Origin of the sequence: Enterobacter cloacae complex sp. IR53041 (genome assembly GCF_049238285.1) — a bacterium.
GTDB classification, from domain to species: Bacteria; Pseudomonadota; Gammaproteobacteria; order Enterobacterales; family Enterobacteriaceae; genus Enterobacter; species Enterobacter roggenkampii.
The window spans coordinates 1-112,320 of record NZ_JBMKHB010000009.1; the positions used below are offsets into that span (position 1 = coordinate 1).

A 112,320-nucleotide genomic window follows, 5' to 3' on the forward strand; every position below is an offset into this window, starting at 1 on the left:
CTGAACAGGAGGGACAGCTGATAGAAACAGAAGCCACTGGCGCACCTCAAAAACACCATCATACACTAAATCAGTAAGTTGGCACCATTACCCATCTTTGAACCTCGCTGAGAATGTTTCACATCAGGAATAGGCTCTCGCTCGGGCGGGATGGTCCACAATGACGTTTCAAAATCGATTTCTGACCAGCGAGCAAAACGCAGTTCACTGGACCGAATGAAGATAAGCAGAGTGAGTTCTGTCGCCCAGCGGGTTAGCGGCCTGCCGGTATAGCTGTCTATTTTCTCAAGCAACTCAGGGAGGCGCTTTAATTCCAGCGCCGGACGATGTTGTCGATTACCGGAAGCAACCGCCCCAGCTATCTCTTGTGCCGGGTTATAATCAATTAACCCACTTTGCACTGCATAACGCATGATGGCCGTAGTGCGCTGTTGAAGACGAGCAGCAACCTCAAGACGTCCAGACATCTCCACTGCTTTAATGGGCGCTAATAAATCGCGCGTTTTTAACTCAGTGATATTACGTTCACCAAGCGCTGCAAAGAGATTATCTTCCAGGCTTTTTAGCACACGATGGGCGTGATCTTCAGTCCACTTTTTATTGGTGCCATGCCACTCGATCGCTACCTCTTTAAAGGCTCGTGCTTTACTCTGTTCAACCTTATCATTTTTCTCTTAGTCTCCCGGATCGACGCCATTCGCTAGTAGCTTACGCGCTTCGTCAAGACGTGCTCTGGCATCCACCAGTGTGATTTCAGGGTAAACCCCAAGTGCCAACATCTTTTGCTTGCCGTCATAACGGTACTGCAAACGCCAGTACTTAGAACCATTTGGATGGACAAGCAGGTGCATACCGCTGCCATCGGTCAGTTTGTATTGCTTATCCGTTGGCCTAGCTGTTCTGACCTTGATATCTGTTAACACCATGCTTATCCCCTCCCTGTTGGTACAAGCATTATCGAACCGGAAAAACCATCATCTGTACCAACATCTGTTGGTAGATGTACGTTGAAGCCGGTTGACCTTGAGAGAGTTAATAAAGCGGGGATGATGGGTAAATACTGAATTTCAGACACAAAAAAAGCCGCCCTTAAGCGACTTTGATTTGCATCTTTTGGTGCGAAGGCCGGACTCAAAACACACCATAATTAATTGATATAAAAGGATTTAATATTACAAACTAAAAAATATGCCCCTTTTTGTGCCCCCAGACATTTTGTTGCCATTGTATGGATAACGAGTTGAAGCATGTACCTTTTATGGATAGTTATTCTTAACCGGTTAGGTTCCGTCATACGGATCCTTACCAGAACAAAACTTAACAATCCATTAAGTTAAAAGCCGCCCTGATATAACTCTCTTCAGGTTTGAATCGTGACATGTGTCGCACGCAGATAACCGGGATATTTCTACTGTTAAGATTGGCCATAAACGCGAAAGTAGTGTGGTAGCCTTTCGGCTGAGAAAATTTGAGAGTAGTTGCATCGCCAAAGTGCTTTAGCAACAAACTCGCGGCTGAGAGTGACTGGAGACTGTTGCTATATGCAACGATCAAATCTGGTTCGCTCAAATGGGCTGTTACATGCTCAAAAAATGCCATTGAGTTTGCTTCGATTTCATTCATTGTAGTGTCGTGACAAGCTGCCTCTTTTCTCAGGGTTGCAGCATTCTGAGAACACATCATTAATGCGTTGGTATAAATAACATCCACCCAGCTATAACCGAGACAAGAAGGTATTTGCTGGAGTCTTTTAGCAAGATGAGTGATCCCCCATTTTCCTTGTATCCCTTCTTGGATACCTGAAATAAAAGGATGTTCATAATCTTGCAGAATAGACTGGCGGTTAGTCATACACGAATCAGCTAACGAGCCATTAAAGCCCATCATAATCAGCCTTTTTCTCGATGGCGTTGCAGCCAAGAGGTCAAAAGCGCAGTCATAAGGTCGACCAGGCAAATCAGCCAAGTCAAAGCGGGAGAGTCCTTCTAAAATGAAATCTCTGGTCTTATCCATTGCTTAAATTTTCTCATGAAGTTGCATAGCAATATCATATGCAAAAAAAGTTTTTTTGCATTTAACTGTTCACTCTGTTCACCTCCTTATTTTTCTTTTTAATATCATAATTATAGATGGTGATCAGTTGGTGAAGAGTGAACAGTCAACTCTTCACCTCAGCGCATTTCTGGCCTGTTTCCGGCAACCATCACCGCAATACGATGGTTATGAGGGGGGATAAAAAGTTTTTTTGGGTTTTACTGTTCACACTGTTCACCTTTTCTTTTTTATCAATAATTTCAAAGCGATATAGGGTGAATATACGGTGAAGGGTGAACAGTGGAGTGTTCACCTTATGATAATTGCCGGAAAGAAAAAGACCGGCTGTTGCCGGTCTGGAGTTGGTTAAGTCGCTGCGGGTTCGTCGCATTTCGGCAGCCAGTCGCCGTAGCTTTCCTCTTTCAGTGACAGGTTGGTCTGTATCCCCTGCTTCGTGTGCCGCTTCTCATAATTCAGGCCGTACTCTTTCAGCATCATGGGCAGCCCCAGCCCGAACATTTTCAGGCTGAGCACGTTCCTGTATCCGTTAGCCTCCATATAGGCCAGATACGCGTGATAGAGATATTTACGGTAATTGCGCGGGACGATGCTGGCATTGCCCATAAACATCCCGTTAGTTTGCGGCAGCATTTCCAGATAGCCGCAAAAATCAAACGTCGGGTCAGCATCGCGCTTGATACTGAGCGCCTCGTCGGAGTTCTGCTGCGACTGGAGCAGTGCGCGCGCGGTCTTCGGGTCGCTGAATTTCTGCATAAGCTGGCGCACGATGACGGCCAGCTCTCGCGCAATTTTATCCCTGAGTTGCGGGTCGCGTTCCTCCGGGGCAATCTGCTCCGGGAAATGAATAATCACCCGGCGACGTGACACACCGCCACTGCGGTCAGTGAAGCGCATGGGGTTATTGTTCACGGCCAGAATCACCGCCGGGATATGCGTTGAGTACGGATTCTGGTATTTCGGGTCAACTGAAACTGCATCGCCGCCGGTGATGGCCTTCAGCCCTGCACCGTCACCGCTCCATTTTTCCTGGTCAGGCAGACGGATAAGCGAGAAGCCAATCAGGGATGCACGCTTGCGCGGGTCTTCCAGCGTATCGATATCAGCCGACGTGGCGTTATCCTCTCCGGCGAGCAGGGTCGCGATTTCGGCCAGAATACTTTTCCCGCTCCCGCCGGGACCGGTGACTTCGAGAAAGAGCTGCCAGTCGTAGCGGTTCGCCAGCACCATAAACAGCGCGGCGAGTATCACGTCGCGCTTTTGTGGATTTTTACCGGCCGCCCGGTCGAGCCAGCGCCAGAAATTCGGGGCATGAGTTTCCAGCGTTTCCCCCTCGACCGGCGGAGTAAAATCCACGTCGCACAGCGTGCGCAGCCAGTGTGATTTGCTGTGCGGGCTGAACAGGCCGCTCCGGGTATCGAGTACCCCGTTGCGAAAACCAATCAGACGGCGTGCCGGTGCGGCCTGCTGAGGAATAATCAGCTTCAGCGTCTCCACCACTGAGGTGATTCTCCCCGACGAGAACGGGGCGCGCAGGCGCTGAAAAAGCCCGGCTACGTCGCGTTCGAAGCTGGACGGCTGAACGACTTTCCATATCCCTGCTTCATAACGGGACAGGAGCTGGCCGTTCGCATCCACCGCCAGCGCTTCGCCGTAATGCTCATGCACCCGCAGAGCCTTGTCGCTGGCGCTCATGGCGGTAAATTCCGCCTCGCTCATGGTGTCGAACGGACTTTGTACCGGTGGCCGGATGGCATCATAAATCGCTTTTCGCGTGGCCTCCCCGCCATTCTGCATAAACGCATCATTCCAGTCACCAAACACCGGCGGCAGGGCAACAACACCCTCACAGGTTTCTGCGGCCGCTGCGGCTTTGTTCTGGCCGTCGCCGTTAAGGTCGCGGTCGGCGGCGAGCACAATCTGACAGGCCGGGTGTTTCTGACGGGCAAGGCTCGCCAGAGAAAGGAGGTTCACGGAGGACAGCGCCACCATGATGGTTTCCCCGGTCAGGTGATGCACGGTGAGCGCGGTTGCATAGCCCTCCGCAATCCACAGACGTTTTCCGGCCTGTTTTTTCCCTTCGATGGTGTGGCATGCCCCTTTGACCTGACCGCCTTTCAGGGTGCGTTTGAGTCCGTCAGATCTGATAAGCTGAAGGTTAACCAGCACGCCGGTATCGTCATACAGCGGGACAACCACATCACCGGCGCGGAACGTCACGCCGCCGGTTTTATGTGTGGCCGTCAGCATGAGACATTCATGTCCGGGAAAACCCTTACGGGTCAGATAAGCGTTGCCGCTGGCCGTGCGGGTTTTCTCCATCAGTCTGACGGCCAGCGCGGCGGCCGCTTTACGGTCGGCTTCGGTTTCAGCCTCTGCGGCCGCAATCACTTCCGGGGCAACCGGCTGCAGGTTGCCGGTCACGGCATTCACCTTTTGGGCTGCCTCTGACGGTTTTACACCGAAAACCTTCTCAACCAGCTTAAGCCCGTCACCCGCACCGCACTGGTTACAGAACCATGTGCCGCGCCCCTCTTTATCGTCAAAGCGGAAGCGGTCAGAGCCGCCGCACACCGGGCAGGCCTGATGGCGGTTTTTAATGACCTTCACACCCAGCGCCGGGAGAATGCGCGGCCAGTGGCCGCACGCCTGTTTTAAGGTTTCCGTTACGTTCATTTTCATGGTTATTTTCTCCCTCAGCGCATAACAGGCGATGTGATATGACGGGCACAGAGTTCATCCATCACGGCCAGCCCGAGAAAGGACAGTGAGGGCGCGGCCTTGAGCGGTCCGGCTTCCATTAAATCTTCCAGCAGCGCACAGGCAATCTGGCGGCCTTTTTCCTCACCGTGCTGGCGCAGATAGAAGCCCTCCAGCTCGTCGGCGATGGCGCTTTCCAGCGCATCAAGGGTGAGGTGTTCGTAGCGGTGCTGACGCTCGCATACTGTCAGCCATGCACAGGCCACGGCGCGGCGATAGAGCGCGGCGCGTAATACGGGTGAAAGAGGCTTTTTCATACGTTATCCTCCCCGGTCAGCCAGCGCTTTTTGCAGCGCTCGACCACGCCGTCGAGCTGGGCGGTTATGAGGTAAATCACGGAGGTGAGCTGCAACTGCTGCGCCGGGTCGCGACAAACGGAGGTTGAGTCCTGCACCTTCATCAGCTCGTCAACGAGCTGGCCGACATTACGCATATGCTCAAGGCACTCAATATCATGAGGGGTGATAATGGTCTGTTTCATGGTCGCACCTCCGTAACCGGCAGGCGGCCAGCGAACGACAGAATGTAATCACGAACGAGGGACAGGCGTGCGGCGTGTTCATCACCGGCAACGGTGCGGAGCATAAAGATACGGGTTTTACGGTCTGCGCGACGAACGGCGGCAAACACAAAGACAAACTGCGGATGAGACGGGGTGAGGATCGTAGCCATAATGGCAACCTCCAATGTTTGCATGTGACTGCTACCACCGGAAACGCCAATTTCACTGGTGGTAGCCCAGACGGGGTTGGCGTAACCGGCAACATTGGAAACCGGCGCTTCGTAAGAAGCCCCCGCCTGAGCCACCATTACACGAAGGATCCATAGACAGACACATCTTTGGATCAAAAATGGATGCACTGAGGCATAGACACAAAAAAAGACGCAAGGCGCGTCTGGTGTCGCCAATGTTGTAAACGGGACGCCAATCCCGGCTGCCGATTTTGCGACAGCGGGAAAACTATACCTGGAAATGGCGACAGGAAGCAAGCCAGAAAAAGGGACTGTTTGCTGAACGGTCATCATCATGCGTCACAGCCCCGGTTGCGTTCGGCAATACGATCTGCCATCCATGCGGTGATTTCAGACTGCGCCCACGCCACGTTTTTACCGCCGAGGGAGATTTGCTTCGGGAAAGCCTCCCGGCTGATGAGGTCATAAATGGTCGACCGGGACAGACCGCACAGATGCATCACTTCGGGCAGGCGGATAAAGCGTTCCTGAACGGCATCAGAGACCGGCATCATCGGGGCGGCAGGGGCAGAAGACGGGGAAGAAAAAGCGGTGTGCATCGGGCTACCTCATAAAGTCCATACTGTGCCGGTCGTGTCCGTCCGGCCTCGGGTAGCTCTCTATTTTGTGAATATTTTCCCTCAGGGCAACAAGTCTTTTACAGACGATTTTGCATCCAGACCGTTGATTTATCGAATGTGGCAAACCCATGGCAACTGCTGGCAATCAGTGGCAATTGATGGAAAACCCATGATTACTTTTACTGATTAATACCTGCTGCATTGACCGGAATAAAATATAAAAGCCCTGAGATAAGCCAGAACGGCAGGTGAACAGTGGTGAACAGACGGTGAACAGTCAGACCTGCAACTGTTCACCCTTTAACCTACTGTATTACTTATATTTTTATTTATGGTGAACAGTGGTGAACAGTTATCAGTAAAAAAACAAGCGATGAGTAAGGTTTTGCTGAGACCTTTCTCTGGCCAGCCGGGTTTTGAGTGCCGTTTGTGCCAGAACTGCCACAACTGCAATGAATCGAGATGTTGTGTGATGAAGGGCAGAATCATTTCAGGTTGAACACACGGAGAGCCTGAACATGAAACCCGAAACAGTCATTACTGCCCTGCAGAATGTAGCCGCTCAACAGTCAGCAGAGAGCAGCCAGCGCATCACAGACAAGCTGAGCGCATTCACTGCGGCCAGAGACACGCACGCGGCCAGCATGCAGGAACTGAAAGAGATTGATACGTCCATTGAACGCTGTAAGCAGGAGCGGCAGACCGCCCTCAGTGAGAGTGCAGAGGCGGAGCAGGACTGGCGCAGTCGCTTCCGCACCCTGCGCGGCAATCTCACCCCTGAAATGAAAGCAGAGCACAGCAAGCGTATCGCCAGTCGCGAGCTGGCCGACGAGTTCACCGGCCTGATTGCGGAGCTGGAAACCGACCGGACACGCGCCATGCTGAATGCCTGCTCCACCGCCAGTAAATACCTGTCAGCGCATGACGATGCCTTTACCGCTTATGCCGGTGCGGAATGGACTCAGGTGGTCAACACGCTCCCCGTCGCGCTCATACGTGCTTTCCTGCTGCGCATTCGCGCGCTCGAAATGCAGGGTGACAGTGCCCCCCAGTCGGTTGTCGTCGGCGAGTTGCGCGATGCGCTGAGCCGTCAGGGCAGCCTGTATCACTTCGATATGAAGCAGGAGCCGGTATTGTCTGTGACGGGCATGCACCGGCCGCAGATTAACGGTGTGGATATGGAGCTGTTACGCAGCCCGGCGAAGAGAATGATGCTCGCCAGAAAACTGGCTGGTAATGGCGAGACAAAAGCGGAGGAATAAGCATGTTTCACTGCCCGTTCTGTAAAACCAGTGCGCACGCCCGCACCAGTCGCTATCTGTCTGAGAACGTCAAACAGCGCTATCACCAGTGCGTGAACGTCGAGTGCTCGGCGACCTTCCGTACGCTTGAATCCGTTGACGGGATTATCCGTTCACCGGTTACTGAGCCGGTTACCCCTGTACCCGCACCGGCGGCCACCGTTAACCGTGCCGGTGCGTGAGCACGGCCAGACATCAGGAGAGACATACGTGACCACACTGACTCTACAGAAAGCCTTTGAGGCCTGTCAGGCAAATAAATCCGCCTGGCTGCAACGCCGGGATGAACTGAAGCAGGCCGAACAGGCATACCGCGAACAGCTTGCCGGTAACGACCACAGCGGCCGGAGTCTGCAAACCCTGCGCGAAATTATCGATGTGAAAAAGTGGGAAATAAATCAGGCTGCCGGGCGTTATATCCGCTCGCATGAGGAGGTGCAGCGCATCAGCATCCGTAACCGTCTGAATGATTTTATGCAGGCGCACGGCGCGGAGCTGGCCGCCGCCCTTGCCCCGGAGCTGATGAATTATTCCGGGCAACATTCCGCCATTCAGCGCTGCGCCATGCAGCACTCACTCGACTATCTGCGTGAGGCGCTGCTGGTCTGGCTGACCGCCGGTGAAAAAATTAATTATTCGGTGCAGGATTATGACATTTTAACGGCCATCGGATTCAGACCTGACGCGGCCTCGCGCGATGATTGTCGTGAAAAATTCACACCCGCACAGAACCTGAATTACACCCGCCGACGCGCAGAGCTGGCCGCGCAGTAGTCCTTTAAAAAATTCCCGAAAATCCCGCCTTTTTCCCCTAAAAAAGCCATGCATGCATAAGGTGCATGGTTTTGCATGCGTTTTAGCGACACTGGATCCCCCGCCAGCACCAGCACTGGCGCACCCTGAAGCTGGTCTTGCACCTGCATTAAAAGCGCCCCCTTAAGCGGGCAGGCGTGGCGGGGAGAGCATTGCGCGCCAGCGGTAAAGTGCTTATTTAATTTAACGGCCTGCACGCGTCTCTCTGCTGTGCGGGTTTGCGGTAGTGTCAGTGCGTAGTACAGGGATATTAGAACGAGTTGAGAGCTTCCAAGAAGGCCAGGTAAGGGGGAGAAAAAGACGTACACCGGAGGAAAGCACCCATTTTAACGTCCCAAGGTGTCGCTTTTCAGCAGTTCACCCATAACCTCAACATCGCTCATTTTGCACGGTGATGCCCTGAGCCCATAGATATTACTTGGTGATCGGGTACTAGAGCCTGTATTGTAACAACACAGCCACATCCCCCATTCAATAAACATATTTAAGGAGAACTAATGGAAGGGAAAAACTACACTTCTGAATATCTGTTGATTTTCTCAGAAGAAAGAAAGCTAATGCAAAATGAAGAGGATTTAATAAGAGGTCTTCAACTTAACCAAAACTTAAGGATAGAAAAAAAGGGGTCCAGCAACACCATCACATTTCATAACACTGAGTTTTCCCTAAACGTAAAGAAAATAAAGTCAAAAAATGAAGCTTACCGTAGCTATGTTATTGATATTTGCAACCTGACTGAGGTTTCAAATGAGAGAGAAAAACTAGCAATTAGAGACCTAAATAAAGAAGTCATTGCTACAATTAGAGAATTACAACACTCACAACTTAATACGCTTAGAGATGACTTAGCAACTGAATTTTCTATTGAAGGCTACAAGCACATACATGAAATAGAAAATAAAATGAGAAAATTAATAACCATTTTTATGTCTACGAAAGTAGGCTTGGAGTGGATTAAGTCAAACATTCCACAAGAAGTCATAGATTCAATCAAAAATAAAGACGTTAAATCTGAAACTCAATCACTGAACACATTCCTTTCAGAAACGGATTTCATTCAGCTTTCCAAGTTTTTATTCGATAAGTATAGTACAATCAAAACAGCCGACGTTCATCGAATTTTAAATAGCACAAAAAAAACCATTGACGTTGAAAAGCTAATGGACTTTGTCCCTAAGAGTAACTGGCAACGATATTTCTCCCCTGAAGTTTATTCAGAAAGTACCGATTCTAAAGAGCGAAACAAAAAAGAAGAAAAACTTATTGACGATTGGGAATCTTTGTATGATCTGAGAAATAAAGTTGCACACAATCGTTTTATTACTTATGAGGAAATGAGACAAATCATTAGTAAAAAAAATGATATCAATGAAGTTATCAATGAAGCATTTAATGCCATTGAGGAAATAGAAATAACTGAACAACAAGAAGCAGAAATAAAATCAGAGTTAAAAACGACCATTCATGAAAAAACTGGAGAAAGTGTAGACATTAGTAAAAACGATGACACAGATAATAAGTCAGCAGATAAAAAACTTATAGCTGATGGAGAGCACCACATAAGAAAGCTAACAAGATACATATATATGAATATTCATGATTCATACAAAAAAGAACTAAGAAAATATAGAAACAAACTAAACAAAGCAGTTGAGAATTACAAATTATCAAATGACGACACTCTTACGCATAATTTGCTGGAACTGGAGTTAAATCGGGTAAAAGATTATTTAAAGACATTAAATGCCGTTATTTAGCAGAATAAAAAAAGGGGCGTCACGCCCCTTGGTCAATAAAAAAAATAAAAATAATATGATATCATTTAGCAAAATCATAAGGAGATACTAATTTAATTCTATTCTCATCAAGGTAATCAGCCCACCACTGCACCATTAACCTGCGTTCATCCAAATGCTCAGATGTATGAATATAAGCTGCACGTACATTATTACGCTCTGAGTGGCTCAGTTGCCTCTCTATCGCGTCATCACTCCATAACCCCGACTCCCCCAACGCACCACGCGCCATCGTCCTAAACCCATGCCCACACACCTCGGTTTTCGTATCATAGCCCATCGCACGCAATGCGCTGTTTACCGTGTTTTCACTCATAACTTTAGTTGAGTCATGATCACCCGGAAAAAGCAGCTCTTTATCACCACTAATCTGCTTTAATTGGTTTAATAAAATCATCGCCTGCCGACTAAGCGGAACGATATGTTCCTCTTTCATCTTCATGCCTCGGTACGAATAACGCACGCCTTTAATTTCTTCTCGTTTTGCAGGTATACGCCAAAGAGATTTATCGAAGTCGAATTCATCCCAACGCGCAAAACGCAACTCACTGGAACGCACAAAAGTTAGCAAGGAAAGCTCGACCGCTATCCGTGTCATTACACGGCCACGATATCCAGCAAGACGTGCAAGAAACTCAGGGAACCGGCTGGAAGGTAAAGCCGGGTAATGTCGCGCTTTGGTTGTCGATAGCGCACCGGCCATATCGCTGGCTGGATTTGTGTCGATGTAATCGTTCTGTACGGCATAACGCATAATGGCCGTGACGCGCTGTTGCAGGCGCTGAGCGACATCATGTTTGCCAATGGCATCAACTTTTTTAATCGGGGCTAACAGGTGGCTGGTTTTAAGCTGCCGAATGTCGGACGAACCGATATGAGGGAAGATATAAAGCTCAAGATAGCGTAGAACGCGTGAGCGATGGTCTTCACTCCAGCGCTTGTTACTGGCATGCCATTCACGAGCAATTGTTTCGAAAGTGTATGCCCCCGAATCCTCAGCCTGAGCTTCTTTCTGTTCGGCTTTTGGGTCAATGCCCTGCACTAACAGCTTTTTAGCCTCGTCACGCTTTGCTCTTGCCTGAGCAAGCGTCACAGTAGGCCAAACACCAAAGGCAAGGCGATCCTCTTTTTTGTCAGAGGGGCGTCTGTATTTCATGCGCCAGTATTTAGAACCCTTAGCCGAAACCTCAAGATACAAACCGCCGCCGTCGGCCATTTTGTAGGTTTTGTCTTTTGGCTTTGCGGTCTCGACCTGTCTGGCGTTGAGCTTCATCTGGGGGCACATTTCTTATCGAAGTTAAGATGCCCCCAATTATGCCCCCAATGACATCCGGATTTCAACGGACTACCTCGGACAACTCAGGACATAAAAATCGCTGAAAGTATTGATTTTAAAGGGTTTGATGGACTTTCTCGGATGGTCTTGGAAGTGCTAATGGTGCCGAAGGCCGGACTCGAACCGGCACGTATTTCTACGGTTGATTTTGAATCAACTGCGTCTACCGATTTCGCCACTTCGGCACTGAAGGGGATGCGGAAACGTTGTGGATTATACCTGTCGCGCGTCGCCATGCAAGCGACGACGCGCGAAACCCGCGCTAAGTGCCCAAAAAACCAGCGCCCTTCGTCAGTCCAGCTCAGACACCGCCAGCCGAATCACCCTCGCCGCCTTCTGCTCCGGCAGCGCCAGCACCTTGGCCCACATCTCCTGCACCATATCGCAGGAGAGCTTCTCTTTGCCCGCCGCTTTCTCCGGCATCTGCAGCAACTGGATGTCCTCGCCGTACTTGTCGGCAAGTGCCTTCATAATCGGCCGCACATCCTCGACAGCCGCCTCGCGTTCTGCCGGTGTCACGGTGTGGCGGTTTTTGCCGTAGGCCGCGCGCATCATGTCGGCGTCGGCCTGCATGCGCCGCGCCATCAGGTCTTTATCCAGCATGCGCATCGGGTTGATGCCGCCCTTCACCATCGGGTAGAGGAAGCGGAAGCAGGCGTCGTCGCTCACCTTCTGGATGGCGGCGGTCTGCTCCATGTTGATGGTCATGTAGTTCACCACGTTGGCGTCCGGCGCGTTTTGCAGGCGCGACATCTGCAGATGCAGGATCTGCGGCTGGATGGTGTCGATAATCTGCTGCTCCGGCTCGCCCGCTTTTTGCAGTGCGGCCATCTGGTCGAGGATGCGCTGATGCAGCGCGGGCTCCTGCTCCTTAATCACCTGCCAGGCGGGCATCGCGTTGAGGGCGTTGTCCATCTGCCGTTCCGGGGCGCGCTGCCTGTCGCAAAACACCCAGAACGCCACGGCGGCAGCCGCAATGACGACAATCACAATACGGGTCCACGTTTTATTCATCTCGCATCCTTATCCTTGAGTTATGCCGGTTTACACCGGCACGCCGCTGTGGAAGCGAAACTCGTTGTCCGGTGTCGAGATAAGTGTGGCTTCAATTTCGCCAAAAAGCTTTATGCGCGGTGAGATATCGTCGTCGCTCACCTGCTGGGCCAGCGTCAGGTAGTCCTGATAGTGGCGCGCTTCCGAGCGCAGCAGCGAGAGATAGAACTTCTGCAGGTCGTCGTCGAGGAACGGGGCCAGCGCGGCGAAGCGTTCGCAGGAGCGGGCTTCGATGTAGGCGCCGCAGATGAGCTTGTCGATCAGCGTCAGCGGTTCGTGGGTGCGCACTTCCTTCAGCATCCCTTTGGCGTAGCGGCTGGCGGTAATTTTGACGTACGGAATGTCGCGGGCCAGCATCGCCTCGCGCACCTGCCAGAAATGGTGCAGCTCCTCTTTAATCAGCAGCACCATGCTGTCGATGAGCGCCTGGCCCCACGGGTCGTCGGTTTTGGGCATCACGCTTTTGCCAATCTGCCTGTGCAGGGCGATGAAGTCCGGCTCCGGGCCGTCGCGGAAAGTGAACTGTTCGTAGGGCTTGAGCCAGTCGAGCAGCGCGTCGGCACCGCTTTCGTCGGCGACGTATTTACGCACCAGCAGCAGCGCGGTCTGGGCGGCCTTGAGCTCGCACACCATGTGGTCGGTGAGCAGCAGCGGCAGGTTCGCCGGGTCGCGGGCTTTATCAATCCATGCTTGCGGGGTCGGGCACTGGAGGAAGTTAAGTACGGGGGCGAGTATCTGCGGGTAATCCATGGTTCTGCCTTGAAAAAGCGGTGGCGCGCGCCACCGCCTGAAATGCTTAGTGACGCACGCCGTCGTCGTCTTCGTCGACGTAATCTTCGTCGTCGCCTTCTTCGCCGTCTTCACCGTTCGGATCTTCGAAGTAGGTTCCCCAGCCGTCGTATTCCACGTCAAACTTCTCGGCCAGGTTCATCAGCTGTTCTACCTGCGCGTCGATCAGCTCCGCCTTCAGCGCGCCTTCGCTCAGGATGTCGCAGCAGATGACGGTGTCGCCCTCTTCCACTTCCAGCTCTTCCGGCTCGGTCACTTCGTAACCCAGCTTGAAGGCTTCCACGGCCATTTTTTCCAGCGCGTCGAAATCATCCGCAGAGAAATGGTGCTCGATGGTGTACAGCGCGTCCGGATCGCTACCGTCTTCCAGCAGCTCTTCAATAATCAGACGCGTCTCTTCGCGTTGCTCTTCCAGTAATTCCGGGTTTGCCATGGCTCAATCCTCTTTAAAGTGCGGCAGATACTTCTATTTTCACACACGGACGGGTTTGCCTCCACCTTTGTTGGAAAGATTTGTGAAACGGGGTTGCAAATGAATAATTACACATATAAAGTGAATTTTAATTCAATAAGTGGCATTCGCCATGTGAGGATAAAATGTCTGATCTGTACAAGAAACACTTTCTGAAATTGCTCGACTTTACCCCTGCACAGTTCACTTCTCTGCTGACCCTTGCCGCACAGCTCAAAGCCGATAAGAAAAATGGCAAGGAAGTACAGAAACTTACCGGTAAAAACATCGCGCTCATCTTCGAAAAAGACTCGACCCGTACCCGTTGCTCTTTCGAAGTTGCCGCATTTGACCAGGGCGCTCGCGTCACGTATTTAGGGCCGAGCGGCAGCCAGATTGGGCATAAAGAGTCAATTAAGGACACCGCGCGCGTGCTGGGCCGGATGTACGACGGCATTCAGTATCGCGGCCACGGTCAGGAAGTGGTCGAAACGCTGGCGCAGTACGCGGGCGTGCCGGTGTGGAACGGGCTGACCAATGAGTTCCACCCGACGCAGCTGCTGGCGGACCTGCTGACCATGCAGGAGCACCTGCCGGGCAAGGCGTTCAACGAGATGACGCTGGTCTACGCGGGCGACGCGCGCAACAACATGGGCAACTCGATGCTGGAAGCGGCGGCGCTGACCGGGCTGGATCTGCGCCTGGTGGCCCCGAAAGCCTGCTGGCCGGAAGAGAGCCTAGTGGCAGAGTGCAGCGCGCTGGCGGAAAAGCACGGCGGGAAAATCACGCTGACGGAAGACGTGGCGGCGGGCGTGAAGGGCGCGGACTTTATCTATACCGACGTGTGGGTGTCGATGGGCGAAGCCAAAGAGAAGTGGGCGGAGCGGATTGCGCTGCTGCGCGGGTATCAGGTGAACGCGCAGATGATGGCGCTGACCGGCAACCCGGACGTGAAGTTCCTGCACTGTCTGCCGGCGTTCCATGACGATCAGACCACGCTCGGCAAGCAGATGGCGAAGGAGTTCGATCTGCACGGCGGAATGGAAGTGACGGACGAGGTGTTTGAGTCGGCGGCGAGCATCGTGTTCGACCAGGCGGAAAACCGAATGCATACGATTAAGGCGGTGATGGTGGCGACGCTTGGGGAGTGATTGACTCCTCTGCGGTCTGGTGCCCTCTCCCACGGGGAGAGGGAGAAAACCTTAAAAACGACAACAGCGTTATCGTCTGGCAGAAAAATTCATTTTACTGACGCTTTCTCAGAGAGATATTTGCCATAATAAGTATTTATGTTTTTATTAACCATTATTTATTAAGTAGATAGTGGTTAACATCAGGTCATTATCAATTACAAAATACCGTATATTATCGGCGTAATATTTCCTTATTGCTGCATTTCGTTAATAAGGATTATTTATGTCATGGAATAAGCATGAAGCTGTGTCATACGCCCGTAGCCACGCACTAACCCATACTGGACATTATTGCGCTCGCGCAATCGCCGCCGCCATTCGAGCCGGAGGGCTTAAAATCGAAGGGGCAAACGCTAAGGATTTCTGGCGTTCTCTTGAAAAAGCAGGGTTCTCAAAAGTCTATGGCACCCCCATAGAGGGGGATATCGCGGTGATTGATGCCTTGCCCGGCCCGAATCAGTACGGGCATGTCTGCATTTACGATGGTGCTGGAACCTGGTATTCAGATTTTAAACAGAGAACAATGTACCCGGGGCCAACGTATCGCCAACTCCAGCCAGCCGTCACCTTATACAGGCATTATTAATATGAATAAGCTCATCTTAATTGTGTTATTCAGTACAGCCGCATTGGGGGCCGAAGATTTTCAGATACCGATGCAGCGCGCTCTTGAATTCAATCGCTGGTACGTCAAACAGGTGAACAACGATCATTATCCTATCCAGGAGGGAAATGAAATCGATAAGTTCGTTACGGCCAGTACCATGAAAAAATTACGTCATGCAGACGATCCCCGTTATGCCGATGCTGAATTTTACGAGGCTGATTTTTTTATGAAATCGCAGTATATCGGCGAGGACTGGGCTGAGAATGTTGCCATTGCTTCTTATGATTCTGATCCGGTCTGTGTAAATGTGAATATCACGTTTGGCAAAAAGACTCAGCACACAGTTATTGATTGCATGGTTAAAGAAGATGGAGTCTGGAAAATCCAGTCTGTCGCCGCTCGGGATAATAATTGATTCCCCCGCTAACAATAATGTAGCCGCCTTTGTTGCCGGGTGGCGCTGCGCTTACCCGGCCTACACAACCCGTAGGCCCGTGCAAGCGCAGCGCCGCCGGGCGAATCAGGCCAGCTCCATTTCATTGATTTTTCACCCCGAAAAAGGTACGTTTTCGCCTTAATTCCAGCGTGGACATACCAGCATTATGCCGATTATTCAGTCTGTTGAACGTGCGTTGCAGATCCTCGACCTTTTCAACGAGCAGGCCACCGAGCTTAAGATCACCGACATCAGCAAACTGATGGGGCTGAGCAAGAGTACCCTCCACTCGCTGCTGAAAACCCTGCAGCTTCACGGCTATATCGATCAGAACCCGGAGAACGGCAAATATCGCCTCGGCATGAAGCTGGTCGAGCGCGGTCATTTTGTCGTGGGCTCGATGGATATTCGGCAGAAGGCGAAAGGCTGGCTGACGGAGCTGTCCCAGCGTACCGGGCAGACCACCCATCTGGGGATCCTGGACGGGCGTGAAGGGGTTTATATCGAGAAGATTGAAGGCAAGCTGGCCGCCATCGCCTATTCGCGCATTGGCCGCCGCCTGCCGGTTCACGCCACCGCCATCGGCAAAGTGTTGATTGCCTGGCTGGGCGAGGCCGAGCTGAACGCCCTGCTGGAGGGTTATCAGTACACCACCTTTACGCCCGCCACTCTCTCCTCTCGCGAAGCCTTAATGAACGCCCTGGCGCAGACCCGCGAGCAGGGCTACGCCCTGGATAGCGAAGAGAACGAGCAGGGCGTGCGCTGCGTGGCGGTGCCGGTGTGGAACCATGAATCCCGCGTGATTGCCGCCCTGAGCCTGTCGACCCTGACCTCGCGCGTGGACGACGCTGAGCTGGCTAACTTCCGCGAGCAGCTTCAGCAGGCCGGGCTTCAGCTTTCACGCGCGCTGGGCTACCCGGCCTGAGCCGTTAGGCCGGCTCGTAGGTGAAGTAGTCGAAGTCCGCGTGGCAGCCGTCGCCGCTGATGTCCTCGCAGTGCAGCCCCACAAACGCGCCGGTAAAGAAGCCGCGCCCGCCAATGTAGTCGTCCGACAGCTTCCACGCCTCATACGTTACCGGCACGGTGTGCCACGTCTCGCCGTCGAACGAGTAGCTGTAGCGGTAGACCAGCTTATCCACGTCCACGCGCAGCCAGATGCTCTCCGCACTCTCCGGCACCGGAATCGGCTGCTCGTGCAGCGGCCATGACGGCACGTTGTGGTCGAGCTGAATAACCTTGATGGTTCTCCCCTGCCCCTCCTCGTAGTCCACAAAGCAGTAGCTCCAGTTTTTACTGTTGTAGTAGCAGGTCAGCCCCGCGCTCTGCTGGAAGTGGACCGGCGAGAACTGCATCCGCGTCTCCGCCCGGAAGGCAAAGTGCTGCCAGCGGCGCGCCACGGTCGACTGGGTAAAGGTGGAGTTGAGCGAGTCGTTCCCGTAGAGCCGTAAGTATCCCGGCCGCGCGGTGAGCGAGCCGAGGGTGTCGTCGAACGGAATGCGCAGGGTCTGCAGCTCTGGATCAAGCGTGTTGCCGTCGAAATCGTCCCTCCAGCCGTGCTGAACGGCAGCGGGCTGCTCGGCCATCTGCGGGCCTTTCACGGTCAGCTGCGCGTGCTTGCCGCCTTCCACGTACGGCCAGCCGTCGCGCCACTCAATGCGGGCGATGCCGGTCTCGCGTCCCAGCGGGCAGTAGCCGCGCCCGCCGGAGGCCAGCAGCGGCACGCCGGGCAGACGCAGCGGGCGGCTGGTGAGATAGGCCATGTACCACTCCCCGGTGTGGGTCTGCAGCAGCGAGCCGTGGCCGCTCTTCTGCAGCGGGTTCTCCGGCAGGTGCCAGCTGGTCATCATCGTCACGTCCGGGTGCAGCTCGTACGGCCCGTCGATATTTTTGGAACGCAGCACCACGACGGCGTGCTCGTAGCTGGTGCCCCCTTCGGCCACCATCAGGTAGTACCATCCCGCGTGCCGATAAAGGTGCGCCCCCTCGGTGTAGCAGAGCGGCGTGCCGGTAAACAAGGTTTTGCGCTCGGGCGAGAGGGTGCCGGTCTGCGGGTCAAACGCCTGCATCACGATGGTGTTGTGCGGGTTGCTGTGGTGGCGCGGCCCCCACGGGCGGTAGAGGTAATATTTGCGGCCATCGTCGTCGTGGAACAGGGACGGATCGAACCCGCCGTTGCCCATCGGGATCGGCTCGCTCCACGGCCCCTCAATGGACGGCGCGGTGACGAGGAAGTTGCGGCCATTTTTCCACGGCGAGTCGACAATCTTCACGTCGGTGTAGAGCAGCCAGAATTTGCCGTCGGCGTAGCTCAGGCACGGCGCCCAGATGCCGCCGGAGTCCGGGTTGCCCTTCATGTCCAGCATCGACACGCGGTCCAGCGGGGTGCTGACCAGCGACCAGTTTTTCAGGTCGCGAGAGTGGTAGATGCGCACGCCGGGGAACCACTCGAAGGTCGAGGTGGCGATGTAGTAGTCCTCGCCCTGGCGGCACAGGGACGGGTCCGGGTTGAAGCCGGTGAGTATTGGGTTGGTGATTTCCATATTGCCTCCGGTTAATGGGATGCGGCTGTCGCGGCGTCGGGAACGGCCTCGCCCTGCGCCGCGCGGTGCTTGATCAGCTGCTGGCTGATGGCCTCCACGCGGGCGTCGGTGAGCTTGTAGAACGACAACATGATGAACATGCCCGCGTAGAGCACCACCGGCACCACGCAGAACAGAATTTTGATGGTGGTCAGCACCTCGACCGGCTGCACGCTGCTGCTGGCGGAGTAGTTCACGTACGCCAGGATCCAGCCCACCACCGCCCCGCCAATCGCCAGGCCAATCTTCAGGCTGAACAGGTAGGTGGAGAACACCAGCCCGTCGAGGCGGCGCCCGCTGCGGCTCTCCTCGTAGTCCACCACGTCAGAGGCCATCAGCCACTGCAGCGGCGTGGTGGTGTTAAAGACGAACAGGAACAGGATGTTGAGGGCGAAAATCAGGGCAATATGCTCCGCCGGGGTGACGAAAATCAGCAGGCTGATCAGCGAGTAGGCGACGATGATCCACTTGAAGGCGGTGACGCGATCGAAGCGGCCCAGCAGACGAGACGAGCAGAGCGAGCCAAACATGGTGGCGAGGCTGCCGTAGAGTAAAAACTGGGTCGCCATCTCCGGGTGATCCATCACGTATTTGACGAAGTAGAGCGTCGCCCCGCCGCGCACCACGTTGGAACAGGTCGCCATCATCTTGAACGCGCACATGATCCGCCACTGGCCGTTGCCGAGCAGCAGCTTGAGATCTTTCGCCACCGACGAGCCCGGCTGCACCTCAAAGGTGTAGCGCTCTTTGGTGGTAAAGAAGCAGACGTAGAGCAGCACCACGCCGGTCAGGCCCAGCACGCACATGGCGCCGAAATAGCCCACCTGCTCGTCCCCTTTACCGATGATGCTCACCAGCGGCAGGGCAATGCCGCTGATGGCGAGCGATCCCGCCGCAGCCAGGAAGAAGCGCCAGGACTGCAGGGCGTGACGCTCTTTCGGGTCGGCGGTGATGACGCCGGGCATGGCGCAGTAGGGCACGTTAACGAAGGTGTAGACCAGGGTCAGGAGAATGTAGGTCACGCAGGCGTAGATGATTTTGCCCTGCGCGGAGAAGTCCGGCGTGTAGAAGGTCAGCACGCAGACGATGCCAAACGGGATGGCGCCCCACAGCAGGAACGGGCGGAACTGGCCGTGACGCGTGCGGGTGCGGTCGACCAGCAGCCCCATCAGCGGGTCGGTGACGGCGTCGAGCACGCGGGAGACCAAAAACAGCGTCCCCATAATCCCCGCCGACAGGCCGAAGACGTCGGTGTAGAAATAGGCCAGCAGGAACATCGTGGCCTGCCAGACGAAGCCGCAGGCGGTGTCACCCAGCCCGTAGCCAATTTTGTCTTTCATGGTTAATTGCGTCATCAGAATTACACCCTTATGTAGTGTGCTGAATTACAACATCGTGTTAATGGAGTGTAATGAGCTGTTCAATTAACCAGCAATGGTCATATCTTATTTCTGAATTACGTTATTTTGCTTTTGTGACGCCAACGATATATCACAACTTATTGTTTAAATTGATAAAATAAAGACAAGAAAAAGCCGCCCACGGAATATATTCCGTAGACGACAACCGCGTGAAAAATAATTAAATGCCGAGCGCTTTTTTACCGGCGTTAATTACCTCGATAATTTTATCGGTGTCATAAATACAGCCTTTCCAGGTGCCGCCGCTGACCGACTGTAATGCTGCCCACAGGCGGGTGTCGTCCGGCAAAAAGTCGTGGGCGTGCAGGTCCGGGTGCGTCTGCCGCATTGCCAGCTCGCGTGCGCCCTGCTCCGGCGTCAGCGGGTTATCCACGGTGCCGATAAAGTTGACGCTGCCCGTTAATGTCAGTCGGTCGACGGCTATCTCGATGATGTCGTTATCGCGCAGCTTACCAATCGGCCCGCCCGCCAGCGCCTCCGGCGACACGTGGCCGAAGCAGGCGCCCGTCGACACGCCCGAGAAGCGCGCATCGGTGATTAACGACACCGTCTTGCCCCACGAGATATGCTTCAACGCGGAGGTGAGCTGGTAGGTCTCTTCCATGCCGGTGCCGGACGGCCCGCCGCCGATCACCACCATGATATCGCCCTGCTTAATCTCTTCCCGCTTGATGGCCTTGATCGCCTGCGCTTCCGAGACAAACACCCGCGCCCGGCCGGTGTGGCGGTAAACGCCATCTTCACCGACGACCGACGGGTCGATCGCCGTGGCCTTGATCACCGAGCCTTCCGGCGCGATGTTGCCCGTCGGGAAGCAAACCGTTGAGGTCAGCCCTTTCGCTTTTGCCTTCTCAGGCGGCAGGATCACGTCATCCGGATCCACGCCGTCCTGCTCGCGCAGGCACTGGCGGAAGCGCTCACGGCGCTCGGACGCCTGCCACCAGTCGAGGTTTTCGCCCACCGTCTGGCCGGTGACGGTCATGGCGTCCAGATGCAGAAGGCCAAGATCGCGCAGGTGAAGCATCACCTCCGGCACGCCGCCCGCGAGGAACGCGCGCACGGTCGGGTGATAGTCCGGGCCGTTGGGCAGCACGCTGACCAGGCGCGGCACCCTGCGGTTGACGCGCGTCCAGTGCTCTACGTCCGGGATCGTGCAGCCCGCCGCGTGGGCGATGGCCGGGATGTGCAGCAGTAAATTCGTCGAGCCGCCGAACGCCGCGTGGATCACCATGGCGTTTTCGATGGCTTTGTCGGTGAGGATATCGCGCGTGGTGATGCCAAGGTTATCCAGCTCGCTCACCGCCCGCGCCGACTGGCGGGCGATCTCCAGCCACACCGCCTGCCCGGACGGCGCCAGCGCGGAGTGCGGCAGCGCCAGCCCCAGCGCTTCCGCGACCACCTGCGAGGTGCCCGCCGTGCCGAGGAACTGACACCCGCCGCCCGGCGAGGCGCAGGCGCGACAGCCCAGCTCGGCGGCCTCCTGCAGGGAGAGTTCGTGGTTGGCAAAGCGCGCGCCGATGGTCTGCACTTTGCCCGCGTCTTCCCCCACGGTTGGCGGCAGCGTCGCCCCGCCCGGCACCAGAATGGTCGGCAGGTCGTGCATCGCGGCCAGGGCAATCATGGTGGCGGGCAGTCCTTTATCGCAGGTTGCCACGCCGATCACCGCCCGGCGCGTCGGGAGGGAACGGATCAGGCGGCGAAACACGATCGCCGCGTCGTTACGGTACGGCAGGGAGTCGAACATGCCGTGCGTGCCCTGAGAGCGCCCGTCGCACGGATCGCTGACGAAGGCCGCAAACGGGATCCCGCCGTTGCGGGTGATCTCTTTCGCCGCCGCCTGCATCTGCATGCCGATCTCCCAGTGCCCGGTGTGGTAGCCCAGCGCAACCGGGCGTCCGTCCCCGGCGCGGATGCCGCCCTGTGTGCCGATAATCAGCACCTCTTTGCCGGTCAGCTTGTTGGCATCCCAGCCCATTCCGGCGTTCTGCGTCATGCCGAACAGGTTGCCGCTGGGGGATTCCATCAGCATCTGCGGGGTCAGCGGCAGCGCGCCCTGCGGCCCCGCCGCGTGGGTGATCACCGCATAAAACGCCTCGTCCTGCGGGGTGAAAATCTTCTCGATGGTCATGGTTATCGTCCGGCTCAGCAGAGCTTGAGCTGTTGCAGCAGGGTTTTCAGCTGCGCCTTGCGCGGCTCGTCCAGCGCAGAGGCGGGCGGCAGCACGTGCGTGGAAATCGGGCGGCCGCAGAGCACAATCGCCTCTTTAATCACGTTCACAAACGGCGTATCCAGCTGATACATCTGCGGAATTTGCAGCAGGGTCTGATGATACTCAGCCGCCTTCGCCACGTCTTTATCCCGCCAGGCTTTCAGAAGATTCACCGACACCTGCGGGGCAAAGTTGCCGCTCGCCGAAATCGCCCCGTCGCCGCCGAGCAGCAAGGTATTAAACAGATGATCGTCGTAGCCACACAGCACGGTGAAGTGCGGATGGGCACCTTTGACGGTGTGGATCATGCTGCGCAGATGAGCGACGGAGTCGATGGTGTCTTTGATGCCGACGATGTTGCTGCGCGAGTCGGCGAGGGTTTTCACCAGCGCCGGGGTCAGATCCTGACCGGTCAGCGCCGGGAAGTTATAGAGCATCACCGGCAGCGTGACGCTGTCCGCCACCTGCTCGAAATAGCGGATCAGGTTCGCTTCCGACACTTTCCAGTAGTAAGGGTTGATCACCACGATGCCGTCCGCCCCCGCCTGCTGCGCGTGCTGGCTGAGCGCAATGGTTTCCCGGGCGTTGGTGCCGCCGGTGCCGATCAGGACCGGTACGCGACGATCGACATGATCGATAGCAAATTGGGCAATGGTTTTACGCTCTTCGGCGCCGAGCTGGGAGAACTCGCCGCCGCTGCCCAGGAAGAACAGGCCGTCAACGCCTGCTTTGATGAGATCGTCGATCAGCGCGGCGGTGCCCGGCTTATCGAGCTGGCCGTCGGCGGTAAAAATGGTGGAGACAGGGGGAATAATTCCCGTGAACAACGCGGACTGCGGCATGAGATCTCCTTGCTGAATCATTTTGTTCTACATTATAGAACAGCGTTCGTTAAATTAACGATCATACTATGACGCAGGAAAAGCGCAGGTAAATGAGAGATGAGGAGGGAGTGCGGGAAGTTTAAGCTGGATCACATATTGTCCCCCCTCACCCCGGCCCTCTCCCCAATGGGGCGAGGGGGAAAAGACGGCTCGGAGCAGTCCCCTCTCCCCTGTGGGGAGAGGGTTAGGGTGAGGGGTAAGAGTTACTCTACAAGCATCTTCACCACCACTTTCCTGACCTTAGCAGGCGCACCCACCGCGCACAGCGGCTTATGCACCTCACCCGGCCAGAACACCACAAAATCCCCTTCGCTCAGCACCACGGTTTTCTCCTGCTCGCCTTCCGGCAGGAACGCGATGTCTTTGTCCGCCAGCCAGTCGGTGTCCGGCGTGCCGGGCGGCAGGGTGCTGAAGGTCATCCCTTCCTGTCCCTTCATCACGATCTGAATATCCAGATAGCGCGCGTGGTACTCGGCGCGACGCTCGGCGAACGGCTGGGTTGTATCTTCGGAGACCAGATAAAACAGGCTGCTGTCGTTGATGTCGTGCTTGCCGAGCGGCGTGGCGTCGGTGACGTGAGATTTAACGTGCTCAATGGCCTGTCGCAGTTCGTCAGGTAGCCAGGAGTGCAGATGGTGGATGTTGCCGATAATCATCAGAAAACCCTCGATATAAAACAACGTTTCATTTTTATCTTTTATACGAGAATCCTGGCTGCCATACCAGCGCTTTTTAGACGGGTTTTGCGCGAACGCATGTTTATCGGGAATGGTGTTAATTTGCTGTTAAGCCCTCGCAGGCATTTATGCAGTCATTATGCATATCTTCAGCTCTTCGTTATCACGGCCTTGCGCTAACTTACTGATCGTCATGCCTTAACAACAAAACTCGCTACCGCTTCACATTTTAGCACTTTGATAATTTGCTATTAAATTCAATAAATATTTATTGATTTTACTTAAGCCAAAAATAGTTAATTAGCAATATTGCATAGTCATTCCACGAAAACCACAAAGACATTTAAAATCAATGTTTTAACAAAATATTTCAAAGCATTAAATTCTACAAAACACTAACAACTGCAAATAATGACAACGGATAGTGCTTAGCTATTCACCTCGCCAGAATAGCCAATTAATCATTATCTGATGCGAATCATGCTAATGAAAACAAACCGCATAATATCCATTTTCGCGTGAGCAACATCACAATACGGATTATTTAACTGCCTAGTATGAACCACGAAATCAATTGAGCTTAGCCGCCATGCAATTAAATACATGACATGGCGCATGCCCTTTTTATTCTGAAAAACAGTTAAAGGAATAATTATGGAAAAGCATTACGTCGGTTCTGAAATTGGTCAATTGCGTAGCGTTATGCTGCACCGCCCAAATTTAAGTCTGAAACGGTTAACCCCCTCAAACTGTCAGGAGCTGCTATTTGATGACGTGCTCTCGGTTGAGCGGGCGGGTGAGGAGCATGACATCTTCGCCAACACGCTGCGCGAGCAGGGGGTGGAAGTCCTGCTGCTGACCGACCTGCTGACACAAACCCTTGATATCGCTGAGGCGAAAGCCTGGCTGCTGGAGACGCAAATCTCTGACTACCGCCTCGGCCCAACCTTTGCTGGCGACGTACGCGGCTGGCTGGCGGATATGCCGCACCGGGAACTGGCGCGCAGATTAAGCGGCGGATTAACCTACGGTGAAATTCCGGCAGCCATTAAAAATATGGTGGTGGATACCCACACGGCGAATGATTTTATTATGAAGCCACTGCCGAACCATTTATTTACCCGCGATACCTCCTGCTGGATCTATAACGGCGTCTCTATTAACCCGATGGCCAAACCGGCGCGTCAGCGTGAAACCAATAACCTGCGGGCAATATATCGCTGGCACCCGGCGTTCGCCGACGGCGATTTTATTAAGTATTTCGGCGACGAGAATATTAATTACGACCACGCCACTTTAGAAGGCGGCGACGTATTAGTCATTGGCCGCGGCGCGGTATTGATCGGCATGTCCGAGCGCACCACCCCGCAGGGCGTGGAGTTCCTCGCCAACAGCCTGTTCAAACACCGCCAGGCCGAGCGCGTGATTGCCGTTGAGCTGCCCAAACACCGCTCCTGCATGCACCTCGACACCGTCATGACCCACATCGACGTGGATACCTTCTCCGTCTACCCGGAAGTGGTGCGCAAGGACGCCCAGTGCTGGACGCTCACCCCGGACGGACGCGGCGGCCTGCTGCGCACCCAGGAAACCGACCTGCTGCACGCCATCGAGAAAGCGCTCGGCATTAACCAGGTACGTCTGATCACCACCGGCGGCGACGCCTTTGAGGCCGAACGCGAGCAGTGGAACGACGCCAATAACGTCCTGACCATCCGCCCCGGCGTGGTGATCGGCTACGAGCGCAACGTCTGGACCAACGAGAAATACGACAAAGCGGGTATCACCGTGCTGCCCATCCCGGGCGACGAGCTGGGACGCGGCCGCGGCGGCGCGCGCTGCATGAGCTGCCCGCTGGAACGCGACGGAATTTAAGGAGCCATCATGGAACGAAAACCCACTCTGGTTGTGGCCCTGGGCGGCAACGCGCTGCTCAAGCGCGGCGAGCCGCTGGAAGCGGAGATCCAGCGCCAGAACATCGAGCAGGCCGCCCGCACCATCGCCGGGCTGACGGCGCAGTGGCGCGTGGTGCTGGTGCACGGCAACGGCCCGCAGGTCGGGCTGCTGGCGCTGCAGAACAGCGCCTACGACAAAGTCACGCCCTACCCGCTGGACGTTCTTGGCGCCGAAAGCCAGGGAATGATCGGCTACATGCTCCAGCAGGCGCTGAAAAACAGCCTGCCGCAGCGGGAGGTGAGCGTTCTGCTCACCCAGGTAGAAGTGGACGCCGCCGACCCGGCCTTCAGCAACCCGACCAAATACATCGGCCCGGTGTACAGCGAAGCCCAGGCAAAAACGCTGGCCGCGGAGAAAGGCTGGGTGTTTAAGGCCGACGGCAGCTACGTCCGCCGCGTGGTGCCCTCTCCGCAGCCGAAGCGCATCGTTGAGAGCGACGCCATCACGGCGCTGATCCAGCGCGACCACCTGGTGATCTGCAACGGCGGCGGCGGCGTACCGGTGGTGGAAAACGCCAACGGCTATCGCGGGATTGAGGCGGTGATCGACAAAGACCTCTCCGCTGCCCTGCTGGCGAGGCAGATCGAGGCCGACGCCCTGCTGATTTTGACCGATGCCGACGCGGTGTACCTCGACTGGGGCAAACCAACCCAGCGTCCGCTGGCGCAGGTAACGCCGGAGCTGCTCAGGGGCATGCAGTTCGACGCCGGATCGATGGGGCCGAAGGTGGCCGCCTGCCGCGAGTTCGTTGAAGCCTGCAACGGGATAGCCGGGATCGGCGCGCTGGCCGACGGCGCGGAGATCCTCGCGGGCGAGAAAGGCACGTTGATTCGTAACTGAACACTCATTTTAAAAAGGATTTACCCATGACCATCAACCTGAAAAACCGCAACTTCCTGAAACTGCTGGACTACACCCCGGCGGAGATCCAGTACCTGATCGACCTCGCCATCGAGCTCAAGGCCGCCAAAAAAGCCGGGCGCGAGAAGCAAACCCTGGTCGGGAAAAACATCGCCCTGATCTTTGAAAAAACCTCCACCCGCACCCGCTGCGCCTTCGAAGTGGGCGCGTTCGACCAGGGCGCGCAGGTCACCTATCTCGGCCCAAGCGGCTCGCAGATTGGCCATAAAGAGTCGATGAAAGACACCGCCCGCGTGCTGGGCCGCATGTACGACGGCATCGAATACCGCGGCTACGGCCAGGCCATCGTCGAAGAGCTGGGCGAGTACGCGGGCGTGCCGGTATGGAACGGCCTGACCGACGAGTTCCACCCGACCCAAATTCTCGCCGACCTGATGACCATGCTGGAGCACTCCCCGGGCAAAACCCTGCCTGAGCTGAGCTTTGCCTATCTCGGCGACGCGCGCAACAACATGGGCAACTCCCTGATGGTCGGTGCGGCCAAGATGGGGATGGATATCCGCCTCGTTGCGCCGAAATCCTTCTGGCCGGAAGCGGGGCTGGTTGAGCAGTGCCGCGCCATTGCGAAAGAGACGGGCGCGCGCATCACCCTCACCGACGACGTGGAAGAAGGCGTGCAGGGGACCGATTTCCTCTACACCGACGTGTGGGTCTCCATGGGCGAGCCGAAGGAAGCCTGGGCCGAGCGCGTCAGCCTGATGAAGCCGTATCAGATTAACGCGCAGGTGATGAAGGCCACCGGCAACCCGAACGTCAAATTCATGCACTGCCTGCCCGCGTTCCACAACGAGCACACTAAGGTGGGCCGCGAAATCGAGATGGCGTACGGCCTGAAGGGGCTGGAGGTGACGGAAGAGGTCTTTGAATCACCGAACTCCATCGTCTTCGACGAAGCAGAGAACCGCATGCACACCATTAAAGCGGTCATGGTGGCGACACTCGGCGACTAATCACCGCCCGGCGCGCCGCGGGGTGCGCCGGGTTTCAGGAGAACATCATGGGCAAGTTCAAGTTTCCCTCCGCTTACACCATTCTCTTTTTTCTGATTGCCGTCGTGGCCGTGCTGACGTGGATTGTCCCGGCCGGGCAGTACCATATGGCAATGAACGAGGCGCTCGGCAAAGACGTCCCCGTTGCAGGCACCTACGCGCACGTCGCGGCGCATCCGCAGGGGCTGGTTTCGGTGCTGATGGCGCCGATTGCCGGGCTGTACGATCCGGAATCCGGCCAGGCCGGGGCGATCGACGTGGCGCTGTTTATTCTGATCATCGGGGGATTCCTCGGGATCGTCACCAAAACCGGGGCGATTGACGCCGGGATCGAGCGTGTGACCACCCGGCTGCGCGGACGCGAGGAGTGGATGATCCCGATCCTGATGGCGCTGTTTGCCGCAGGCGGCACGATTTACGGTATGGCCGAAGAGTCACTGCCCTTCTATACCTTACTGGTGCCGGTGATGCTGGCCGCGCGGTTCGATCCGGTTGTCGCTGCCTCTACCGTGCTGCTCGGGGCGGGGATCGGCACCCTCGGCTCCACCATTAACCCGTTTGCCACGGTGATCGCCGCCAACGCCGCCGGGATCCCCTTCACCAACGGCATCGCCCTGCGCGTGGCGCTGCTGGTCATCGGCTGGATCATCTGCGTGGCGTGGGTGATGCGCTACGCCCGCAAGGTGCGTAAGGATCCCTCGCAGTCCATCGTTGCAGACAAGCAGGAGGAGAACCTCGCCCATTTCCTCGGCAACAAGGGCGAACAGTCCCTGGAATTCACCCCGGTGCGCAAAATCATCCTGGTGATTTTCGCTCTGGCCTTCGCGGTGATGATTTACGGCGTGGCGGTGCTGGGCTGGTGGATGGCGGAGATTTCAGCGGTGTTTCTCGCCAGCGCGATCATCGTCGGCCTGATTGCCCGCATGAGCGAAGAGGAGCTGACGTCGACGTTTATCAACGGCGCGCGAGATTTGCTGGGCGTCGCGCTGATTATCGGCATCGCGCGCGGTATCGTAGTCATCATGGATAAGGGCATGATTACCCACACCATTTTGCACAGCGCGGAAGGGCTGGTCAGCGGGTTGTCCACGGTAGCGTTTATCAACGTGATGTACTGGCTGGAAGTCGTGCTGTCGTTTCTTGTGCCTTCTTCATCCGGCCTGGCCGTTCTGACGATGCCGATCATGGCGCCGCTTGCTGATTTCGCTAACGTCAACCGCGACCTGGTGGTTACGGCTTACCAGTCGGCCTCCGGCATCGTTAACCTTGTCACGCCGACCTCTGCGGTGGTCATGGGCGGGCTGGCTATCGCCCGGGTACCTTACGTGCGCTACCTGAAATGGGTGGCGCCGCTGCTGGCGATCCTGACGGTGGTGATTATGGTGGCGTTAAGTCTGGGGGCGTTGTTGTAATTTGCCGGATGGCGCTGCGCTTATCCGGCCTACGGATCGGTGCGGTGTCACCGGTTATTTCGGGAACTGATATGGGAAACATGATGGATTACGAAGAGTACTCTCCCAAAGAACAGCTGCAGCTCACGGTGTGCCAGCGTTTGATCGCCGAAAAGAGTTACCTTTCGCAGGAAGAGATTCGCCGCGACCTGCAGGAGAGAGGGTTTGACAGCATCAGCCAGTCGACCGTTTCGCGATTGCTGAAGTTGCTCGGAGTCATAAAAATTCGAAATGCCAAAGGGCTAAAGATTTATTCGTTGAATCCTCAGCTGCGCCCTGCCCCCGACGCCGCGCGTACCGTTTCGGAAATGGTGGTCAGCGTTGAGCATAATAGCGAGTTTATCCTTGTCCATACCGTCGCCGGATATGGCCGCGCGGTGGCGCGTATTCTGGATTATCACCAGCTTCCGGAAATTTTAGGCGTGGTGGCCGGCAGCAGTATTGTCTGGGTCGCCCCCCGGGTGGTAAAGCGCACCGCGCTGGTGCATAAGCAAATTAATTATTTACTCAGAACGCATTAATATTCACAAAGAACCGTTTGCATTGAGTAAAGCGTGCATTAAATCGCTTGATCAGAAAAGCGAGCTGCGTATAATGCCCGACAATTTGCCGGGAGGAAGCATGGTCAAGCGTGTACGACATAACGTCTTACCGCGTCTGAAATCAGACGCTGGCCTGCCGTTTTTCTTCCCGTTGCTAAACCTATTCCCAGAGCCCCTCATTTGAGGGGCTTTTTTTTGCCCGGCGTCAGGAGATAAACATGAATCCGCTTTATCAAAAACACATCATTTCCATAAACGACCTAAGCCGCGAAGAGCTGGAACTGGTTCTGGAAACCGCGGCAAAACTGAAGGCCAATCCGCAACCGGAGCTGCTGAAGCACAAGGTGATTGCGAGCTGCTTCTTTGAAGCCTCGACCCGCACCCGCCTCTCCTTTGAGACCTCCATGCACCGCCTGGGCGCGAGCGTGGTGGGCTTCTCTGACAGCAGCAACACGTCGCTGGGTAAAAAAGGTGAGACCCTGGCGGATACCATTTCAGTGATCAGCACCTACGTCGACGCGATTGTGATGCGTCACCCGCAGGAGGGTGCGGCGCGCCTGGCAACCGAGTTTTCCGGCGGCATTCCGGTGCTGAACGCCGGTGACGGTGCCAACCAGCACCCAACGCAGACGCTGCTGGATCTGTTCACCATTCAGGAGACCCAGGGCAAGCTCGAGAACCTGAACATCGCCATGGTTGGCGACCTGAAGTATGGCCGCACCGTCCACTCCCTGACCCAGGCGCTGGCGAAATTTAACGGCAACCGCTTCTACTTCATCGCCCCGGAGGCGCTGGCGATGCCGCAGTACATTCTCGACATGCTGGACGAGAAAGGCATTGCGTGGAGCCTGCATGCCAGCATCGAAGAGGTGATGAGCCACGTGGATATTCTGTACATGACCCGCGTGCAGAAAGAGCGTCTTGACCCGTCCGAATACGCCAACGTGAAGGCGCAGTTCGTGCTGCGCGCCAGCGACCTGGAAGGCGCGCGCGACAACATGAAGGTCCTGCATCCGCTGCCGCGCATCGATGAGATCACCACAGACGTGGATAAAACGCCGCACGCCTGGTACTTCCAGCAGGCCGGGAACGGCATCTTCGCTCGCCAGGCGTTACTGGCACTGGTTCTGAATCGCGAATTAGCTCTGTAAGGGGAGACGACCATGACACACGATAACAAACTCCAGGTTGAAGCCATCAAGCGTGGCACCGTGATTGACCATATCCCTGCGCAGGTGGGCTTTAAGCTGCTGACGCTGTTCAAACTGACCGAAACTGACCAGCGCATCACCATCGGCCTGAACCTGCCGTCGGGCGAGATGGGCCGCAAAGACCTGATCAAAATCGAGAACACCTTCCTGACCGACGAGCAGGTTAACCAGCTGTCGCTGTACGCGCCGGACGCCACCGTCAACCGCATCGACGAGTACGAAGTGGTCGGCAAATCCCGCCCGAGCCTGCCAGAACGTATCGAAAGCGTGCTGGTCTGCCCGAACAGCAACTGCATCAGTCATGCTGAGCCGGTTTCCTCCAGTTTCGCAGTGAAAAAGCGCGCGAATGACATCGCACTCAAATGCAAATACTGCGAAAAAGAGTTTTCTCATTATGTGGTGCTGGCCAACTAATTGAGGTTGGTAATGAAATCCCGGCTGTTATAATGGCCGGGAACATTCTTAACGCTGTAATTCTGGAGAAAACATGAGCAAAGTACTCGCGACGGAAAATGCACCAGCCGCTATCGGCCCTTACGTTCAGGGCGTTGATCTGGGCAGCATGATCATCACTTCAGGTCAGATCCCCGTAAACCCAAAAACCGGCGCGGTGCCGGAAGATGTCGCGGCGCAGGCGCGTCAGTCGCTGGAAAACGTGCAGGCTATCGTGGAATCTGCCGGCCTGAAAGTGGGTGATATCGTGAAAACCACCGTGTTCGTGAAGGATCTGAACGATTTCGCGACCGTTAACGCCACTTACGAAGCGTTCTTCACCGAGCATAACGCCACCTTCCCGGCGCGCTCCTGCGTGGAAGTGGCGCGTCTGCCAAAAGACGTGAAAATTGAAATCGAAGCGATTGCCGTTCGTCGCTAATTCGCTTTGGCGATGAAAAAAGGCAGCCCAGGCTGCCTTTTTTGTTGCTTGCTACTGATTCCGCGTGGCGCGCAGCAGCGTCTCCAGCGGATACACCGCCGCAATCACCACTTCGTCCTGCACCTTCGCCGCGTTATCCAGCTCGCTCTGAATCGAGGCGATCTCTTTGTCATCCAGCGTGCCCTGACGCGCCACCAGGTCGGTGAGCCGCAGGCCAATCGACGCCAGCTTATCCACCTCCTGGATCACCGGCTTCATCGCCTTCAGCTGATAGCTGTTTTCGCTTAAGGCCAGCGCGTCGCTGGTGTTGCTCTGCCAGCGGTTAAAGACGTGGCGCAGGGCGTCGGCGCTTTCCGTGTCTTCCGCATCGCTCACCAGACGGTCCGCCCATTTGTGCATCTGGCGCACGGTGGTGCTTTCGGCGTTCAGCGCATCCGCAAAGCGGTTGAGCGGCTCGAACTGATGGTAGTTTCCGGCCTGGAACTTCAGGTGCTGGCGGGTGTAATACTGAGCCGGTTCAATCGCCTGCGCGAGGACCTGCAGCGGCAGGGTGTCGGCATTACCGGCGAGGCGCGTGAACTGCACCTGCTGCTGGGTATGCTGCTGCAGCCCGACCGACACCGTCGACCAGCTGTCCATCGCCTGCAGGCGGGTGTACATGTTGTCGACGTCGTTGACGTCCTGCGCGGACCAGAGCCGCTCCGCCACCGCAAACGTACGCGGCCACAGACGAATATCCAGCACCGGCGCCACCACGTTTTCCGCCCACAGCGCCGCTTCGCCGCCGAGCAGGTTGGCCTGGTTCGCCACGTCCGGCACGACGGGCGGAACGCCTTTCGGCACGTCGTCCAGACGCGTGCCGCTAATCGGGTAGCGCGTATTCCCGACGAGGAAATAACCGGAGAGTTTGTCGTTATCAACGGTGACAACCGGGCGCGTTTCGCCCATCCAGGTATCGACGGTGAAGGTCACCTGATTGTCATCCCGCCATTCAATATCCTGCACCGCGCGGCGGGATTTCCCGGCAAAATCAATAAACCCGCGCCAGCCGGCATCCCCTTTCACCAGCGTGAAGCTCCCCTCCACCGGCTTGCCCTTCAGGCGCGGCATGGAGAAGGCCCAGCTCTGGGCGCTGTCGGTGTCGGCTATCGCGTCCACGCTGTTTAACCCCTGCGGGACAATCTCGTTGCGGTAGTGATAGGCGGTGGACTGGGGCTGGTCGAGATAAAAGCCGGTCGACAGAATGCCCCTGTAGCCGTTCTGCGCCACCTGCCCCAGCGCGTCCTGGCCCTGCCAGGACTGGATCAGAATGCTTTTCGGTAAGTCAGGATGGTAGATCTCATCCCAGCCGACCATCTGGCGGTGATGCTTCTCGAGGATCGTTTCCAGCCTGCGGTTGAAGTACGCCTGCAGCGCGTGGCTGTCCGCCAGCCTGTTGTCGCGCATAAACTGCTGGATGGCCGGGTTCGCTTTCCACTGGCTGTCGTCCACTTCGTCGCCGCCGATGTGCAGATACGGATCGGGGAAGATCGCCGCCAGTTCGCTGACCATCGCGTCGGCAAAAGCGTAAGTTGCGTCTTTTGTCGGATCCAGCACCGGCTTCAGCACGCCCCAGTGGCGTTCCATGGCGTACGGTCCCGGCGCGCTCATTAGCTCCGGGTAGGCCACGGCAATCGCCGAGGCGTGGCCCGGCATGTCGATCTCCGGCACCACGCGAATGCCGCGCTCGGCGGCATAACGCACCACCTCGCGCATCTGCTCAGGCGTGTAGAACAGCCCGTCGCTGGCAAGCTGGGTTAATTTTGGATAACGCTTCGAGCTGAAGCGCCAGCCCTGGTCGTCGGTCAAATGCCAGTGCAGCACGTTGAGCTTCGCCGCGGCCATGCCGTCGATCTGGCGTTTAATATCCGGCAGCGGGAGAAAGTGGCGTGCCGAATCGAGCAGCAGCCCGCGCCACGGGAAGCGCGGTGAATCTTCAATGGTCACCCACGGGATCGAGGTGTTTTCCGCCCCGTTCTGCACCAGCTGGAGCAGGGTTTCCATGGCGCGCAAGGCACCGAAGCGGGTGTTGGCGGAGATATCGACGCCGTTGGCGTCCACCGTGAGCTTATAGCTTTCATCGCTGTCCGGCAGCGGCTGCGGCTTCACCTTTTTAGCGATGGCGATGCGGATAGTTGGTTTGTCTGGCTTTTCAGCCTGAGGCTGCAGCGTCCAGCCGGTTTGCAGGGCGATGCGCTGGCGCAGTCGGTTGACGGCGTCACCGAGATCGTCCCCGCTGACGCTTACAGAAACGTTGTTGCTAAGCACCAGTGCGCCCTGGGTCGTCGGGCGTTCGACCTTCGCAGGCCAGGGCATTAAGGGGAGATCCCCTGCCGGGGCGGCAAAGGCAGAGGCGCCGAGCATCAGCCCGGCGGTTAAGAGACTGTACCGTAACATGAATGTTCCTTATCTGACGGGCCAAATAAAGGCAAAACCTTCTGTTAACATGCGCTCATTTTGTCGTCAAGCGAATGCGCCGACGGAGATCACAGGTTGTTGAATTTGGGAGGAAAGCTATTGTCGGGTGGCGGCTTCGCCTTACCCGGCCTACGTTCGGATCGTAGGCCCGGTAAGCGCAGCGCCACCGGGCTTGCCGTTACTGCCACCCATACCGACGCGCATAGAACCCTTTCACCATCTGGGTCAGCACCATATAACCGGCGAGGATCGCCATCAGCCACGGGAAGTAGCTCAGCGGCAGCGCCTGCAGCTGCAGGTAGCTCGCCAGCGGTGAGAACGGCAGCGCGATGCCGAGCGCCATCACAATCCCCGTCATCATAATCAGCGGCCACGCGGCACGGCTCTGGATGAACGGAATGCGGCGGGTGCGGATCATGTGCACAATCAGCGTCTGCGACAGCAGCCCGACCACGAACCAGCCGGACTGGAACAGCGTCTGGTGTTCCGGGGTGTTGGCATGGAACACAAACCACATCAGGCAGAAGGTCAGGATGTCGAAGATGGAGCTGATCGGGCCAAAGAACAGCATAAAGCGCCCAAGATCTGCCGGGTTCCAGTGCTGCGGCTTCTGGATCTGCTCGTCGTCCACGTTATCAAACGGGATCGCCACCTGAGACACGTCGTACATCAGGTTCTGGATCAGCAGGTGCAGCGGCAGCATCGGCAGGAACGGCAGAAACGCGCTCGCCACCAGCACGCTGAAGACGTTACCGAAGTTGGAGCTGGCGGTCATCTTGATGTACTTGAGCATATTGGCAAAGGTACGGCGCCCTTCAATCACGCCCTCCTCCAGCACCATCAGGCTCTTTTCCAGCAGAATGATATCCGCCGCTTCGCGGGCAATATCCACCGCCCCGTCTACGGAGATACCGATATCCGCCGCACGCAGGGCGGGCGCATCGTTGATGCCGTCGCCCATGAAGCCCACCACGTGCCCTTCTCGCTTAAGCAGGGTGACGATGCGCTCTTTGTGCATCGGCGTCAGGCGGGCAAACAGCGTGGTGCGCTGGGCAAGCTTCGCCAGTTCGTCATCAGAGAGATGTTCAATATCGCTCCCCACCACCACGTCGCCCGCGTCCAGCCCCACCTCGTGGCACACTTTGGCCGCCACCAGCTCGCTGTCGCCGGTGAGGATTTTCACGGTAATACCGCTCGCCTTCAGCGCCTTCAGCGCCGGGGCGGTGGTCTCTTTCGGCGGATCGAGGAAGGCGATGTAGCCCTCGAGGATCAGATCGGATTCGTCGATACGCTGATAGTCCCCCTCACGCGCGGGCAGGAACTTGCTCGCCACCGCCACCACGCGCAGCCCCTGACGGTTGAGGTTGTCGGTGACGCGCTTGATGCGGCGCAGCATGGTGTCGTCCAGCGGCACGATGTCGCCGTTATAGCGCACCTGCGTCGACACGTTGAGGATCTCCTGCAGCGCCCCTTTGCAGATCAGCTGATGCACGTTCGGCTGCTCGCTCACCACCACCGACATACGGCGGCGCTCGAAGTCGAACGGGATCTCATCCACCTTCTGCCAGCGGCCGGAGAGCGTACGGGCGGCCTCCTCGTCCACGCCTTCCAGCACGGCGACGTCGAGCAGGTTTTTCAGCCCGGTCTGGTAGTGGCTGTTCAGCCACGCGCTGTGCAGCACGCGCTCGCTGGTTTTGCCGGAAATGTCGGTGTGGTTCTCCAGCACGATTTTATCCTGCGTCAGGGTGCCGGTTTTATCGGTGCAGAGAATGTCCATCGCGCCAAAGTTCTGGATGGCGTCGAGGTGTTTGACGATCACCTTCTGTTTAGAGAGCTTCACCGCCCCGCGCGCCAGCGTAGAGGTGACAATCATCGGCAGCATTTCCGGCGTTAAGCCGACCGCCACGGAGAGCGCAAACAGCGCCGCTTCCCACCAGTCGCCTTTGGTGTAGCCGTTGATCAGCAGCACGATTGGCGTCATCACCATCATAAAGCGGATCAGCAGCATGCTGACGCGGCCAATCCCTTTCTGGAAGGCATTCGGCTCGCTCTCCTGCTCGCTGACGCGCCCGGCAAGCTGACCAAACCAGGTGTTGCCCCCGGTGGCGGTGACAATCGCCTGCGCGGTGCCGCTGACGACCGTGGTCCCCATAAAGCACAGGGTGTCGCACTCGAGCGGGTTCATCTGCTGCGGGTCGCGGCTGCGCGCCACCTTTTCAACGGGCAGGGATTCGCCGGTCAGGGAAGCCTGCGCCACAAAGAGATCGCGCGCCTGGATGATGCGTAAATCCGCCGGGATCATGTCCCCCGCGGCCAGCTTCACCAGATCGCCCGGCACCAGCTGGTCGATAGGCAATTCCACCCAGGCGTTTTCGCCGAGATCGTTGATCACGCGCGAGACGGTCGCGGTGTTGCTGACCATCGCCTTCAGGGCGTCCGCCGCTTTGGTGGAGCGGGCCTCCTGAATAAAGTTCAGCAGCGTGGAGATGCCCACCATCAGGGCAATCACCCCTGCGGCAAACAGATCTTCCGTCGCGTAGGAGATGAGGCCGAGCACGGTCAGCAGCAGGTTGAACGGGTTGCGGTAGCAGAGCCACAGATGCACCCACCACGGAGACGGCTTTTGCGCCGGAATGAGGTTATCGCCATGCACGGCGCGGATTTTTTCCACTTCTGCCGCGTTCAGCCCTTCCGGGTGTCCGCCAAAGGCGCGCCAGACTTCGTTTTCATCCATCGCCGCCACGTTCAGGCAGCGTTCGGTCAGGGACGCGGGGATCGCCGCCCCCGCCATGTTTTTGGCGTTTGGCAGCGGGTCGCGCTGAACAAGACGGTGTGGCAGGTGGCGGCTCAGCAGGGCCTGCAGCTGCCGGGTGATATTTTTAAACATCGTCATTCCTCCGCATCCGCAAAGGCGGACGCAGCATTTCCTTCAGGCGTGGCAAAGCCGTACCTGAGAGGCACTCAATTTTTCAAGCAGGAACGTTTGGGACGCTGCTGCCTCACATCACCGGTGAGTCAGCAGCAGGCTGGCTTACCGGAAAGAACGCTTTCTCCCGTTCAGGAGAGGTGTGGGATCGGGATCCATGAAGCCTCCGGTAAGTAAAAAGTAGGGTGTCGCCGCGCAGTATAAGGATTTAAGCGTACCCTTTTTGATGATTCGGGCGGTATTATACCCCCCTGCAAATAAACCGAACGTAAACCAGATTTAGCCCATAGCGAAATCGCGCTATAGCATTAGGCTCAATTCATTACATTGTCGTTGTTACAGGGAATACAGCATGCAGAACCGCCTTACGATTAAAGACATCGCGCGTTTAAGCGGCGTGGGGAAATCGACCGTCTCACGCGTGCTGAACAACGAAAGCGGCGTCAGCGAACGCACCCGCGAGCGCGTTGAGGCGGTCATGAATCAGCACGGCTTTTCCCCTTCCCGCTCCGCGCGCGCCATGCGCGGGCAGAGTGACAAAGTGGTCGCCATCATTGTCTCGCGTCTGGATTCTCTGTCTGAAAACCTTGCCGTGCAGACCATGCTGCCCGCCTTCTATGAGCAGGGATATGACCCGATCATGATGGAGAGCCAGTTCTCGCCCCAGCTGGTAGAAGAGCATCTGGGGATGCTCCAGCGGCGCAACATTGACGGCGTGGTGCTGTTCGGCTTTACCGGCATTAAAGACGAGATGCTGAAACCCTGGCAGCCGTCGCTGGTGCTGCTGGCGCGCGATGCCCACGGTTTTGCCTCCGTCTGCTATGACGACGAGGGCGCGATTATCACCCTGATGCAGCGCCTGTTTGACGAAGGCCATCGCCACATCAGCTTCCTCGGCGTACCGCACGCGGACGTTACCACCGGCAAGCGACGCCATGAGGCCTATCTGGCGTTTTGCAAAAAGCACAACCTCTCCGCCGTGGCCTCCCTGCCGGGGCTGGGCATGAAGCAGGGCTACGAGCAGGTCGCCAGCGTCCTGACGCCGCAGACCACCGCGCTGGTGTGCGCCACGGATACGCTGGCGCTGGGCGCGAGTAAATATCTGCAGGAGCAGCGTATCGACGGTCTGCAGGTGGCGAGCGTCGGCAGCACGCCGCTGATGAAGTTTTTGCACCCGGAGATCATCACCGTCGATCCGGGCTACGCTGAGTCCGGCAGACAGGCCGCCGCGCAGCTGATCGAGCAGATCAACGGGCGCGCAGAGCCGCGTCAGATCGTTATTCCTGCCCACCTTTCATAACCCCCACCAATCGGTTTATTGTGATCTTCGCCCGATTTCGGGAACGTTCCCATTTTCGCCGTCACGCTGAAGGAGTAGGCTTGCGCTCAGGTCATTACACCCCCTCACCATCTGTCATGAGGTTTCATGATGAGTAAAGTCAAACAAGCAGATATTGATCAGCTGATCGTCCTGGTCGGCGGCCGCGAAAACATCGCAACCGTTAGCCATTGCATTACCCGCCTGCGCTTCGTTCTGAACGATCCGGCCAAAGCGAACCCGAAGGCGATTGAAGAGCTTTCCATGGTAAAAGGCTGCTTCACCAACGCCGGTCAGTTCCAGGTGGTGATTGGTACTGAAGTGGGCGATTACTATCAGGCTCTGCTGGCGACCACCGGGCACAGCGCGGCGGATAAAGAGCAGGCCAAGAAGGCTGCGCGCCAGAATATGAAGTGGCACGAGCAGCTGATTTCCCACTTCGCGGAGATCTTCTTCCCGCTGCTGCCGGCGCTGATCAGCGGAGGCCTGATTTTAGGCTTCCGTAACGTCATCGGCGACGTGCCGATGAGCGACGGCAAGACCCTGGCGCAGATGTACCCGGCGCTGAAAACCGTGTACGACTTCCTGTGGCTGATTGGCGAAGCGATCTTCTTCTATCTGCCGGTCGGGATTTGCTGGTCCGCGGTGCGCAAGATGGGCGGTACGCCGATCCTCGGTATTGTACTCGGCGTCACGCTGGTCTCTCCGCAGTTAATGAACGCTTACTTACTTGGTCAACAGGTGCCGGAGGTGTGGAACTTTGGCCTGTTTACCATCGCCAAAGTGGGCTATCAGGCGCAGGTCATTCCGGCCCTGCTGGCGGGCCTGGCGCTGGGCTTTATCGAAACCCGACTGAAGCGCATCGTGCCGGATTACCTTTATCTGGTGGTGGTGCCGGTGTGCTCGCTGATTCTGGCGGTCTTCCTGGCGCATGCCTTTATCGGTCCGTTTGGCCGCATGATTGGCGACGGCGTGGCCTTCGCGGTGCGTCACCTGATGACCGGCAGCTTCGCCCCGATTGGCGCCGCGCTGTTTGGCTTCCTGTACGCCCCGCTGGTGATCACCGGCGTGCACCAGACCACGCTGGCGATTGATATGCAGATGATCCAGAGCCTCGGCGGCACGCCGGTCTGGCCGATTATCGCCCTGTCGAACATTGCTCAGGCGTCCGCGGTGACCGGCATCATTATCGTCAGCCGCAAGCACAACGAACGCGAGATCTCCGTTCCGGCGGCCATCTCCGCCTACCTCGGCGTCACCGAACCGGCAATGTACGGTATCAACCTGAAATACCGCTTCCCGATGCTCTGCGCGATGATCGGTTCCGGTCTGGCAGGCCTGGTGTGTGGACTGAACGGCGTGATGGCGAACGGGATTGGCGTCGGCGGCCTGCCGGGCATCCTCTCCATCCAGCCCGCTTATTGGCAGGTGTTTGCCCTGGCAATGGCCATCGCCATTATCGTCCCAATGGCGCTCACCACCGTGGTTTACCAGCGTAAGTTCCGTCAGGGCTCGCTGCAGATTGTTTAACTTCATCTTTCGGGGCGCAGTTGCGCCCCTTCGCATTTGCAGGAACGCATTATGAATACCCTTCCTCACTGGTGGCAGAACGGCGTCATCTACCAGATTTACCCAAAGAGCTTCCAGGACACCACCGGCAGCGGCACCGGCGATTTACGCGGCGTGACGCAGCGTCTGGACTACCTGAAAACCCTCGGCATCGACGCCATCTGGCTGACGCCGTTTTACATCTCCCCGCAGGTGGACAACGGCTACGACGTGGCGAACTACACCGCCATCGACCCGGCGTACGGCACGCTGGATGACTTTGACGAACTGGTTGCCGAGGCGCACGCGCGCGGCATTCGCATCGTGCTGGATATGGTGTTTAACCACACCTCCACGCAGCACGCCTGGTTCCGCGAGTCGCTGAACAAAGCGAGCCCGTACCGCCAGTTCTACATCTGGCGCGACGGCACGCCTGAGCAGCTCCCCAACAACTGGTGCTCCAAGTTTGGCGGCAACGCCTGGCGCTGGCACGCCGAGAGCGAGCAGTATTACCTGCACCTGTTCGCCCCGGAGCAGGCGGACCTCAACTGGGAAAACCCGGCGGTGCGCGCCGAGCTGAAAAAGGTGTGCGAGTTCTGGGCCGATCGCGGCGTCGACGGCCTGCGTCTGGACGTCATTAACCTGATTTCAAAAGATCAGGATTTCCCGGACGACAACATCGGCGACGGTCGCCGCTTCTATACCGACGGGCCGCGCATTCATGAATATCTCCAGGAGATGAGCCGCGACGTCTTTACCCCGCGCAACCTGATGACGGTAGGCGAGATGTCCTCGACCTCGCTGGAGAACTGCCAGCAGTATGCGTCTCTCGACGGGCGCGAGCTGTCGATGACCTTTAACTTCCATCATCTGAAGGTGGATTACCCCGGCGGCGAAAAGTGGACGCTGGCGAAGCCGGACTTCGTGGCGCTAAAAACCCTCTTCCGCCACTGGCAGCAGGGGATGCACAACAAAGCCTGGAATGCGCTGTTCTGGTGTAACCACGACCAGCCGCGCATCGTGTCGCGCTTTGGTGATGAAGGCGAACACCGCGTACCGGCGGCGAAGATGCTCGGCATGGTGCTGCACGGGATGCAGGGCACGCCGTATATCTATCAAGGTGAAGAGCTTGGCATGACCAACCCGCACTTCAGCCGCATCACCGATTACCGCGACGTGGAAAGCCTGAACATGTTCGCCGAACTGCGCGCCAGCGGCCGCGAGCCGGATGAATTACTGGCGATTCTGGCGAGTAAATCCCGCGACAACGGGCGAACCCCAATGCAGTGGGACGCGTCGCACAACGCGGGCTTTACCGAGGGCGAGCCGTGGATTGGCGTCTGCGATAACTACGAAACCGTGAACGCCCGCGCGGCGCTGGACGATGCGGATTCGGTGTTCTACACCTACCAGTCGCTGATTCGCCTGCGCAAAACCCTGCCGGTGCTGACGTGGGGGGATTATGAGGATCTCCTGCCGGAACACCCTTCCCTGTGGTGCTATCGCCGCCAGTGGCAGGGGCAGACGCTGATGGTGGTGGCGAACCTGAGCCGGGAACGCCAGCAGTGGCAGCCGGACCCGGTACAGGGCGCCTGGCGGGTCGCTCTCGGCAACTATGATGACGTTCCCTCCCGCCCCAATGCGCGGCTATTGCGCCCGTTTGAAGCCATCTGGTGGGTGCAGGAATAAATACCAGGAGATACAGCATGCTGTATCTCCTTTTTTAGGTTTAGCGATACGCTAAATGTACGACGATAACTTTTACATCACGCTGTGCCCAAAATAAAAATAGCCCTGCCAATTAAATAACCTCGGCAGGATATGATGAAAAAGACAATTATTAAAGCAACGTGTATTAGCGCATTATTATTAAGCACGCAGGGATGGTGCGGAAATACATCCGTCGACCTTCGATTTGGTCATAATACGCGCTCAGACGTAAATGATTCACGTATTAAGGTCATGCATCAGGCAAATAACGGTTTTTACTTCTCCGTTGAAGCCGCACAAAACCACAACGATACCTTTTTTGGTGATACCGACCGATATAATCCCGATGACAAAGGGTTAACGGAAGCAGCACAGGAGATTGAAACGCGCTGGCGCTTCGATCTGGGTAATGGCTTCGCCGTTGCGCCTGGCATGGTGACGGTTTTCACCGCCAGCAATACCCATTACCGCCCCTTCATTCAGGGCTGGAAAGCGTTCGATAACGGTCTGAACCTCTCCGCCCGTTACCGATATAACACCGTCAATGACGCACACAGCGACAAAGAATTAGACGGCAACGGCTACACCCGCCGCCAGTCACACCAGTTCGACATTTGGTTCGCGTATAACATTGGCAAATTCGGTATGTCCTACAACCCGCGCTTCCGCTGGCAGGATGATGTCGATCAGGGAACCGGGGATGACACCTACTGGGAGCATACCGTTGCGTTCAACTACAAGCTCGACGATGGCTGGACGCCTTACGTCGAGCTGGTTTCACTGGATAAAACCTACATCACTGCCGATGGCAGTCATGAAAATGATTATGCCGTACGTCTGGGGATAGTGAAGCAACTCTGACGGTCTGACTACACCGTATCGTGCTGCAGCAGCCTGCAGCCGATACGGTCCACGGCGCTTAACAGTTCAAGCTGCCCTTCCCGCTGATACAGCGATACCGCGTTAATGTCGATCGGTAACGGCCAGCATAGCGATGAGATCGCCGCCAGTGTCGATCCCTCGCGGGTAATCGCAATAATCTTTAACCCTTTGCGCAACGCGTTACGCGCCATTTCAATCAGCGACTGCGTCTCCCCGGATTTACTGATCAGCACCAGCGTCCCCTTCGATACCCGTGTCAGCTGGTGCATATCATTCAAAATAAGGTGCGGCAGGCTCGCCAGCGATAAAAATCGCGACAGGTAATTGAGGCTGGTGAGCGAGGCTCCCCGTGCGTACAGATAGATATGGCTGGAATGGGTAAGCAACCTGGACACCTCCGCCACAATATCGTCCGCCTGCGGCCCTACGTCAGGCTCTACGGGTGCGGGTGTAAAATGATCGCGCAAAAAACGATACCGAAGCTCGGTATAACTTTTATAGCCCATTTTTTTACACACACGATTAACGGAAGTTGTCGTCGTAAAGGTATCACGGGCAATCTCTTTTGCCGATATATTAGAAATATTACATGCGTGATGCTGAATGTATTCAAATATCAAACGTTCACTTCCCTGGAATGAATTCATAAATTACGCCCTGTTTAATCCCGGCATGATATTAACACAACGAAAAAAATAGTCTCTGGAAGACGCTTCACACATTGCATTTACGCGTATCACGATACGTAATTAGTATTAGCAAACATTAAAAACCGGTTTAGGTTCTCTTTATACTTTCCCTGTTTTCACATCCAGGGAATTATGACAATGACGAAACAAAAAGTTGTCGCGGTGACGGCCTGCCCGACAGGCATTGCGCACACCTTTATGGCGGCGAATAAAATTACTACATGGGCTAAAGAGCACAATATCGAGGTAAAGGTCGAAACGCAGGGCAGCGATGGCGTTAAAAACCGCTTAACGAAACAGGATATCGCCTCCGCCACGGCCATTATACTGGCAACCGACGTTCCCATTCAGGATGCCGAGCGCTTTGAAAACGTTCCCCACCTTCAGACCCGCACGCAAGAGCTGATTAAGCATACCGATCGCTATCTGCGTCAGGCGCTGGCCATGGAAAAAAACGTCACCGCCACTACCGTCGAAGACGAAGACGATCTTCCGCGTTCGGCTTACCAGACTTTTATCGGCCATATCATGGCGGCCATCAGCTATATGCTGCCAGTGGTGGTCATGGGCGGGCTGATGATGGCAACGGCCAAAATCACCGGCCAGTTTATTAACATCGACCACTCGCCGTTCAGCGTGCTGGATAAAGTGGGCTTTATGACCATTAAGTTCATGTATCCTGTTTTCGCCATGTATCTGGCATTTTCCGTTGCGGGTAAACCGGCGCTGATCCCCGGGCTTATCGGCGGCATCATGTCAGACGAGGTCTACAAGCGCTTCTTCGATATCGAAGGCTTTATGCCGTCCGGCTTCTTTGGCGCGATTGGCATCGGCTTCTTTGTAGGCTATCTGGTGCGCTGGCTGAATGATTCCATTCACGTCCGCCAGCAGCTCACCACTATTAAGACCATGCTGATCGTCCCGCTGATCACCGGCATTACGCTGGTGATGGTCATGGAATACCTGATCAACCCGATTTTTGGCTCGCTTAACCAGCTGATGGTGGTCTTTTTTACCTCGGCAGGTGACACCGGGCGCGGATTCTATTCCGCGATGATCGCCGCGGGCACCGCGTTCGACCTGGGCGGTCCGGTCAACAAGGCGGCAGGATCGGTCGCGCTCGGCCTGAATGGCATGAGCGAAACGTTTGATCTCACCGCCCGCGAACTCTCCATTGTGATCCCCTCTATTGGCGTCGGCTTTGCGGCGTTTCTCAACGGCCGCTTTGGACTACCGGATGTCTTCAGCCGGGAAGAGAAAACCGTCGGGAGTACCTCGTTGCTGCTGGGCGTGATTGGGATCTCCGAAGGCGCGATCCCGTTCATCCTGAAAAACCCACGTCTGATCCCGGTGTTCATGACCGGTGCCGTTGCCGGCGCGCTGGTCGCCATTACCCTTGGCGTGAAGCAGACGCTGCCCCTGCCAGCCATCTGGGGCTGGCCGCTGGCAACCAATGTGGTGGGCTACCTGGCGAGCGTCTTTATTGGCGCACTGATTTGCGCCCTGGGCGTGCTCTATGTCAGCCCAAAGAACGCCAGGTAAGGGGAACGTCATGAATCAGATCCACGTCATTGCCCATACGCACTGGGATCAGGAGTGGTATTTCACCCGTCAGGACAGCATGGTGCTGGCATCCTATAACTTTGCGGATGTCATCGACACGCTGGAGCGGGACCCCGCTTACAGCTGCTATCACCTTGACGGACAGATGGCGGTAGTGGAGGACTTTCTCGCCATCAATCCCGATTATCGCGCCAGGCTGGAAACCCTCGTCAAAGAGAAAAGAATCTTTGTGGGGCCATGGTATACCCAGACGGACACCTACAACGTGCATGGCGAATCAATTATTCGCAATCTCAAGTACGGCATTTTCGCCGCCCGCGCGCTGGGGCATGCTATGCAGGTCGGGTACCTTCCGGACACCTTTGGCCACAATGCTCAGATGGCCACCATTTTGCAGGGCTGCAATATCGACAATATCGTCTTCTGGCGCGGTATCGATCACGACAGACAAGCGAAAAGCAGCCAGTTCCTCTGGCGCGCGCCGTCTGGGGCGACCGTTATCGCCTGCGCGATGGCATTCGGTTATGGCGCAGCTAAAAACATGCGTTCAGACGCGAGCCATCTGCAGGGTAAAATCTTCCCGATGGTCAATCTCCTGCGTTCACGGGCCGGTATAAACGACCTGCTCCTGCCCTGCGGCGGCGATCAGGTCTGCATCGACCCGGCGCTGCCGAAAATTCTGCAGGTCGCCAGCGCACACTCTCCCGATGGGGATCGATACGTTATCAGTTCGCTGGAGCGCTACGTCGACATTCTGCGCGCGCAGCGTGAACAGTTTGAAGGCTGGGAAGGGGAGCTGAAATCGCCGCGCTACACCCGCATCCATAAAACGATCGGATCCGTGCGCTACGACATCAAAAAGAAAAATGATGAAGTCGAGCAGTTCATCCTGCGGCGGCTGGAGCCGACAATCGCCATGGCGCGCCATCAGGGGATTCCGGTCAACCTCTCGGTGGTCGATACGCTCTGGAAGAAGCTGTTGCGAAGCCATGCCCACGACTCTATCGGCGGCTGTAATAGCGATACCACTAATCGCGACATACTGCATCGGCTGGAGCAAACCGAACAGCTGTGCCACAGCCTGTGGAACCTGGTGGTAAAAACCCTGGCCGCCGCCTGCGCTCAGGAAAATGACCTGCTGATTTTCAACCCGCTGGGCACCCCAACGCAGCGCGTAGTGATAACCACCCTGTATAGCCGTGCTGATAATATCGCCCTGACATATCAGGGGCAGCCCATCCCTTTCGACGTCCTGAAAAGAGACATTCTGCCCGGCGGAACGGCGATCTCCCTTAGCGCTGAAGGCGAATGTGAAACGCCCCTTCCTCCCTATTATCGCTGGCACGTTGCTGTGAAGACACCGGTTCTGCCGCCGGTCGGCTATCTCAGCGTTAACGTTAAGGATGACCCGGTGCCTTTCCAGCAGCAGGAACAGACAAAGGGCAGCGAGATAGAGAATGCGCATTATCGATTAACGCTGGACGCCGGAACGCTCACCCTGCACGACAAACGCAGCGGCAGATGCATTCCCTCTTTCTTTACTCTCGAAGACTGCGCGGATGCGGGCGACAGCTACGATTTCTCACCGCTTGCGGGCGACACGCCGACGCGGTGCGACCAGTTCACGCTCGTCGACTGCCTGAAAACGCCGCTTGTCGAAAAGCTGATTGTGGAAGCCACCCTGCTTCTTCCGCCGGATCTCGCAGACCGTCAAGAAAATGCCCGAACGCCGTTATCCCTTCGTCTGGCGTGTGAATTACGCGATCACGATCCGAACCTGTATGTGGACAGCTCGCTGGAAAACAGCCACTGCGATCACCGGCTACGTTTGCTGATTAACAGTGATATTCACACCCGCCACGCAATCGCCTCGCAGCCCTTCGCGATCATCGAGCGCGAAACGGGGTGTCACGCTGAAGAGTGGCAGGAACACTATCGCGAAATGTCCGTGGATATCGAAACCAGCGAGGGAATCATTGCAGTTGCGGAAGCGGGCAAAGCGCTGGTGGTGAATAGCCGCGGCATGAAGGAGTTTCAGATAATCGGCGACGCACCGGCTACGGTTGCCCTGACGCTGTTTAAATCAACGGGCGTGCTGGGACGCAGCGATCTCGACTGGCGACCGGGCCGGGCATCCGGCATCAATAATACGGTGGTCGAGACCCCCGATGCCCAGTTGCTGAAACCGTTGCGCTTCTCCTTCACCGTCGCGCTGGCCGATAGCGCCGATCATCTCACGCTTCGCCAGCTGGAAAATCAGACAGCGGGACAGCCCTTCACCTATCAACGGCAAACGCTGCACACGCTCGATCACCGTCTTGAGCGCTTTTCGTTGCGTCTGCCCGACCGCAGGCTTCCGGCAGAATTCTCATTATTGAACCTGCCGGAGCCGCTCATCCTCTCTGCCTTGCCCCATGCGCAGCAGTCGCAGGGTACGGTAGTTCGCGTGTTTAACGCCGGCACGGAGCCCGTTCCCGTCCCGGCAAGCCTGGAGGGGTTTCGTCAGATCAACTATCTGGAAGAGCCGGTGCAGCCGGTAACGGCTATTCCCCCTTTCGCGACCTGCGATTTTTTAATGGAGGCTTAATATGAACCTGCTTGCATTGACGCATCCCGATCTGGTTTTTATCAACCCGCCGCACCGTTCGCCTGAAGCGCTAATACGCTGGCTCGCCGAACCGCTCGCCAGGCAAAAAATCATCAGTGATGAAGAAACGTTCATCCAGAGCGTGTTACAACGCGAAAGTGAAGGTCCTACCGCGCTGGGTGAGGCGCTCGCCGTCCCGCACGGTAAAACCGTGGCGGTGCAGCAGGCGGCATTTTGTCTGGCGCTCTTTGACGACCCGATACGCTGGCCCGGGCTGGATGGTGACGAAGAGGTGAGAATGGTTTTCCTGCTCGCCATTCCGCCCGCGGAAGCAGGGAGTACCCATATGCAGCTGCTGACGACGCTGACCTGTTTATTGACGGAAGATCGGGTGCGTGAGCGACTGCTGGCGGCGCGCACCCGGGAAGAGGCGATGTCCGCGCTGAGTGCTGAAGAACCACAAAAACAGGACGATGCTCCTGAACGCTCCTTTCTCATCCCGGTGGTGCTGGGCAGTATCGCAACCGCAGCCTTTTTGCAGGCGGGACTGAGCTGGGTCTGCGGGGGGAGTTAAATGAACAGCGCTTAGCACACACCGTGCTGAGCGCTTGTTTTTATTGAATAATCAATCAGATTTTTCTCGCCCGCCTTTACAATCGCTGAAGCGCCCGTCGTTTGTACTCTCGTCTTTTTACTTTGTTCTGCATCAAATAAATCGCAAACATGTTTGATGCAAATCACTATATGTAGCACTTAAAATGCACGCCGACCCAACATCTTGTATTTATCGTCTACTATTCCAACAACAAGACGGCGCTTACGCTGGCCGGAATTGTGGATAACACGAGCTGGGAACGCGGGAAGTCTTTGGCCTGGCGGGAAATGCGTCCGGTGAATACTTCTCCACCTCTGTGGATAACCTGTTTTTAAAAATGGAGTGATCATGACACCGCATGTGATGAAACGTGATGGCTGTAAAGTGCCGTTTAAATCAGAGCGCATCCAGGAAGCCATTCTGCGTGCAGCTAAAGCAGCGGGAGTCGATGACGCAGATTACTGCGCCACCGTCGCAGAAGTCGTTAGCAGCCAGATGAATGAACGCAGCCAGGTCGATATCAACGAGATCCAGACCGCGGTTGAGAACCAGCTCATGGCAGGACCTTACAAGCAGCTGGCGCGCGCCTACATTGAGTACCGCCACGATCGAGACGTGCAGCGCGAGAAGCGCGGCCGCCTGAACCAGGAGATCCGTGGCCTGGTGGAGCAGACCAACTCTGCGCTGCTCAATGAAAACGCCAATAAAGACAGTAAAGTGATCCCCACCCAGCGCGACCTGCTGGCCGGTATCGTCGCCAAACACTATGCCCGTCAGCATCTGCTGCCGCGCGACGTGGTCTCGGCGCACGAGCGCGGCGAGATCCACTACCACGATCTCGACTATTCGCCGTTCTTCCCGATGTTCAACTGCATGCTGATCGATCTGAAAGGCATGCTGACCCACGGCTTTAAAATGGGTAACGCGGAGATTGAACCGCCTAAGTCGATCTCCACGGCTACCGCGGTCACGGCGCAGATCATCGCTCAGGTCGCCAGCCATATTTACGGCGGCACCACCATTAACCGCATTGACGAAGTGCTGGCCCCGTTCGTGACGGCGAGCTTCAACAAGCACCGTAAAACCGCCGAAGAGTGGCAGATTCCGGACGCGGACGGCTATGCGCATTCCCGTACCGAGAAAGAGTGCTACGACGCCTTCCAGTCGCTGGAATATGAGGTGAACACGCTGCACACCGCCAACGGCCAGACGCCGTTTGTAACCTTCGGTTTTGGGCTGGGCACCAGCTGGGAATCACGCCTGATCCAGCAGTCGATCCTGCGCAACCGTATTTCCGGCCTCGGCAAAAACCGCAAAACCGCCGTGTTCCCGAAACTGGTGTTCGCGATTCGCGACGGCCTGAACCACAAGTTTGGCGACCCGAACTACGACATCAAACAGCTGGCGTTGGAGTGCGCGAGCAAGCGCATGTACCCGGACATCCTGAACTACGATCAGGTCGTCAAAGTCACCGGTTCGTTTAAAACGCCAATGGGCTGCCGCAGCTTCCTCGGCGTGTACGAGGATGAAAACGGCGAGCAGATCCACGACGGGCGTAACAACCTGGGCGTGATCAGCCTCAACCTGCCGCGCATCGCGCTGGAGGCAAAAGGTAATGAAGCTGAATTCTGGAAACTGCTGGATGAGCGCCTGCAGCTGGCGCGTAAGGCGCTGATGACCCGCATTGCGCGCCTCGAAGGGGTCAAAGCCCGCGTGGCGCCGATCCTCTATATGGAAGGGGCCTGCGGCGTGCGCCTGAAGGCGGACGATGACGTATCCGAGATCTTCAAAAACGGCCGCGCGTCGATTTCGCTGGGCTACATCGGCATTCACGAGACCATCAACGCCCTGTTTGGCGACACGCACATGTACGACAGCGAAGCTCTGCGTGAGAAAGGCATCGCCATCGTTCAGCGCCTGCGCGACGCGGTAGACCAGTGGAAAGAGGAAACCGGCTACGGTTTCAGCCTGTACAGCACCCCAAGCGAGAACCTGTGCGACCGCTTCTGCCGCCTGGACACCGCCGAGTTCGGGATTGTGGAAGGTGTGACCGATAAAGGGTACTACACCAACAGCTTCCACCTCGACGTCGAGAAAAAGGTGAACCCGTACGACAAGATCGACTTCGAAGCGGCCTATCCGCCGATCGCCAGCGGCGGCTTCATCTGCTACGGCGAGTACCCGAACATTCAGCACAACCTGAAGGCGCTGGAGGACGTGTGGGACTATAGCTATCAGCACGTGCCGTATTACGGGACCAACACGCCAATTGATGAGTGTTACGAGTGCGGCTTCACCGGTGAGTTTGAATGTACGAGTAAAGGCTTTACCTGCCCGAAATGCGGCAACCACGATGCGGCCCGCGTCTCCGTGACCCGTCGCGTATGCGGCTATCTCGGCAGCCCGGACGCCCGTCCGTTTAACGCCGGCAAACAGGAAGAAGTGAAGCGCCGCGTGAAGCATCTGGGAAATGGGCAGATCGGTTAATCCGCTGCCACGTTAATGCCCGGTGGCGCTGCGCTTACCGGGCCTACGGACCGCTCTCTTTTGTAGGCCGGGTAAGCGCAGCGCCACCCGGCGTGGTTATTCGCTATGAACTATCACCAGTACTACCCTGTCGACATCGTCAACGGCCCCGGCACCCGCTGCACGCTGTTTGTTTCAGGCTGCGTCCACGAATGCCCCGGCTGCTACAACAAAAGCACCTGGCGACTCAATTCCGGCATGCCGTTCACCGCGGAGATGGAAGATAAAATCATCAACGACCTGAACGACACGCGCATCAAACGCCAGGGGATCTCGCTCTCCGGCGGCGATCCGCTGCACCCGCAAAACGTGCCGGATATGTTGAAGCTGGTGAAGCGCATTCGCGCAGAGTGTCCGGGAAAAGATATCTGGGTCTGGACGGGCTACAAGCTGGATGAACTGAATGCGCAGCAAATGGAAGTCGTGGATCTGATTAACGTGCTGGTCGACGGCAAGTTCATGCAGGATTTAAAAGACCCGGCGCTCATCTGGCGCGGCAGCAGCAACCAGGTTGTGCATCATTTGCGATGAACGCTAAAGCCGTTTATTTGCGTCGTGATAAGCGGCTGATTTCTCTCTTTTCCCAACGGCGATAACAAATACCGTTATAACGCTGTCCTGAACCTGATAAACCAGGCGATAGCCAGACGCCTTGAGTTTGATTTTGTAGCAATCAGGCAGATTATGCAGGCGGGCCGATTCGACCCGGGGATTTGCCAATACCCCGGCAAGTTTCTTCTTAAACTGGTTTTTGACCGTATCCCCCAGCTTGCTCCACTCCTTTAACGCCCTCGGGTCAAATTCCAGTTCATAAGTCATCCAGACTAACCTTTATTCCCTTTTGCGGATTAGCCAGTCGCTCCCGGACTGTCTGTATCAGCGCATCTTCGCTGTCGCTAATGGTGACCGTTTTCACCGGCATGCGCCCCGTTTCAGCAACGTACTGAAACAGCAATCGCACCGCTTCCGTTGGGGTAATATTGAGTTTTTCCAGCACGGCATAAGCCTCGTTTTTAAGTTTGTCATCCAGACGGACGTTTAGCGTGGCCATTATGCCTCCAGAAAAATCGAATGTGTAATGCAGTTTAGCATTACACTCGCATTACATCGAATTCTGGATAATGCCTCTCAAAAACGACTCAAACTCTCCATCGCCACCGCCTTAAACCCGGCGAAATCCTCGCAGCTACAGAGCCGTGACATCGCCCGCTCGCGCAGGAAAGTGACGAAAATATCGTAAATCGCCATCGCCTCTTCGTACTCGCTTTTGCTGATGGCGAGCAGGAAGATAACGTGCGCGGTTTCGTCGCCCCACTGCACGCCGTGCGGGGCGAGCACGGTGTAGACCACCGTTTTCTGCGCCAGCAGGCCGAGGGAGTGCGGCAGCGCGATGCCGTCGCCGAGCATGGTGCTGACAATAGCTTCACGTTCAACAACCGAATCCAGAAACTCCGCGCCGACAAAGCCCTCTGCTTCAAGCTGTTCACACAGCTCGCGGAAGAGCGTCTGCTGATCGATCGGCTTGTCGATAATGCGGAAATGGGCCGCGTCGAAGTATTTATCCAGCATCCACGGGCGGGTGCGGTCCACCAGCACCAGCTTGCCAATCTGTTCTAACTGGTAGTCGGTCGGGAACGGGGCGATCATCACCACCGGTTTCGACTTTTCGTTGACGCGGGCGGTCGCGATCACAAAGTCTTCGCTAATGGTTTCCGCCAGCTCGTACTCGCGCAGGGTGAGCGTGCGCGTCACCTCAATCTGCGGGTATTTACGCTGCAGTACCGCCTCAATCATGCGCACCATGGCGTTACCGGCGTCGCATACCAGCAGCACGCGCGGCTGACGCTGGTAGCCGATGTTGTAGTGGCGCTCAAGCCCGACGCCAATATGCAGCACCAGGAAGCCAATCTCGTTTTCGCTGATCACATACGGCGTGTATTTGCCCCAGCTCGACACCGCGGCCAGCGTCATGTCCCACGCCATCGGGTAGTGCTGCTTGATGTTATCCAGCAGCGGATTGGGGATCATGATTTGATACCGCACGCGGGTGATCATGGTTTTGATGTGCGTGAGCAGGTCCGCATGCAGCTGCGCGTCGCTGAGCAGGTTGTAGTTATAGTGAGTGTTGATATAGCGCAGGATGTAGTTGACCAGCGCCTCGTCGTCGTCAGCGTTAATGGCGCTGGGCGCGATCTCCTGAATCTGCCGCGCCGCAATGTGCACGCACAGCCAGCTCTCCTCCGACGGCGAAAGCGCCTTGCCCGCCAGCTGCTGGATGGTCACCGCGATATCCTTCGCCGCCTCGCGCACGTTCTCTTCCACGTCTTCGGCATGGAATTCCGGCAGCGGGTAACCTTCGCTGATGCGACGTACCGACACCGCGCAGTACAGGCGCAGGAACAGCTCGCCTTCATCGGTCAGGCGAATGTGGTGACGGGTCAAGGCGTCGTGCAGCACCGGCACCATCTGCTCCGCCACGCCCGCATTCAGCGCCACGTCGGTCACCAGCGGGTTCAGGCTGTCCTGCTGCGCCAGCTCCCAGAGCAGATCGGTCAGGCAGGCGCGGGTCGACATCTCGCTGCCAAACAGCTTCATCCCGTGGCGCGGACGGGTTTCCAGCGTCAGGTTGTAGCGATGAAACCACTCGCGCACCTCCGCCATATCGCTTTGCAGCGTGGCGCGGCTGACGAACCATTCGTCCGCCAGATCCTCCAGCTTAAGCGAAAACGCCGAGGTCAGAAAACGCACCACCAGATAATGCACGCGCTCCGGCCCGGTCCGCGGGATACGCAGCGCGCGCGGGTGGGATGCCTGAAGCTGCTGATAGCGCTCGGCATCCTCAATTTTGAGCTGGTAGCCGTTGCCCCGGCTCAGGATGAACTGCGCGCCGTGGCTGGCCAGCAGCGCGTTCAGGGCGGTGATGTCCGCACGGACGGTTCGCGTGGAGACCGACAGCCGCTGCGCCAGCTCGTCCTGCGGCAGCGTCTCGTTTTGCAACAGGTCGAAAAGTTGCGCCAAACGTTGGTTCGGAAATCGCACGTCGTTGTCCTCTTACGGCTTAAGGTGAAATGACCATCTGGGATGGGCTGCCGACCGGGGTATAGTCTGGCTCAAAGCTCAATTTCCCGTCCTGCGCCACGCGGAAGCGGGTAATGTTGTCGCTGCGCTGGTTCATGACGTACAGCCAGCGCCCCTGTTTATCGAGCGTCAGGGTGCGCGGGTAGTCACCGCGCGTCCACACATCGTCCTGATGCGTCAGCGTGCCCTCTGCCGTTACGGTAAAGTGCCCGATGCTGTTATGCAAACGGTTAGCCACATACAGCTGCTTACCGTCGGCGCTTAATGCGAGCCCGGCAGCAAAGCTAGTGCCTTTGTAACCTTCCGGCAGGGCAGAGACCGTTTTATCCTCTTTCAGGGTGCCGTTGGTATTCACGGTATACCGGGTGAGCGTAGACGCCTCTTCGTTAATCAGCCACAGGGCATCGCCCTTCGGCGTAAAGACAAAGTGGCGCGGCCCGGCGCCTTTCGAGGAGGCGCTGATAAACGGCGGATCGTTCGGCGTCAGCTTTCCTGTCCGATCGTCAAAACGGTACTGATAGATGCGATCCAGCCCCAGATCGGTGGAAAACACGTATTTCCCGCTCGGATCGGCGGCGATCATATGCGCATGGGGGCCGTTATGATCGCTGATCGCGAAACTGCCCTCAACGGCAGCTTCCGGCTTCGCCGCGCCCGGTTCGCCTTGATCCTGATGTGTGTCCGTGGCGTCACCCAGGCTGCCGTCTGCGTTAACGGGTAAAACGGCAATGGAGCCGCTGACGTAGTTCGCCACCAGAAGATGGCGACCGTTCGGCGTCAGCGACAGGTAAACCGGCCCCGCGCCGCCGGAGGCCACCTGACTGAGCTCGCTCAGCTCACCGTTATCGCCGACGCGCAGCGCCTGCACCACGCCCTGCTCCACTTCGCTTGCCAGATACAGCGTTTTGCCGTCCTGTGAAAGGGTCAACTGCGCCGCATTCGGCAGTTTGCTTACCAACGTTTTATCGTTCAGTGCGCCGGTTTGCGGGTTAACAGTAAAACGGTACAGCCCTTCACCGTTTGGATTATAGGTACCCACCCAGGCGTATTGCGTCTGGGCGACAGCGGCGGTGGCGAACATTGAGAGTGAAGCGACAAGCAAGGTACGGGTGTGCATGGTGGCTCCTGTATAGGTGTGAGTTCTACTTCACCAGCTTCTTCGTCATCGCCAGCAGGGTACGCACATCTTCCGGACGCGTATCACCGCTGGCTTTGTCGATAATCGAGCTGTAGATATGCGGGATGATTTTGCTCACGCCCGCGTCGAGGGCGATCTGCAGGATCTCCTCATAGTTTTCCAGATCGATACCTCCGGTCGGCTCCAGCCAGAAGTCGTGACGGGCGCAGGCTTCCGCCACCGCTTTGTACTCGTCACGGCACTTCAGGCCGCCCATCGGGAAGTATTTGATAGAGCTGCCGCCGAAATCTTTCAGCAGAGCAATCGCCGTTTCCACCGGCACAATGCCGTCCATAGCTGCGCTGCTCAGCGGGCCGGTGGAGATTTTCACCATCCCGACGGTACCGGTCGGAGAGACCAGACCGTTGACCACGGAGTCGTTCTGCCCCAGCAGCGCGCGGCTGGTGGCCACGCCGGTAAAGACCTGGTTAACGTGCTGCGGCTGCACCTGGCGGGAGATTTCACTCACCATCGCCGACTGGTTCGGATCGCCCGCGCCCAGGCCAACGGAGAGCGCGTTATCAATCAGCTTCGCGTATTCGCGCATATCGGCAACGGCGCTCGCCACGTCCGGGTAATTTTTGGAGAGCACGCCCACCAGCACGTGGCCTTCCGCCGCCTCGTAGATGGCGCTGGCGTTGGCCTTTGAGCCAGCCAGCACGTTCAGACAGACGCGGTCACGGTAAAAGTTGGGGGTCAGTTTCATGCGTTTTTCTCCTGTCCTAATACTTCACTAATGCGGCGGTAAACAATGTTCAGCTGGTCAGCGTTTACGCTGCGAACGTCCGCCTCGATAATCCCTTCGTTGGCCTTGTAGCCACGGAAGTAAATGGCGTACTCGCCCTGCTTGAGCTTCGCCACCAGGTCCCCCGTGCCGAGGCCGGTGGTGGCTTCGTCAAACTTAATCTCGGTGCGGGCGATGTCGCGTCCGGCGCTGTCCCAGACCACGCGCGCGGTCACACCGTTCAGGGTGTTGAGCGCCTCGATAAACGGCGTCATTTTCGCCACCATCTCGGCACCGCTCTCTTTGGTGGCCGTCAGATAGTGTTCGATGGCGCAGGTCAGGCCAAGAATGCCCTCTTTACCCACCTTCATGGCGCGGCCAATCCCCGCCGTCTGGCGCTTCACCCACTCAACGTACTGGGTCTTGCCGATCACCAGCCCGCTGGTGGGGCCTTCGATCGCCTTCGCGCCGCTGTAGATCACCAGGTCCGCGCCGGCGCGGTAGTACGCGTGCAGATCTTCTTCCGCCGCGGCATCGACGATGAGCGGCAAGTCGTGTTTACGTGCGACAACCGCCGCCTGCTCGACGCTGAGCATGCTTTTCTGCACGCAGTGGTGAGATTTGATGTACATGATCGCCGCCGTGCGCGGGGTAATCGCCGCCGCCAGCTGATCGGCGGAACATTCGTTGGCGTAGCCCGCTTCCACCAGCCTGCCGCCGCCCAGCGCCACCATGGTGCCCACCGGCGCGCCAAAATTCACGTTGTGGCCTTTCGGCAGGACGATCTCGTTGTTCTCAATCGGGGTCACGTGCAGGTTTTCCAGCAGCCAGTCGCTGTCTTTCACCAGCACCGCGGCCACGGACTGGGCAATGCCCGCCGACGCGCAGGAGACCACCGTCGCCCCTTCCACGTCCAGCAGCTTCGCGATGTACTCCCCGGTTTTATTGACCAGATCCTTCATCTCGAAATAGTGATTCATGCCGTCCATCGCCGCCTGTACCACCTCCGGGCGCGGCGTGGAGACGCCCAGCGCCGTCATGCGGCCAGAGGTGTTAATAACCTGCTTTAAGCGGTACTTCTCATAAATCGAAGGCATTTTCCGTGCTCCCTTGTTCGGTCATGTAGCCCTTGCCCGCGCGGATCGCGGCAAGCGGCACCAGTATGTGTTCAGCCTGCAGGCTGTCGTTTTCGGCATCCGTCAGCACCGTCGGCTGACGTTTAAGGGTGAACAGCGTCAGGTCGGCATCGAGACCCGGCTGAATGCGGCCTTTGCGCGTCAGGCGCAGGCCGTCGGCGGCGTTCGCCGTGACGCAGTCAATCACCTGCGGCAATGACATGCCGATGGCGAGGAATTTCGACATCACGCTTGCCAGCGAGCCCACCGGGCCGTTGATGCGGTTGCGGCAGTAGATGTCCGAGCTGATGGTGTGCGGCAGAATGCCCATCGCGATGGCGCGTTTTGCCACCTCAAAGCTGAAGCTCGCCGTGCCGTGGCCGACGTCCAGACGCACGCCGCGCTTCAGCGCAGACGTAATGGAGGCGCGCAGCTCGCCGGAGGGCGTCAGAATGCGGTTAGGCTTGCCGTTGTAGCAGTGGGTGATGATGTCGCCAGAGCTCAGCAGCTCGGCAATTTCATCGAGGTTCGGCGGGTTGTTGCCAATGTGCACCATCAGCGGCAGGTCGCCGTTCTCTTTCTGAATGGCTTTGGCGCGCGCCAGCGGCGTGATGCCGTTTTCACCGACCACGCTGCTGCTCATGCGCGCCTTCAGGCCGACGATAAAATCAGGATGGCGTTTCACCGCCTCTTTCACCGCGTCGGCGTCAATATTGGCCATGTTGGCCAGCTCGTTCTGGGCAATCAGCCCCACGCGGGAGATGTTCAGCAGGGCAAAGACCTCGGTGGAGGCCTTGCGGGTAATCGCGTAGAAATCGTCCACGTCGTCGGCCCCGGTGCTGCCCGCATCCACCACGGTGGTCACGCCGGTGGCAACGCCCACGCTGTCCGGCTCGTCGTGGTAAATCGGGGAGTTCGGGTAGCAGTGTACGTGGGAGTCAATCCAGCCTGCGCTGACGAACACGTCACCGTTTAGCTCCACCGTTTTGCGGGCGGGAGCGTCTATGTCGCCCGTCGCGGCGATCTTCCCGTCCTGAATGGCGATATCGGTCAGGGTATCGTCGGCGAGGCGCGCACGGCGCAGGAGTAAATCAAACATGAGGATCTCCTGAAAAGTCGGGCGCCGGAGCGCCCGCGGGTATTAAAGGGCAACCGGGAACAGCCAGCCCAGAATCATTGCGCCGAGGATAGCGCCACCGGTAATGGGCTTCTGCCAGATGTAGAACAGCAGCGCGCCCAGCAGAGAACCCACACCAATCGGAATGGAGGCGGTCATGGCGCTGAGGATAATCAACGGTCCGAGGAAGCGGCCGGAAGCGTTGCCCGCGCCCATCATCACGTCTGCGCCGTAGGTGGAGTTGCTCTGGTTGATGGTGAACTTACGCGCCAGGATGATGACGTAGCCAATCGCAAGGCCAATCACCAGGCCGGTGATCAGCGCGGCAATGAAGTTGGTCACCGGGAACATGATCCCCGCGCCCAGCAGCAGCGCCGGAACCCCGAGGCCCACGCCGGTCTGGATCGCCCCGCCGATGTCGAGAATACCGACCAGCGACCCTTCGATAATACGGGCGAACAGGAAGCTCGCGCCAAACGCTGCCACTGCGCCGTAAACGCCGGTGTCAATTCCCGCTTTCAGCATCGCCACGAAGGCCACTTCGTTAAACGCGCCGATGCCGTAGAGGTAGTACATGTGCGTCCCGGCAAACACGCCGGAGGAGAGCAGGCCAACGAAGATCGGGAACGACCAGTCGGCATACCAAAAACCTTTATTCTGTTCCATGTCGAGGCTCCTGTTATTTACCGCTGAGCGAGTTGTGGATCATGTCGAGCCAGTTCGGCACGGTCAGATGGAAGGATTCGATCATCTTCATGTCGAAGCCGCGGAAGAAGCCGCTCAGCACGAACAGCAGCACGATCGCCGCCATCATCACTTTGGTGACGTGGTTCCAGCCGCTCTCTTCCACGCCTTTACCGATCAGGATCCCCAGCACCAGGCCCGGTACGGCGTTGCCCATAATCAGCTGCGCCGCGCCGCCAAAGATGGTGGCCCAGAAGCCCGATTTTTTACCCGCGTCGATGGCCGCCAGCCAGAAGATCACCGGCATCACGGTGTTGACCAGCAGGTTCGCGGCAGGCACCAGCACCTTCACGGCGGTGACCTGAAGCGCAGCGGGCACGGAGGAGGCAGTCAGGTTAAGGAAGGTCACGACGATCATGCCAATCACGCCGCAGGCAATCGCCATTTTGCGCGGATCGTGCAGCGTTTCGCCGACGTTACGGTTTTTGATCATCAGCGCGGCAGCACCCCAGTTTGGGATGATGCGGTGGTCAACGTCCTGTGTGAAAGCCCCTGCGGCCACGGAAGAGGCCCAGGCGTTAAAGAAGAAGCCTAACCCAAAGGAGAAGTGGGACGCCGGATCCCCTTCGCAGGAGTTCAGTTCCCCCAACGTACGAAACGCGCCCATACCCTGAGTGGTAGGCGCATGAAACATGCGTGCAGCCCCGGCCCCGACACCGACGCCTACCAGGCCGCCGATGATGAGCGATTTTATTAATATAATTAAGAACATCAGTCTGCCCTTTTATGAATAATCAGCGTTGCGTGACGAAATCCACCTGGTCGAGATTGATGGCGGTCACGTTGACGGTCACATCCAGCTCCACGCTGTAGGTGCGTCTTTCCCGGCGCAGAAAGAAGAACAGAAACGCTTCTTTTCGCACCGCTTCTTGCGCCTGAACGACCTGCACATCCTGTGGCTCAATACGCAGTAAGATATGCGGTGAGGCTTTCATCACCGCGGCCTGAACGTGGTTGAGCGCGTCGGCAAAGGCGCGCGCTTTGGCGTCGCCCTTCCCCTTCACTCTCACCGTGGTTGTGAACTGTTCTTTCATGCTTATGCGCCGTATTTTTTCTGCCACGCCTGCACCAGACGCTCGCCCAGCTCTTCTTTATCCATAAAGCCAAAGCCCAGCACGTTGCAGCCTTCGTTAATGGCGGTGACGCCTTCATCCACGGAACGCATGCCGTATTTGGCCTTGTAGCCATATTTGGTCTGGGCGGTGATGGCACCCGCGCCGCCGCTGCCGCAGAAGGAGATGCCGAAAGTCGCGTTTTCCGCTTTCATTACGTCGCCGAGCTTCATGTCTGCCGCCATGCCCGGTACGACAACCGCGCGTCCACCTGCTTTTTCCACACCGGCCGCCACTTTCTGACCTTTACCCAGGCGATCGCCAATCACGACTGTAATCTGTTCCATGTGTTGCTCCTTAAAGGTTGTCTTTCGCGACTTCAAAGTGAACGGAGAGCAGCCAGGCCTCTTCATCTGGAAGGTTGCCAAACTGCGCCACCACTTCACGGGCAAGCCGCATTGAATCCGGTGAAATTTCGTCAAACAGCTCTGCTTCAACCTCCGGCAGCGGCTCGCCGGTCACGGACCGGTGCGCCATGGCGCGCACGTGGGAAGTAAGCATCTGCTCCTGTACCGCATTGGGGATGATGTTGTTCCGGGCCAGCAGGGCATAAACCTGCTGCAGCATGGTGTTCGCGAGCTGTTCTGTTTGCTCTGCCTGTTCCCCAACGTCGTTCATTACCGCTCCGTTAATCACTGGTCTTACCCCGTTAATGGCTCTGGAATAAAACTAACGTTGGGGGGGAATTGTTTGTAGCGAGTTGTTTTCCACTTCGAAGTGGAAAGGGGAGCCGCAGCAGTGATCTGTGCCACATAAATACGGTGAATCTGGATTAATCACGGCATTTGCGTGATTAATATCACGTATTCCAGCGGCAAAACGCGCGCCGGGGAAACGAAAACGTTCAGGCGTGGTGACGCAAAAATGTGATGGCGATAGGGTTTACTTATTACCGCGCAAAAAAACGGGGGCCACTGGCCCCCGCTGATTATTTGTCAGATGCGCGATCGGTTAACGGTATTTCTTGTGATACGTATTACGGGTCGTCACAAACTGCTCGGCCGCCGCCTGGGCTTCCTTCACTTTGCCTTCGTTAGCGAGCTTCAGCGCGCCGTCGATCTGGCCGACCAGCACGTCAAAGCCGTGGCGGTAGTCTTTCATTTCTGCACTGTCTGCCGCTTTGCTTTCCAGTTTAGGAGGCGTCGCTTTTTGTGCGTCCAGCGCCGCTTCACGCATTTTGGTCAGCGCGTCTTTCATTTCCGCCGCATTGTCGGTTTTCTGCACCACCTTCAGGTTTTGCCCGAGGATGCCCATGTCGTCTTCAAGATCGGCAGCAAACGCAGAAGAGCCAAGAACCAGCGTTGAAGCCGCGACGATCGCTAACAGATGTTTACGCATTGCTCACTTCCTTTTTTATTATCAACAAAACGCTATCTCTATTGTCCGGCGATTTTCATTTCCGGGAGTAATACAGAACCACACTGTATATTGCTGCGTGTTTCAATATCGTTACCGACCGTAACGATATTGCGCCACATGTCCTTCAGATTGCCAGCGATGGTAATTTCGCTCACCGGATACTGGATTTCGCCGTTTTCAACCCAGAAGCCCGCCGCGCCGCGAGAGTAATCGCCGGTGATGCCGCTGACGCCCTGACCCATCAGCTCGGTCACCACCAGCCCGGTGCCCATCTCTTTCAGCATCTGCTCAAAGTTGAGGCCCTGCCCGGCAATGCGCCAGTTGTGAATGCCGCCCGCGTGCCCGGTGCTTTTCAGCCCCAGCTTGCGCGCGGAGTAGTTGGTCAGAAGCCACTGGGTCAGAATGCCGTCTTTCACGATGTCACGACGCTCGGTGCGCACGCCTTCGCTGTCGAACGGCGTGGAGGCCAGGCCTTTCAGCAGGTGCGGATGCTCTTCGATGGTGAGCCATTCCGGCAGGATCTGCTTGCCCAGCGAGTCGAGCAGGAAGGTCGATTTACGGTAAACGGAGCCGCCCGCGATAGCGCCCACCAGATGGCCAAACAGACCTGTCGCCACTTCGTTGGCAAAAATCACCGGCGCTTTCATGGTGGAGAGTTTACGCGGCGACAGGCGAGACAGCGTGCGTTCGGCACACTCTTTGCCTACCCACTCCGGAGACTGCAAATCCCCCAGCGCGCGGCCAATGGTGTAGGCGTAGTCGCGCTCCATGTCACCGTTCTCTTCGGCGATGACGCAGCTGGAGAGCGAGTGGCGGGTAGAGCAATAGCCCTGCAGCATGCCGTGACTGTTGCCGAAGACTTTGATGCCGTAGTGGCTGTTAAAGCTGCCGCCTTCGGTATTGGTGATGCGCTTGTCGGCCTGCAGGGACGCCTGCTCGGCGCGCGCGGCCAGCTCAATCGCTTCGTCCGGCGTCACTTCCGCCGGATGGAACAGGTCGAGATCCGGCGCGTCAAACGCCAGCAGATCTTTATCCGCCACACCGGCGTAAGGATCCGGTGAGGTGTAACGAGCGATATCCAGCGCGGCCTGCACCGTACGGGCGATGGCATCCGGACTGAGATCGGTGGATGACGCACTGCCTTTGCGATTCTGGTGATATACCGTGATACCCAGCGCGCCGTCGCTGTTGAATTCAACATTCTCCACTTCGCCATAGCGGGTGCTCACGCTAATGCCGGTGGTTTTGCTGACCGCCACTTCGGCGCCATCTGATTTTTCTGAAGCAAGCATCAGCGCGGTGGAGACGGCTTCTTCCAGAATCTTACGCTGCGCTTCAACTTGTGAGGTTACTTTCATCGCAAATGCCATACTGTAAGAGAGAGTTAACTGAAGTCTAACAGAGAACCGTTTTTCAGTGCGCGTCTTAACTGGTAACATTAGCCTCTTTTTTTAAGGAGCCTGACATGACTAAGCAGCCCGAAGACTGGCTCGACGACGTTCCCGGTGATGACATCGAAGACGAAGATGATGAGATCATCTGGGTCAGTAAAAGTGAAATTAAACGTGACGCCGAAGAGTTAAAACAGCTTGGCGCGGAAATGGTAGAACTGGGTAAAAACGCGCTGGATAAGATCCCGCTCGACCAGGATCTGCGCGATGCCATTGAACTGGCACAGAAAATCAAAAAAGAAGGCCGTCGTCGCCAGCTTCAGCTTATCGGGAAAATGCTGCGTCAGCGCGATGTTGATCCGATCCGCCAGGCGCTGGACAAGCTGAAAAACCGCCACAACCAGCAGGTTGCGCTGTTCCACAAGCTGGAGCAGATCCGCGATCGTCTGATTGAACAGGGTGATGACGCCGTACCGGAAGTGCTGAACCTGTGGCCGGATGCCGACCGCCAGCAGCTGCGTTCCTTGATCCGCAACGCGAAGAAAGAGAAAGAAGGGAATAAGCCGCCGAAGTCTGCGCGCCTGATTTTCCAGTATCTGCGCGAGCTGTCTGAGAACGAAGAGTAATCCGTTCCCCTCACCCCGGAGGGGCGAGGGGGAAAAGAACGTAGGCCCGGTAAGCGCTAGCGCCACCGGGCTTTTTTTTACGCCTCGGCGGCCGCTTCCGCTTTCTTCGCCAGCCCGTCCAGCAGCTTCTGATGGAGCCCACCGAAACCGCCGTTGCTCATCACCAGAATATGGTCGCCGGGCTGAGCGGCTTTCACCACCATATCCGCCAGCGTATCCACATCCGCACTCCAGTGCGCAGGCTGGATGCAGGCATCGGCCACTTCCGCGACCTGCCACGGAATATGCTGCGGCTGCAGCAGGAAGACCTCATCGGCACGTCCTAACGACGGCGCGAGATCGTCTTTGCAGATGCCCATCTTCATGGTGTTCGAGCGCGGTTCCAGCACCGCCAGAATGCGCGCGGTACCGCCGACTTTGCCACGCAGGGCGGCAAGCGTGGCCAGAATGGCCGTTGGGTGGTGCGCGAAATCGTCATACACGGTGACGCCGTGGGCTTCACCGCGCAGCTCCAGACGGCGGCGGGCATTGATAAACGAGCCCAGCGCATTCGCTGCATCCGCAGGCAGAACGCCCACGTGACGCGCTGCCGCAATCGCCATCAGGCCGTTGTGCATGTTGTGTTCGCCCACCAGGCCCCACTTCACTTCGCCCACTTTTTCGCCGTCGAGCAGCACTTCCCACTCGGAGGCATCGGCGTTGAGTTTCTTCGCCTGCCAGTGGCCCTGCTCGCCCACCAGCTCCTGCTCGCTCCAGCAGCCCATTGCCAGGGTCTGCTTCAGGTTGATGTCGTTTTCCGGCAGGATGATGCGGCCCTGGCCCGGCACGATGCGCACCAGGTGGTGGAACTGTTTCTGTATGGCTTTCAGGTCGTCAAAAATATCCGCGTGGTCAAACTCAAGGTTATTGAGGATCAGCGTGCGCGGGCAGTAGTGCACAAACTTAGAGCGCTTGTCGAAGAACGCGCAGTCATACTCGTCGGCTTCGATCACAAAGAACGGGCTGTCCCCCAGGCGCGCAGAAACGTCAAAGTTGCCCGGTACGCCGCCGATGACGAAGCCCGGCTTATAGCCGCAGGCTTCGAGGATCCAGGTCGCCATGCCCGCGGTGGTCGTTTTGCCGTGGGTACCGGGGCAACGGCAACCACCCAGCGGTCGCGCAGGACGAAGTCATGCAGCCACTGCGGGCCGGACATGAACGGAATATTGCGTTCCAGTACCGCCTCAACGCACGGATTGCCGCGGGTCATGGCGTTGCCAATAATCACCAGGTCCGGCTCGGGATCCAGCTGGCTGGCATCGTAGCCCTGAATAAGAGAGATGCCCTGTTTCTCCAGAAGTGTGCTCATTGGCGGATACACATTGGCGTCCGAACCTGTCACCTCATGGCCCAGCGAGCGCGCCAGCATTGCCAGTCCGCCCATGAAAGTGCCACAAATCCCCAATATATGAATGCGCATACGTCACTATCCTTCTTCAATGTGGCGCACATTTTACTCACATGTTAGCGGCTGTGAAACGCATTTCAGGTAAATCCGTATGTTGCTGGCGCGATTCACCTCTGCGCTACTATTTGAATATTTGTTAAGATTGTTGGGCTTTAGTCGTTTTAGTGAACATACAATCGCTCTACTCACAAAGATGCAGGGAAAGTGTTATGAAAACGTTAGGTGAATTTATTGTCGAAAAGCAGCACGAGTTCTCTCATGCTACCGGTGAACTCACTGCTTTGCTGTCGGCAATAAAGCTGGGCGCTAAGATCATCCACCGTGATATCAACAAGGCCGGTCTGGTCGATATCCTGGGTGCCAGCGGTGCCGAGAACGTTCAGGGCGAGGTTCAACAGAAGCTCGATCTGTTCGCAAATGAAAAACTGAAAGCTGCACTGCGCGCGCGCGACATCGTTGCGGGTATCGCCTCCGAAGAAGAAGATGAAATTGTTGTTTTCGAAGGGTGTGAACACGCGAAATACGTTGTTCTGATGGATCCGCTCGACGGCTCCTCCAACATCGACGTTAACGTTTCTGTCGGTACCATTTTCTCCATCTACCGCCGCGTCACGCCTGTTGGCACGCCGGTGACCGAAGAAGATTTCCTGCAGCCGGGCATTAATCAGGTTGCTGCCGGTTACGTCGTCTATGGCTCCTCCACCATGCTGGTCTACACCACCGGTTGCGGCGTACATGCCTTTACGTACGATCCTTCCCTGGGCGTTTTCTGCCTGAGCCAGGAACGCATGCGCTTCCCGGAGAAGGGCAATACCTACTCCATTAACGAAGGTAACTACATCCGCTTCCCGAACGGCGTGAAGAAGTACATCAAATTCTGCCAGGAAGAAGATAAAGCGACGCAGCGCCCGTACACGTCCCGCTATATTGGCTCTCTGGTCGCGGATTTCCACCGTAACCTGCTGAAAGGCGGCATCTACCTCTACCCAAGCACCGCCAGCCACCCGGACGGGAAGCTGCGTCTGCTGTACGAATGCAACCCGATGGCGTTCCTGGCCGAACAGGCGGGCGGTAAGGCGAGCGACGGTAAAGAGCGTATTCTGGAGATCGTGCCGGATAGCCTTCACCAGCGCCGTTCGTTCTTCGTCGGCAACAACCACATGGTTGAAGACGTTGAACGCTTTATCCGCGAGTACCCGGACGCGTAATCCCTCTCTTCAGGGGAGCCAATCCGGCTCCCCTGTTCATTTATATATTTTACCGTATAAGTGTTTATAAAAAACACGCTTTAATATTCGCCACTGCTCCTGCATTATTTCCATAACAGTTTGACAGATATTTCGTGGAGCAGAAACGCAATGAAAAATTATTCCCGTGCTAATACCGGCATTGATTTAAATCTTATCCCTGTATTTATTGAAATCGTCCGCTGCGGCAGCATGGCAAAGGCCTCTTTGCGTCTGGAGATGTCACGCCCTGCGGTGAGTCTGGCATTAAAGCGTTTTAATCAACTCTTTGATGAGCCGTTATTTCTCCGCAAAGGCTTATATCTTGAGCCGACTGAAAAAGCATTAGCCTTAACCAACTCGCTGGAAATATTAATGGGCGAAATTCACGATAATATCGGGGCGCTTAATTCCGGAAGGAATAAAACCCCGGCACAGAACGTACCGGGGCTGGGTAATATTATGCCGCGTTCTGAGTCGTCACTTTGAATGATGACATGGCTTCCATCAGCTGACGCGACTGCTCCTCAAGGGAGCGGGTCGCGGCGGAGGATTGCTGCACCAGCGCCGCATTCTGCTGCGCGGTTTCGTCCATCTGGTTTACCGCAATATTCACCTGCTCAATGCCGCGGCTTTGCTCCTGAGACGCGGTCGCAATCTCACGCATCAGTTTGGTCATGCGCAGCACTTCTGTTGCGATCTCATCCATCGTTTCGCCCGCCTGCTGGGCCAGCTCGCTGCCCTCGTTAACGTGGGTTTGCGAATCACTGATAAGGGAACGAATCTCTTTCGCTGCGTCGGCGCTGCGGCTGGCCAGGTTTCGCACCTCGCCCGCGACGACGGCAAACCCGCGCCCCTGCTCGCCCGCGCGCGCCGCCTCTACGGAGGCGTTAAGCGCCAGAATATTGGTCTGGAAGGCAATGCCGTCGATCACGCTCAGGATGTCGGCGATGCGCGCCGAGCTGCCGGAGATATCGCGCATTTTTTCAATCACGTAGCAGACCATTTCGCTGCCGTGATCGGCCGTGTCGGAGACCGACTTCGCCAGCTGGTGCGCCTGCTCGGCGTTATCGGCGTTGAGCTTCACCGTGGCGGTGATCTGTTCCATGCTCGCCGCCGTCTGCTCCAGCGACGTGGCGGTGGATTCCGTTCGCTCGGCGAGATCCCGGTTCCCCAGCGTCAGCTCGCGGCTGCCGGTGTCAATCTGCGCGCTGGCATCGCGTACCCGCAGAACCGAGTTCATCAGCGACTGACGCATCTCCTCAATGACCGCGTTAAGGCGGTTAAACTCCTGGCTCGCGGGCGCGGCCAGCGTATGGGTTAAATCGCCCGCCGCCACGTTCTCCAGCTGAGCAATCGACGCCGAGAGCGGCTTGAGCAGCATATGGCGCAGCGCCAGCCAGGCCAGCACGATAATGCCCGCCGTCAGCAGCGCGGCGACGATAATCAGGATCAGGACGCGGGTTTTGCTCGCCTGCACGGCGCTCACTTCCGCCTGACCTCGCGCTTCGCTCCATTTCTGAAACGCCTGCATGTCGTTATCAAACGCTGACGCCAGCGGGATCAGCGTCTTCTCCAGCAGATCGTAATACCCGTCCGCGCTCTGGTCGTTGAGGGTTTTCAGCATCGGGTTGATCCCCTGCTGGTTATACGCCGCCAGGCTGGCTGCCACTTTATCGAGCAGCTGCTGCCCCTGCTCGTCAGCCACGCCGCCGTCGATCACGCCCTTCAGCGTTTTCTGGGCCAGAGCGACTTCCTGATTAATGTTTTTTACCGCGCTGGCCGCATCGTCCAGCATGCCGATTTCCATCATGCGGACGGCCTGACCCGCTTCATTGCGCGCGCGCAGGATCAGCGTATAGCCTGAATTAAGCTGCACCATCTGCTCACCCTGAAGGTGATTAATGCGCTGCAGCGAAGAAGAACTCTGTGTGAGGGCATAAATGCCAATGCCGCTGACAATCAGCAGCAGAAGGGTCATAACGGCCAGTAAAGAGAGCAAGCCGGTACGAATCGATAGCGTTTTCAGCATGATATTATTTCCGGTAGCGAGATATTTCTGGGCATAAAAAAAGAGTATCGGCCGCTACCGGAAAATGTTTAGACTTTCAGCATGTTATCGCTCTGTTACCGATGTGTTCACGCGGGTAACAGGCGAGCTTTGACGGTTCTCCCAGAGCACCGTCAGGCCGCGCTGCAGGGCAATAAAAATAAACAGCAGAATGCCGATGGCGATCTTCGTCCACCAGGAGCTGAGCGTGCCGTCAAAGTTGATATAGGTCTGGATCAGCCCCTGAATCGCCACGCCGAACAGCGTCCCTAGCACCGTACCCACGCCGCCGCTGAGCAGCGTGCCGCCGATGACCACAGAAGCAATCGCATCCAGCTCCACGCCAACGCCTGCAAGGGCATAGCCCGCCTGGGTATACACCGAGAAGACGATCCCCGCCAGCGTCGCCAGGCCGGTCGAGAGCATATAAATGCGGATGGTGGTGCTGCGGGTCGAGATCCCCATCAGGTTGGCCGACGTGGCATTGCCGCCAATAGCGTAAACCTGATTGCCAAACCGGGTGCGGTGGGCGAGGAAGATGCCAATCACTACCACGCCCAGCATCAGCAGCCCCATCGCGCTCAGGCGGCCGCCGCCGGGGATTTTCCACGCAAGGCTGGAGAGCGTGTCGTACACCGGATGGTTAATCGGGATCGACTCTTCCGACACCAGGTAGCTCACCCCGCGCAGGAAGAACATCCCCGCGAGGGTAATGATAAATGCCGGAATTTTTAACGCGTCGATCAGCAGCCCCATAAAGGCGCCAAACGCGCAGCCCATCACCAGCACCAGCGGGAACGCCAGCAGCGGTGAGATGCCCCAGAAGCCGATCGCTTTCGCGAGGAACACGCCCGTAAACGCGATCACCGAGCCGACGGAGAGGTCGATCCCGCCGGAGAGGATCACAAAGGTCATGCCGACGGCGATGATGCCTAAAAAGGCGTTATCGGTCAGGATATTGCAGATCACGCGCGTCGAGGCAAACCCCGGGAACTGGGTCAGGCAGTAGAGATAGCCCAGCACAAACACGCCCAGCGTGATCATTAGCGGCAAATTACGTTTTATCATGGCCACGGATCCCCTTAATGATGCTGACAAAGCGCGGCGACTGGACGATCAGCACGCAAAGCACGACCACCGCTTTCACCACCTGGTTGAGTTCCGGCTGGAATCCCGAAAGCAGGATCCCGGTGTTCATGCCCTGAATGATCAGCGCGCCGATCGCCGAGAGCAGCAGGTTAAAGCGCCCGCCCATCAGCGACCCGCCGCCGATCACCACCGCCAGGATCGCATCCAGCTCCAGCCAGAGCCCGGCGTTGTTGGCATCGGCTCCGCGAATATCCGCCGCGACGATCACGCCGGCGATGGCAGCGCAAATACCGCTCAGCACGTAGGTCAGCATCACCATCAGCCGCGTGTTAACCCCGGCGTTGCGCGCGGCGCGAATGTTGATCCCGACGGCCTCAATGAACATGCCCAGCGCCGTTTTGCGGGTGAAAAGCCAGAAGACAATGAGCGTGACCAGGGCAACGATCACCGGCGTCGGGAAGAACAGAAGGTTGCCGCTGCCGAGCCACGCCAGGCTCGGCGAGTTAAAGGTGACAATCTGTCCGGAGGTAATCAGCTGCGCGACGCCGCGCCCGGCCACCATTAAAATGAGCGTGGCGACAAAGGGCTGGATTTTCAGCACCGCCACCAGAATGCCGTTCCATAATCCGGCCAGCACGCCAGTGCCTAAGGCTGCAAGCAGGACCACCGGCAGGCTATGCCCGGCCACGGTCATGGAGGCTGCCGTGGCCCCGGCGATAGCCATCACCGCGCCGACGGAGAGATCAATCCCGCCGGTGGCGATGACCAGCGTCATCCCGATGGCCAGCAGCGCCACGGGCGCGGCGCGGTTTAAAATGTCTATCGGGCTGCCAAACAGGCGGCCATCCTGCACGATAATCTGGAAAAAATGCGGCGCGACCAGGCTATCCACCAGTAAAACCACCAGCAGCGCCGCGATTTGCGGCGTGCCGGTCGGCCAGCTGAAGCGGCGCTTTGACTCACCGGTTTGCGAAAGCGAACGGGACATCACGATTCACTCCTTATGCCGCGATGGCATTCATGATCGCCGGAACGGACAGCTTATCCAGCGGGATCTCTGCCACCTGTTTACGATCGCGCATGATGATGACGCGATCGGCATAGCCCACCAGCTCTTCCAGCTCGGACGAAATGACCAGCAGGGCCAGACCGTCTGCGCACAGGGTTTCGATAAGCCGGATAATTTCGGCGTGCGCCCCTACGTCAATGCCGCGGGTCGGTTCGTCGAGGATCAGGAACTGGGGTTTGGTCAGCAACCAGCGGGAGAGCAGCACTTTCTGCTGGTTACCACCGGAGAGGAACTCGATGGGCTGTTCCGCGCTCGGGGTGCGGATGCCGAGCTGGCGGATAAAGCGCTCAGCAATGGCGTTCAGCTCTTTGCGTGGGATCGGCCGCAGCCAGCCGCGCTGCGCCTGAAGCGCCAGAATGATATTTTCCCGCACCGAGGCGGCGGCAATAATGCCGTCCGTTTTCCTGTCTTCCGGGCAGAAGCCCACACCCAGACAGGAGGCCTGATGCGGCGATCGCAGGGTTTGCGGTTTGCCCTTGATCAGCGCGCTGCCGCTGTCGGCGGGCTTGATCCCGAAGATCACCTCGGCGGTCTCGGTACGCCCCGAGCCCAGCAGGCCCGCCAGCCCGACAATTTCGCCCGGCCGCACCTCAAGGTTAAACGGCGAGATGACCCCTTTTTTGCCGTAATCGCTGAACGCGGCGACCGGCTTCTCGCTCAGCAGCGTGCGGCCCGCGCGCTGAAGGGCGTTGGTCTCCAGCTCGCGGCCCAGCATCATTTTGACCAGCTCGATCTGCGGCAGCTCGCGGGTTTCGCGGCAGCCGACAAAGCTGCCGTTGCGCAGCACCGTAATGCGATCGCTCACCTCATACACCTGATCGAGGAAGTGGGTAACGAAGATCAGGCTGACGCCCTGATCGCGCAGCTGGCGCATCAGGGTAAAGAGCATTTCCACCTCCTGGGTATCGAGGCTGGCGGTGGGTTCGTCGAGGATCAGCACCTTTGCCGAGAGATCGATCGCGCGGCAAATGGCGACGATCTGCTGCATCGCCACGGAAAAGCGGTTCAGCGGCTCGCGGACGTCGAGGGAGAAGCCGTAGGATTCCATCAGCTTTGTCGCCCGCGCCTCCATCTCTTTACGGCGCAGCAGCCCAAAGCGTCGTGGCTCACGGCCAATAAACAGGTTATCCGCCACCGACATATTCGGCAGCAGGTTCACTTCCTGGTATACCGTCCCGATCCCCAACTGCTGGGCATGGGCGGTGTTTTTTGGCGAAATGGCGTTACCTTCCAGCCAGATGGTGCCGCGGTCGGCGTGATAAACGCCGGTCAGAGATTTAATCAGCGTCGATTTTCCCGCGCCGTTTTCCCCCAGCAGCGCCATGATCTCCCCGCGCCGCAGGCTGAAATCAACGTTATCCAGCGCCTTTACGCCGGGGAAGAATTTACTCAAGCCCTCTGTGCGGAGGATTTCCTGGTGTTGTTCAGTGGTCATGGTTTCCCCCTGCATCAAGCCGGATGGCGCTACGCTTATCCGGCCTACAAAAGAGCGTATCGTAGGCCGGGTAAGCGCAGCGTCACCCGGCATGTTCAGACAGGCTTAGTAGCCCATATTTTTCTTCTTCTCTAACTCTTCTTTCGCCGTGTCAGGCAGGTAGAGCGTGGATTTGGTGACCGTCACTTTCTCCGGCATCGTGCCGTCTTTCTTGAATTTCTCCAGCGCGTCGAATGCCGGGCCGGCCATGTTTGGCGTCAGCTCCACGCTGGCGTTGGCTTCGCCGTCGATCATCGCTTTGTAGATATCAGGCACGCCGTCGATAGAGCCGGTGAGGATATCTTTGCCCGGCTTCAGGCCCGCTTCTTTAATTGCCTGAATCGCACCGATCGCCATGTCATCGTTGTGGGCGTAAACCATGCAGATGTTCTTGCCGTTGTTTTCGGCCTTAATGAAGCTCTCCATCACCTCTTTACCTTTACTGCGGGTAAAGTCGCCGGACTGAGAGCGGATAATCTTGATGTTTGGCGCTTTGGCGATGGCTTCAGCAAAGCCTTTTTTACGGTCGATGGCCACGCTCGCCCCGACGGTGCCCTGCAGTTCAACAACGTTACACGGCTTGCCGTCGACCTGTTTTATCAGCCAGTCGCCAATTAGCTGCCCTTCCAGCACGTTGTTGGCCGTCACGGTGGTCATATAGAGAGATTTGTCTTTAACGTCGATGGAACGATCGAGCAGGAAGACCGGGATTTCAGCGTCTTTCGCTTCCTTCAGGACGGGTTCCCAGCCGGTCGCAACGACGGGTGCAATAAAGATGGCATCCACGCCCTGGGCGATAAAGGAGCGCACGGCTTTGATCTGATTCTCTTGTTTTTGCTGGCCATCGGCGATTTTCAGGGTAATGCCGCGTTTCTGAGCTTCGCTTTTCGCCACGTTGGTTTCTGCCGCTCGCCAGCCAGATTCAGAGCCGACCTGCGAAAAACCTACGGTTAAGGGAGCGGCCATCGCCATAGACGACATGGCTGCCGAAACTGCTGTGACAAGGAGTAAGCGCTTCCACATATGAACGTCCTCGTAGGGTGAGTTATTGTTGGTTAAAAGATGTTCTGCGGAATGACTATAGCCCATGAAATATGTAACGAATTGCGTTACATCACACTTCAGAAAAGTGAATAAAACGTTAATCACAAGTTTGTAATCGCTTTCATTTCTCCATGAAAAATGCGGCTGAGTTTATGGATTTTTCTGTCATGGAATCGGTCTGAAAAGTGGGAAGAACGTGGAGAGAAGGCGAAAACAGGCGGAGACATTCAGCGCGAGTTGGCTATAATACCTGCCACTTGTTTACCATCCATTTTAAAGGACACCGACATGAGCTTACTCAACGTCCCAGCGGGTAAAGAACTGCCAGAAGACATCTACGTAGTTATCGAAATCCCGGCTAACGCAGATCCGATCAAATACGAAGTGGACAAAGAGAGCGGCGCCCTGTTCGTAGACCGCTTCATGTCTACCGCGATGTTCTATCCGTGCAACTACGGTTACATCAACCACACCCTGTCTCTGGACGGTGACCCGGTTGACGTGCTGGTCCCAACGCCATACCCACTGCAGCCAGGCGCAGTGATTCGCTGCCGTCCAGTTGGCGTGCTGAAAATGACCGACGAATCCGGTGAAGATGCGAAGCTGGTTGCGGTACCGCACACCAAGCTGAGCAAAGAGTACGATCACATCAAAGATGTGAACGACCTGCCAGAGCTGCTGAAAGCGCAGATCACTCACTTCTTCGAGCACTACAAAGACCTCGAAAAAGGCAAGTGGGTTAAAGTTGACGGCTGGGACAACGCAGAAGCAGCGAAAGCGGAAATCATCGCCTCTTTCGAACGCGCTGCTAAGAAGTAATTATTACTGCCAGACACAAAAAACAACGCCACCTTACGGTGGCGTTGTCGTTTTTCAGTACTGGTCTCTGTCTAACCAGTTACCGCTTACGATCCGCGTTAACCCGTCGACTGGACGCTGGTAGACATACATCCACGCGCTTCCGTACGGCGTCTGGATCAACTGGCGTGCGTATTCACCGCCCCTGGTGCGCAAGGCATCAAGTTCGGCAAGCGTCGCGTTATCAATACGATAAACTTCACCCTGTACTGTTCCTTCGCCCGGAACCGCGCCTGGATAGTGGCCCAGGCTGTACAACTGGTAGTTCTCGATATTGTAATTCCCCAGTAGCTGGGCATTGGTCATCCAGTGACTGTTGCCTTGCCTGGTTCGTAAACTGCCGTAGACAAATATTCGCATTGCTAAAACTCAAACTGATAGAGCAGATCAAGTGCCTGGTCTACGCCGGACACTGCTTCCAGATATAGCTTAGGCATCAGGCGATAGCGTAACGTGAGTGTTGCCAGTGAGTCAAAGATCCCCACACCATATTTTACCTGCAGACCCGGCAGTACATAGCCGCTGACCACCACCTGCGAGGAGTCACCCACGCCCTGGGTGTCCAGCGCCAGATTGCTTACGCCGAACGTCTCGCCGATTTTACCCACAACCTGCCCACTTTGTGCAACCCCCAGCCCCACTAACATCGAAGTCATCGCCGCGCTGTCGCTCTGACCGCTGTCGAGACCTTGACCACGCAGCAGGTAAGAGAGGGCTTCCTGCTGGGACATCGCCGGGTCAGAGAAGATCTCCGCCTTCGGTTCGTCGGCGGAACCGGTGACGCGTACCCCGGCAATGACGTCGTTTTCCGTCGCTTCCGGGTTACGAATCGCTTCGATGTTCAGCAGCGGTTGATCCGGTGGACCGGAGAACAGCAGCTCGCCTTTACGGACAATCAGATCCTGACCATAGGCGTGGAATCGCCCTTCAGGGATATTGATCTGCCCGTTCAGGCCAAGCCCTTGTTTATCCTGCGCCACCTTCAGGTCGCCCGTAAGCCTCGCCTTCAGCCCAAACGCATCCAACCGCACGTTATTCCCCACGTGCACGATAAGGTTACTATTAATCGGTATGCCCGCGCTCTTCTGTTCGACCGGTTTCAGATTTTCATTGAGCATAACTTCATCACTTGAGACGCCGACCGCACTTTCCGGCACGTCGTGAACCACGATGCGCGCCCACGGCACGTCGACGCGACCGTCAAGCGTGAAGAGGCTTGGCGTGGCTTCAAAGACCACATCAGGCGAGACGTCCAGCCGCACCATCGGCGGTACGGTGATGCGCACCTTACTGCCCTTCGCGGCAATACGGGCGCGCCAGTTGTCGAGCTGGCTCCAGTCCGCGTCGCCGCTCAGATTGATTTGCCCCTGCTGCGTCAGTACCGATCCGCTCAGCGTCGAGCTCATGCCGTTGAAGTTCATCGCGATCTGGCTCGGCTGCATGTCAAACGGCATAAAGTTGCCGTCAATATCCACGCCGCTGAGGCGCAGCTGGCCGAACAGCTGAGGGCTTTGCGCATTGCCCGCCAGGCGCAGGTTGGCGTTCACCATGCCCTCGGCTTTTTCCCCGCGTGCGAAAATCGGGTTCACCATCGCCAGGTTGAAGTTGCGGATAGTGACGTTGCCGCCCAGATTTCGCCGTCCCTGTGGGTCGGTAATTTGAACCTTGCCGTCAAACTGACCGTTGTTGGTGAGACGAATCAGCCAGCCCAGCTCCGCACGGTTGTTATGCAGGTCTGCGCTCAGGTTCAGGGTGTCGAAGGCCACCGGCAGCGGCGCGTCATTTACCTCCTGCGTCACCTTCACGTTACGCCCGGACAGCGTGACGCTACCCTGCGGCAGCCCCTCTTTGGTGGTGTCCCAGGCGACATCGGCTTTTCCGCTGAAGACGCCGCTGGCCTGGGTAGTATCCGGCATAAACGGTTTCAGCATCGCCAGATCGAAGCGGTTGAGGTTGATCTGCGCGCGTCCTTCCGCACCCGCGTCGATGGTCTGCGGCACGCACAGTTCCGCATTCGGGTTGGTCCAGCAGTGCGGCCCAATGCTGATCTTCTGCTCGGCGTTGCGGTAGTCCAGCGCGATGGCGCGCGACAGCGCCAGCGGCCCGACCGGCGTGTTGAAGCGGGTGTTATCCAGCGTCCCTTTCCAGCGCTCCTCTTTGCGGTCGAAACTGCCGGTCAGGTGAAGCTGGCCGGAGACCGGCTCGCCCTGCACGCGCAGCTGCAGGTCGTGCTGCTTCTCGTTCCCTTTCGCGTCCAGGGTGACCAGGCTGATGTTGACGTCCGGCTGAGAGATGCGCTCTACGCGCAGGTTCAGGTTACCGCCGATCTGGTCAGTGGATTTCACATCCCCTTCCACTCGAACGCGGGCAACGCTCAGCGCCTGCCAGCGCAGGTTATTGGCGGTAATGTCCGCCAGCAGCTGCGGCGCGTCTACCGTGCCGCGCACCTTCAGGAGCCCCTTCGCCGTACCGCCCAGGCCCGGCAGGGCGTTATCCAGATTCGGCGCGTCGATGGTGGCGTCCAGATTGAGATCTTTCACCCCCAGCTCACCTTTGATATCCGCCGTGTTGCGGCCCAGCGCCACGTGCAGACCCGGGATAATCCACTGCAGGTAGCTGTTGCCTTTCACCGAGCCTTCAACGTTTACCTTGTTCTGCTTCACGTTCCCGGTGAGCTTGATCTCCGGCACGTCCATCTGCCACGTGCCGCCGTACAGGCTGCCGCGCGTTTTGATCAGGCCATCCAGCTTCGACGGCCAGTCCGGGACCTCTTTGGCGGTGTTAATGCCCGTCAGCTTCAGCTCGCCGCGCCAGCTGATCGCCTGCTGCCAGTCGAGCAGCGCGGTCAACTCGGTTTTGCCTTCCAGCGCCGCGACGGTCAGCTTGTCGAGGTTAACCTGCTGTTCATTGCCCTTCGCATCCAGGGTGATGTTCGCGGGCGGCACGCCCTGCCCCTTCACTGCGGTGCGGAACGAGAGCGTATAGTCGGTCATCTTACCGCTCAGCTTCAGCTTCAGGTCATCGGCCTGGTACTGTTTTTCGCCGGTGAATGGCCAGTAAAGCTGCTTGCTGACCACCTCAAGATTGAGCGGCAGCCCGGCTTCCGCCAGCTGGGTTTGCGCACGCAGGACCATGTCCACCGGGCCGGAGAGATTGACCCCAACATCCAGCTTCTCGCGCAGCGCCCCGCCTACTTTGACCTTCACCTTCTCGCCTTTGAGCGGGTCAATGTTCAGGGCGCTATTCAGCGTGATATCCACCGGCCAGTTGTCGCGCAGCAGGGCGTTGCCTGACGCGTTCACCGAGCCCTGATTGGTGTCGATATCCAGCGCGTCGAGCTTCATGTTGCCGTCAATGCTGCTGACTTTCAGCAGCATGTTATAGACCGTCAGGTCGGTATCGCCTGTCAGGCGCAGCTGCTCGCCTTTGAACTCTTCAATATTGAGGTTCAGCGGCAGATGCACATCGGTCATTTCCGGCAGGACAGGCTTCGAGAAGAGGTCTTTCAGCGTTTCGCCCAGCGGCTTCTCTTCCGGCTGCGGGTTCTGGATCTTCGGCTCGACGATCTCTTCCTGCGCCACGTCGGCCACTTTCGGCAGCGCGATCAGCAAGCCCTGCAGGGAGGTTGGCGTCAGGGTGAGGTTTTTCTCCTGCCAGCGCAGGCCGGAGCTGAAATCCATCACGGACACGGTGGTGTCGTCGATTTTGATATTGACGTTATCAAGCGCCACCCGATAAAGCGCGATAGGGTACGGCGTGGAGAGATTCAGCGGACCGCTGTCCTCTTCCTCTACCGGCGCAGACTTCGGCATTTTCTTCGAATCTATCGCCACGTTGACGTCTTTTAGCGACAAGTCGTTGACGCAGAGCTTGCTGTCACGCAGACAGCCCAGCTTCACCGCCAGATGAAACTCCCCGGCGTTCACCGCCACGCCCGGCTGCTCATAGCGGATGTTCTTCAGGCGCAGGTCGCGCCAGCCGCCCGTCACCTGGCCAATCTCCAGCCCCGGCACCCAGCGGTTCGCGGCGTTAAACAGCAGATGCAGCCCGGTCGTCGTTCCTACCAGAAACGCCACCGTACCGAGCAGCAGCACGATAAAAATCAGCACCCCGAGGCTTATCTTCTTCCATAAACTCATAATTCAGGCCCCAGACCGATGTAAAACTGTAATCCGTGTTCTTCTTTGTCGCCCACCGGCACGGCGAAATCGAGCTTGATGGGCCCGACGGGTGACTGCCAGCGTACGCCGACGCCCGCGCCGGTTTTAAAATCGCTGCGGCGGATATCGCTCACCGCTTCGCCGCCGTCGACGAACATGGCGCCCCACCATTTTCCGCTGACGTTGTACTGGTACTCCAGCGAGCCGGTAGCCAGCTTAGAGGCACCGATCAGCTTGCCGTCATCGTCCTTAGGCGCGATGGATTTGTATTTATAGCCGCGGATGCTGCGATCGCCCCCGGCGAAGAAGCGCAGGTCCGGCGGGACCTTGTCGAAGTCGCCGGTTTCAATCCAGCCGAGGTTGCCGCGCACCACAAAGCGGTGTTTGTCATACAGCGTGCGGATCCAGACGTTCTGCGCCTGAATCACCGAGAAATCCACGTCGGAACCCCACATGGTGTTGGAGTAATCGATAGAATAACGCTGGGAATCGCCCCAGGTCGGCATCAGGCCGCCGCGCGAGCGGGTGCGGCTGATCATCACCCCAGGATAGAGCAGCATGGTGGTGTTGGTGACGTTGGCCTGGGTAAAGTGATCCAGGCTCCAGCGCAGGTTGATGGCGCGCTGCCAGCCGCTGGAGAGATCCCAGTAACGCGACACGGCAAGCGTGGTGGAATCGGACTCGGTATCGTTGAGGTCGGTGCGCTTAAAGCCCCCCTGAACCAGGTAATATTGCTCAAGCGGATTTTTCAGCAGCGGCATTTTATAGCTGAAATCGAGCTGCTGTTCCGGGGCGGAAATGCTGGCGCTGGTGGTCAGGCTATGGCCGTAGGAGTTCATCCACGGCTTTTTCCAGGTGGCCTTCACGCGCGGGCCAACGTCCGTCGAATAGCCCACACCGGTTTCTATGGTGTTCTCGGTGCGCGGCGAAACAACGCCGTGCAGCGGCAACACCTTGGTTTTGCGAGACTTATCAAATTCAGGGGCGACAACCACGGAGTTAAACCAGCCGGTGGCTGAGAGCCGTCGGTTCAGCTCTCCCAGGTCGCTCGACTGGTAGTAATCCCCTTTTTTAAAGGGCACGAGGTTTTGCAGGTACTCTTCACGAATTTGCGAACCTTCGAACGTCACGTCGCCAAAGCGGTAGCGTTCTCCGCTGTCGTAGTCGATATCCCAGAAGGCCTGACGTCGCGCCAGCGCAATGCCCAGCTGGCTTTTATTGAACTGGCTGTCAAAGTAGCCCTTACGCAGGGAAACGCTGGTCAGCTCTTTTTTGAAGTGGTCGTAGTCACCGTGGTTGAGCACGGTGCCGATTTTCGGCCGCGTGCTGAGCAGGTCCAGGTAATCCCGGTCGGTACGCGCCCCGCCGCGCAGGATGACGTTGGTGCCGCCAATCAGCACCGGCTCGCCCGGCGAAACGCGGGCAATAAGCACCTGGCGCCCCTTCTTTGGGGGCGGGCGGAGATCGAAATCAATGGTGGGTTCGTAATACCCTAGCGCTTTTAGTCCTTCACGGATGGCATCATCGACGCGCGCGCGGAAACGCCGGTCCGGCGTCACCTCATCACTCTGGATGGTCGATAGCTGCGCACGCACGTTTTTTTGTAGCGCCCCGGATAACCCCTCAACCTGCAAACGGACATTCGCCGCGCTGGCAATTCCGCTTGTCAGCAACAGACTGACTAAACATAACTGGCGGATTTTTGTCACGTTTTCTCCTGAATATCCCTGTTTCCACCCTGGAAGCAAATGAAGTGCCGCTCCGCGGCAAAATACGGCCTGTTGCCCAAAAACCCGAATCTCGGGTTGAAAATGGGTGTAACACCCAAATATTTCTTATGATTAAATCTAGACTCATTCAGCGCATTTATTGTGTTCAATTAAACGCGCCGTGACAACCTTAACCGAAACATCGCACCCCGGGAGGCCCCACCGTGAGTTTATTCGACAAAAAGCATCTGGTTTCACAAGCTGATGCATTACCGGGACGCAACACCCCTATGCCTGTGGCGACTTTACACGCCGTCAATGGCCATTCCATGACTAACGTTCCTGATGGCATGGAAATCGCCCTGTTCGCTATGGGCTGCTTCTGGGGCGTTGAGCGCCTCTTCTGGCAGCTGCCTGGCGTTTACAGCACGGCAGCCGGCTACACGGGCGGTTACACGCCGAATCCAACCTACCGCGAAGTCTGCTCCGGCGAAACCGGCCATGCGGAAGCGGTACGCGTAGTGTACGACCCGACGGTAATCAGCTACGAACAGCTCCTGCAGGTCTTCTGGGAAAACCACGACCCGGCGCAGGGCATGCGTCAGGGCAACGACCACGGCACGCAGTACCGCTCGGCTATCTATCCGCTCACCCCTGAGCAGGATGCCGCCGCGCGCGCCAGCCTTGAGCGTTTCCAGCAGGCCATGCGTGAAGCGGGCGATACGCGCGAGGTGACCACGGAAATCACCACCGCGAAACCGTTCTACTACGCCGAGGACGATCACCAGCAGTATCTGCATAAAAACCCGTACGGCTACTGCGGAATCGGAGGTATCGGCGTCTGCCTGCCGCCACAGCTGGCCTGATTATCAGCCGTTAGATCGTCGCCCGTACCGGGCAGCACCCGCTGTCCGGTCTGTTTTATGTAAAAATGTGACCTCTGGCAGATTTACATCTCTTTACGCTATACTAGCCGCTGAAATAATCGGCTCAACGCTACGAGCTGATGTTCAATGTGTTTCCACACAAATGGTATCAACTCCCCTTCTGAGGATCTGGCGAGAAGCCGGATAAACTATGTTAAACAGTATTTTAGTAATACTTTGTCTGATTGCCGTCAGTGCATTTTTCTCGATATCCGAGATCTCGCTGGCCGCGTCCCGTAAAATCAAACTGAAGCTGCTCGCCGACGAGGGCAACATCAACGCCTCACGCATTCTCAAAATGCAGGAAAACCCCGGTACCTTCTTTACCGTGGTACAAATTGGTCTGAACGCGGTGGCTATCCTGGGCGGTATCGTGGGCGATGCGGCATTTTCCCCGGCGTTTTATAGCCTCTTTGCGCAGTACATGTCCGCCGAACTGGCCGAACAGCTGAGCTTTATCCTCTCCTTCTCGCTGGTGACCGGGCTGTTCATCCTCTTCGCCGACCTGACCCCGAAACGCATCGGTATGATTGCGCCAGAAGCCGTGGCTTTGCGTATCATCAACCCGATGCGCTTCTGCCTGTTTGTGTTCCGCCCGCTGGTGTGGTTCTTCAACGGCCTGGCAAACGTCATTTTCCGCATCTTTAAGCTGCCGATGGTGCGTAAAGATGACATCACCTCTGACGACATTTATGCGGTCGTGGAAGCCGGTGCCCTGGCCGGGGTACTGCGTAAGCAGGAACACGAGCTGATTGAGAACGTATTCGAACTGGAATCCCGTACCGTGCCCTCTTCCATGACGGGCCGTGAAAGCATTATCTGGTTCGATTTACATGAAGATGAGCAGAGCCTGAAGAACAAAGTGGCGCAGCATCCGCACTCCAAGTTCCTGGTCTGTAATGAAGATATTGACCACATCATCGGTTACGTCGACTCCAAAGACCTGCTGAACCGCGTGCTGGCGAACCAGAGCCTGGCGCTGAACAGCGGCGTGCAGATCCGCAATACCCTGATTGTGCCGGACACCCTGACGCTCTCAGAAGCGCTGGAAAGCTTCAAAACCGCCGGGGAAGACTTCGCGGTGATCATGAACGAATACGCGCTGGTGGTGGGTATTATCACCCTCAACGACGTCATGACCACGCTGATGGGCGACCTGGTAGGCCAGGGGCTGGAAGAGCAGATTGTTCAGCGTGACGATAATTCATGGCTGATTGATGGCGGCACGCCAATTGAAGACGTGATGCGCGTGCTGGATATCGACGAGTTCCCGCAGTCCGGAAACTACGAGACCATCGGCGGCTTTATGATGTTTATGCTGCGTAAGATCCCGAAACGTACCGACTCGGTGAAGTTCTCCGGCTACAAGTTTGAGGTGGTGGATATTGATAACTACCGCATCGACCAGCTGCTGGTGACGCGCATCGACAACAAACCGACCGTACTGGTGCCGAAGCTGCCGGATGCGGAAGAGAAGGTGTCGGCGTAAGGTTCCTGCCCCCACAAACATCAACGGCTCCCATCGGGAGCCGTTTTTTTACTGCTGCATAGCACGTTGGTTAAGCCATCTCAGTTTGCAGACGCATAACCTGACGGTTGACTTCGGACATCACAGACAGGTGCTGTTTGTCCTTCACTTTTGGGACAAGGATTTTGCCCTTATCAAACTCAAAAGCGCCAACATCCTTGATATACAACCGTCCACGGAACAGGATCTTCACGTACTTCGCCACCTGAAGCGGGTTGTAGCGTTGGAAAATTTTCATTCTTGTATCTCCTGCGAATCATACGCTCTTGCGGTGCCACAATCGGCCCGACTGTCCTGAGCGCAAATTTTAATGCCCAATGACTATAGACCAGAACTACGGTGTTACCCAGTGTGCATAAGTTTATTTACCGTTTGATTACAATTATTCAGAATAATCTTTGCAAAGCGTGACTGAGCGCAGTATAAGCCGTCGTTTTTTCATGGATATGTGCGTTCACCCGCAAAGTGGCATCGGGATTGCGGGAAAACCACATTGATCGCACTTATCATTAAAAATGCATGACCAAGTGGTCGGATCACCTGCAAACAATAAGGAAACGCCATGACCCTACGTACTATCCTTGCAGCAGCCTGCCTGCTGCTGCCCCTGTGGGCGAGTGCTCACAACATTGAAAAAGGACAACGTGTACCGCCAGTCGGCATTGCTGACCGGGGAGAATTGATTCTCGACAATGATAAGTTTAGCTATAAAGCCTGGAATAGCGCGCAGCTCGCGGGCAAAGTGAGAGTTGTACAACATATTGCCGGTCGTACATCTGCAAAAGAGAAAAATGCCAACCTGGTGGAGGCGATCAAGGCGGCAAAATTCCCACACGACCGCTACCAGACCACCACGATCGTGAATACCGATGACGCCATTCCGGGCTCCGGGATGTTTGTGCGTTCAAGCCTTGAGAGCAATAAAAAGCTCTACCCATGGTCGCAGTTTATCGTCGACAGCAACGGCGTCACCCGTAAGGCCTGGCAGCTGGAGGAAGAGAGCTCTGCGATTGTCGTGCTGGATAAGAACGGCCGCGTACAGTGGGTGAAAGACGGGGCGCTGACCCAGGAAGAGGTGCAGCAGGTTGTCGACCTGCTGCATAAGCTGCTGGCTCAATAAAGAGAGACGCGGAAGCCGGGATTGAGGAAGGATTCGCGCGGGGTGTAGTCCAGCGGCTTGCCCTGCCAGTCATGAACATGCGCCCCGGCGGCCGCGGCAACGGCATGCCCGGCGGCGGTGTCCCAGACGTTCGTCGGCCCAAAGCGGGGATAGAGCTGAGCTTGTCCTTCCGCCACCAGGCAGAATTTCAGCGATGAGCCAATCGAGGTGGTCTGGTGTTCACCCAGCTGCTGCAGATACTCCTGCAGCTCGCTGTCGCTGTGCGAGCGGCTAATCACCACCAGCGGCGGACGCGCGTCGCGCACCTGGATCTGCTTGCGCACGCCGCACTCTTCCTTCCACGCCTTCCCTTCTGCAGCACTGTACATCACCTTCATGACCGGCGCGTAGACCACGCCCAGCACCGCTTTACCCTTCTCAATCAGGGCGATATTGACGGTGAATTCACCGTTGCGCTTGATGAACTCTTTTGTCCCGTCCAGGGGGTCCACCAGCCAGTAGCGCTGCCAGTGCTGGCGCTCTTCCCAGCTTTGCGGCGCTTCTTCTGACAGGACGGGGATGTCCGGCGTTAAGGCCTGTAACCCTTTCAGGATCACCTTATGCGCCGCGATATCTGCCGCCGTGACCGGAGAGTCGTCCGCTTTGCTGACAACCTCCATGGGTTTACTACCGTCATACACCTGCATGATGGCATCCCCCGCATCCCGTGCGAGCTGACAAATTTTATCTAGCATTTTCCACCTCTTTGTTAACGCAGTGAGGTTAACTCTTTGTTTTAGTTATATCGTAATGTGAACAATTCCGCTATCTGTGAAGCAATTCCGGTTTCAGGTTGCTTTTTTCTGTCAGGATTCACATTTATGTAAGCAACACGTTATAGATACATACTCTTTTGTGGCCTGGATCGAAAAAAGGACTCTTCTGATGATTAAGTTTAGCGCAACGCTCCTGGCGACGCTGATTGCGGCGAGCGTGCAGGCAGCGACGGTCGATTTACGTATTCTGGAAACGACCGATCTGCACAGCAACATGATGGATTTCGATTACTACAAAGATACCCCGACGGAAAAATTCGGACTGGTACGCACGGCGAGTTTGATCAATGCGGCGCGTGGCGAAGTGAAAAATAGCGTGCTGGTCGATAACGGCGATCTCATTCAGGGCAGTCCGCTCGGGGACTACATGGCGACCAGGGGGCTGAAAAAAGGCGAGATCCATCCTGTTTATAAAGCGATGAACACCCTGGACTATACCGTCGGTAACCTCGGCAACCATGAATTCAACTACGGTCTAACATACCTGCATGATGCCCTGGCAGGCGCAAAATTCCCGTACGTTAACGCCAATATCATCGACGTTAAGACCCAAAAGCCGCTTTTTACGCCTTACCTGATTAAAGAGACTGAGGTTGTCGATCAGGACGGGAAAAAACAGACGCTGAAAATCGGCTATATCGGTTTTGTCCCGCCGCAGATCATGACGTGGGATAAGGCCAACCTCGACGGTAAGGTGACCGTTAACGACATCACCGAAACCGCGCGTAAATACGTGCCGGAAATGCGCGAAAAAGGCGCCGATCTGGTGGTCGTTGTCGCCCACTCGGGCCTCTCCGCCGATCCGTACCAGGCCATGGCAGAAAACTCCGTTTACTACCTGAGTGAGGTCCCGGGCGTCGATGCGATCCTGTTCGGCCACGCCCACGCGGTCTTCCCGGGCAAAGACTTTGCCAGCATCAAAGGGGCCGATATAGAGAAAGGGACGCTTAACGGCGTGCCGTCGGTGATGCCGGGCATGTGGGGCGACCATCTTGGCGTGGTGGATCTGGTGCTGAATAACGACGGCGGCCGCTGGAAGGTTACGCAGTCAAAAGCCGAAGCGCGCCCAATTTACGACGCTGCTGCGAAAAAATCGCTGGCGGCGGAAGATAAAAAACTGGTCGACGTGCTGAAGCACGATCACGACGCCACGCGCGAATTCGTCAGCAAGCCGATCGGCAAATCCGCCGACAGCATGTACAGCTTCCTGGCGCTGGTGCAGGACGATCCGACCGTCCAGGTCGTCAACATGGCGCAGAAAGCCTATGCCGAACACTTTGTGCAGGGCGATCCGGATCTGGCGAAACTGCCGGTGCTCTCCGCCGCTGCGCCATTCAAAGTGGGCGGACGTAAGAATGACCCGGCAAGCTATGTGGAGGTCGAAAAGGGCCAGCTCACCTTCCGTAATGCCGCCGATCTCTATCTCTACCCGAATACGCTGGTAGTGGTTAAAGCCACCGGGAAAGAGGTAAAAGAGTGGCTGGAGTGTTCTGCCGGACAGTTTAACCAGATTGACCCACACAGCAGCAAGCCGCAGTCGCTGATTAACTGGGACGGCTTCCGCACCTACAACTTCGACGTGATCGACGGCGTGAACTACCAGATTGACGTCACCCAGCCGGCGAAATATGACGGCGAGTGTCAGGCGATCCACCCGCAGGCGGAGCGCATTAAAAACCTGACCTTCAACGGCAAGGCGATCGACCCGAATGCCACTTTCCTGGTGGTGACCAATAACTACCGTGCCTACGGCGGTAAGTTTGCCGGTACGGGAGATAGCCACATCGCCTTTGCCTCGCCGGACGAGAACCGCTCTGTGCTGGCGGCGTGGATCAGCGCCGAGTCGAAAAAGGCCGGCGAAATTCATCCGGCGGTGGATAACAACTGGCGTCTGGCGCCGATCCACAGCGATACGCCGCTGGATATCCGCTTTGAAACGTCACCGTCCGAGAAGGCAGCCGCGTTTATTAAGGAGAAGGCGCAGTATCCGATGAAACAGGTCGCGACGGATGATATTGGGTTCGCGATTTATCACCTGGATTTAAGTAAGTAGCGGCGATTGTGCCGGGTGGCGCTTCGCTTACCCGGCCTACGGGATGGAAGATTATGGGTAGGCCGGGTAAGGCGAAGCCGCCACCCGGCTTTTACGCCGCGCGATCGTCCCGATTCGCCATCACCTTCGGCGTATTCACCTCAATCCAGTCCGCCAGCGCGGCGACTTTCTCGCTGACCTCGATCCCCATCGGGGTCAGGCTATACTCTACGTGCGGCGGCACAACCGGGTACGATACGCGATCGACAAACCCGTCCTGCTCCAGCGCCTGAAGCGACTGGGACAGCATCTTTTCGCTCACCCCGCCCATTTTACGGCGCAGATCGCTAAAGCGATGCGTTCCCTGGCGCAGCGCCAGCAGAATCAGTACCCCCCAGCGGCTGGTAACGTGTTTGAGCACCTCTCGTGAAGGGCATTGTTCCGCGAAGAGATTGCCATCGCGCAATTGTTCGCTGAGCGTCGGTATCGTTGTTTTCATACTTACCTTTTTGTACGTACTTACTAAAAGTTAGCTATGGTGCTAGTGTGCCACAACACCAGACAAACACGAAGGAGATTCATCATGATCGCGATTACCGGCGCCACCGGCCAGCTTGGCCATCTCGTTATCGAACAGCTGTTGAACACCGTACCGGCGAACCAGATTGTGGCCATCGTACGTAACCCGGCAAAAGCTGAAGCCTTAAGCCAGCAGGGAATTGTGGTTCGTCAGGCGGACTACACGGATGAAGCCGCATTCACCGCCGCGCTGAACGGCGTGGATAAGCTGCTGCTGATCTCGTCCAGCGAAGTCGGCCAGCGCGCGATCCAGCACCAGAACGTGATTAACGCCGCCAAAGCGGCAGGGGTGAAATTTATCGCCTACACCAGCCTGCTGCATGCGGATACCTCGCCGCTCGGTCTGCACGTTGAACACGTTGCCACTGAAAAAGCGCTGGCGGCGTCCGGCATTCCTTATGCCTTGCTGCGCAACGGCTGGTATACCGAAAACTATCTGGCGAGCGCGCCGCCTGCGCTGGAACACGGCGTGTTTATTGGTGCGGCAGGCGAAGGCAAAATTGCCTCTGCCACCCGCGCAGACTATGCCGCGGCGGCAGCGAAAGTGATTGCTGAAGAGGGCCATGCGGGCAAGGTGTATGAACTGGCGGGCGACCACGGCTGGACGCTGAGCGAACTGGCGGCTGAACTCAGCAAACAGAGCGGAAAGCCGGTCACCTACCAGAATCTCAGCGAAGCGGATTTTGCTGCCGCGCTGAAGAGCGTCGGCCTGCCTGCCGGGCTGGCCGATATGCTGGCGGACTCCGATATCGGGGCCTCCAAAGGCGGGCTCTTTGACGACAGCCATACGCTGAGCAAACTGATCGGGCGCCCAACCACTACTCTGGCGGAGAGCATTAAAGCCATTCTGTAATTGTTACGGGATGGTTATTTTTTGTGGCATCCCCTCGGGGCATCTTTGATAATGAAAAGATGACCCACAAGGAGGCTCACCGTGCAAGGCGTACCGGAACAGTTTAATGATGAAAGAGACAGCGCGCGCTTTCGCCATCTGGCGCAGCTGCCGGGCCTGGAGCTGTATCACGCGCACATTTCTGACTACGCCTTTGAGCCTCACACCCATGAAGCCTTCGGCATCGGCACGATTGAAACCGGTGCCGAACGCTTTCGCTATCGCGGCAGCCAGCATCTCGCGGCGGAGAAATCCGTCGTTACCATGAACCCGGACGAGATCCACACCGGCGAATCCGCCACCGAGGGCGGCTGGCGCTACCGGATGGTCTATATCGAACCCGATCTGCTGGAAGAGGTGACCGGCCTCCGACACTGGTGGTTCAGCGACGTGACCCGTCATGATCCGTTACGCTCACAGCAAATCGGCAGGCTTATTTACGGCTTGTGGCACACGGACGATCCGCTTGCGCAAAAAGGATTACTGCTGGATCTGATTGAGACCTTCCAGCCGTTTGCCCACCACGCGCCACGGGTTCAGGAAGGCGCGCACCGCTTCGAACGGGTACGCGAGTACCTGCACGACAACTATATGCGCGCTCTGACGCTGGACGAGCTGGCCAGCGTCGTCTCGCTCAGCCAGTATCATTTCCAGCGCCAGTTCAAAGCCCATTTTCACGTGACGCCGCATCAGATGCTGATGGCCATTCGACTCTGGCGCGCCAAAGCGTTTCTCACCCACGGCATGCCCGCCGCAGAGGTTGCCGCCGCAACCGGGCTGACCGATCAGTCACATCTGACCCGCGCGTTTACCCACCGCTACGGCATTACGCCCGTGCGCTACCAGAAGCAGGTTACACGGCGCTAATGCGCAATCTCATACAATACGCGCGCATTCGCCCCTCCTACACTGACTACAGCGTAAATACCTGTGGATGGAAAAATGATTAGTGGAGTGTTGTATGCCCTGCTGGCCGGGATGATGTGGGGACTGATTTTTGTCGGCCCGCTGATCGTGCCCGAGTATCCGGCAATATTACAGTCGACCGGACGTTATCTGGCGCTGGGGCTGATTGCCCTGCCCCTGGCGTGGCTGGGACGCGCGCGCTTGCGCCAGCTCAGCCGTCAGGACTGGGGGACCGCACTGGCGCTGACCATGATGGGCAATCTTATCTATTACGTTTGCCTCGCGAGTGCCATTCAGCGTACCGGTGCGCCGGTATCGACCATGATTATCGGCACGCTGCCGGTCGTCATTCCCGTCTTTGCTAACCTGCTCTACAGCCAGCGCGATGGTAAACTGGCGTGGTCAAAAATGGCCCCGGCGCTGGTATGCACCGCCCTGGGGCTGATATGCGTCAATATTGCCGAGCTGCGCCATGGGCAGGGCGATGTTGACCTGTGGCGGTACGGTTCTGGCATTCTGCTGGCGTTCATTTCCGTGGCGTGCTGGGCATGGTATGCCCTGCGCAACGCGCGCTGGCTGCGTGAGAACCCGGACAAGCACCCGATGATGTGGGCGACGGCGCAGGCGCTGGTCACGCTGCCCGTATCCGTCGTGGGGTATCTCGGCGCATGCCTCTGGCTGGGCCATCAGCAGCCGGACTTCGTCCAGCCCTTCGGGCCAAGACCCTGGGTGTTTATCGGCCTGATGGTGGCGATCGCGGTGCTGTGTTCATGGGTAGGCGCGCTGTGCTGGAATATTGCCAGCCAGAAGCTGCCGACGGTGATATTAGGGCCGCTGATTGTCTTCGAAACCCTGGCCGGACTGCTTTATACCTTCCTCATGCGCCAGAGCGTACCGCCGCTGTTCACGACCTGTGGGATCGTGCTGCTGGTTGTGGGGGTAGTGATGGCGGTGAGAGCGAAGCCGGAAAAACCGAGGGTCGTTCCGGCGTCGGAGGTGTGATATTTGCCGGGTGGCGGCTCCGCCTTACCCGGCCTACAAGGAGCCGTTTCGTAGGCCGGGTAAGCGCCAGCGCCACCCGGCATGATGTTAAAACGTTTCCCAGTTTGCTTCAGACGCCGCCGCTGCAGGCTGCGCTTTTGGCACATAGGTTTTTACCGGCGCCGCTTTGACCGCCTGGTTGCGGGTAATTTTGAACACCGCCACCGCTTCGTTCAGGCGTGCAGCCTGATCTTCCAGCGCCGCCGCCGCGGCCGCAGACTCCTCCACCAGTGAGGCGTTCTGCTGGGTCACGCGGTCCATCTCGGCTACCGCCTGGCCCACCTGGTCGATACCGCGGCTCTGCTCGTCAGAGGCCGAAGCAATTTCGCCCATAATGTCGGTGACGCGGGTGACCGCATTGACGATCTCAGCCATCGTGGCCCCGGCTTCGTTAACCAGCTGCGAGCCCGCGTTCACGCGTTCGCCGGAGTCATCGATCAGCGCTTTGATCTCTTTCGCCGCCTGAGCGCTGCGCTGGGCAAGGGTACGCACTTCCCCTGCCACCACCGCAAAACCACGGCCCTGCTCGCCTGCACGGGCCGCTTCTACCGCCGCGTTCAGCGCCAGAATATTCGTCTGGAAGGCAATCCCGTCGATCACGTTGGTAATTTGCGCGATTTTGCTGGAACTGGTGGCGATTTCGTCCATCGTCCGCACGACGCCTTCCACCACGTTACCGCCCTTCTTCGCCGTGGAGGAGGCATCCAGCGCCAGACGGGAAGCCTGACGCGCGTTATCGGCGTTCTGCTTCACGGTCGCCGTCAGCTGTTCCATGCTGGCTGCCGTCTCTTCCAGAGACGCGGCCTGCTGCTCGGTACGGGAAGAGAGGTCGTTACTGCCAGCGGAGATTTCGCCTGCACCGGTATAAATCGTATCTGCGCCTTCGCGCACCACGCCCACGGTGTTCGCCAGCGAAGTTTGCATCTCCTGCACGTTGCGCGCCAGGATGGCCATTTCATTTTTTCCGTCTGCCTGAATCGGCTGGGTGAGATCGCCTGCCGCAATGGCGCGAATATGGTTGATCACCTCTTCCAGCGGCAGCAGCAGCACGCGGCGCATCGCAATCCAGCTGGAGATAATCACCACGATCACCAGCAGCATGACCGCAGAGAGGATCCACAGGATGCGCTTGTAATCACTTTCGTTATCCTGAATGCCTTTATCCGTGAGCGCGGCCTGCGCTTCACGCCATTCACGATAAACCGTCTGCATCGCATTCTGTTTTTGTTCGGCATTCTGCTTGAACATATCTTCCAGATTGCCCTGGCTCAGCAGAACATTCATTTGCGTCAGCGTTGCAGAGTAAATGCGGTACTGCTCCTCGAGTTGGTTGGTCAGGTTCTCATCCAGGCCTGGCGTATTCGGCAAGGCATAGTATTTATCGTAATGAACCTGGGCTTCAGTCAGCAGATTTTTCGCCGTGGTCACCAGCTCATTCAGCTGACCGCCGTTAATTTGCGAGGCCATGCTGCTTTGCAGGCGCAGCATTCCGCGGTTCAGGGTGACGCGCGCCTGGTTCAGACTGATCCACGCATCGGTAAACTCCGCCACGTTCTTGCTGGAGAGCTGCGACACGGTAAAGTTGTCTTTATCGTTATTCAGGGCGTTGATAAAGATACCGGCGGAAATCATTTGCATGATGCCGAGCACAAGCAGCACCGAAATCAGAAGGGTAATGACTTTTATACGTTTAAACATGCGTTGCCTTTGTTATATGCAGGTTTGTCTGACGTGGATATATCGGCAGGTGCAGCGGGTTGTTTACTGTTTCTCCACCTTTAAAAAGTTTCGAAACCACTTTCCTGAACCCATTCAGAGAGTTAAATCGGATATTTTTTGTGATCTGCATCTCACTTTTACCCTTCCCTCTAAAGGGTTATAGCGTCGCTTAAAAGATGCATTTAATATGCATCTTTTATTATTGATGATGAGGTAACTGCTATGGCCTTTCGCGACCAACCCCTGGGCGAGCTGGCGCTCTCCATTCCTCGCGCTTCTGCGCTGTTTCGCAAATACGATATGGACTACTGTTGCGGCGGTAAGCAAACCCTGGCACGGGCGGCCCTACGCAAAGAGCTGAACGTTGAGGTGATTGAAGCCGAGCTGGCGAAGCTGGCCGAGCAGCCCGTCGACAAAGACTGGCGAACCGCTCCGCTCGCGGAAATCATCGACCATATCATCGTGCGTTACCATGACCGTCACCGTGAACAGCTGCCTGAGCTGATCCTGCAGGCGACCAAAGTCGAGCGCGTGCATGCCGACAAACCTTCCGTACCGCGCGGTCTGGCGAAATACCTGACCCTGCTGCACGAAGAGCTTTCCAGCCACATGATGAAAGAAGAGCAGATCCTCTTCCCGATGATTAAACAGGGAATGGGAAGCCAGGCGATGGGGCCCATCAGCGTGATGGAAAGCGAGCATGATGACGCGGGCGAACTGCTGGAAGTGATCAAACACACCACCCACAACGTCACGCCGCCGCCAGAAGCGTGCACAACGTGGAAAGCGATGTACAACGGCATTAACGAGATGATTGACGACCTGATGGAACACATCAGCCTTGAGAACAACGTTCTGTTCCCGCGGGCATTAGCGGGGGAATAAAAAAGCCCGGTGGCGCTAGCGCTTACCGGGCCTGCAAGGTCCTCGAACGTAGGCCGGGTAAGCGTCAGCGCCACCCGGCAACATGCTTAACGCATGCCAGCCATCCGTTTCTTACCGATAAACATCCAGCCCAGCCCCAGCGCGATAAACCACAGCGGCGTGACGATCAGCGCCTGACGGGTATCATCTTCCAGCGTCAGCAGAACCAGCACGAAGACGAAGAACGCCATGCACACCCAGCACATCAGCTTGCCCAGCGGCATCTTGTAGATCGATTTTTCATGCAGGTGTGGGCGCTGTTTGCGGTACACCAGATAGGAACAGAGGATGATGGTCCAGACGAACATAAACAGGATCGCTGAGACCGTGGTAATCATGGTGAACGCGCCAATCACGCTTGGGTTTACGTAGAGCATCACCACGCCGCCCAGCAGGCACATGCAGGAGAAGGTCAGCCCTTTCGCAGGTACCGCACGCTTAGACAGCTTGGCGAACGCGCTCGGCGCCACACCTTCCTGCGCCAGACCAAACAGCATACGGCTGGTTGAGAACACGCCGCTGTTCGCGGAAGACGCCGCTGAGGTCAGCACCACGAAGTTAATCAGGCTCGCCGCCGCAGGCAGCCCCACCAGCACGAACAGCTCAACGAACGGGCTCTTGCTTGGCACCACCGAGCTCCACGGCGTCACGGACATAATGATGATCAGCGCGAAGACGTAGAACATGATGATACGCACCGGAATGGAGTTGATGGCGCGCGGGAGAGACTTCTCCGGATCTTTGGTTTCCGCAGCGGTCGTTCCGACAAGCTCAATCCCTACAAACGCGAACACCGCAATCTGGAAGCCGGCAAAGAAGCCGCTGATACCTTTCGGGAACCAGCCTCCATCATTCCACAGATGGGTAAACGACGCCTGAACGCCGGTTGGTGACTGGAAGTGGGTGAGCACCATCACCAGGCCCACCACGATGAGCCCGACAATGGCCACGATTTTGATCATCGCGAACCAGAACTCCATCTCACCGAACATTTTAACGGTGGCGAGGTTCAGGCTCAGCAGCAGAACAATAACCGCCAGCGAGGCCACCCAGTCCGACAGCCCGGGGAACCAGAACTGCGCATAGGCGGTTATCGCCACGACGTCCGCCATACCGGTCACGACCCAGCAGAACCAGTAGGTCCAGCCGGTGAAATAGCCCGCCCATGGCCCGAGCAGGTCTGAAGCGAAGTCGCTGAAGGATTTGTATTCGAGGTTCGAGAGCAGCAGTTCACCCATTGCACGCATCACGAAGAACAGCATAAAACCGATAATCATATAAACGAATATGATTGACGGTCCGGCGAGACTGATGGTTTTGCCTGACCCCATAAACAGCCCGGTACCGATGGCACCCCCAATAGCAATGAGCTGAATATGACGGTTTGTGAGATTGCGCCGTAGCGACTGTTCAGACGACGCCTCTTCGTCGGCGACGACTTTGACCTGATCTACCATGTGATATTTTCCTGTTTATGCCTGTCTGTGTTGTTAAGGCTCTTCTGGCCTTTAAATACGTCAAAAAAATGACGTTCCCTTGTTAGGGCTAATCGATATTAGGTAAGAATCGGCGGGATGAATACTATGATTTAGATATTATGTTAATAATATGTTGAAAGTGAGTGTCATATCACTCATGCAGCGCGAAACAGCTCACAAAAATACACGCAACAGTTTCGTTTGCAAGATAAAATATTGATTCCGACTTAACTATAGGTTTTCACGCTATTTTCCCCTCCCCAACCGGGGAGAGGAAATAAGAAAAGTCGATTACAGAATTTCCAGCAGCTCGACTTCAAAGACCAGAGTGCTGAATGGCGGGATGGACGCGCCAGCGCCGCGCTCGCCGTAAGCCAGGTTGTGCGGGATAGTCAGTTCCCATTTGGAACCGACTGGCATCAGGGTCAGCGCTTCGATCCAGCCCGCGATAACGCCATTCACCGGGAACTCAGCCGGTTCGCCGCGCGCGACGGAGCTGTCGAAGACGGTACCGTCGATCAGCTTACCGGTGTAGTGTACGCGAACGTGGTCGGTACGCGCCGGGATTGCGCCATCGCCCTGATTGATCACGCGGAACTGCAGACCAGACTCGGTGCTGTTCACGCCTTCACGCTCACGGTTCTCTTCCAGATATTTCACACCTTCGGCGGCCATCTCTTCAAAGCGCGCGCGACGCACGGCGTCAGCACGCTCGTGGATTTCACGCAGCGCACGGTGCACAACGTCAACCGGAACGGCAGGCTGTTTACCTTCCAGCGCGTCAGCGATACCCGCCACCAGCGCTTCAGGTAACAGACCTTCCAGGCCGGATTCGCTCAGCTGCTGTCCTACCTGCAAGCCGATACCGTAACTTGCCTGCGCTTCGATAGTGTCAAAAGTCGGGGTGGTCATGGGTTTTCCTTCCATCACATTTAAAGTAGCGGGCAGCATATCAGCCATGCCCTTATGGGTAAAACTTTGTCTGAAGTTAAGGTGACAAACCGCGACGAAACAGAAACAATAGAGAGAACCAGGATTAATCCCGAACTGATGTCACGGATGTCGGGTTTACTACGCCGTTCAGGCAGTTAGCAAACTATACTTCGGGGCACAGGATAAAAAATACGCGGAGCAGGAGGAGTGCCATGCCCGGGCGATTTGAACTGAAACCTACCCTGGCGAAAATCTGGCAGGCGCCGGACAATTTTCGCATCATGGATCCGCTGCCTCCTCTGCATCGCAGAGGGATCATCATTGGTGCGCTGATGGTGATTGTGGGCTTCCTGCTTCCTTCCGGTGGCGATGATGTTGATACTGCCCCCGTCACCCGCAATGCTCAGCTGGACCTTCAGTCGCAAACGCGACCGCAGCCTGACGCACAGCCGATGCAGACGCAGCTCGTTACCCCGTCTAACGATCCGGGTCAGGTCGCGCCGGTTGAGCCAGAGCCGATTCAGGACGAACAGCCACAGGAACAGGCCGCCGCCCCGTCTCAGCCTCAGACCCAACAACCCACCGGCATTGAGCAACAGTGGCGTTCCTATCGCGTAGAGCCGGGTAAAACGCTGGCGCAGCTGTTCCGTGACCACAACCTGCCGCCGACAGACGTGTATGCCATGGCGAAGGTGGAAGGCGCGGGTAAACCGCTCAGTAACCTGCAGAATGGCCAGATGGTGCAAATTCGCCAGAATGCCAGCGGGGTGGTGACAGGATTAACGATTGATACCGGAAATGGACAACAGGTGCTGTTTACCCGCCAGACAGACGGCAGCTTTATCAGGGTACGTTAAGGGCGGGGTTCTGTAAAAAGCAAAACGCCGGCACAAGGCCGGCGTTTCAATGTGAGCAGAGTAAAAAATTACTCAGCTACAACGTTAACAACCAGTTTAGCGAACACTTCGCTGTGAACCTGGAAGTCAACTTCGTGCTCACCAGTGGTACGCAGAACGCCGTTCGGCAGACGAACTTCGCTCTTAGCCACTTTAACGCCTGCTGCAGAAACTGCATCAGCGATATCGCGGGTACCGATGGAACCGAACAGTTTACCTTCGTCGCCAGCTTTGGACGCGATGGTAACGGTGCCCAGTGCGTTGATTGCTTCAGCGCGAGCGTTAGCAGCCGCCAGAACGTCAGCCAGTTTGGCTTCCAGTTCAGCGCGACGTGCTTCGAAAAACTCTACGTTTTTCTTGGTAGCTGGAACAGCTTTACCCTGTGGAACCAGGAAGTTACGAGCGTAACCCGCTTTAACGTTTACCTGATCACCCAGGCTGCCCAGGTTTGCTACTTTATCAAGCAGAATAACTTGCATTACCTTATCCTCTTAAAGTCGTATTAATGGACCGTGCCCGATTACTGATGACGATCAGTGTACGGCAGCAGGGACAGGTAGCGAGCGCGTTTGATAGCGCGAGCCAGCTGACGCTGATATTTTGCACGAGTACCGGTGATACGGCTTGGGACAATCTTACCGCTTTCGGTGATGTAGTTTTTCAGCGTTGCGATATCTTTATAGTCGATCTCTTGAACGCCTTCCGCGGTGAAACGGCAGAACTTGCGACGACGGAAATAACGTGCCATATGGCTAGTCTCCAGAATCTATCAAATCAATCTGCTCGGCATGCAGAACCATTTTGCTCAGACCGTTCTTTGCCTTGTGGCAAGAGATGAACCCCTGAACGATTACTGCACTACCGACCGTTAAACTGTGAGTAATGGCCTGGTTTTCGTGTCCGCTAATAATAACGGGCATTTGGCACCACGCCTGCCGGTGAAACCCGGCTTCCTCTTGCACAGAACGATGCTCAAGCACGAACTGGCAATGCGGAATTCCTGATGGACTGACCTTTCGAAGGGGAGCCCTGCATACGATGCCGGACAACGCCAGACGGTTGGTCATCAGAAATTACTCTTCAGAATCCCCAGCATCAGAATCATCTGCGGTTTCGTTTGCGAAATCATCGCGACGCTCACGGCGCTCGTCTTTCGCTTTAACCATCGGAGATGCTTCGGTCACTGCGTTTTTGGTACGCATAACCATGCTGCGGATAACGGCATCGTTGAAGCGGAAGTTAGTTTCCAGCTCATCGATCACTTCCTGCGGCGCTTCAACGTTCATCAGAACGTAGTGTGCTTTGTGCAGTTTGTTGATCGGATAAGCCAGCTGACGGCGGCCCCAGTCTTCCAGACGGTGGATCGTGCCCGCTGCTGCAGTGATTGCACCAGTGTAGCGCTCGATCATACCCGGAACCTGTTCGCTCTGGTCAGGATGGACCATAAAAACGATTTCGTAATGACGCATCGAATTGCTCCTTACGGATTATTCAGCCTCCTGTCTGGGTCAGCCGAGGCCCGGGGAGGCAAGGAACGTGTTAAAGGTCGGCTGAAAAATTGACGCGTCATAATACTTGCGCGCCCCTGGAAACTCAAGCTGATTGCACAAATAATTCGCACAAAGCGCGAAGCGGGTCTAAGTGGGTGATTTAAAATTACTCACATCCGTAAGCGGTGTTTTTTTGAACAACTGCATCAGAAATGGTCACGCATCCCCGCCGGAGGAATGATTACACTTTAATCAGAGATAACCGAAACAGAAGAAGGAGCATCCCCCCTCTCACAGCACGCAGTCGTGGAGCGCATATCATGAAAAAAATCGCATTAGCCATAATGGCGGCGCTTTTGCTCAGTGCAAACGCGATGGCAGCCATCAAGATAGACAGCCGACAGGCCAGAAACATGGATGATGTGCACAGCTTAGGCGTAATCTATATTAATCATAATTTCGCCACCGAAAGCGAAGCAGATCAGGCACTAAATGAAGAGACCGACGCCCAGGGCGCAACTTATTACCACGTGATGTTAATCCGTGAGCCCGGCAGCAACGGCAATATGCACGCCAGTGCAGATATTTACCGATAACGCCTTAACGCTAGCACCAGGAAAGCCAACAACGAGAACATAGCCATAGTTGACGTTGCCCCCTGCCCGGGGGCTTTTTTTGTGAATGGCTCCGGAATACCACCGGTTACAACTGTTTTTCGGTATTCCAGAGCACTTATTCACTTCTGCCCGTAATAGGCATTCGGGCCATGCTTGCGCATGAAATGCTTGTTCATCAGGTAATCATCAATGCCCTGAAGCCGTGGGTTAATGCCGCGGGCAATCCACGCCATACGTGCCACTTCCTCCATGACGACCGCATTATGGACGGCGTGGTGGGCATCTTTTCCCCAGGCGAACGGGCCGTGCTGATACACCACAATCCCCGGCGTATGCAGCGGCTCGCATTCTCCCAGCGTGTCGATAATCACCTTTCCGGTGTTGAGTTCGTACTCTCCTTCCACTTCATCCTGCGTTAATGCGCGCGTGCAGGGGATGTCGCCAAAGAAGTAGTCCGCATGTGTCGTGCCCAGCGCCGGAATCGCCAGCCCCGCCTGTGCCCAGGCGGTCGCGTGCGTGGAGTGAGTATGCACCACACCGCCAAGGGACGGATAACGCCGATACAGCGCCAGATGGGTCGCCGTGTCCGAAGAAGGACGCCATTTACCGTCAACAACGTTTCCTTCAAGATCGACCACCACCATATCGTCAGCTTTCATGGTGTCATACGCCACACCGCTCGGCTTAATCACGATCAGCCCCTGCTCGCGATCGATAGCGCTGACGTTACCCCAGGTGAAGGTGACCAGGCCATAGCGGGGCAGATCCATGTTGGCTTCAAAGACCTGCTGTTTAAGCTTAAGCATGTTCAGCCTCCAGTAATCCCGCGCGCGCCATACGCTCGCGCACCCATTCCCGCGCCTTTGCTACTTCCGCAGCAGGGTTGTCCGACGTTTCGCTCCACATCTCAATCAGGTAAGGCCCGCAATAGCCTGTCTGCTTGAGCGTCTCGAAGCACCGTTCGAAATCCACCACCCCGGTGCCGAACGGTACGTTTTTAAACACGCCTGGACGGGTATCTTTGACGTGCACCGCCACGATATGCCCTATGCCTGCCTGCAGCTCCATCTGCACGTCGTTATCCCATGCCGACAGGTTGCCGATATCGGGATAAAGCTGGAACCACGGGTTGTTCAGATAGTGCGCGTAGCCCAGCGCCTTACTGATGGAGTTCATCAGCGGGTAATCCATGATCTCCATTGCCAGCGTGACCTGCGCACGGCTGGCCATCTCAACGCTCTCTTTCAGACCATCACGGAAACGACGGCGCGTTTCATTGTTGGCTTCCTGATAGTAAACGTCATAACCCGCCAGCTGGATCACGCGGATACCCACGTCCTGCGCAAAGCGGATGGCTTTACGCATGATCTCCAGCCCCTGCGCGCGCACGGCATTATCTTCGCTGCCGAGCGGAAAACGACGATGAGCGCTCAGGCACATGGACGGCACGCGCACGCCCGTTTCCGCGATGGCGCTTACCAGTGCCAGGCGCTGTTCGCGGCTCCAGTCGAGGCGAGCAAGACGCTCGTCCGTCTCATCCACCGACATTTCGACAAAATCGAAGCCCAGCTGTTTTGCGAGCTGTAACCGCTCCAGCCAGCACTCCCCCGCAGGGAGTGCCTTTTCATAGATGCCAAGCGGGACCTGTTTTGACAACATACCCGCTCCTTAGCCCCAAAGCTGAGCGATTGAGCGTTTGAACTGACGCGCCGCTTCCACCGGGGACGCCGCATCACGAATGCTGCGACCGGCAATAAAGACGTGAATCGGAATGCCCTTGAACAGCGGCAGATCTTCCAGCGCCAGACCGCCAGTGACGGTCACTTTGAAGCCCATATCGGCCAGACGTTTGATGGCGCTGATATCCGCCTCGCCCCACGCCACACCTGCGGCCTGCGCATCACGGCTGCGGTGATACACCACCTGCTGAATGCCTGCGTCACGCCATTCTTGCGCCTGCTCCCAGGTCCAGAAGCCGGTCAGCTCAATCTGCACGTCGCCATTAAACTCTTTTGCCACGTCCAGCGCGCCTTTGGCGGTGTTGATATCCGCACAGCAGATCACGGTGACCCAGTCGGCGTTGGCTTCGAAGCACATGCGGGAGAGGATTTTGCCTGCGTCGGCGATTTTGGCATCCGCCAGCACGATTTTATGCGGATAGAGCGCTTTCAGGTCACGAACCGCACGAACGCCTTCGCCCACGCACAGAATGGTACCCACTTCAATGATGTCCACTTCTTCCGCAATCAGGCGGGTGGTTTCGTAAGCGTGAGACAGCGTTTGGTTATCCAGCGCAACTTGCAACATGGGTAATGACATATTCAATTCCTCTTAAACGGCCGCCGCAGTGGCGTTATCAATTAAATCCAGCACGTCCTGCGCGGTGCGGCAGGCGCGTAAACGGTCAAAATTGGCTTCGTCATCAAACAGATTGACGATCTGCATGATGCCCACCTCCTGGTGGGTATTGGCATCGACAGCCGCCATAGTGATAAGGATGTCGACCGGGTCGTTATCTTCGTGGTTAAACACCAGCGGCGTTTTCAGCGTCACCAGCGCGAAGCCGGTTTTCTTAACGCCCTCTTCCGGGCGGCCATGCGGCATCGCCAGGCCTGGCGCAATCACAAAGTAAGGGCCATGCTGCGCTACGCCATCCAGAATCGCCTGGTAGTAACGCGGCTCGACAACGTCAGCCTTAACCAGCAGATCCACACTCAGCTTCACCGCTTCCTGCCAGGTACTGGCTTCGGCCTGTAAAAGGATGGAGTTATTCTCTGCCAGCGAATCACGTAGTTTCATGTGGCGTCCTTACTTCACGTCTTGTGGGAAGTGTTCTTTGATCACTTCCAGCAGTTTTGGTCCGAAATCCGCAGGCGACAGCATGTTGCGTACGCCCACCACATATTTATTACCCGACACACTAATTTCGCCGGCGATATGAGTAGAGGCGATGATGATGTCCGCGCCGTTCAGCTCACTTTTGTATTCACCCACTGCGCAGCTGTTCACCGTGTGGTCGATGTTGGACTGGGTTAAAAACTGGTCCACTTTCATCTTCATGATCATGGAGCTGCCTTGCCCATTACCACACACAGCCAGGATACGTACGGTCATAATCGAAACTCCTTAATGAGCAGACACTTCTGCTGTTTGTTTTTCCGCATCTTCTTCAGCTCGCAGCGAACGGCCAGCGAAGAACATATAAGCCAGAGCAATCAGGATGATGATGGCCATAAAGATCAGTCCGATGGAGGCAAAACCCTGCATCATCGGCGGTGCCAGAATTGACCAGTCCGCCATGCCCATCCAGGCGCTCATACCGGTGAGCTTGACCGCCCACACGCAGCCAAAGATTTCAACCATGCCCATTACCAGGCAGATCTTGAGCGCCGCGCGCCAGCCACCGAAGTGGTTAGCGAATACGCCGATGGTGGCGTTGGAGAAGAACATCGGGATAAAGCCCGGAATAATCAGGATTGAGGAGCCGCAGCCGACCAGGATACCCACCGCAATCAGCTGGCCGATGGTGCCCCACATAAATCCCCAGACCACCGCGTTTGGCGCGAAGCTATAGATAGCGGCACAGTCGATGGCCAGTACCGCGCCAGGAATCAGGCGCTGAGAAATACCGTTGAAAGCTTCAGACAGTTCGGCGACGAACATACGCACGCCCTGAGTAATGATGAAAATAGCCACGGCGAAAGAGAAACCGGTCTGCAGGATGTAAACCGTCCAGTGGGTTTTCCCCGCCATCGCCTGCACCACATCAATACCGAAGGAGAGCAGAATGGCGCCGAAGAAGAGGGTCATCACAATCGCGGTCGACACGATGTTGTCATGGAAGATATTCAGCCAGCCAGGCAGCTTAAGGTCTTCAACACTCTCTTCTTTTTTGCCCAGGTACGGCGCAACTTTATAAGCAATCCAGGCAGCAAACTGTTGCTGGTGACCGATGGAAAAACCGCAACCGTCGGTCACTATCTGGGTTGGCTTGTACATCATGTTGGAGGTGATACCCCAGTAGAGCGAGACCAGCACCGCGGTGCAGATAATCGTGGTCCACATTGGGTAACCGAAGATATAGAGAGAAACCGCAATCAGCCCCGCCTGCTGGAACATAATGTGCCCGGTGAGCATGATGGTGCGAATACCGGTAATGCGGCGCAGCAGAACATAGATAATGTTCAGCGCCAGCGCGAGCAGAACATAGATAATGTTCAGCGCCAGCGCGAGCAGAACGGCGTAACCTACCCAGCTATAGGCATCGCCCATACGATCGATGGTCGCCATCATTGAGGCGTAGGTATCAGAGATAGCCCCATTAATGCCATACACTTCCGACATTTTGGCAACGACTGGCTTAAACGTGCTGGTCAGTATGCCCGACCCCGCCTGCAACAACATGAAACCGATAATGGTTTTGATGGTGCCTTTAATAATCACGCTGACGCTTTTACGCAGCAGGATATATCCCAGGCACGTCACGATACCCAGCAACAGCGGGGCGTTGGTCATTACCTGATTAAAGAAAACGGTAAAGACGTTGTAGAGGATCTCCATAACTCTCTCCAGAAATGAGAACACGAGGGGCAATCCCTGTGCGGTTGGTGCCATCACTCTATTAATCACAAATAATCACCACAAGATTGAATTTGATTATTTGTGACGCATCACGCAATTTATTTCCCTTCAGTTAGTAATGATTTTCACTACCGCACAAAAGAAATAAATTAGTCCTTATAATTCATGAAATTAATGTTTATTGCGCGATAATCTAACAAGTAACAAGCAGAGAGTCTGTGACGTTGAGCAGATAAAATTCCGCATTTTCGCTATTGCAAAGCGCGTAAAATGGTGCCAGCATTAATCACAACGAATCACAATGTGATTACTTTTGATTAAAACCAGGAGTCAAAACGATGAGTAAAGTGAAAACCATCACCCGTGAATCATGGATTCTGAGCACCTTTCCGGAGTGGGGTAGCTGGCTGAACGAAGAAATCGAGCAGGAACAGGTTGCTCCTGGCACGTTTGCAATGTGGTGGCTGGGCTGCACCGGGATCTGGCTGAAATCAGAAGGTGGCGCCAATATCTGCGTCGATTTCTGGTGCGGCACCGGCAAACAGAGCCACGGTAACCCGCTGATGAAAAAAGGCCACCAGATGCAGCGTATGGCCGGCGTTGAAAAACTCCAGCCGAACCTGCGTACTACACCGTTTGTGCTTGATCCTTTTGCCATTCGTCAGATCGATGCCGTACTCTCTACCCACGATCACAACGACCATATTGATGTAAACGTGGCGGCAGCGGTGATGCAAAACTGCGCGGACGATGTGCCGTTTATCGGGCCGCAGACCTGCGTGGATCTCTGGATTGGCTGGGGTGTGCCGAAAGAGCGCTGCATCGTGATGAAACCGGGCGACGTGGTGAAAATCAAAGACATTGAAATCCATGCTCTTGATGCCTTTGACCGTACCGCTCTGATTACGCTGCCGGCCGATCAAAAAGCGGCAGGTGTACTGCCAGACGGCATGGACGAGCGCGCGGTGAACTACCTGTTCAAAACGCCGGGCGGCTCCCTGTATCACAGCGGTGACTCCCACTACTCCAACTACTACGCTAAGCACGGTAACGAGCATCAGATTGACGTGGCCCTGGGCTCCTACGGCGAGAACCCGCGCGGTATTACGGATAAAATGACCAGCGCCGACATGCTGCGCATGGCGGAAGCGCTGAACACAAAAGTCGTTATTCCGTTCCACCACGATATCTGGTCAAATTTCCAGGCCGATCCGCAGGAAATTCGCGTGTTGTGGGAGATGAAAAAAGACCGCCTGAAGTACGGCTTCAAGCCATTTATCTGGCAGGTAGGCGGCAAGTTCACCTGGCCGCTGGACAAAGACAATCTTGAGTACCACTACCCGCGTGGTTTCGATGATTGCTTCACCATTGAGCCTGACCTGCCGTTTAAGTCCTTCCTCTGATTCCGAGGCCACATCGCCAGACTTGTGTCTGGCGATTTCATATTTATTTTAGTAATTTCACGCTATTTCAAATATCATCTTTTCAAATCAATTCTTATCGGAATAGCTCATGACGGAAGCGCAACGGCATCAAATTTTACTGGAACTCCTGGCGCAAACAGGGTTTATCACCGTCGAGAAAGTGATCGAACGTTTAGGGATTTCCCCCGCCACCGCGCGGCGAGACATTAACAAGCTGGATGAAAGCGGCAAGCTGAAAAAAGTTCGCAACGGTGCGGAAGCCATTAGCCAGCAGCGCCCCCGCTGGACGCCGATGAACATTCATCAGGCGCAGAATCACGATGAAAAAGTACGGATCGCCAGAGCCGCGTCGCAGCTGGTGAATCCCGGTGAGAGTGTCGTTATCAACTGCGGCTCTACGGCGTTTTTGCTGGGCCGCGAGATGTGCGGCAAGCCGGTGCAAATCATCACGAACTACTTACCGCTCGCCAACTATCTCATCGATCAGGAGCATGAGAGCGTGGTGATCATGGGTGGTCAGTACAATAAAAGTCAGTCGATTACGCTTAGCCCACAGGACAGCGAAAACAGTCTCTACGCCGGACACTGGATGTTTACCAGCGGCAAAGGCCTGACCGCTGAAGGTTTGTATAAAACCGATATGCTGACCGCGATGGCGGAACAAAACATGCTCAACGTGGTAGGCAAACTCGTGGTGCTGGTCGACAGCAGTAAAGTCGGTGAACGCGCAGGCATGCTGTTCAGCCGCGCAGAACAGATCGACCTGGTGATCACCGGCAAAGGGGCTAACCCCGAGATCCTCCAGAAGCTGGAAGATCAGGGAGTAAAAGTGCTGCGCGTTTAAAGGTGCTGGCGGAAAAACGCTACCGTGGCGTCCAGCGCCGCTGGCGTAATGCGGTGGCGAACGCCTGATTCCCACAAACAGGTCAGATTACCGTCCAGCCCTTCCTTCTTTAACGCCTGCTGCAGGCGGAAGGTACCGTCAGGTGGCACCACATCATCCGCGTCACCGTGCCACAGCAAAAGCGGGCGATCTGCGAGGCGCGGCAATGCCCGGGTTACTTCCCACTCTTCCAGCCTCGCGGTGATTTCCGCTAAATCCTGAGGGGGAAAAAGGGTCTTCGCCAGCGAGGTAAAATAACCCGAGCCCATCAGACAGGCGACCGACCTCACTTCTGGATGGTGCGTCATGATCCCCAGGGCTGTCATACCGCCCATCGACGCCCCGGCCACGGCCAGACGATTCTCGGCCACCAGCCCTGCCTCATAAAGCGCATCGCGCAATCCGGCAAACTCGGTCAGACTCCCGTGCAGTATGTGCCAGAACTGCCCAAGGCGCGCCTGCTCATTACCCATAAATCGTGCGCCGTGGTCAGGCGCATCCGGCATCACCACGCGAAAACCTGCCTGCGCCAGCGCGACCGCAAAGTAACTGTAAACCAGCTTCGATGAGGTAAATCCATGATAAAAAACCACAACAGGCAGCGGTTTATCACGTTTACCCGCTGGCATAGCGTGTAAGATTTCATGGTCGCCGAGATGGCGTATTTCAATTTCAATCATTGTCGACCCTGCACGAATGGATGATTCATAATGTTGAGAACTGGATTACGGTTTCAGGCTATTTTCATTCGAAAATTACGTCCCAGCTAACACTTCGGGAACATTCCCCCAAAACTAAATTCACAGACAACTACACTATGGCTATCAGGAAACGAGATATGGTTATGCACAGGTTTGCTGCTTTATTGCTGGTGTTTCTGCTTAGCGGCTGTAGCGCACTGCAGGGAACACCGCAACCCGCTCCCCCGGTTGCCGATCATCCGCAGGAGATTCGTCGTAATCAGACGGAAGGATTACAACGAATGGGCACCGTCTCCGCGCTGGTTCGCGGTTCGCCGGATGACGCAGAAGAGGCAATAAAGGCACAAGCCGTCGCCGCCAAAGCAGATTATTACGTCATTATTATGATCGACGAAACCATCATAACGGGGCAGTGGTATTCACAGGCCATTTTGTACCGAAAATAATGGTTTACCTTTGAACGACATTTACACTGCTTTGCGTCCATAGACATTTTCCTGTCCACAATAAACTCCATGCCAGCGACAAGGGATGGGAGTTTATTCGCGAAGGATTGCCCGGCGGATACCGGAAATATGTGAAATGGAGCTGACGATGAAACGAACTCTTGCTTTGACCTCTCTGTTGCTCTCCGCAGGCCTGGTGAGCACCACCGCGCAGTCAGCAGAATTCGCCAGTGCTGACTGTGTAACTGGCCTGAATGAAATTGGCCAGATCTCCGTGAATAATATCTCGGGGAGCCCGCAAGACGTTGAACGCGTCGTGGCATTAAAGGCCGATGAGCAGGGTGCTTCCTGGTATCGCATCATCCAGATGCAGGAAGATAACCATATCGACCACTGGCGGGTACAGGCCATTCTCTACGTGTAAACTCCCTCCTGATAAAAGCCACTTATTTTTAGTGGCTTTTCGCTTTTGCAAATTTTTTATCTTATTAAAAACCAATCAATAACAACAAAATAACATTTTGTTACATTAATTTAGTAAACGTAATCTCCGCTCTGCCGTTGAAGAACCATACCTATTCAATGATGAGCAATTTATGATCAACGTTTTTCGCCGTGCTGGCCTGGGGGCGAAGCTGTCGCTGCTTACGGGCGTCAGTGTCGCCACGCTGTTTCTGCTTTTCACTTTTCTGCTCAGTCAAAAAGCCAGCCAGCAGCTTGAAGCCCTTGCGGTAGAAGACCTGCACAATCAGTCCACCGGCATGGTCGACATGGTGCAGATGTTTAACACCAGCCTGAGTGAAGAGGTTGAGAGTTATACCCGGCTGTTTACCACTTTTTTACCGCAGCCACTGAATATTGATACTTCCCAGGCTCAGACGATTAACGGACTCAGCGTCCCGCTTCTGAAAGGCGGTGACACCGGACTGCATCAAAACAACACCCTGTCTGACGAGTTCCTGAACCGTACGGGAGCCATTTCGACGCTGTTTGTACGCAGCGGTAATGACTTTGTTCGCGTAGCCACCTCCCTGCGCAAAGAGAATGGCGAGCGGGCGATGGGCACCGTGCTGGATACCGCCAGCCCGGCCTTTGCCGCCGTCAACAGAGGGGAAGTCTACCGCGGACTGGCGCTGCTGTTTGGCAAACGCTATATCACCCAGTATCAGCCGGTTAAAAACGCCGAAGGACAGGTCATTGCGATCGTCTTCGTTGGCGTGGACATTACGCACTCCTGGAACGTCATGCGCGAGAAAATCCTCACCCGCCGCCTGGGTGAGAGCGGTCACTTCTTCGTGCTGGATCGCAGCAACGGCAAAACGCGCGGGCAATACCTGTTCCATGCCGGTGAAGAGGGGCAGTTGCCGAAGTGGGACGACGCGACGCAGCAGCAGCTTCTGGGTGACAAGCCCGGCACCCTGGAACGCGTAAGCGACGACGGCCGCACGCTTAAAATGGCGTATACCCCGCTGCCAGGCTGGAACTGGACTATCGTGGGCGAAGTGGATAAATCGGTGCTGCTCTCAAGCGTTAACGCCATGCGCGATCGCTTCCTGCTGGCCGGCGTGGTCTTATCTATCCTGTTTGCTGGCCTGTTCGTGGTCCTTATTCGCCGTGTGCTGACCCGACCGCTGAGCAAAGTGATCCATCTTGCCCGGCAATATGCTGCAGGGGATCTCCGTTCCAGCCTGCCCGTGACGCGTCAGGACGAGGTCGGCCAGCTGATCGACGCCATTAACGGCATCGGCGGCGGCCTGCAAAAAATTGTTCTGCAGGTTCGCGAGGCCGCAGGCGAGATCCATTTGGGCACCAACGCGCTGGCTTCCGATACCGGCGAGATTTCTGAGCAGATCAACAAGCAGGCCAGCAGCGTGGAAGAGACCTCCGCCAGCATGGAGCAGCTGGCCGCCACCGTACAGCAAAATGCCGCCAACATGGAGCAAACGCAGCAGCTGGTGGGTGAAACCTCCCTCGCGGTCCATCAGGGCGGTGAGACGGTCACCCACGCCGTGTCGACCATGGACGACATTCGCGAGGCGTCAAAACGCATCGAAGACATCACGCGCGTGATTGAGTCCATCGCTTTCCAGACCAATATCCTGGCGCTGAATGCGGCGGTGGAAGCGGCCCGCGCGGGCGAGCACGGGAAAGGGTTTGCGGTGGTTGCGCAGGAAGTTCGCGCCCTGGCCGGACGCAGCGCTAACGCGGTGAAGGAGATTGAACAGCTGATTGGCGATACGCTCAGGAAAGTGAGCGAAGGCCATGCGCTGTCTGAACAGACGCGCCTGGCGATGGATGACATCATCATTCATATCGATAACATCAGCCAGCTGGTCACCGAGATTAACCATGCCTCACGCGAGCAGTCCGCAGGGATTGGCCAGGTGAATCTCGCCATGACCCACATTGGCGAAGCGTCGCATATTAATGCGGATCGTATCTCACGCAGCGAACAAACCGCTCAAACGCTGCGCGAGAAAGGGTCACATCTGGCTCAACTGGTGAGTCTGTTCCAGCTAAAAGACTAACCGACTCTGCCCGTCGCACGCAGCAGCAGGTCATTTTGCACCTGCTCGCTCATCAGCGTACCGCCACGGGTATCCAGCATCATGCGGCACCACGCCTGCGCCACCGGGGGCGATGCGTGCCGCAGCATTTCGCTTCCGGCACCCAGCAGGAAAAGCTGCTGCGCAATTTCCCGCCCCTGCGCCTCCTGCGGTTTACGCAGTTTTTGCTGAAGCTGTCGCCAGCTGCGGTCGAAGTGTCTGTCCTGCCCTTTTACCTGTGCAAACTCATCGGCAAGCAGATCGTGAATACCCGGCTGCTTCACCAGCACGCGCAGCACGTCCAGGCACATGATATTGCCGGACCCTTCCCAGATGCTGTTCACCGGCATCTCGCGATACAGGCGGGGAAGTTCGCTCTCCTCGCAGTACCCGACTCCGCCCAGCACCTCCATCGCTTCCGCCACAAACGGGATGCCCGCTTTGCACACGCTAAATTTCGCGGCCGGGGTAAACAGCCGCGCCCATGCCGCTTCCTGGGGATCCGCGCGTTTATCCCACGCCCGGGCCAGGCGAAACAGCAGCGCCGTTTGCCCCTCCAGCACCAGCGCCATCCGACTTAACACCTCACGCATGAGCGGCTGAGCGATAAGATTTTTGCCGAAGGTCTGACGCTGATGCGCGTGGTATAGCGCCACGGACAGCGCACGACGCATCAGTCCGTGGCTGCCCAGCGCGCAGTCAAAGCGCGTCAGGCCGCCCATTTTGAGGATCTGCCGTACCCCTTCGCCCTCTTCTCCCAGCAGCCAGCCGGAGGCATCAAGAAACTCTACCTCGCTGCTGGCGTTGGAACGGTTCCCGAGCTTGTCCTTAAGGCGCTCCAGCCGGACGGCGTTGCGCTGTCCGTCAGGTAAAAAGCGCGGCACAAAAAAGCAGGACAACCCGCCCTTCGCCTGTGCCAGCACCAGATGCGCATCGCTTTGCGGGACGGAGAAAAACCATTTATGGCCCACCAGCCGGTAGCTACCGTCGCTGCATTTTTCCGCTTTGGTGGTGTTGCTCAGCACGTCCGAGCCGCCCTGTTTTTCCGTCATCCCCATACCGATCAGCAGGCCGCGTTTTTGCGCGCCAGGCGCCAGATGAGGATCGTAGCGATCGCTGAGCAGAGGCGTCAGCCAGTCGTGAAATAGTTTAGGGAGTGCCTGCTGCAGGAGCGGTGTCGCGGCAAACGTCATGGTGACGGGACAAAGCGTGCCTGCCTCAACCTGAGCATGAAGCACAAAGCGTGCGGCCCGGGCGACAAACGACCCTTTACGTGCCTCCTCTTCCCATGCCAGGTTATGTACCCGATTGGCACACAGCCCTTGCATCAGCAGGTGCCATGCCGGGTGAAAGCGAACGTCATCCAGTCGCTCTCCGGTGGCGTCATAGCGAAGCAACTCCGGCGGATTCACGTTCGCCAGCCTGCCCAGCTCCAGCGACTCTGCTGTGCCTAACTGCTGTCCGATGCTGGCGAGCAGTTCGATATCCCACTCGGCACCCTCACGCGAGACTGCGTCACGCAGCGCGCAGTCCGAGAGAAAAAGGTTGCTGTTAGAGAGTGGTGCAGGTTGATTGAAAACGGTATGAGTCTGCCAGTGCATACTGTCTCCCTCCTTCAGTGGCAATGACGATAAGTATGGACAGACCGCGCACACGCTGCATGGGAGGGGAGTCACACGTTCACGATCCCGCTGATATCATTCGTGAAATAGCTCACAGAACATAAGAATAAACTATTTCATGACTTCGCTTTTGTTGAATAATTTATTCTCTCCCCCTTTCAGTGAGGAAAGTTATGCAACCGGATGCGCACAAGCGAGCATTAATTGCCGGCTCCATTGGTAACTTTATCGAGTGGTATGAGTTTGCGGTCTACGGTTTTCTGGCGACCGTCATTGCGAAGAACTTCTTTCAGCTTGAAGGGGAAGCGGGGCTTACCAGCCTGATCCTCACCTACGCCTCATTTGCCATCGCCTTCTTCTTCCGCCCGCTGGGGGCGGTGGTGTTTGGCCGCATCGGCGACCGGATTGGCCGTAAACCGACGCTTATTATTGTGCTGGTGCTCATGACGCTGGCCACCGCCGCCATCGGCATTGTGCCGGTCTACGCCAGCATCGGGATTGCCGCACCGCTGATCGTTACGCTGCTTCGGATCCTGCAGGGGCTGTTCGCGGGCGGCGAGTACGGCGGTGCAGTCTCGCTGATGACGGAGTTCGCCCCGCGAGGCAAGCGCGGGCTCTATGGTGCCTGGCAGTCCTTTACCGTGGCGCTGGGGCTGTTAGCGGGTGCCGGCATCGTGGCGCTGCTCTCCGCCATCCTCACGCCTGAAGCCCTGCACGACTGGGGCTGGCGCATTCCTTTCTTCCTGGCGCTGCCCATGGGCGCTGTTGCGCTGTGGCTTCGCGTCAGCATGGAGGAGACACCCAGCTTTGTGCAGCAGCAGGACAAACCGGCCGTCGCTCAGGCGGACATTGCCGCCACGCTCCGGGCCATCGTGATGGGGATTGGCCGCGTGATGGTCTGGTCTGCGGCGGGGTACACCTACCTGGTCATTATGCCGACCTATCTGCAGTCGGCGCTGCACACCGGGTTTAATCAGGCGCTGTTGATCGCAGTGATTTCGAACGTTGGGTTTGCGCTGACGATCATTCCGTCGGGGATCCTGAGCGATCGGATCGGGCGTCGCACGGTGATGATTATCGCCACCGCGCTGCTGCTGATCCTCGCCCTGCCGCTGCTGAAACTTCTGCAGGCGGAGTCCAGCACGCTGGCGGTGAAAGCGATAGTGGTATTGATTGCGGGCGGTCTGGTGGGCATGCTGGCAGGGCCGGGCCCGGCGATGCTCTCTGAGATGTTCCCGACCCGCGTGCGCTATACGGGGCTGGGGCTGGCCTACTCGTTATCGAACGCGATTTTCTCGGGATGCGCAGGGTTAATCATAACCGGGCTGATTAAGCAGACGGGCAATCTGGATATTCCGGCGTACTACGTGATGGCGACGGCAGTAGTGAGTATTTTCGCGCTGATGACGCTGAGGAAGGATGACCATCTGCGGTCACTGGAGGAATGAGGTTAATGCCCGGTGGCGCTACGCTTACCGGGCCTACGGTACCGTGCCTTTGTAGGCCGGGTAAGGCGAAGCCGCCACCCGGCATAACAGGCTACCCGCGCTGACGCACCGCTTCAAACAGGCAGATGCCCGTCGCAACAGACACGTTCAGGGAGGACACGCTGCCCGCCATCGGGATGCTGATCAGCTCGTCGCAGTGCTCGCGCGTCAGACGACGCATGCCTTCACCTTCCGCCCCCATCACCAGCGCCAGACGGCCGGTCATTTTGCTCTGATACAGGGTATGATCCGCTTCACCGGCAGTACCGACGATCCAGATGTTCTCTTCCTGCAGCATACGCATGGTGCGCGCCAGGTTGGTCACGCGGATCAGCGGAACGTTTTCCGCCGCGCCGCAGGCCACTTTCTTCGCCGTCGCGTTCAGCTGCGCGGAACGATCTTTCGGCACGATCACCGCATGCACACCCGCCGCATCCGCACTACGCAGACACGCGCCGAGGTTGTGCGGATCGGTAACGCCATCGAGGATCAGGAAGAACGGATTCTCGAGCTCAGCGATCAGATCCGGCAGATCGTTTTCCTGATACTGACGCCCCGGCTTCACGCGGGCAATGATCCCCTGGTGAACAGCACCTTCACTTTTCTCATCCAGGAACTGGCGGTTAGCCAGCTGGATCACCACGCCCTGCGCTTCCAGGGCGTGGATCAGCGGCATCAGACGTTTGTCTTCACGCCCTTTCAGAATAAACACTTCCTGAAAACGCTCCGGTGCGCGCTCGAGAAGGGCCTGCACCGCGTGGATGCCGTAAATCATTTCACTCATTGATGGTTCTCGTAATAAGTATTTCCCCTCTCCCGGTTGGGGAGAGGGTCAGGGTGAGGGGAGAATTTACTCCGCCTGCTTTTTCTTAGCCGCGCGCTTCGCTTTGGTGGCGGCCGCTATTTTCTGTGTCTTCGCGGAAGGTTTCTTCGCGGCACGGGCTTCTTTCTTCGCCGCCTTCGGCTTCTGCTTCTTCTCGCCGCGGAACGCGCTGTCCGGCTCGAAGTTCACCTTCTTACCGGCCTGACGGCGCTTGCCGCTCGTTTTGCCGTTTCCGCCTTTTTTCGCTCTTTCGCGCTCGGTTTTACCGACGTTACGCGGCGCGCGCTCGCTGGAGATCAGGCTGAAGTCGATTTTACGGTCGTCCATATTCACGGCCTCAACCTTCACTTCCACACGGTCGCCCAGACGATAGGTCTGGCCGCCAGATTCGCCGATCAGACGCTGACCGACCTGGTCGAAGCGGTAGTAGTCGTTATCCAGGCTGGAGACGTGCACCAGACCGTCGATAAACAGCTCGTCCAGACGAACGAAGAAGCCAAAGCCGGTCACGCTGGCAATCACGCCTTTGAAGACGTTACCGACCTGGTCCAGCATAAAGTCACATTTCAGCCAGTCCGCCACGTCGCGGGTTGCTTCATCGGCACGGCGTTCGGTCATGGAGCAGTGCTGACCCAGCTGCAGCATCTCTTCCATCGAATAGTGGTAGCCACCGGTTTCAGTGGTGTTCCCTTTATGGCCCTGCTCCTGCGCCAGCAGATACTTGATCGCACGGTGCAGCGAAAGGTCAGGGTAACGACGGATCGGCGACGTAAAGTGGGCGTAAGACTGCAGCGCCAGGCCGAAGTGACCGCGGTTTTCCGGATCGTAAATCGCCTGCTTCATCGAGCGCAGCAGCATTGTCTGTAGCATTTCTGCATCAGGACGATCGCTAATGGATTCCAGCAGCTCGGCGTAATCGCGCGGCTC

At 56.7% G+C, this 112,320-nt stretch carries 107 protein-coding genes, 1 tRNA gene and 3 pseudogenes (1 of these 111 only partly in view); 47 read left to right on the forward strand and 64 right to left on the reverse strand.

Translation table 11 applies throughout. The annotated features are described in order from the left end of the window. Positions 1-92: 92 nt before the first annotated feature. The 7 genes and pseudogenes from ACOTXF_RS08460 to ACOTXF_RS08490 form a co-directional block, all read right to left on the reverse strand. Positions 93-926: pseudogene (locus ACOTXF_RS08460) on the reverse strand (tyrosine-type recombinase/integrase); the annotation flags it as partial. A gap of 391 nt (positions 927-1,317) precedes the next feature. Further along, positions 1,318-2,013 (reverse strand): hypothetical protein, encoded by a 696-nt coding sequence (locus tag ACOTXF_RS08465; RefSeq protein WP_234115409.1) that lies wholly within the window; start codon positions 2,011-2,013, stop codon positions 1,318-1,320. Between the two features lie 387 nt (positions 2,014-2,400). Then, positions 2,401-4,734 carry a primase-helicase zinc-binding domain-containing protein gene (locus tag ACOTXF_RS08470; RefSeq protein ID WP_234115410.1) on the reverse strand — a complete coding sequence of 778 codons (2,334 nt, stop codon included), beginning with the start codon at positions 4,732-4,734 and terminating at the stop codon, positions 2,401-2,403. 14 nt (positions 4,735-4,748) lie between these two features. After that, positions 4,749-5,069 (reverse strand): DUF5375 domain-containing protein, encoded by a 321-nt coding sequence (locus ACOTXF_RS08475; protein WP_232944112.1) that lies wholly within the window; start codon positions 5,067-5,069, stop codon positions 4,749-4,751. Next, positions 5,066-5,293: a hypothetical protein gene (locus ACOTXF_RS08480; protein ID WP_063618869.1), complete on the reverse strand. Its 228-nt coding sequence runs from the start codon at positions 5,291-5,293 to the stop codon at positions 5,066-5,068. The genes ACOTXF_RS08475 and ACOTXF_RS08480 overlap by 4 nt, the downstream gene beginning before the upstream one ends. Next, positions 5,290-5,841: a host cell division inhibitor Icd-like protein gene (locus ACOTXF_RS08485; protein ID WP_232944113.1), complete on the reverse strand. Its 552-nt coding sequence runs from the start codon at positions 5,839-5,841 to the stop codon at positions 5,290-5,292. The genes ACOTXF_RS08480 and ACOTXF_RS08485 overlap by 4 nt, the downstream gene beginning before the upstream one ends. Further along, the gene (locus ACOTXF_RS08490; RefSeq protein WP_013095392.1) at positions 5,838-6,104 is read right to left on the reverse strand and encodes a helix-turn-helix transcriptional regulator; all 267 of its coding nucleotides are present in this window, start codon (positions 6,102-6,104) and stop codon (positions 5,838-5,840) included. The genes ACOTXF_RS08485 and ACOTXF_RS08490 overlap by 4 nt, the downstream gene beginning before the upstream one ends. A gap of 539 nt (positions 6,105-6,643) precedes the next feature. Between ACOTXF_RS08490 and ACOTXF_RS08495 the strand changes: the two genes are divergently transcribed. From ACOTXF_RS08495 to ACOTXF_RS08510, 4 genes are all read left to right on the forward strand, one after another. After that, positions 6,644-7,387: a capsid protein gene (locus ACOTXF_RS08495; RefSeq protein WP_234115411.1), complete on the forward strand. Its 744-nt coding sequence runs from the start codon at positions 6,644-6,646 to the stop codon at positions 7,385-7,387. A 2-nt stretch (positions 7,388-7,389) separates the two neighbouring features. Continuing rightward, a complete protein-coding gene (locus tag ACOTXF_RS08500) occupies positions 7,390-7,608 on the forward strand; it encodes an ogr/Delta-like zinc finger family protein (protein ID WP_013095389.1) in 219 nt (72 codons plus the stop codon). 28 nt (positions 7,609-7,636) lie between these two features. Next, positions 7,637-8,200 carry a phage polarity suppression protein gene (locus ACOTXF_RS08505; protein WP_232944115.1) on the forward strand — a complete coding sequence of 188 codons (564 nt, stop codon included), beginning with the start codon at positions 7,637-7,639 and terminating at the stop codon, positions 8,198-8,200. 536 nt (positions 8,201-8,736) lie between these two features. After that, complete coding sequence (locus tag ACOTXF_RS08510; RefSeq protein ID WP_232944116.1) at positions 8,737-9,996, forward strand: HEPN domain-containing protein; 1,260 nt, start codon at positions 8,737-8,739, stop codon at positions 9,994-9,996. A 61-nt stretch (positions 9,997-10,057) separates the two neighbouring features. On the opposite strand, the gene ACOTXF_RS08515 is transcribed toward ACOTXF_RS08510, so the two are convergent. From ACOTXF_RS08515 to rraB, 5 genes are all read right to left on the reverse strand, one after another. Then, positions 10,058-11,308: a tyrosine-type recombinase/integrase gene (locus tag ACOTXF_RS08515; protein WP_248218942.1), complete on the reverse strand. Its 1,251-nt coding sequence runs from the start codon at positions 11,306-11,308 to the stop codon at positions 10,058-10,060. 163 nt (positions 11,309-11,471) lie between these two features. Next, positions 11,472-11,556 (reverse strand) — tRNA-Leu (locus ACOTXF_RS08520). 106 nt (positions 11,557-11,662) lie between these two features. Then, positions 11,663-12,385, reverse strand: coding sequence for a hypothetical protein (locus ACOTXF_RS08525; protein ID WP_048962079.1), 723 nt, complete (start codon positions 12,383-12,385; stop codon positions 11,663-11,665). A 30-nt stretch (positions 12,386-12,415) separates the two neighbouring features. Further along, positions 12,416-13,174, reverse strand: coding sequence for a tRNA isopentenyl-2-thiomethyl-A-37 hydroxylase MiaE (gene miaE, locus ACOTXF_RS08530; protein WP_003862942.1), 759 nt, complete (start codon positions 13,172-13,174; stop codon positions 12,416-12,418). Between the two features lie 46 nt (positions 13,175-13,220). Beyond that, positions 13,221-13,646 carry a ribonuclease E inhibitor RraB gene (gene rraB, locus ACOTXF_RS08535; RefSeq protein WP_008501374.1) on the reverse strand — a complete coding sequence of 142 codons (426 nt, stop codon included), beginning with the start codon at positions 13,644-13,646 and terminating at the stop codon, positions 13,221-13,223. Positions 13,647-13,745: 99 nt separating this feature from the next. Here rraB and argL point away from each other — a divergent pair, with 99 nt between their 5' ends. The 5 genes from argL to xynR all read left to right on the forward strand — a co-directional run bounded on the left by argL (position 13,746) and on the right by xynR (position 16,825). Next, positions 13,746-13,841, forward strand: a complete 96-nt coding sequence (gene argL / locus ACOTXF_RS08540; protein ID WP_214516355.1) for a putative translational regulatory protein ArgL — start codon at positions 13,746-13,748, stop codon at positions 13,839-13,841. Continuing rightward, on the forward strand, positions 13,811-14,815 hold the full coding sequence (gene argF / locus ACOTXF_RS08545; protein WP_010427327.1) for an ornithine carbamoyltransferase: 1,005 nt from the start codon (positions 13,811-13,813) through the stop codon (positions 14,813-14,815). The genes argL and argF (ACOTXF_RS08545) overlap by 31 nt, the downstream gene beginning before the upstream one ends. A 265-nt stretch (positions 14,816-15,080) precedes the next feature. Beyond that, positions 15,081-15,443 (forward strand): hypothetical protein, encoded by a 363-nt coding sequence (locus tag ACOTXF_RS08550; RefSeq protein WP_045342520.1) that lies wholly within the window; start codon positions 15,081-15,083, stop codon positions 15,441-15,443. A gap of 1 nt (position 15,444) precedes the next feature. Then, entirely contained in the window at positions 15,445-15,879 is a 435-nt protein-coding gene (locus ACOTXF_RS08555; RefSeq protein WP_048961955.1) for a DUF3828 domain-containing protein, read from the forward strand. Between the two features lie 187 nt (positions 15,880-16,066). Further along, positions 16,067-16,825 (forward strand): DNA-binding transcriptional repressor XynR, encoded by a 759-nt coding sequence (gene xynR / locus ACOTXF_RS08560; RefSeq protein ID WP_048961956.1) that lies wholly within the window; start codon positions 16,067-16,069, stop codon positions 16,823-16,825. Between the two features lie 4 nt (positions 16,826-16,829). On the opposite strand, the gene ACOTXF_RS08565 is transcribed toward xynR, so the two are convergent. The 5 genes from ACOTXF_RS08565 to ACOTXF_RS08585 form a co-directional block, all read right to left on the reverse strand. Further along, complete coding sequence (locus ACOTXF_RS08565; RefSeq protein WP_048961957.1) at positions 16,830-18,440, reverse strand: glycoside hydrolase family 43 protein; 1,611 nt, start codon at positions 18,438-18,440, stop codon at positions 16,830-16,832. Positions 18,441-18,451: 11 nt separating this feature from the next. After that, entirely contained in the window at positions 18,452-19,834 is a 1,383-nt protein-coding gene (locus ACOTXF_RS08570; protein ID WP_023326596.1) for an MFS transporter, read from the reverse strand. Between the two features lie 226 nt (positions 19,835-20,060). Further along, positions 20,061-22,028, reverse strand: a complete 1,968-nt coding sequence (gene yagF / locus ACOTXF_RS08575; protein ID WP_045415480.1) for a xylonate dehydratase YagF — start codon at positions 22,026-22,028, stop codon at positions 20,061-20,063. A gap of 14 nt (positions 22,029-22,042) precedes the next feature. Then, positions 22,043-22,951 carry a 2-keto-3-deoxygluconate aldolase gene (gene yagE / locus ACOTXF_RS08580; RefSeq protein WP_048962910.1) on the reverse strand — a complete coding sequence of 303 codons (909 nt, stop codon included), beginning with the start codon at positions 22,949-22,951 and terminating at the stop codon, positions 22,043-22,045. Positions 22,952-23,196: 245 nt separating this feature from the next. Beyond that, on the reverse strand, positions 23,197-23,649 hold the full coding sequence (locus tag ACOTXF_RS08585; protein ID WP_047746311.1) for a YhcH/YjgK/YiaL family protein: 453 nt from the start codon (positions 23,647-23,649) through the stop codon (positions 23,197-23,199). 675 nt (positions 23,650-24,324) lie between these two features. Here ACOTXF_RS08585 and arcA point away from each other — a divergent pair. The 5 genes from arcA to ACOTXF_RS08610 all read left to right on the forward strand — a co-directional run bounded on the left by arcA (position 24,325) and on the right by ACOTXF_RS08610 (position 29,508). Next, the gene (arcA, locus tag ACOTXF_RS08590) at positions 24,325-25,545 is read left to right on the forward strand and encodes an arginine deiminase (protein WP_008501384.1); all 1,221 of its coding nucleotides are present in this window, start codon (positions 24,325-24,327) and stop codon (positions 25,543-25,545) included. A gap of 9 nt (positions 25,546-25,554) precedes the next feature. Further along, a complete protein-coding gene (gene arcC, locus ACOTXF_RS08595) occupies positions 25,555-26,466 on the forward strand; it encodes a carbamate kinase (protein ID WP_008501385.1) in 912 nt (303 codons plus the stop codon). Positions 26,467-26,492: 26 nt separating this feature from the next. Continuing rightward, positions 26,493-27,497, forward strand: a complete 1,005-nt coding sequence (gene argF, locus ACOTXF_RS08600) for an ornithine carbamoyltransferase (RefSeq protein ID WP_008501386.1) — start codon at positions 26,493-26,495, stop codon at positions 27,495-27,497. 47 nt (positions 27,498-27,544) lie between these two features. Beyond that, positions 27,545-28,948, forward strand: coding sequence for a YfcC family protein (locus ACOTXF_RS08605; RefSeq protein ID WP_008501387.1), 1,404 nt, complete (start codon positions 27,545-27,547; stop codon positions 28,946-28,948). An 80-nt stretch (positions 28,949-29,028) separates the two neighbouring features. Continuing rightward, the gene (locus ACOTXF_RS08610; protein WP_025912003.1) at positions 29,029-29,508 is read left to right on the forward strand and encodes an arginine repressor; all 480 of its coding nucleotides are present in this window, start codon (positions 29,029-29,031) and stop codon (positions 29,506-29,508) included. A 3-nt stretch (positions 29,509-29,511) separates the two neighbouring features. On the opposite strand, the pseudogene ACOTXF_RS08615 reads toward ACOTXF_RS08610, so the two are convergent. Beyond that, positions 29,512-29,629: pseudogene (locus ACOTXF_RS08615) on the reverse strand (hypothetical protein). On the opposite strand from ACOTXF_RS08615, the gene ACOTXF_RS08620 reads away from it, so the two are divergent. The 4 genes from ACOTXF_RS08620 to ridA all read left to right on the forward strand — a co-directional run bounded on the left by ACOTXF_RS08620 (position 29,609) and on the right by ridA (position 31,614). Then, positions 29,609-29,713 carry a pyrBI operon leader peptide gene (locus tag ACOTXF_RS08620; RefSeq protein ID WP_022646880.1) on the forward strand — a complete coding sequence of 35 codons (105 nt, stop codon included), beginning with the start codon at positions 29,609-29,611 and terminating at the stop codon, positions 29,711-29,713. The pseudogene ACOTXF_RS08615 and the gene ACOTXF_RS08620 overlap by 21 nt on opposite strands. 34 nt (positions 29,714-29,747) lie before the next feature. Then, positions 29,748-30,680 (forward strand): aspartate carbamoyltransferase, encoded by a 933-nt coding sequence (pyrB, locus tag ACOTXF_RS08625; protein WP_008501389.1) that lies wholly within the window; start codon positions 29,748-29,750, stop codon positions 30,678-30,680. 12 nt (positions 30,681-30,692) lie between these two features. Then, positions 30,693-31,154, forward strand: coding sequence for an aspartate carbamoyltransferase regulatory subunit (pyrI, locus tag ACOTXF_RS08630; protein ID WP_008501390.1), 462 nt, complete (start codon positions 30,693-30,695; stop codon positions 31,152-31,154). Between the two features lie 73 nt (positions 31,155-31,227). Next, a complete protein-coding gene (gene ridA, locus ACOTXF_RS08635) occupies positions 31,228-31,614 on the forward strand; it encodes a 2-iminobutanoate/2-iminopropanoate deaminase (protein WP_008501391.1) in 387 nt (128 codons plus the stop codon). Between the two features lie 51 nt (positions 31,615-31,665). Here ridA and ACOTXF_RS08640 read toward each other — a convergent pair whose 3' ends face one another. After that, on the reverse strand, positions 31,666-34,050 hold the full coding sequence (locus tag ACOTXF_RS08640) for a beta-N-acetylhexosaminidase (protein ID WP_047746268.1): 2,385 nt from the start codon (positions 34,048-34,050) through the stop codon (positions 31,666-31,668). 199 nt (positions 34,051-34,249) lie between these two features. Beyond that, complete coding sequence (gene mgtA / locus ACOTXF_RS08645) at positions 34,250-36,958, reverse strand: magnesium-translocating P-type ATPase (protein ID WP_032655187.1); 2,709 nt, start codon at positions 36,956-36,958, stop codon at positions 34,250-34,252. A gap of 391 nt (positions 36,959-37,349) precedes the next feature. Here mgtA and treR point away from each other — a divergent pair, with 391 nt between their 5' ends. The 4 genes from treR (at position 37,350) to ACOTXF_RS08665 (ending at position 42,434) form a co-directional block, all read left to right on the forward strand. After that, positions 37,350-38,297 carry a trehalose operon repressor TreR gene (gene treR, locus ACOTXF_RS08650; RefSeq protein WP_021240675.1) on the forward strand — a complete coding sequence of 316 codons (948 nt, stop codon included), beginning with the start codon at positions 37,350-37,352 and terminating at the stop codon, positions 38,295-38,297. 129 nt (positions 38,298-38,426) lie between these two features. Continuing rightward, on the forward strand, positions 38,427-39,845 hold the full coding sequence (gene treB, locus ACOTXF_RS08655) for a PTS trehalose transporter subunit IIBC (protein WP_023293415.1): 1,419 nt from the start codon (positions 38,427-38,429) through the stop codon (positions 39,843-39,845). 51 nt (positions 39,846-39,896) lie between these two features. Further along, a complete protein-coding gene (treC, locus tag ACOTXF_RS08660) occupies positions 39,897-41,552 on the forward strand; it encodes an alpha,alpha-phosphotrehalase (RefSeq protein WP_316937116.1) in 1,656 nt (551 codons plus the stop codon). A 135-nt stretch (positions 41,553-41,687) separates the two neighbouring features. Next, entirely contained in the window at positions 41,688-42,434 is a 747-nt protein-coding gene (locus ACOTXF_RS08665; RefSeq protein ID WP_084832371.1) for an oligogalacturonate-specific porin KdgM family protein, read from the forward strand. Between the two features lie 8 nt (positions 42,435-42,442). Here ACOTXF_RS08665 and ACOTXF_RS08670 read toward each other — a convergent pair whose 3' ends face one another. Beyond that, positions 42,443-43,102, reverse strand: a complete 660-nt coding sequence (locus ACOTXF_RS08670; RefSeq protein WP_032675840.1) for a MurR/RpiR family transcriptional regulator — start codon at positions 43,100-43,102, stop codon at positions 42,443-42,445. Between the two features lie 180 nt (positions 43,103-43,282). On the opposite strand from ACOTXF_RS08670, the gene ACOTXF_RS08675 reads away from it, so the two are divergent. The 5 genes from ACOTXF_RS08675 (at position 43,283) to nrdG (ending at position 50,946) form a co-directional block, all read left to right on the forward strand. After that, positions 43,283-44,686 (forward strand): PTS fructose transporter subunit IIC, encoded by a 1,404-nt coding sequence (locus ACOTXF_RS08675; protein ID WP_072059901.1) that lies wholly within the window; start codon positions 43,283-43,285, stop codon positions 44,684-44,686. A gap of 10 nt (positions 44,687-44,696) precedes the next feature. Beyond that, complete coding sequence (locus tag ACOTXF_RS08680; protein ID WP_316937117.1) at positions 44,697-47,294, forward strand: glycoside hydrolase family 38 C-terminal domain-containing protein; 2,598 nt, start codon at positions 44,697-44,699, stop codon at positions 47,292-47,294. A 1-nt stretch (position 47,295) separates the two neighbouring features. Then, positions 47,296-47,868 carry a fructose PTS transporter subunit IIA gene (locus ACOTXF_RS08685; protein ID WP_047747541.1) on the forward strand — a complete coding sequence of 191 codons (573 nt, stop codon included), beginning with the start codon at positions 47,296-47,298 and terminating at the stop codon, positions 47,866-47,868. Between the two features lie 369 nt (positions 47,869-48,237). Beyond that, complete coding sequence (gene nrdD, locus ACOTXF_RS08690; RefSeq protein WP_008501397.1) at positions 48,238-50,376, forward strand: anaerobic ribonucleoside-triphosphate reductase; 2,139 nt, start codon at positions 48,238-48,240, stop codon at positions 50,374-50,376. A 105-nt stretch (positions 50,377-50,481) separates the two neighbouring features. Then, positions 50,482-50,946: an anaerobic ribonucleoside-triphosphate reductase-activating protein gene (gene nrdG, locus ACOTXF_RS08695; protein WP_045408172.1), complete on the forward strand. Its 465-nt coding sequence runs from the start codon at positions 50,482-50,484 to the stop codon at positions 50,944-50,946. Positions 50,947-50,949: 3 nt separating this feature from the next. On the opposite strand, the gene ACOTXF_RS08700 is transcribed toward nrdG, so the two are convergent. The 14 genes from ACOTXF_RS08700 to pmbA all read right to left on the reverse strand — a co-directional run bounded on the left by ACOTXF_RS08700 (position 50,950) and on the right by pmbA (position 62,211). Beyond that, positions 50,950-51,234 carry a type II toxin-antitoxin system RelE family toxin gene (locus ACOTXF_RS08700; protein ID WP_008501399.1) on the reverse strand — a complete coding sequence of 95 codons (285 nt, stop codon included), beginning with the start codon at positions 51,232-51,234 and terminating at the stop codon, positions 50,950-50,952. Next, the gene (locus tag ACOTXF_RS08705; protein WP_008501400.1) at positions 51,224-51,466 is read right to left on the reverse strand and encodes a type II toxin-antitoxin system RelB/DinJ family antitoxin; all 243 of its coding nucleotides are present in this window, start codon (positions 51,464-51,466) and stop codon (positions 51,224-51,226) included. Before ACOTXF_RS08705 ends, ACOTXF_RS08700 begins: the two co-directional genes overlap by 11 nt. Positions 51,467-51,543: 77 nt before the next feature. Beyond that, a complete protein-coding gene (locus ACOTXF_RS08710) occupies positions 51,544-53,454 on the reverse strand; it encodes a BglG family transcription antiterminator (RefSeq protein ID WP_150319493.1) in 1,911 nt (636 codons plus the stop codon). Positions 53,455-53,473: 19 nt separating this feature from the next. Continuing rightward, entirely contained in the window at positions 53,474-54,610 is a 1,137-nt protein-coding gene (locus ACOTXF_RS08715; protein WP_047744915.1) for a lactonase family protein, read from the reverse strand. Between the two features lie 25 nt (positions 54,611-54,635). Then, the gene (gene dagF / locus ACOTXF_RS08720; protein ID WP_021240686.1) at positions 54,636-55,376 is read right to left on the reverse strand and encodes a 2-dehydro-3-deoxy-phosphogluconate aldolase; all 741 of its coding nucleotides are present in this window, start codon (positions 55,374-55,376) and stop codon (positions 54,636-54,638) included. Then, a complete protein-coding gene (locus tag ACOTXF_RS08725; protein ID WP_023345315.1) occupies positions 55,373-56,491 on the reverse strand; it encodes a DgaE family pyridoxal phosphate-dependent ammonia lyase in 1,119 nt (372 codons plus the stop codon). The genes dagF and ACOTXF_RS08725 overlap by 4 nt, the downstream gene beginning before the upstream one ends. Further along, complete coding sequence (locus ACOTXF_RS08730) at positions 56,475-57,608, reverse strand: amidohydrolase/deacetylase family metallohydrolase (RefSeq protein ID WP_047744916.1); 1,134 nt, start codon at positions 57,606-57,608, stop codon at positions 56,475-56,477. The genes ACOTXF_RS08725 and ACOTXF_RS08730 overlap by 17 nt, the downstream gene beginning before the upstream one ends. 42 nt (positions 57,609-57,650) lie before the next feature. Then, entirely contained in the window at positions 57,651-58,292 is a 642-nt protein-coding gene (locus ACOTXF_RS08735; protein ID WP_008501407.1) for a DUF4310 family protein, read from the reverse strand. A 13-nt stretch (positions 58,293-58,305) separates the two neighbouring features. Then, entirely contained in the window at positions 58,306-59,082 is a 777-nt protein-coding gene (locus ACOTXF_RS08740) for a DUF4311 domain-containing protein (protein ID WP_008501408.1), read from the reverse strand. Between the two features lie 22 nt (positions 59,083-59,104). Then, positions 59,105-59,404, reverse strand: coding sequence for a DUF4312 family protein (locus tag ACOTXF_RS08745; protein ID WP_006810338.1), 300 nt, complete (start codon positions 59,402-59,404; stop codon positions 59,105-59,107). A 2-nt stretch (positions 59,405-59,406) separates the two neighbouring features. Then, positions 59,407-59,769: an SFCGS family glycine-rich protein gene (locus ACOTXF_RS08750; RefSeq protein ID WP_006810339.1), complete on the reverse strand. Its 363-nt coding sequence runs from the start codon at positions 59,767-59,769 to the stop codon at positions 59,407-59,409. A 10-nt stretch (positions 59,770-59,779) separates the two neighbouring features. Continuing rightward, a complete protein-coding gene (locus ACOTXF_RS08755) occupies positions 59,780-60,118 on the reverse strand; it encodes a glycine dehydrogenase (RefSeq protein ID WP_025911967.1) in 339 nt (112 codons plus the stop codon). Between the two features lie 315 nt (positions 60,119-60,433). After that, the gene (cybC, locus tag ACOTXF_RS08760) at positions 60,434-60,820 is read right to left on the reverse strand and encodes a cytochrome b562 (protein ID WP_008501412.1); all 387 of its coding nucleotides are present in this window, start codon (positions 60,818-60,820) and stop codon (positions 60,434-60,436) included. A gap of 38 nt (positions 60,821-60,858) precedes the next feature. Then, on the reverse strand, positions 60,859-62,211 hold the full coding sequence (gene pmbA, locus ACOTXF_RS08765) for a metalloprotease PmbA (RefSeq protein WP_008501413.1): 1,353 nt from the start codon (positions 62,209-62,211) through the stop codon (positions 60,859-60,861). 95 nt (positions 62,212-62,306) lie between these two features. Between pmbA and yjgA the strand changes: the two genes are divergently transcribed. After that, positions 62,307-62,858, forward strand: a complete 552-nt coding sequence (gene yjgA / locus ACOTXF_RS08770; protein ID WP_008501414.1) for a ribosome biogenesis factor YjgA — start codon at positions 62,307-62,309, stop codon at positions 62,856-62,858. Positions 62,859-62,935: 77 nt separating this feature from the next. Here yjgA and mpl read toward each other — a convergent pair. Continuing rightward, positions 62,936-64,317 (reverse strand): annotated as a pseudogene (gene mpl / locus ACOTXF_RS08775) (UDP-N-acetylmuramate:L-alanyl-gamma-D-glutamyl-meso-diaminopimelate ligase). Between the two features lie 197 nt (positions 64,318-64,514). On the opposite strand from mpl, the gene fbp reads away from it, so the two are divergent. Both fbp and ACOTXF_RS08785 read left to right on the forward strand, forming a co-directional pair. Then, positions 64,515-65,513 (forward strand): class 1 fructose-bisphosphatase, encoded by a 999-nt coding sequence (fbp, locus tag ACOTXF_RS08780; RefSeq protein ID WP_023326570.1) that lies wholly within the window; start codon positions 64,515-64,517, stop codon positions 65,511-65,513. Between the two features lie 150 nt (positions 65,514-65,663). Beyond that, on the forward strand, positions 65,664-66,020 hold the full coding sequence (locus ACOTXF_RS08785; RefSeq protein WP_045415455.1) for a helix-turn-helix domain-containing protein: 357 nt from the start codon (positions 65,664-65,666) through the stop codon (positions 66,018-66,020). Here the strand turns inward: ACOTXF_RS08785 and ACOTXF_RS08790 are convergent. The 5 genes from ACOTXF_RS08790 to ytfQ form a co-directional block, all read right to left on the reverse strand. Then, positions 65,992-67,563, reverse strand: coding sequence for a methyl-accepting chemotaxis protein (locus ACOTXF_RS08790; protein ID WP_021240693.1), 1,572 nt, complete (start codon positions 67,561-67,563; stop codon positions 65,992-65,994). The two genes, ACOTXF_RS08785 and ACOTXF_RS08790, sit on opposite strands and share 29 nt — an antisense overlap. A gap of 84 nt (positions 67,564-67,647) precedes the next feature. Beyond that, positions 67,648-68,649, reverse strand: a complete 1,002-nt coding sequence (gene yjfF, locus ACOTXF_RS08795) for a galactofuranose ABC transporter, permease protein YjfF (RefSeq protein WP_008501419.1) — start codon at positions 68,647-68,649, stop codon at positions 67,648-67,650. Further along, entirely contained in the window at positions 68,636-69,661 is a 1,026-nt protein-coding gene (gene ytfT / locus ACOTXF_RS08800) for a galactofuranose ABC transporter, ATP-binding protein YtfT (protein WP_165602178.1), read from the reverse strand. Before ytfT ends, yjfF begins: the two co-directional genes overlap by 14 nt. 10 nt (positions 69,662-69,671) lie before the next feature. Then, a complete protein-coding gene (gene ytfR, locus ACOTXF_RS08805; RefSeq protein ID WP_234115195.1) occupies positions 69,672-71,174 on the reverse strand; it encodes a galactofuranose ABC transporter, ATP-binding protein YtfR in 1,503 nt (500 codons plus the stop codon). 105 nt (positions 71,175-71,279) lie between these two features. Continuing rightward, positions 71,280-72,236: a galactofuranose ABC transporter substrate-binding protein YtfQ gene (gene ytfQ / locus ACOTXF_RS08810; RefSeq protein ID WP_021240696.1), complete on the reverse strand. Its 957-nt coding sequence runs from the start codon at positions 72,234-72,236 to the stop codon at positions 71,280-71,282. Between the two features lie 309 nt (positions 72,237-72,545). On the opposite strand from ytfQ, the gene ppa reads away from it, so the two are divergent. Beyond that, positions 72,546-73,076, forward strand: a complete 531-nt coding sequence (gene ppa, locus ACOTXF_RS08815; RefSeq protein WP_008501423.1) for an inorganic diphosphatase — start codon at positions 72,546-72,548, stop codon at positions 73,074-73,076. A gap of 54 nt (positions 73,077-73,130) precedes the next feature. On the opposite strand, the gene ACOTXF_RS08820 is transcribed toward ppa, so the two are convergent. Genes ACOTXF_RS08820 through tamA form a run of 3 tightly spaced genes read right to left on the reverse strand, consistent with a single transcriptional unit; the run spans position 73,131 to position 78,984 of the window. After that, positions 73,131-73,475, reverse strand: coding sequence for a gamma-glutamylcyclotransferase family protein (locus tag ACOTXF_RS08820; RefSeq protein WP_008501424.1), 345 nt, complete (start codon positions 73,473-73,475; stop codon positions 73,131-73,133). A gap of 2 nt (positions 73,476-73,477) precedes the next feature. Then, the gene (gene tamB / locus ACOTXF_RS08825) at positions 73,478-77,254 is read right to left on the reverse strand and encodes an autotransporter assembly complex protein TamB (RefSeq protein WP_008501425.1); all 3,777 of its coding nucleotides are present in this window, start codon (positions 77,252-77,254) and stop codon (positions 73,478-73,480) included. Continuing rightward, positions 77,251-78,984 carry an autotransporter assembly complex protein TamA gene (gene tamA, locus ACOTXF_RS08830; RefSeq protein ID WP_008501426.1) on the reverse strand — a complete coding sequence of 578 codons (1,734 nt, stop codon included), beginning with the start codon at positions 78,982-78,984 and terminating at the stop codon, positions 77,251-77,253. Before tamA ends, tamB begins: the two co-directional genes overlap by 4 nt. Positions 78,985-79,208: 224 nt before the next feature. Between tamA and msrA the strand changes: the two genes are divergently transcribed. Continuing rightward, complete coding sequence (gene msrA / locus ACOTXF_RS08835) at positions 79,209-79,850, forward strand: peptide-methionine (S)-S-oxide reductase MsrA (protein ID WP_008501428.1); 642 nt, start codon at positions 79,209-79,211, stop codon at positions 79,848-79,850. 211 nt (positions 79,851-80,061) lie between these two features. Then, complete coding sequence (locus tag ACOTXF_RS08840; RefSeq protein ID WP_008501429.1) at positions 80,062-81,399, forward strand: hemolysin family protein; 1,338 nt, start codon at positions 80,062-80,064, stop codon at positions 81,397-81,399. Between the two features lie 70 nt (positions 81,400-81,469). On the opposite strand, the gene ACOTXF_RS08845 is transcribed toward ACOTXF_RS08840, so the two are convergent. After that, complete coding sequence (locus tag ACOTXF_RS08845) at positions 81,470-81,676, reverse strand: DUF1107 domain-containing protein (protein ID WP_008501430.1); 207 nt, start codon at positions 81,674-81,676, stop codon at positions 81,470-81,472. Positions 81,677-82,000: 324 nt separating this feature from the next. On the opposite strand from ACOTXF_RS08845, the gene ACOTXF_RS08850 reads away from it, so the two are divergent. Beyond that, on the forward strand, positions 82,001-82,558 hold the full coding sequence (locus ACOTXF_RS08850) for a YtfJ family protein (RefSeq protein ID WP_023326561.1): 558 nt from the start codon (positions 82,001-82,003) through the stop codon (positions 82,556-82,558). On the opposite strand, the gene cysQ is transcribed toward ACOTXF_RS08850, so the two are convergent. Continuing rightward, positions 82,552-83,292 carry a 3'(2'),5'-bisphosphate nucleotidase CysQ gene (cysQ, locus tag ACOTXF_RS08855; protein WP_008501432.1) on the reverse strand — a complete coding sequence of 247 codons (741 nt, stop codon included), beginning with the start codon at positions 83,290-83,292 and terminating at the stop codon, positions 82,552-82,554. The two genes, ACOTXF_RS08850 and cysQ, sit on opposite strands and share 7 nt — an antisense overlap. A gap of 190 nt (positions 83,293-83,482) precedes the next feature. On the opposite strand from cysQ, the gene ACOTXF_RS08860 reads away from it, so the two are divergent. Next, a complete protein-coding gene (locus tag ACOTXF_RS08860) occupies positions 83,483-85,426 on the forward strand; it encodes a bifunctional 2',3'-cyclic-nucleotide 2'-phosphodiesterase/3'-nucleotidase (protein ID WP_047744922.1) in 1,944 nt (647 codons plus the stop codon). Positions 85,427-85,517: 91 nt separating this feature from the next. On the opposite strand, the gene ACOTXF_RS08865 is transcribed toward ACOTXF_RS08860, so the two are convergent. Further along, positions 85,518-85,904, reverse strand: a complete 387-nt coding sequence (locus ACOTXF_RS08865; protein WP_008502885.1) for a winged helix-turn-helix transcriptional regulator — start codon at positions 85,902-85,904, stop codon at positions 85,518-85,520. An 84-nt stretch (positions 85,905-85,988) separates the two neighbouring features. Between ACOTXF_RS08865 and ACOTXF_RS08870 the strand changes: the two genes are divergently transcribed. The 3 genes from ACOTXF_RS08870 (at position 85,989) to ACOTXF_RS08880 (ending at position 88,784) form a co-directional block, all read left to right on the forward strand. Then, the gene (locus tag ACOTXF_RS08870) at positions 85,989-86,837 is read left to right on the forward strand and encodes an SDR family oxidoreductase (protein WP_045415439.1); all 849 of its coding nucleotides are present in this window, start codon (positions 85,989-85,991) and stop codon (positions 86,835-86,837) included. A gap of 81 nt (positions 86,838-86,918) precedes the next feature. Continuing rightward, positions 86,919-87,743 carry an AraC family transcriptional regulator gene (locus ACOTXF_RS08875; protein ID WP_232926826.1) on the forward strand — a complete coding sequence of 275 codons (825 nt, stop codon included), beginning with the start codon at positions 86,919-86,921 and terminating at the stop codon, positions 87,741-87,743. A gap of 75 nt (positions 87,744-87,818) precedes the next feature. Then, positions 87,819-88,784, forward strand: a complete 966-nt coding sequence (locus ACOTXF_RS08880; RefSeq protein WP_045335505.1) for a DMT family transporter — start codon at positions 87,819-87,821, stop codon at positions 88,782-88,784. Positions 88,785-88,871: 87 nt separating this feature from the next. Here ACOTXF_RS08880 and ACOTXF_RS08885 read toward each other — a convergent pair whose 3' ends face one another. Beyond that, a complete protein-coding gene (locus ACOTXF_RS08885) occupies positions 88,872-90,521 on the reverse strand; it encodes a methyl-accepting chemotaxis protein (RefSeq protein WP_045415437.1) in 1,650 nt (549 codons plus the stop codon). A gap of 243 nt (positions 90,522-90,764) precedes the next feature. Here ACOTXF_RS08885 and ytfE point away from each other — a divergent pair, with 243 nt between their 5' ends. Continuing rightward, entirely contained in the window at positions 90,765-91,427 is a 663-nt protein-coding gene (ytfE, locus tag ACOTXF_RS08890; protein WP_008502890.1) for an iron-sulfur cluster repair protein YtfE, read from the forward strand. An 86-nt stretch (positions 91,428-91,513) separates the two neighbouring features. Here ytfE and cycA read toward each other — a convergent pair whose 3' ends face one another. Continuing rightward, positions 91,514-92,923 (reverse strand): D-serine/D-alanine/glycine transporter, encoded by a 1,410-nt coding sequence (gene cycA, locus ACOTXF_RS08895; RefSeq protein WP_008502891.1) that lies wholly within the window; start codon positions 92,921-92,923, stop codon positions 91,514-91,516. Between the two features lie 312 nt (positions 92,924-93,235). Beyond that, positions 93,236-93,856 carry an FKBP-type peptidyl-prolyl cis-trans isomerase gene (gene fklB, locus ACOTXF_RS08900; RefSeq protein WP_008502892.1) on the reverse strand — a complete coding sequence of 207 codons (621 nt, stop codon included), beginning with the start codon at positions 93,854-93,856 and terminating at the stop codon, positions 93,236-93,238. Positions 93,857-94,089: 233 nt separating this feature from the next. Between fklB and ACOTXF_RS08905 the strand changes: the two genes are divergently transcribed. Continuing rightward, positions 94,090-94,734, forward strand: a complete 645-nt coding sequence (locus ACOTXF_RS08905) for an OapA family protein (RefSeq protein ID WP_008502893.1) — start codon at positions 94,090-94,092, stop codon at positions 94,732-94,734. A gap of 68 nt (positions 94,735-94,802) precedes the next feature. Here the strand turns inward: ACOTXF_RS08905 and rplI are convergent, their stop codons facing one another. Genes rplI through rpsF form a run of 4 tightly spaced genes read right to left on the reverse strand, consistent with a single transcriptional unit; the run spans position 94,803 to position 96,242 of the window. Continuing rightward, positions 94,803-95,252: a 50S ribosomal protein L9 gene (gene rplI / locus ACOTXF_RS08910; RefSeq protein ID WP_008502894.1), complete on the reverse strand. Its 450-nt coding sequence runs from the start codon at positions 95,250-95,252 to the stop codon at positions 94,803-94,805. A gap of 41 nt (positions 95,253-95,293) precedes the next feature. Further along, a complete protein-coding gene (gene rpsR / locus ACOTXF_RS08915) occupies positions 95,294-95,521 on the reverse strand; it encodes a 30S ribosomal protein S18 (protein ID WP_000135199.1) in 228 nt (75 codons plus the stop codon). A gap of 4 nt (positions 95,522-95,525) precedes the next feature. Next, positions 95,526-95,840, reverse strand: coding sequence for a primosomal replication protein N (priB, locus tag ACOTXF_RS08920; protein ID WP_008502895.1), 315 nt, complete (start codon positions 95,838-95,840; stop codon positions 95,526-95,528). 6 nt (positions 95,841-95,846) lie between these two features. Beyond that, the gene (rpsF, locus tag ACOTXF_RS08925) at positions 95,847-96,242 is read right to left on the reverse strand and encodes a 30S ribosomal protein S6 (RefSeq protein WP_008502896.1); all 396 of its coding nucleotides are present in this window, start codon (positions 96,240-96,242) and stop codon (positions 95,847-95,849) included. Positions 96,243-96,583: 341 nt separating this feature from the next. On the opposite strand from rpsF, the gene yjfY reads away from it, so the two are divergent. Then, the gene (gene yjfY / locus ACOTXF_RS08930; RefSeq protein ID WP_008502898.1) at positions 96,584-96,859 is read left to right on the forward strand and encodes a DUF1471 family protein YjfY; all 276 of its coding nucleotides are present in this window, start codon (positions 96,584-96,586) and stop codon (positions 96,857-96,859) included. 140 nt (positions 96,860-96,999) lie between these two features. Here the strand turns inward: yjfY and ACOTXF_RS08935 are convergent, their stop codons facing one another. Genes ACOTXF_RS08935 through ulaA form a run of 6 tightly spaced genes read right to left on the reverse strand, consistent with a single transcriptional unit; the run spans position 97,000 to position 101,440 of the window. Beyond that, on the reverse strand, positions 97,000-97,686 hold the full coding sequence (locus ACOTXF_RS08935; protein WP_045415435.1) for an L-ribulose-5-phosphate 4-epimerase: 687 nt from the start codon (positions 97,684-97,686) through the stop codon (positions 97,000-97,002). Beyond that, positions 97,679-98,539, reverse strand: a complete 861-nt coding sequence (locus ACOTXF_RS08940) for an L-ribulose-5-phosphate 3-epimerase (RefSeq protein WP_045415433.1) — start codon at positions 98,537-98,539, stop codon at positions 97,679-97,681. The genes ACOTXF_RS08935 and ACOTXF_RS08940 overlap by 8 nt, the downstream gene beginning before the upstream one ends. 9 nt (positions 98,540-98,548) lie before the next feature. Next, positions 98,549-99,199 (reverse strand): 3-keto-L-gulonate-6-phosphate decarboxylase UlaD, encoded by a 651-nt coding sequence (gene ulaD, locus ACOTXF_RS08945; protein ID WP_008502901.1) that lies wholly within the window; start codon positions 99,197-99,199, stop codon positions 98,549-98,551. Between the two features lie 12 nt (positions 99,200-99,211). Then, positions 99,212-99,679 (reverse strand): PTS ascorbate transporter subunit IIA, encoded by a 468-nt coding sequence (gene ulaC / locus ACOTXF_RS08950; RefSeq protein ID WP_003856024.1) that lies wholly within the window; start codon positions 99,677-99,679, stop codon positions 99,212-99,214. Positions 99,680-99,688: 9 nt separating this feature from the next. Next, on the reverse strand, positions 99,689-99,994 hold the full coding sequence (gene ulaB / locus ACOTXF_RS08955) for a PTS ascorbate transporter subunit IIB (protein ID WP_003856022.1): 306 nt from the start codon (positions 99,992-99,994) through the stop codon (positions 99,689-99,691). A 12-nt stretch (positions 99,995-100,006) separates the two neighbouring features. After that, positions 100,007-101,440 (reverse strand): PTS ascorbate transporter subunit IIC, encoded by a 1,434-nt coding sequence (gene ulaA / locus ACOTXF_RS08960; RefSeq protein ID WP_232926827.1) that lies wholly within the window; start codon positions 101,438-101,440, stop codon positions 100,007-100,009. Between the two features lie 359 nt (positions 101,441-101,799). Between ulaA and ulaG the strand changes: the two genes are divergently transcribed. Together ulaG and ulaR are read left to right on the forward strand one after the other, a co-directional pair. Further along, on the forward strand, positions 101,800-102,864 hold the full coding sequence (ulaG, locus tag ACOTXF_RS08965; protein ID WP_006810379.1) for an L-ascorbate 6-phosphate lactonase: 1,065 nt from the start codon (positions 101,800-101,802) through the stop codon (positions 102,862-102,864). A 109-nt stretch (positions 102,865-102,973) separates the two neighbouring features. Further along, entirely contained in the window at positions 102,974-103,729 is a 756-nt protein-coding gene (gene ulaR / locus ACOTXF_RS08970) for an HTH-type transcriptional regulator UlaR (RefSeq protein ID WP_008502904.1), read from the forward strand. Here the strand turns inward: ulaR and yjfP are convergent. After that, positions 103,726-104,448: an esterase gene (yjfP, locus tag ACOTXF_RS08975; RefSeq protein ID WP_032655253.1), complete on the reverse strand. Its 723-nt coding sequence runs from the start codon at positions 104,446-104,448 to the stop codon at positions 103,726-103,728. The genes ulaR and yjfP overlap by 4 nt on opposite strands. A 137-nt stretch (positions 104,449-104,585) precedes the next feature. Here yjfP and bsmA point away from each other — a divergent pair, with 137 nt between their 5' ends. From bsmA to ACOTXF_RS08990, 3 genes are all read left to right on the forward strand, one after another. Then, positions 104,586-104,915 carry a biofilm peroxide resistance protein BsmA gene (gene bsmA, locus ACOTXF_RS08980; RefSeq protein ID WP_023616161.1) on the forward strand — a complete coding sequence of 110 codons (330 nt, stop codon included), beginning with the start codon at positions 104,586-104,588 and terminating at the stop codon, positions 104,913-104,915. Between the two features lie 136 nt (positions 104,916-105,051). Continuing rightward, positions 105,052-105,339 (forward strand): DUF1471 family protease activator YjfN, encoded by a 288-nt coding sequence (yjfN, locus tag ACOTXF_RS08985; protein WP_021240708.1) that lies wholly within the window; start codon positions 105,052-105,054, stop codon positions 105,337-105,339. 172 nt (positions 105,340-105,511) lie between these two features. Then, on the forward strand, positions 105,512-107,443 hold the full coding sequence (locus tag ACOTXF_RS08990) for a methyl-accepting chemotaxis protein (protein ID WP_047744924.1): 1,932 nt from the start codon (positions 105,512-105,514) through the stop codon (positions 107,441-107,443). Here the strand turns inward: ACOTXF_RS08990 and ACOTXF_RS08995 are convergent. Beyond that, positions 107,440-109,062 carry an isovaleryl-CoA dehydrogenase gene (locus ACOTXF_RS08995; protein WP_232926828.1) on the reverse strand — a complete coding sequence of 541 codons (1,623 nt, stop codon included), beginning with the start codon at positions 109,060-109,062 and terminating at the stop codon, positions 107,440-107,442. The two genes, ACOTXF_RS08990 and ACOTXF_RS08995, sit on opposite strands and share 4 nt — an antisense overlap. 194 nt (positions 109,063-109,256) lie before the next feature. On the opposite strand from ACOTXF_RS08995, the gene ACOTXF_RS09000 reads away from it, so the two are divergent. After that, entirely contained in the window at positions 109,257-110,531 is a 1,275-nt protein-coding gene (locus tag ACOTXF_RS09000) for an MFS transporter (RefSeq protein WP_047744926.1), read from the forward strand. A 91-nt stretch (positions 110,532-110,622) separates the two neighbouring features. Here the strand turns inward: ACOTXF_RS09000 and rlmB are convergent, their stop codons facing one another. Further along, positions 110,623-111,354, reverse strand: a complete 732-nt coding sequence (gene rlmB / locus ACOTXF_RS09005; RefSeq protein ID WP_008502911.1) for a 23S rRNA (guanosine(2251)-2'-O)-methyltransferase RlmB — start codon at positions 111,352-111,354, stop codon at positions 110,623-110,625. Between the two features lie 66 nt (positions 111,355-111,420). After that, positions 111,421-112,320, reverse strand: the 3' portion of a protein-coding gene (gene rnr, locus ACOTXF_RS09010) for a ribonuclease R (protein ID WP_008502912.1). It continues 1,542 nt past the right edge of the window; 900 of the gene's 2,442 nt are visible here — the last part of the coding sequence; its start codon lies beyond the right edge, outside the window; it ends in the stop codon at positions 111,421-111,423.

What these genes read in the sequence shown, in the direction of transcription:
- ACOTXF_RS08465 (WP_234115409.1), bottom strand. Translation starts at nt 2,013, where the DNA reads ATGGATAAGACCAGAGATTTCATTTTAGAAGGACTCTCCCGCTTTGAC.
- ACOTXF_RS08470 (WP_234115410.1), bottom strand. Translation starts at nt 4,734, where the DNA reads ATGAAAATGAACGTAACGGAAACCTTAAAACAGGCGTGCGGCCACTGG.
- ACOTXF_RS08475 (WP_232944112.1), bottom strand. Translation starts at nt 5,069, where the DNA reads ATGAAAAAGCCTCTTTCACCCGTATTACGCGCCGCGCTCTATCGCCGC.
- ACOTXF_RS08480 (WP_063618869.1), bottom strand. Translation starts at nt 5,293, where the DNA reads ATGAAACAGACCATTATCACCCCTCATGATATTGAGTGCCTTGAGCAT.
- ACOTXF_RS08485 (WP_232944113.1), bottom strand. Translation starts at nt 5,841, where the DNA reads ATGATGATGACCGTTCAGCAAACAGTCCCTTTTTCTGGCTTGCTTCCT.
- ACOTXF_RS08490 (WP_013095392.1), bottom strand. Translation starts at nt 6,104, where the DNA reads ATGCACACCGCTTTTTCTTCCCCGTCTTCTGCCCCTGCCGCCCCGATG.
- ACOTXF_RS08495 (WP_234115411.1), top strand. Translation starts at nt 6,644, where the DNA reads ATGAAACCCGAAACAGTCATTACTGCCCTGCAGAATGTAGCCGCTCAA.
- ACOTXF_RS08500 (WP_013095389.1), top strand. Translation starts at nt 7,390, where the DNA reads ATGTTTCACTGCCCGTTCTGTAAAACCAGTGCGCACGCCCGCACCAGT.
- ACOTXF_RS08510 (WP_232944116.1), top strand. Translation starts at nt 8,737, where the DNA reads ATGGAAGGGAAAAACTACACTTCTGAATATCTGTTGATTTTCTCAGAA.
- ACOTXF_RS08515 (WP_248218942.1), bottom strand. Translation starts at nt 11,308, where the DNA reads ATGAAGCTCAACGCCAGACAGGTCGAGACCGCAAAGCCAAAAGACAAA.
- ACOTXF_RS08525 (WP_048962079.1), bottom strand. Translation starts at nt 12,385, where the DNA reads ATGAATAAAACGTGGACCCGTATTGTGATTGTCGTCATTGCGGCTGCC.
- miaE (WP_003862942.1), bottom strand. Translation starts at nt 13,174, where the DNA reads ATGGATTACCCGCAGATACTCGCCCCCGTACTTAACTTCCTCCAGTGC.
- rraB (WP_008501374.1), bottom strand. Translation starts at nt 13,646, where the DNA reads ATGGCAAACCCGGAATTACTGGAAGAGCAACGCGAAGAGACGCGTCTG.
- argL (WP_214516355.1), top strand. Translation starts at nt 13,746, where the DNA reads ATGAATAATTACACATATAAAGTGAATTTTAATTCAATAAGTGGCATT.
- argF (WP_010427327.1), top strand. Translation starts at nt 13,811, where the DNA reads ATGTCTGATCTGTACAAGAAACACTTTCTGAAATTGCTCGACTTTACC.
- ACOTXF_RS08550 (WP_045342520.1), top strand. Translation starts at nt 15,081, where the DNA reads ATGTCATGGAATAAGCATGAAGCTGTGTCATACGCCCGTAGCCACGCA.
- ACOTXF_RS08555 (WP_048961955.1), top strand. Translation starts at nt 15,445, where the DNA reads ATGAATAAGCTCATCTTAATTGTGTTATTCAGTACAGCCGCATTGGGG.
- xynR (WP_048961956.1), top strand. Translation starts at nt 16,067, where the DNA reads ATGCCGATTATTCAGTCTGTTGAACGTGCGTTGCAGATCCTCGACCTT.
- ACOTXF_RS08565 (WP_048961957.1), bottom strand. Translation starts at nt 18,440, where the DNA reads ATGGAAATCACCAACCCAATACTCACCGGCTTCAACCCGGACCCGTCC.
- ACOTXF_RS08570 (WP_023326596.1), bottom strand. Translation starts at nt 19,834, where the DNA reads ATGACGCAATTAACCATGAAAGACAAAATTGGCTACGGGCTGGGTGAC.
- yagF (WP_045415480.1), bottom strand. Translation starts at nt 22,028, where the DNA reads ATGACCATCGAGAAGATTTTCACCCCGCAGGACGAGGCGTTTTATGCG.
- yagE (WP_048962910.1), bottom strand. Translation starts at nt 22,951, where the DNA reads ATGCCGCAGTCCGCGTTGTTCACGGGAATTATTCCCCCTGTCTCCACC.
- ACOTXF_RS08585 (WP_047746311.1), bottom strand. Translation starts at nt 23,649, where the DNA reads ATGATTATCGGCAACATCCACCATCTGCACTCCTGGCTACCTGACGAA.
- arcA (WP_008501384.1), top strand. Translation starts at nt 24,325, where the DNA reads ATGGAAAAGCATTACGTCGGTTCTGAAATTGGTCAATTGCGTAGCGTT.
- arcC (WP_008501385.1), top strand. Translation starts at nt 25,555, where the DNA reads ATGGAACGAAAACCCACTCTGGTTGTGGCCCTGGGCGGCAACGCGCTG.
- argF (WP_008501386.1), top strand. Translation starts at nt 26,493, where the DNA reads ATGACCATCAACCTGAAAAACCGCAACTTCCTGAAACTGCTGGACTAC.
- ACOTXF_RS08605 (WP_008501387.1), top strand. Translation starts at nt 27,545, where the DNA reads ATGGGCAAGTTCAAGTTTCCCTCCGCTTACACCATTCTCTTTTTTCTG.
- ACOTXF_RS08610 (WP_025912003.1), top strand. Translation starts at nt 29,029, where the DNA reads ATGATGGATTACGAAGAGTACTCTCCCAAAGAACAGCTGCAGCTCACG.
- ACOTXF_RS08620 (WP_022646880.1), top strand. Translation starts at nt 29,609, where the DNA reads ATGGTCAAGCGTGTACGACATAACGTCTTACCGCGTCTGAAATCAGAC.
- pyrB (WP_008501389.1), top strand. Translation starts at nt 29,748, where the DNA reads ATGAATCCGCTTTATCAAAAACACATCATTTCCATAAACGACCTAAGC.
- pyrI (WP_008501390.1), top strand. Translation starts at nt 30,693, where the DNA reads ATGACACACGATAACAAACTCCAGGTTGAAGCCATCAAGCGTGGCACC.
- ridA (WP_008501391.1), top strand. Translation starts at nt 31,228, where the DNA reads ATGAGCAAAGTACTCGCGACGGAAAATGCACCAGCCGCTATCGGCCCT.
- ACOTXF_RS08640 (WP_047746268.1), bottom strand. Translation starts at nt 34,050, where the DNA reads ATGTTACGGTACAGTCTCTTAACCGCCGGGCTGATGCTCGGCGCCTCT.
- mgtA (WP_032655187.1), bottom strand. Translation starts at nt 36,958, where the DNA reads ATGTTTAAAAATATCACCCGGCAGCTGCAGGCCCTGCTGAGCCGCCAC.
- treR (WP_021240675.1), top strand. Translation starts at nt 37,350, where the DNA reads ATGCAGAACCGCCTTACGATTAAAGACATCGCGCGTTTAAGCGGCGTG.
- treB (WP_023293415.1), top strand. Translation starts at nt 38,427, where the DNA reads ATGAGTAAAGTCAAACAAGCAGATATTGATCAGCTGATCGTCCTGGTC.
- treC (WP_316937116.1), top strand. Translation starts at nt 39,897, where the DNA reads ATGAATACCCTTCCTCACTGGTGGCAGAACGGCGTCATCTACCAGATT.
- ACOTXF_RS08665 (WP_084832371.1), top strand. Translation starts at nt 41,688, where the DNA reads ATGAAAAAGACAATTATTAAAGCAACGTGTATTAGCGCATTATTATTA.
- ACOTXF_RS08670 (WP_032675840.1), bottom strand. Translation starts at nt 43,102, where the DNA reads ATGAATTCATTCCAGGGAAGTGAACGTTTGATATTTGAATACATTCAG.
- ACOTXF_RS08675 (WP_072059901.1), top strand. Translation starts at nt 43,283, where the DNA reads ATGACGAAACAAAAAGTTGTCGCGGTGACGGCCTGCCCGACAGGCATT.
- ACOTXF_RS08680 (WP_316937117.1), top strand. Translation starts at nt 44,697, where the DNA reads ATGAATCAGATCCACGTCATTGCCCATACGCACTGGGATCAGGAGTGG.
- ACOTXF_RS08685 (WP_047747541.1), top strand. Translation starts at nt 47,296, where the DNA reads ATGAACCTGCTTGCATTGACGCATCCCGATCTGGTTTTTATCAACCCG.
- nrdD (WP_008501397.1), top strand. Translation starts at nt 48,238, where the DNA reads ATGACACCGCATGTGATGAAACGTGATGGCTGTAAAGTGCCGTTTAAA.
- nrdG (WP_045408172.1), top strand. Translation starts at nt 50,482, where the DNA reads ATGAACTATCACCAGTACTACCCTGTCGACATCGTCAACGGCCCCGGC.
- ACOTXF_RS08700 (WP_008501399.1), bottom strand. Translation starts at nt 51,234, where the DNA reads ATGACTTATGAACTGGAATTTGACCCGAGGGCGTTAAAGGAGTGGAGC.
- ACOTXF_RS08705 (WP_008501400.1), bottom strand. Translation starts at nt 51,466, where the DNA reads ATGGCCACGCTAAACGTCCGTCTGGATGACAAACTTAAAAACGAGGCT.
- ACOTXF_RS08715 (WP_047744915.1), bottom strand. Translation starts at nt 54,610, where the DNA reads ATGCACACCCGTACCTTGCTTGTCGCTTCACTCTCAATGTTCGCCACC.
- dagF (WP_021240686.1), bottom strand. Translation starts at nt 55,376, where the DNA reads ATGAAACTGACCCCCAACTTTTACCGTGACCGCGTCTGTCTGAACGTG.
- ACOTXF_RS08725 (WP_023345315.1), bottom strand. Translation starts at nt 56,491, where the DNA reads ATGCCTTCGATTTATGAGAAGTACCGCTTAAAGCAGGTTATTAACACC.
- ACOTXF_RS08730 (WP_047744916.1), bottom strand. Translation starts at nt 57,608, where the DNA reads ATGTTTGATTTACTCCTGCGCCGTGCGCGCCTCGCCGACGATACCCTG.
- ACOTXF_RS08735 (WP_008501407.1), bottom strand. Translation starts at nt 58,292, where the DNA reads ATGGAACAGAATAAAGGTTTTTGGTATGCCGACTGGTCGTTCCCGATC.
- ACOTXF_RS08740 (WP_008501408.1), bottom strand. Translation starts at nt 59,082, where the DNA reads ATGTTCTTAATTATATTAATAAAATCGCTCATCATCGGCGGCCTGGTA.
- ACOTXF_RS08745 (WP_006810338.1), bottom strand. Translation starts at nt 59,404, where the DNA reads ATGAAAGAACAGTTCACAACCACGGTGAGAGTGAAGGGGAAGGGCGAC.
- ACOTXF_RS08750 (WP_006810339.1), bottom strand. Translation starts at nt 59,769, where the DNA reads ATGGAACAGATTACAGTCGTGATTGGCGATCGCCTGGGTAAAGGTCAG.
- cybC (WP_008501412.1), bottom strand. Translation starts at nt 60,820, where the DNA reads ATGCGTAAACATCTGTTAGCGATCGTCGCGGCTTCAACGCTGGTTCTT.
- pmbA (WP_008501413.1), bottom strand. Translation starts at nt 62,211, where the DNA reads ATGGCATTTGCGATGAAAGTAACCTCACAAGTTGAAGCGCAGCGTAAG.
- yjgA (WP_008501414.1), top strand. Translation starts at nt 62,307, where the DNA reads ATGACTAAGCAGCCCGAAGACTGGCTCGACGACGTTCCCGGTGATGAC.
- fbp (WP_023326570.1), top strand. Translation starts at nt 64,515, where the DNA reads ATGAAAACGTTAGGTGAATTTATTGTCGAAAAGCAGCACGAGTTCTCT.
- ACOTXF_RS08785 (WP_045415455.1), top strand. Translation starts at nt 65,664, where the DNA reads ATGAAAAATTATTCCCGTGCTAATACCGGCATTGATTTAAATCTTATC.
- ACOTXF_RS08790 (WP_021240693.1), bottom strand. Translation starts at nt 67,563, where the DNA reads ATGCTGAAAACGCTATCGATTCGTACCGGCTTGCTCTCTTTACTGGCC.
- yjfF (WP_008501419.1), bottom strand. Translation starts at nt 68,649, where the DNA reads ATGATAAAACGTAATTTGCCGCTAATGATCACGCTGGGCGTGTTTGTG.
- ytfR (WP_234115195.1), bottom strand. Translation starts at nt 71,174, where the DNA reads ATGACCACTGAACAACACCAGGAAATCCTCCGCACAGAGGGCTTGAGT.
- ytfQ (WP_021240696.1), bottom strand. Translation starts at nt 72,236, where the DNA reads ATGTGGAAGCGCTTACTCCTTGTCACAGCAGTTTCGGCAGCCATGTCG.
- ppa (WP_008501423.1), top strand. Translation starts at nt 72,546, where the DNA reads ATGAGCTTACTCAACGTCCCAGCGGGTAAAGAACTGCCAGAAGACATC.
- ACOTXF_RS08820 (WP_008501424.1), bottom strand. Translation starts at nt 73,475, where the DNA reads ATGCGAATATTTGTCTACGGCAGTTTACGAACCAGGCAAGGCAACAGT.
- tamB (WP_008501425.1), bottom strand. Translation starts at nt 77,254, where the DNA reads ATGAGTTTATGGAAGAAGATAAGCCTCGGGGTGCTGATTTTTATCGTG.
- ACOTXF_RS08840 (WP_008501429.1), top strand. Translation starts at nt 80,062, where the DNA reads ATGTTAAACAGTATTTTAGTAATACTTTGTCTGATTGCCGTCAGTGCA.
- ACOTXF_RS08845 (WP_008501430.1), bottom strand. Translation starts at nt 81,676, where the DNA reads ATGAAAATTTTCCAACGCTACAACCCGCTTCAGGTGGCGAAGTACGTG.
- ACOTXF_RS08850 (WP_023326561.1), top strand. Translation starts at nt 82,001, where the DNA reads ATGACCCTACGTACTATCCTTGCAGCAGCCTGCCTGCTGCTGCCCCTG.
- cysQ (WP_008501432.1), bottom strand. Translation starts at nt 83,292, where the DNA reads ATGCTAGATAAAATTTGTCAGCTCGCACGGGATGCGGGGGATGCCATC.
- ACOTXF_RS08860 (WP_047744922.1), top strand. Translation starts at nt 83,483, where the DNA reads ATGATTAAGTTTAGCGCAACGCTCCTGGCGACGCTGATTGCGGCGAGC.
- ACOTXF_RS08865 (WP_008502885.1), bottom strand. Translation starts at nt 85,904, where the DNA reads ATGAAAACAACGATACCGACGCTCAGCGAACAATTGCGCGATGGCAAT.
- ACOTXF_RS08870 (WP_045415439.1), top strand. Translation starts at nt 85,989, where the DNA reads ATGATCGCGATTACCGGCGCCACCGGCCAGCTTGGCCATCTCGTTATC.
- ACOTXF_RS08880 (WP_045335505.1), top strand. Translation starts at nt 87,819, where the DNA reads ATGATTAGTGGAGTGTTGTATGCCCTGCTGGCCGGGATGATGTGGGGA.
- ACOTXF_RS08885 (WP_045415437.1), bottom strand. Translation starts at nt 90,521, where the DNA reads ATGTTTAAACGTATAAAAGTCATTACCCTTCTGATTTCGGTGCTGCTT.
- ytfE (WP_008502890.1), top strand. Translation starts at nt 90,765, where the DNA reads ATGGCCTTTCGCGACCAACCCCTGGGCGAGCTGGCGCTCTCCATTCCT.
- cycA (WP_008502891.1), bottom strand. Translation starts at nt 92,923, where the DNA reads ATGGTAGATCAGGTCAAAGTCGTCGCCGACGAAGAGGCGTCGTCTGAA.
- fklB (WP_008502892.1), bottom strand. Translation starts at nt 93,856, where the DNA reads ATGACCACCCCGACTTTTGACACTATCGAAGCGCAGGCAAGTTACGGT.
- ACOTXF_RS08905 (WP_008502893.1), top strand. Translation starts at nt 94,090, where the DNA reads ATGCCCGGGCGATTTGAACTGAAACCTACCCTGGCGAAAATCTGGCAG.
- rplI (WP_008502894.1), bottom strand. Translation starts at nt 95,252, where the DNA reads ATGCAAGTTATTCTGCTTGATAAAGTAGCAAACCTGGGCAGCCTGGGT.
- rpsR (WP_000135199.1), bottom strand. Translation starts at nt 95,521, where the DNA reads ATGGCACGTTATTTCCGTCGTCGCAAGTTCTGCCGTTTCACCGCGGAA.
- priB (WP_008502895.1), bottom strand. Translation starts at nt 95,840, where the DNA reads ATGACCAACCGTCTGGCGTTGTCCGGCATCGTATGCAGGGCTCCCCTT.
- rpsF (WP_008502896.1), bottom strand. Translation starts at nt 96,242, where the DNA reads ATGCGTCATTACGAAATCGTTTTTATGGTCCATCCTGACCAGAGCGAA.
- yjfY (WP_008502898.1), top strand. Translation starts at nt 96,584, where the DNA reads ATGAAAAAAATCGCATTAGCCATAATGGCGGCGCTTTTGCTCAGTGCA.
- ACOTXF_RS08935 (WP_045415435.1), bottom strand. Translation starts at nt 97,686, where the DNA reads ATGCTTAAGCTTAAACAGCAGGTCTTTGAAGCCAACATGGATCTGCCC.
- ACOTXF_RS08940 (WP_045415433.1), bottom strand. Translation starts at nt 98,539, where the DNA reads ATGTTGTCAAAACAGGTCCCGCTTGGCATCTATGAAAAGGCACTCCCT.
- ulaD (WP_008502901.1), bottom strand. Translation starts at nt 99,199, where the DNA reads ATGTCATTACCCATGTTGCAAGTTGCGCTGGATAACCAAACGCTGTCT.
- ulaC (WP_003856024.1), bottom strand. Translation starts at nt 99,679, where the DNA reads ATGAAACTACGTGATTCGCTGGCAGAGAATAACTCCATCCTTTTACAG.
- ulaB (WP_003856022.1), bottom strand. Translation starts at nt 99,994, where the DNA reads ATGACCGTACGTATCCTGGCTGTGTGTGGTAATGGGCAAGGCAGCTCC.
- ulaA (WP_232926827.1), bottom strand. Translation starts at nt 101,440, where the DNA reads ATGGAGATCCTCTACAACGTCTTTACCGTTTTCTTTAATCAGGTAATG.
- ulaG (WP_006810379.1), top strand. Translation starts at nt 101,800, where the DNA reads ATGAGTAAAGTGAAAACCATCACCCGTGAATCATGGATTCTGAGCACC.
- ulaR (WP_008502904.1), top strand. Translation starts at nt 102,974, where the DNA reads ATGACGGAAGCGCAACGGCATCAAATTTTACTGGAACTCCTGGCGCAA.
- yjfP (WP_032655253.1), bottom strand. Translation starts at nt 104,448, where the DNA reads ATGATTGAAATTGAAATACGCCATCTCGGCGACCATGAAATCTTACAC.
- bsmA (WP_023616161.1), top strand. Translation starts at nt 104,586, where the DNA reads ATGGCTATCAGGAAACGAGATATGGTTATGCACAGGTTTGCTGCTTTA.
- yjfN (WP_021240708.1), top strand. Translation starts at nt 105,052, where the DNA reads ATGGAGCTGACGATGAAACGAACTCTTGCTTTGACCTCTCTGTTGCTC.
- ACOTXF_RS08990 (WP_047744924.1), top strand. Translation starts at nt 105,512, where the DNA reads ATGATCAACGTTTTTCGCCGTGCTGGCCTGGGGGCGAAGCTGTCGCTG.
- ACOTXF_RS08995 (WP_232926828.1), bottom strand. Translation starts at nt 109,062, where the DNA reads ATGCACTGGCAGACTCATACCGTTTTCAATCAACCTGCACCACTCTCT.
- ACOTXF_RS09000 (WP_047744926.1), top strand. Translation starts at nt 109,257, where the DNA reads ATGCAACCGGATGCGCACAAGCGAGCATTAATTGCCGGCTCCATTGGT.
- rlmB (WP_008502911.1), bottom strand. Translation starts at nt 111,354, where the DNA reads ATGAGTGAAATGATTTACGGCATCCACGCGGTGCAGGCCCTTCTCGAG.